The organism is Enterobacterales bacterium endosymbiont of Anomoneura mori (assembly GCF_047159375.1).
GTDB lineage: Bacteria > Pseudomonadota > Gammaproteobacteria > Enterobacterales > Enterobacteriaceae_A.
In genome coordinates this window covers 115,344-229,822 of sequence record NZ_AP031381.1, presented here as the reverse complement: position 1 = coordinate 229,822, position 114,479 = coordinate 115,344, and the positions used below count along the sequence as shown (strand labels likewise).

120 protein-coding genes, 15 tRNA genes and 2 other RNA genes (1 of these 137 only partly in view) are annotated in these 114,479 nt (G+C 16.4%); 84 read left to right on the top strand and 53 right to left on the bottom strand.

Features of this window, described 5'->3' with window-relative positions; translation table 11 throughout:
* Positions 1-181 precede the first annotated feature (181 nt).
* The 3 genes from ACMCL3_RS01245 (at position 182) to ribE (ending at position 1,968) form a co-directional block, all read left to right on the top strand.
* Positions 182-255 (top strand) — tRNA-Asp (locus ACMCL3_RS01245).
* Positions 256-351: 96 nt separating this feature from the next.
* Complete coding sequence (ribD, locus tag ACMCL3_RS01240) at positions 352-1,470, top strand: bifunctional diaminohydroxyphosphoribosylaminopyrimidine deaminase/5-amino-6-(5-phosphoribosylamino)uracil reductase RibD (protein WP_412728865.1); 1,119 nt, start codon at positions 352-354, stop codon at positions 1,468-1,470.
* Between the two features lie 21 nt (positions 1,471-1,491).
* Positions 1,492-1,968 (top strand): 6,7-dimethyl-8-ribityllumazine synthase, encoded by a 477-nt coding sequence (gene ribE, locus ACMCL3_RS01235; protein ID WP_412728760.1) that lies wholly within the window; start codon positions 1,492-1,494, stop codon positions 1,966-1,968.
* A 23-nt stretch (positions 1,969-1,991) separates the two neighbouring features.
* Here ribE and ACMCL3_RS01230 read toward each other — a convergent pair.
* The 4 genes from ACMCL3_RS01230 to ACMCL3_RS01215 form a co-directional block, all read right to left on the bottom strand.
* A tRNA-Gly gene (locus tag ACMCL3_RS01230) sits at positions 1,992-2,064 on the bottom strand.
* A 103-nt stretch (positions 2,065-2,167) separates the two neighbouring features.
* Positions 2,168-2,773, bottom strand: coding sequence for a peroxiredoxin C (locus tag ACMCL3_RS01225; RefSeq protein ID WP_412728759.1), 606 nt, complete (start codon positions 2,771-2,773; stop codon positions 2,168-2,170).
* A gap of 68 nt (positions 2,774-2,841) precedes the next feature.
* Positions 2,842-3,009, bottom strand: coding sequence for a 50S ribosomal protein L32 (gene rpmF / locus ACMCL3_RS01220; RefSeq protein WP_412728758.1), 168 nt, complete (start codon positions 3,007-3,009; stop codon positions 2,842-2,844).
* A gap of 108 nt (positions 3,010-3,117) precedes the next feature.
* Entirely contained in the window at positions 3,118-4,029 is a 912-nt protein-coding gene (locus ACMCL3_RS01215) for an RluA family pseudouridine synthase (protein WP_412728757.1), read from the bottom strand.
* Between the two features lie 122 nt (positions 4,030-4,151).
* Between ACMCL3_RS01215 and ACMCL3_RS01210 the strand changes: the two genes are divergently transcribed.
* The 3 genes from ACMCL3_RS01210 (at position 4,152) to rpmG (ending at position 5,525) form a co-directional block, all read left to right on the top strand.
* Positions 4,152-5,072, top strand: coding sequence for a rhodanese-related sulfurtransferase (locus tag ACMCL3_RS01210; protein ID WP_412728756.1), 921 nt, complete (start codon positions 4,152-4,154; stop codon positions 5,070-5,072).
* A gap of 68 nt (positions 5,073-5,140) precedes the next feature.
* A complete protein-coding gene (gene rpmB, locus ACMCL3_RS01205) occupies positions 5,141-5,344 on the top strand; it encodes a 50S ribosomal protein L28 (protein ID WP_412728755.1) in 204 nt (67 codons plus the stop codon).
* A gap of 19 nt (positions 5,345-5,363) precedes the next feature.
* Positions 5,364-5,525 carry a 50S ribosomal protein L33 gene (rpmG, locus tag ACMCL3_RS01200; protein ID WP_412728754.1) on the top strand — a complete coding sequence of 54 codons (162 nt, stop codon included), beginning with the start codon at positions 5,364-5,366 and terminating at the stop codon, positions 5,523-5,525.
* 60 nt (positions 5,526-5,585) lie between these two features.
* Here the strand turns inward: rpmG and cspC are convergent, their stop codons facing one another.
* Together cspC and ACMCL3_RS01190 are read right to left on the bottom strand one after the other, a co-directional pair.
* Positions 5,586-5,795, bottom strand: coding sequence for a cold shock-like protein CspC (gene cspC / locus ACMCL3_RS01195; RefSeq protein ID WP_412728753.1), 210 nt, complete (start codon positions 5,793-5,795; stop codon positions 5,586-5,588).
* Positions 5,796-5,888: 93 nt separating this feature from the next.
* Positions 5,889-5,961 (bottom strand) — tRNA-Val (locus tag ACMCL3_RS01190).
* A 389-nt stretch (positions 5,962-6,350) separates the two neighbouring features.
* Here ACMCL3_RS01190 and ACMCL3_RS01185 point away from each other — a divergent pair.
* The 3 genes from ACMCL3_RS01185 (at position 6,351) to ACMCL3_RS01175 (ending at position 6,942) form a co-directional block, all read left to right on the top strand.
* Positions 6,351-6,438, top strand: a tRNA-Ser gene (locus tag ACMCL3_RS01185).
* Between the two features lie 3 nt (positions 6,439-6,441).
* Positions 6,442-6,515: transfer RNA gene (locus ACMCL3_RS01180), tRNA-Arg, on the top strand.
* 79 nt (positions 6,516-6,594) lie between these two features.
* Entirely contained in the window at positions 6,595-6,942 is a 348-nt protein-coding gene (locus tag ACMCL3_RS01175; protein ID WP_412728752.1) for an iron-sulfur cluster assembly accessory protein, read from the top strand.
* A 30-nt stretch (positions 6,943-6,972) separates the two neighbouring features.
* On the opposite strand, the gene ACMCL3_RS01170 is transcribed toward ACMCL3_RS01175, so the two are convergent.
* Positions 6,973-8,244: an NAD(P)/FAD-dependent oxidoreductase gene (locus ACMCL3_RS01170; protein WP_412728751.1), complete on the bottom strand. Its 1,272-nt coding sequence runs from the start codon at positions 8,242-8,244 to the stop codon at positions 6,973-6,975.
* Positions 8,245-8,360: 116 nt separating this feature from the next.
* Here ACMCL3_RS01170 and rpmH point away from each other — a divergent pair, with 116 nt between their 5' ends.
* The 6 genes from rpmH (at position 8,361) to def (ending at position 13,199) form a co-directional block, all read left to right on the top strand.
* On the top strand, positions 8,361-8,501 hold the full coding sequence (gene rpmH / locus ACMCL3_RS01165; protein WP_412728750.1) for a 50S ribosomal protein L34: 141 nt from the start codon (positions 8,361-8,363) through the stop codon (positions 8,499-8,501).
* Between the two features lie 8 nt (positions 8,502-8,509).
* Positions 8,510-8,845, top strand: coding sequence for a ribonuclease P protein component (gene rnpA, locus ACMCL3_RS01160; protein ID WP_412728749.1), 336 nt, complete (start codon positions 8,510-8,512; stop codon positions 8,843-8,845).
* 88 nt (positions 8,846-8,933) lie between these two features.
* Entirely contained in the window at positions 8,934-10,526 is a 1,593-nt protein-coding gene (gene yidC / locus ACMCL3_RS01155; protein ID WP_412728748.1) for a membrane protein insertase YidC, read from the top strand.
* Between the two features lie 26 nt (positions 10,527-10,552).
* A complete protein-coding gene (mnmE, locus tag ACMCL3_RS01150) occupies positions 10,553-11,911 on the top strand; it encodes a tRNA uridine-5-carboxymethylaminomethyl(34) synthesis GTPase MnmE (RefSeq protein ID WP_412728747.1) in 1,359 nt (452 codons plus the stop codon).
* 165 nt (positions 11,912-12,076) lie between these two features.
* Positions 12,077-12,730: a 3,4-dihydroxy-2-butanone-4-phosphate synthase gene (gene ribB, locus ACMCL3_RS01145; RefSeq protein ID WP_412728864.1), complete on the top strand. Its 654-nt coding sequence runs from the start codon at positions 12,077-12,079 to the stop codon at positions 12,728-12,730.
* Positions 12,731-12,755: 25 nt separating this feature from the next.
* Positions 12,756-13,199: a peptide deformylase gene (def, locus tag ACMCL3_RS01140; RefSeq protein WP_412728746.1), complete on the top strand. Its 444-nt coding sequence runs from the start codon at positions 12,756-12,758 to the stop codon at positions 13,197-13,199.
* Between the two features lie 41 nt (positions 13,200-13,240).
* On the opposite strand, the gene asnS is transcribed toward def, so the two are convergent.
* The 6 genes from asnS to ACMCL3_RS01110 all read right to left on the bottom strand — a co-directional run bounded on the left by asnS (position 13,241) and on the right by ACMCL3_RS01110 (position 19,969).
* The gene (gene asnS, locus ACMCL3_RS01135) at positions 13,241-14,635 is read right to left on the bottom strand and encodes an asparagine--tRNA ligase (protein ID WP_412728745.1); all 1,395 of its coding nucleotides are present in this window, start codon (positions 14,633-14,635) and stop codon (positions 13,241-13,243) included.
* Positions 14,636-14,719: 84 nt separating this feature from the next.
* Positions 14,720-15,553 carry a 16S rRNA (adenine(1518)-N(6)/adenine(1519)-N(6))-dimethyltransferase RsmA gene (rsmA, locus tag ACMCL3_RS01130; RefSeq protein WP_412728743.1) on the bottom strand — a complete coding sequence of 278 codons (834 nt, stop codon included), beginning with the start codon at positions 15,551-15,553 and terminating at the stop codon, positions 14,720-14,722.
* An 85-nt stretch (positions 15,554-15,638) separates the two neighbouring features.
* A complete protein-coding gene (gene speD, locus ACMCL3_RS01125; RefSeq protein ID WP_412728742.1) occupies positions 15,639-16,406 on the bottom strand; it encodes an adenosylmethionine decarboxylase in 768 nt (255 codons plus the stop codon).
* Positions 16,407-16,420: 14 nt separating this feature from the next.
* Entirely contained in the window at positions 16,421-17,290 is an 870-nt protein-coding gene (gene speE / locus ACMCL3_RS01120; protein WP_412728741.1) for a polyamine aminopropyltransferase, read from the bottom strand.
* A gap of 312 nt (positions 17,291-17,602) precedes the next feature.
* On the bottom strand, positions 17,603-19,399 hold the full coding sequence (ftsH, locus tag ACMCL3_RS01115; RefSeq protein ID WP_412728740.1) for an ATP-dependent zinc metalloprotease FtsH: 1,797 nt from the start codon (positions 19,397-19,399) through the stop codon (positions 17,603-17,605).
* A 33-nt stretch (positions 19,400-19,432) separates the two neighbouring features.
* The gene (locus tag ACMCL3_RS01110; protein WP_412728863.1) at positions 19,433-19,969 is read right to left on the bottom strand and encodes an SAM-dependent methyltransferase; all 537 of its coding nucleotides are present in this window, start codon (positions 19,967-19,969) and stop codon (positions 19,433-19,435) included.
* Between the two features lie 182 nt (positions 19,970-20,151).
* On the opposite strand from ACMCL3_RS01110, the gene glnS reads away from it, so the two are divergent.
* Positions 20,152-21,795 carry a glutamine--tRNA ligase gene (glnS, locus tag ACMCL3_RS01105; protein ID WP_412728739.1) on the top strand — a complete coding sequence of 548 codons (1,644 nt, stop codon included), beginning with the start codon at positions 20,152-20,154 and terminating at the stop codon, positions 21,793-21,795.
* A gap of 104 nt (positions 21,796-21,899) precedes the next feature.
* Positions 21,900-22,580, top strand: a complete 681-nt coding sequence (dnaQ, locus tag ACMCL3_RS01100; protein WP_412728738.1) for a DNA polymerase III subunit epsilon — start codon at positions 21,900-21,902, stop codon at positions 22,578-22,580.
* Positions 22,581-22,863: 283 nt separating this feature from the next.
* Here the strand turns inward: dnaQ and gltX are convergent, their stop codons facing one another.
* A complete protein-coding gene (gene gltX / locus ACMCL3_RS01095) occupies positions 22,864-24,264 on the bottom strand; it encodes a glutamate--tRNA ligase (protein ID WP_412728737.1) in 1,401 nt (466 codons plus the stop codon).
* A 117-nt stretch (positions 24,265-24,381) separates the two neighbouring features.
* On the bottom strand, positions 24,382-25,296 hold the full coding sequence (locus tag ACMCL3_RS01090) for an ATP-dependent 6-phosphofructokinase (RefSeq protein WP_412728736.1): 915 nt from the start codon (positions 25,294-25,296) through the stop codon (positions 24,382-24,384).
* A gap of 106 nt (positions 25,297-25,402) precedes the next feature.
* Between ACMCL3_RS01090 and prfB the strand changes: the two genes are divergently transcribed.
* The 4 genes from prfB (at position 25,403) to ACMCL3_RS01070 (ending at position 30,678) form a co-directional block, all read left to right on the top strand.
* Positions 25,403-26,494 (top strand): peptide chain release factor 2, encoded by a 1,092-nt coding sequence (prfB, locus tag ACMCL3_RS01085; RefSeq protein ID WP_412728735.1) that lies wholly within the window; start codon positions 25,403-25,405, stop codon positions 26,492-26,494.
* A 2-nt stretch (positions 26,495-26,496) separates the two neighbouring features.
* Positions 26,497-27,969 carry a lysine--tRNA ligase gene (gene lysS, locus ACMCL3_RS01080; RefSeq protein ID WP_412728734.1) on the top strand — a complete coding sequence of 491 codons (1,473 nt, stop codon included), beginning with the start codon at positions 26,497-26,499 and terminating at the stop codon, positions 27,967-27,969.
* 105 nt (positions 27,970-28,074) lie between these two features.
* Positions 28,075-28,146 (top strand) — tRNA-Met (locus ACMCL3_RS01075).
* Between the two features lie 120 nt (positions 28,147-28,266).
* Positions 28,267-30,678 (top strand): DNA gyrase subunit B, encoded by a 2,412-nt coding sequence (locus ACMCL3_RS01070; RefSeq protein WP_412728733.1) that lies wholly within the window; start codon positions 28,267-28,269, stop codon positions 30,676-30,678.
* Positions 30,679-30,710: 32 nt separating this feature from the next.
* Here the strand turns inward: ACMCL3_RS01070 and rnpB are convergent.
* Positions 30,711-31,039: RNase P RNA component class A (gene rnpB / locus ACMCL3_RS01065), an RNA gene on the bottom strand.
* 545 nt (positions 31,040-31,584) lie between these two features.
* Here rnpB and ACMCL3_RS01060 point away from each other — a divergent pair.
* Positions 31,585-32,784, top strand: coding sequence for an MFS transporter (locus ACMCL3_RS01060; protein WP_412728732.1), 1,200 nt, complete (start codon positions 31,585-31,587; stop codon positions 32,782-32,784).
* A 66-nt stretch (positions 32,785-32,850) separates the two neighbouring features.
* On the opposite strand, the gene holA is transcribed toward ACMCL3_RS01060, so the two are convergent.
* The 4 genes from holA to aceE all read right to left on the bottom strand — a co-directional run bounded on the left by holA (position 32,851) and on the right by aceE (position 40,401).
* Entirely contained in the window at positions 32,851-33,843 is a 993-nt protein-coding gene (holA, locus tag ACMCL3_RS01055) for a DNA polymerase III subunit delta (protein WP_412728731.1), read from the bottom strand.
* Between the two features lie 68 nt (positions 33,844-33,911).
* On the bottom strand, positions 33,912-36,452 hold the full coding sequence (gene leuS, locus ACMCL3_RS01050) for a leucine--tRNA ligase (protein WP_412728730.1): 2,541 nt from the start codon (positions 36,450-36,452) through the stop codon (positions 33,912-33,914).
* 92 nt (positions 36,453-36,544) lie between these two features.
* Complete coding sequence (locus tag ACMCL3_RS01045; RefSeq protein ID WP_412728729.1) at positions 36,545-37,729, bottom strand: 2-oxo acid dehydrogenase subunit E2; 1,185 nt, start codon at positions 37,727-37,729, stop codon at positions 36,545-36,547.
* Between the two features lie 11 nt (positions 37,730-37,740).
* Positions 37,741-40,401, bottom strand: coding sequence for a pyruvate dehydrogenase (acetyl-transferring), homodimeric type (gene aceE, locus ACMCL3_RS01040; protein ID WP_412728728.1), 2,661 nt, complete (start codon positions 40,399-40,401; stop codon positions 37,741-37,743).
* Between the two features lie 178 nt (positions 40,402-40,579).
* Here aceE and ACMCL3_RS01035 point away from each other — a divergent pair.
* A tRNA-Phe gene (locus ACMCL3_RS01035) sits at positions 40,580-40,652 on the top strand.
* 60 nt (positions 40,653-40,712) lie between these two features.
* Here the strand turns inward: ACMCL3_RS01035 and bioD are convergent.
* Both bioD and bioB read right to left on the bottom strand, forming a co-directional pair.
* Complete coding sequence (gene bioD / locus ACMCL3_RS01030) at positions 40,713-41,384, bottom strand: dethiobiotin synthase (protein ID WP_412728727.1); 672 nt, start codon at positions 41,382-41,384, stop codon at positions 40,713-40,715.
* Between the two features lie 58 nt (positions 41,385-41,442).
* On the bottom strand, positions 41,443-42,471 hold the full coding sequence (bioB, locus tag ACMCL3_RS01025) for a biotin synthase BioB (RefSeq protein ID WP_412728726.1): 1,029 nt from the start codon (positions 42,469-42,471) through the stop codon (positions 41,443-41,445).
* Between the two features lie 89 nt (positions 42,472-42,560).
* Here bioB and bioA point away from each other — a divergent pair, with 89 nt between their 5' ends.
* Positions 42,561-43,832 (top strand): adenosylmethionine--8-amino-7-oxononanoate transaminase, encoded by a 1,272-nt coding sequence (gene bioA / locus ACMCL3_RS01020; protein WP_412728725.1) that lies wholly within the window; start codon positions 42,561-42,563, stop codon positions 43,830-43,832.
* An 89-nt stretch (positions 43,833-43,921) separates the two neighbouring features.
* A complete protein-coding gene (gene alaS / locus ACMCL3_RS01015) occupies positions 43,922-46,522 on the top strand; it encodes an alanine--tRNA ligase (RefSeq protein WP_412728724.1) in 2,601 nt (866 codons plus the stop codon).
* A 15-nt stretch (positions 46,523-46,537) separates the two neighbouring features.
* Here the strand turns inward: alaS and ACMCL3_RS01010 are convergent.
* Positions 46,538-46,622 (bottom strand) — tRNA-Leu (locus ACMCL3_RS01010).
* Positions 46,623-46,630: 8 nt separating this feature from the next.
* A tRNA-Cys gene (locus ACMCL3_RS01005) sits at positions 46,631-46,701 on the bottom strand.
* A 200-nt stretch (positions 46,702-46,901) separates the two neighbouring features.
* Between ACMCL3_RS01005 and rplM the strand changes: the two genes are divergently transcribed.
* Complete coding sequence (gene rplM, locus ACMCL3_RS01000) at positions 46,902-47,330, top strand: 50S ribosomal protein L13 (protein ID WP_412728723.1); 429 nt, start codon at positions 46,902-46,904, stop codon at positions 47,328-47,330.
* A 15-nt stretch (positions 47,331-47,345) separates the two neighbouring features.
* Positions 47,346-47,738 carry a 30S ribosomal protein S9 gene (rpsI, locus tag ACMCL3_RS00995; protein WP_412728722.1) on the top strand — a complete coding sequence of 131 codons (393 nt, stop codon included), beginning with the start codon at positions 47,346-47,348 and terminating at the stop codon, positions 47,736-47,738.
* Between the two features lie 99 nt (positions 47,739-47,837).
* On the opposite strand, the gene cls is transcribed toward rpsI, so the two are convergent.
* On the bottom strand, positions 47,838-49,289 hold the full coding sequence (gene cls / locus ACMCL3_RS00990; RefSeq protein ID WP_412728721.1) for a cardiolipin synthase: 1,452 nt from the start codon (positions 49,287-49,289) through the stop codon (positions 47,838-47,840).
* 89 nt (positions 49,290-49,378) lie between these two features.
* On the opposite strand from cls, the gene aspS reads away from it, so the two are divergent.
* The 4 genes from aspS to rho all read left to right on the top strand — a co-directional run bounded on the left by aspS (position 49,379) and on the right by rho (position 53,879).
* The gene (aspS, locus tag ACMCL3_RS00985) at positions 49,379-51,109 is read left to right on the top strand and encodes an aspartate--tRNA ligase (RefSeq protein ID WP_412728720.1); all 1,731 of its coding nucleotides are present in this window, start codon (positions 49,379-49,381) and stop codon (positions 51,107-51,109) included.
* Positions 51,110-51,212: 103 nt separating this feature from the next.
* Positions 51,213-52,211 (top strand): type I glyceraldehyde-3-phosphate dehydrogenase, encoded by a 999-nt coding sequence (gene gap / locus ACMCL3_RS00980; protein ID WP_412728862.1) that lies wholly within the window; start codon positions 51,213-51,215, stop codon positions 52,209-52,211.
* Positions 52,212-52,271: 60 nt separating this feature from the next.
* On the top strand, positions 52,272-52,595 hold the full coding sequence (trxA, locus tag ACMCL3_RS00975; protein ID WP_412728719.1) for a thioredoxin: 324 nt from the start codon (positions 52,272-52,274) through the stop codon (positions 52,593-52,595).
* A gap of 57 nt (positions 52,596-52,652) precedes the next feature.
* On the top strand, positions 52,653-53,879 hold the full coding sequence (gene rho, locus ACMCL3_RS00970) for a transcription termination factor Rho (protein ID WP_412728861.1): 1,227 nt from the start codon (positions 52,653-52,655) through the stop codon (positions 53,877-53,879).
* 25 nt (positions 53,880-53,904) lie between these two features.
* Here rho and ruvX read toward each other — a convergent pair whose 3' ends face one another.
* From ruvX to ACMCL3_RS00935, 7 genes are all read right to left on the bottom strand, one after another.
* On the bottom strand, positions 53,905-54,315 hold the full coding sequence (ruvX, locus tag ACMCL3_RS00965; protein WP_412728718.1) for a Holliday junction resolvase RuvX: 411 nt from the start codon (positions 54,313-54,315) through the stop codon (positions 53,905-53,907).
* A gap of 38 nt (positions 54,316-54,353) precedes the next feature.
* Positions 54,354-55,886, bottom strand: a complete 1,533-nt coding sequence (locus tag ACMCL3_RS00960; RefSeq protein ID WP_412728717.1) for a S1 RNA-binding domain-containing protein — start codon at positions 55,884-55,886, stop codon at positions 54,354-54,356.
* A 100-nt stretch (positions 55,887-55,986) separates the two neighbouring features.
* A complete protein-coding gene (gene pyk, locus ACMCL3_RS00955) occupies positions 55,987-57,435 on the bottom strand; it encodes a pyruvate kinase (protein ID WP_412728716.1) in 1,449 nt (482 codons plus the stop codon).
* 92 nt (positions 57,436-57,527) lie between these two features.
* Positions 57,528-58,775, bottom strand: a complete 1,248-nt coding sequence (clpX, locus tag ACMCL3_RS00950) for an ATP-dependent Clp protease ATP-binding subunit ClpX (RefSeq protein WP_412728715.1) — start codon at positions 58,773-58,775, stop codon at positions 57,528-57,530.
* A gap of 42 nt (positions 58,776-58,817) precedes the next feature.
* On the bottom strand, positions 58,818-59,438 hold the full coding sequence (locus ACMCL3_RS00945; RefSeq protein ID WP_412728714.1) for an ATP-dependent Clp protease proteolytic subunit: 621 nt from the start codon (positions 59,436-59,438) through the stop codon (positions 58,818-58,820).
* 88 nt (positions 59,439-59,526) lie between these two features.
* The gene (gene rlmB / locus ACMCL3_RS00940) at positions 59,527-60,261 is read right to left on the bottom strand and encodes a 23S rRNA (guanosine(2251)-2'-O)-methyltransferase RlmB (RefSeq protein ID WP_412728713.1); all 735 of its coding nucleotides are present in this window, start codon (positions 60,259-60,261) and stop codon (positions 59,527-59,529) included.
* Positions 60,262-60,338: 77 nt separating this feature from the next.
* The gene (locus ACMCL3_RS00935) at positions 60,339-61,565 is read right to left on the bottom strand and encodes an MFS transporter (protein ID WP_412728712.1); all 1,227 of its coding nucleotides are present in this window, start codon (positions 61,563-61,565) and stop codon (positions 60,339-60,341) included.
* A gap of 124 nt (positions 61,566-61,689) precedes the next feature.
* On the opposite strand from ACMCL3_RS00935, the gene serS reads away from it, so the two are divergent.
* On the top strand, positions 61,690-62,946 hold the full coding sequence (gene serS / locus ACMCL3_RS00930; RefSeq protein WP_412728710.1) for a serine--tRNA ligase: 1,257 nt from the start codon (positions 61,690-61,692) through the stop codon (positions 62,944-62,946).
* 32 nt (positions 62,947-62,978) lie between these two features.
* Here the strand turns inward: serS and ACMCL3_RS00925 are convergent, their stop codons facing one another.
* Entirely contained in the window at positions 62,979-63,725 is a 747-nt protein-coding gene (locus ACMCL3_RS00925; protein ID WP_412728708.1) for an FAD-binding oxidoreductase, read from the bottom strand.
* A gap of 246 nt (positions 63,726-63,971) precedes the next feature.
* Positions 63,972-65,063, bottom strand: coding sequence for a tRNA 2-thiouridine(34) synthase MnmA (gene mnmA, locus ACMCL3_RS00920; protein WP_412728707.1), 1,092 nt, complete (start codon positions 65,061-65,063; stop codon positions 63,972-63,974).
* Positions 65,064-65,170: 107 nt separating this feature from the next.
* Between mnmA and ribA the strand changes: the two genes are divergently transcribed.
* A complete protein-coding gene (gene ribA, locus ACMCL3_RS00915; RefSeq protein WP_412728706.1) occupies positions 65,171-65,758 on the top strand; it encodes a GTP cyclohydrolase II in 588 nt (195 codons plus the stop codon).
* Positions 65,759-65,873: 115 nt separating this feature from the next.
* Here ribA and fldA read toward each other — a convergent pair whose 3' ends face one another.
* Positions 65,874-66,392, bottom strand: a complete 519-nt coding sequence (fldA, locus tag ACMCL3_RS00910; RefSeq protein WP_412728704.1) for a flavodoxin FldA — start codon at positions 66,390-66,392, stop codon at positions 65,874-65,876.
* A 180-nt stretch (positions 66,393-66,572) separates the two neighbouring features.
* Here fldA and ACMCL3_RS00905 point away from each other — a divergent pair.
* The 3 genes from ACMCL3_RS00905 to ACMCL3_RS00895 all read left to right on the top strand — a co-directional run bounded on the left by ACMCL3_RS00905 (position 66,573) and on the right by ACMCL3_RS00895 (position 66,806).
* A tRNA-Met gene (locus ACMCL3_RS00905) sits at positions 66,573-66,645 on the top strand.
* A 2-nt stretch (positions 66,646-66,647) separates the two neighbouring features.
* Positions 66,648-66,729, top strand: a tRNA-Leu gene (locus tag ACMCL3_RS00900).
* A 4-nt stretch (positions 66,730-66,733) separates the two neighbouring features.
* Positions 66,734-66,806, top strand: a tRNA-Gln gene (locus ACMCL3_RS00895).
* Positions 66,807-66,824: 18 nt separating this feature from the next.
* On the opposite strand, the gene der is transcribed toward ACMCL3_RS00895, so the two are convergent.
* The 3 genes from der to rlmN form a co-directional block, all read right to left on the bottom strand.
* Positions 66,825-68,168 (bottom strand): ribosome biogenesis GTPase Der, encoded by a 1,344-nt coding sequence (gene der, locus ACMCL3_RS00890; RefSeq protein WP_412728703.1) that lies wholly within the window; start codon positions 68,166-68,168, stop codon positions 66,825-66,827.
* Positions 68,169-68,202: 34 nt separating this feature from the next.
* Positions 68,203-69,471, bottom strand: a complete 1,269-nt coding sequence (gene hisS, locus ACMCL3_RS00885) for a histidine--tRNA ligase (RefSeq protein WP_412728702.1) — start codon at positions 69,469-69,471, stop codon at positions 68,203-68,205.
* 88 nt (positions 69,472-69,559) lie between these two features.
* Positions 69,560-70,642 carry a 23S rRNA (adenine(2503)-C(2))-methyltransferase RlmN gene (rlmN, locus tag ACMCL3_RS00880; protein WP_412728860.1) on the bottom strand — a complete coding sequence of 361 codons (1,083 nt, stop codon included), beginning with the start codon at positions 70,640-70,642 and terminating at the stop codon, positions 69,560-69,562.
* A gap of 108 nt (positions 70,643-70,750) precedes the next feature.
* Here rlmN and gndA point away from each other — a divergent pair, with 108 nt between their 5' ends.
* Positions 70,751-72,160, top strand: a complete 1,410-nt coding sequence (gndA, locus tag ACMCL3_RS00875; protein ID WP_412728701.1) for an NADP-dependent phosphogluconate dehydrogenase — start codon at positions 70,751-70,753, stop codon at positions 72,158-72,160.
* 82 nt (positions 72,161-72,242) lie between these two features.
* Here the strand turns inward: gndA and dnaJ are convergent, their stop codons facing one another.
* Together dnaJ and dnaK are read right to left on the bottom strand one after the other, a co-directional pair.
* Positions 72,243-73,358 carry a molecular chaperone DnaJ gene (gene dnaJ / locus ACMCL3_RS00870; protein WP_412728700.1) on the bottom strand — a complete coding sequence of 372 codons (1,116 nt, stop codon included), beginning with the start codon at positions 73,356-73,358 and terminating at the stop codon, positions 72,243-72,245.
* Positions 73,359-73,429: 71 nt separating this feature from the next.
* Positions 73,430-75,331 carry a molecular chaperone DnaK gene (gene dnaK, locus ACMCL3_RS00865; protein WP_412728699.1) on the bottom strand — a complete coding sequence of 634 codons (1,902 nt, stop codon included), beginning with the start codon at positions 75,329-75,331 and terminating at the stop codon, positions 73,430-73,432.
* Positions 75,332-75,505: 174 nt separating this feature from the next.
* Between dnaK and ACMCL3_RS00860 the strand changes: the two genes are divergently transcribed.
* The 7 genes from ACMCL3_RS00860 (at position 75,506) to ssrA (ending at position 79,710) form a co-directional block, all read left to right on the top strand.
* Positions 75,506-75,844 carry a TraR/DksA C4-type zinc finger protein gene (locus tag ACMCL3_RS00860; protein ID WP_412728698.1) on the top strand — a complete coding sequence of 113 codons (339 nt, stop codon included), beginning with the start codon at positions 75,506-75,508 and terminating at the stop codon, positions 75,842-75,844.
* A gap of 92 nt (positions 75,845-75,936) precedes the next feature.
* Positions 75,937-77,238: a tRNA lysidine(34) synthetase TilS gene (gene tilS / locus ACMCL3_RS00855; RefSeq protein WP_412728697.1), complete on the top strand. Its 1,302-nt coding sequence runs from the start codon at positions 75,937-75,939 to the stop codon at positions 77,236-77,238.
* 290 nt (positions 77,239-77,528) lie between these two features.
* Positions 77,529-77,747: a translation initiation factor IF-1 gene (infA, locus tag ACMCL3_RS00850; RefSeq protein WP_412728696.1), complete on the top strand. Its 219-nt coding sequence runs from the start codon at positions 77,529-77,531 to the stop codon at positions 77,745-77,747.
* 63 nt (positions 77,748-77,810) lie between these two features.
* The gene (prfA, locus tag ACMCL3_RS00845; RefSeq protein WP_412728695.1) at positions 77,811-78,890 is read left to right on the top strand and encodes a peptide chain release factor 1; all 1,080 of its coding nucleotides are present in this window, start codon (positions 77,811-77,813) and stop codon (positions 78,888-78,890) included.
* A 33-nt stretch (positions 78,891-78,923) separates the two neighbouring features.
* A complete protein-coding gene (locus tag ACMCL3_RS00840) occupies positions 78,924-79,169 on the top strand; it encodes an SsrA-binding protein (RefSeq protein WP_412728694.1) in 246 nt (81 codons plus the stop codon).
* Entirely contained in the window at positions 79,169-79,393 is a 225-nt protein-coding gene (locus tag ACMCL3_RS00835; protein WP_412728859.1) for an SsrA-binding protein, read from the top strand. Before ACMCL3_RS00840 ends, ACMCL3_RS00835 begins: the two co-directional genes overlap by 1 nt.
* A gap of 21 nt (positions 79,394-79,414) precedes the next feature.
* Positions 79,415-79,710, top strand: a transfer-messenger RNA (tmRNA) gene (gene ssrA / locus ACMCL3_RS00830).
* 60 nt (positions 79,711-79,770) lie between these two features.
* Here the strand turns inward: ssrA and ptsP are convergent.
* Genes ptsP through ACMCL3_RS00800 form a run of 6 tightly spaced genes read right to left on the bottom strand, consistent with a single transcriptional unit; the run spans position 79,771 to position 83,194 of the window.
* On the bottom strand, positions 79,771-81,486 hold the full coding sequence (gene ptsP / locus ACMCL3_RS00825) for a phosphoenolpyruvate--protein phosphotransferase (protein WP_412728693.1): 1,716 nt from the start codon (positions 81,484-81,486) through the stop codon (positions 79,771-79,773).
* Positions 81,487-81,503: 17 nt separating this feature from the next.
* Complete coding sequence (locus ACMCL3_RS00820; protein WP_412728692.1) at positions 81,504-81,761, bottom strand: HPr family phosphocarrier protein; 258 nt, start codon at positions 81,759-81,761, stop codon at positions 81,504-81,506.
* A gap of 19 nt (positions 81,762-81,780) precedes the next feature.
* A complete protein-coding gene (gene rplI, locus ACMCL3_RS00815) occupies positions 81,781-82,194 on the bottom strand; it encodes a 50S ribosomal protein L9 (RefSeq protein WP_412728691.1) in 414 nt (137 codons plus the stop codon).
* 20 nt (positions 82,195-82,214) lie between these two features.
* The gene (rpsR, locus tag ACMCL3_RS00810) at positions 82,215-82,439 is read right to left on the bottom strand and encodes a 30S ribosomal protein S18 (protein ID WP_412728690.1); all 225 of its coding nucleotides are present in this window, start codon (positions 82,437-82,439) and stop codon (positions 82,215-82,217) included.
* A gap of 49 nt (positions 82,440-82,488) precedes the next feature.
* The gene (gene rpsF, locus ACMCL3_RS00805) at positions 82,489-82,827 is read right to left on the bottom strand and encodes a 30S ribosomal protein S6 (RefSeq protein WP_412728689.1); all 339 of its coding nucleotides are present in this window, start codon (positions 82,825-82,827) and stop codon (positions 82,489-82,491) included.
* 28 nt (positions 82,828-82,855) lie between these two features.
* Positions 82,856-83,194, bottom strand: coding sequence for a TusE/DsrC/DsvC family sulfur relay protein (locus ACMCL3_RS00800; RefSeq protein ID WP_412728688.1), 339 nt, complete (start codon positions 83,192-83,194; stop codon positions 82,856-82,858).
* A gap of 42 nt (positions 83,195-83,236) precedes the next feature.
* On the opposite strand from ACMCL3_RS00800, the gene ACMCL3_RS00795 reads away from it, so the two are divergent.
* From ACMCL3_RS00795 to ACMCL3_RS00765, 7 genes are all read left to right on the top strand, one after another.
* A tRNA-Ser gene (locus ACMCL3_RS00795) sits at positions 83,237-83,324 on the top strand.
* 90 nt (positions 83,325-83,414) lie between these two features.
* Positions 83,415-86,195: an isoleucine--tRNA ligase gene (ileS, locus tag ACMCL3_RS00790; RefSeq protein ID WP_412728687.1), complete on the top strand. Its 2,781-nt coding sequence runs from the start codon at positions 83,415-83,417 to the stop codon at positions 86,193-86,195.
* Positions 86,196-86,268: 73 nt separating this feature from the next.
* Positions 86,269-86,341 (top strand) — tRNA-Ile (locus tag ACMCL3_RS00785).
* A 141-nt stretch (positions 86,342-86,482) separates the two neighbouring features.
* Entirely contained in the window at positions 86,483-88,267 is a 1,785-nt protein-coding gene (lepA, locus tag ACMCL3_RS00780) for a translation elongation factor 4 (RefSeq protein WP_412728686.1), read from the top strand.
* A gap of 73 nt (positions 88,268-88,340) precedes the next feature.
* A complete protein-coding gene (gene rnc, locus ACMCL3_RS00775; protein ID WP_412728685.1) occupies positions 88,341-89,009 on the top strand; it encodes a ribonuclease III in 669 nt (222 codons plus the stop codon).
* Entirely contained in the window at positions 89,010-89,843 is an 834-nt protein-coding gene (gene era / locus ACMCL3_RS00770) for a GTPase Era (RefSeq protein ID WP_412728684.1), read from the top strand. It begins immediately after the preceding gene.
* 61 nt (positions 89,844-89,904) lie between these two features.
* Positions 89,905-90,597 carry a pyridoxine 5'-phosphate synthase gene (locus ACMCL3_RS00765; RefSeq protein WP_412728683.1) on the top strand — a complete coding sequence of 231 codons (693 nt, stop codon included), beginning with the start codon at positions 89,905-89,907 and terminating at the stop codon, positions 90,595-90,597.
* Positions 90,598-90,625: 28 nt separating this feature from the next.
* Here the strand turns inward: ACMCL3_RS00765 and rplS are convergent, their stop codons facing one another.
* From rplS to map, 5 genes are all read right to left on the bottom strand, one after another.
* The gene (rplS, locus tag ACMCL3_RS00760; RefSeq protein ID WP_412728682.1) at positions 90,626-90,967 is read right to left on the bottom strand and encodes a 50S ribosomal protein L19; all 342 of its coding nucleotides are present in this window, start codon (positions 90,965-90,967) and stop codon (positions 90,626-90,628) included.
* Between the two features lie 30 nt (positions 90,968-90,997).
* Entirely contained in the window at positions 90,998-91,495 is a 498-nt protein-coding gene (rimM, locus tag ACMCL3_RS00755) for a ribosome maturation factor RimM (protein WP_412728681.1), read from the bottom strand.
* The gene (gene rpsP / locus ACMCL3_RS00750) at positions 91,485-91,748 is read right to left on the bottom strand and encodes a 30S ribosomal protein S16 (protein WP_412728680.1); all 264 of its coding nucleotides are present in this window, start codon (positions 91,746-91,748) and stop codon (positions 91,485-91,487) included. The genes rimM and rpsP overlap by 11 nt, the downstream gene beginning before the upstream one ends.
* A gap of 82 nt (positions 91,749-91,830) precedes the next feature.
* A complete protein-coding gene (locus ACMCL3_RS00745) occupies positions 91,831-93,552 on the bottom strand; it encodes a proline--tRNA ligase (RefSeq protein ID WP_412728679.1) in 1,722 nt (573 codons plus the stop codon).
* A 91-nt stretch (positions 93,553-93,643) separates the two neighbouring features.
* The gene (map, locus tag ACMCL3_RS00740) at positions 93,644-94,426 is read right to left on the bottom strand and encodes a type I methionyl aminopeptidase (protein WP_412728678.1); all 783 of its coding nucleotides are present in this window, start codon (positions 94,424-94,426) and stop codon (positions 93,644-93,646) included.
* Between the two features lie 100 nt (positions 94,427-94,526).
* Between map and rpsB the strand changes: the two genes are divergently transcribed.
* From rpsB to rplQ, 32 genes are all read left to right on the top strand, one after another.
* Complete coding sequence (gene rpsB / locus ACMCL3_RS00735) at positions 94,527-95,216, top strand: 30S ribosomal protein S2 (RefSeq protein ID WP_412728677.1); 690 nt, start codon at positions 94,527-94,529, stop codon at positions 95,214-95,216.
* Between the two features lie 51 nt (positions 95,217-95,267).
* Complete coding sequence (tsf, locus tag ACMCL3_RS00730) at positions 95,268-96,059, top strand: translation elongation factor Ts (protein ID WP_412728676.1); 792 nt, start codon at positions 95,268-95,270, stop codon at positions 96,057-96,059.
* Positions 96,060-96,160: 101 nt separating this feature from the next.
* Positions 96,161-96,718 carry a ribosome-recycling factor gene (locus ACMCL3_RS00725; RefSeq protein WP_412728675.1) on the top strand — a complete coding sequence of 186 codons (558 nt, stop codon included), beginning with the start codon at positions 96,161-96,163 and terminating at the stop codon, positions 96,716-96,718.
* A 21-nt stretch (positions 96,719-96,739) separates the two neighbouring features.
* Entirely contained in the window at positions 96,740-100,204 is a 3,465-nt protein-coding gene (dnaE, locus tag ACMCL3_RS00720; RefSeq protein ID WP_412728674.1) for a DNA polymerase III subunit alpha, read from the top strand.
* Positions 100,205-100,418: 214 nt separating this feature from the next.
* Positions 100,419-100,730, top strand: coding sequence for a 30S ribosomal protein S10 (gene rpsJ, locus ACMCL3_RS00715; protein WP_412728673.1), 312 nt, complete (start codon positions 100,419-100,421; stop codon positions 100,728-100,730).
* A 16-nt stretch (positions 100,731-100,746) separates the two neighbouring features.
* Positions 100,747-101,379: a 50S ribosomal protein L3 gene (rplC, locus tag ACMCL3_RS00710; RefSeq protein ID WP_412728672.1), complete on the top strand. Its 633-nt coding sequence runs from the start codon at positions 100,747-100,749 to the stop codon at positions 101,377-101,379.
* Positions 101,380-101,381: 2 nt separating this feature from the next.
* The gene (gene rplD, locus ACMCL3_RS00705) at positions 101,382-101,987 is read left to right on the top strand and encodes a 50S ribosomal protein L4 (RefSeq protein ID WP_412728671.1); all 606 of its coding nucleotides are present in this window, start codon (positions 101,382-101,384) and stop codon (positions 101,985-101,987) included.
* The gene (gene rplW, locus ACMCL3_RS00700) at positions 101,981-102,289 is read left to right on the top strand and encodes a 50S ribosomal protein L23 (protein WP_412728670.1); all 309 of its coding nucleotides are present in this window, start codon (positions 101,981-101,983) and stop codon (positions 102,287-102,289) included. The genes rplD and rplW overlap by 7 nt, the downstream gene beginning before the upstream one ends.
* Before the next feature lie 7 nt (positions 102,290-102,296).
* Positions 102,297-103,124 carry a 50S ribosomal protein L2 gene (rplB, locus tag ACMCL3_RS00695; RefSeq protein ID WP_412728669.1) on the top strand — a complete coding sequence of 276 codons (828 nt, stop codon included), beginning with the start codon at positions 102,297-102,299 and terminating at the stop codon, positions 103,122-103,124.
* An 11-nt stretch (positions 103,125-103,135) separates the two neighbouring features.
* Positions 103,136-103,429 carry a 30S ribosomal protein S19 gene (rpsS, locus tag ACMCL3_RS00690; protein ID WP_412728668.1) on the top strand — a complete coding sequence of 98 codons (294 nt, stop codon included), beginning with the start codon at positions 103,136-103,138 and terminating at the stop codon, positions 103,427-103,429.
* Entirely contained in the window at positions 103,426-103,761 is a 336-nt protein-coding gene (gene rplV, locus ACMCL3_RS00685; protein WP_412728666.1) for a 50S ribosomal protein L22, read from the top strand. Before rpsS ends, rplV begins: the two co-directional genes overlap by 4 nt.
* Before the next feature lie 19 nt (positions 103,762-103,780).
* A complete protein-coding gene (gene rpsC / locus ACMCL3_RS00680) occupies positions 103,781-104,452 on the top strand; it encodes a 30S ribosomal protein S3 (protein ID WP_412728665.1) in 672 nt (223 codons plus the stop codon).
* Positions 104,453-104,478: 26 nt separating this feature from the next.
* Positions 104,479-104,907: a 50S ribosomal protein L16 gene (rplP, locus tag ACMCL3_RS00675; protein ID WP_412728664.1), complete on the top strand. Its 429-nt coding sequence runs from the start codon at positions 104,479-104,481 to the stop codon at positions 104,905-104,907.
* Positions 104,888-105,076, top strand: a complete 189-nt coding sequence (rpmC, locus tag ACMCL3_RS00670; protein WP_412728663.1) for a 50S ribosomal protein L29 — start codon at positions 104,888-104,890, stop codon at positions 105,074-105,076. Before rplP ends, rpmC begins: the two co-directional genes overlap by 20 nt.
* A 4-nt stretch (positions 105,077-105,080) precedes the next feature.
* Positions 105,081-105,338, top strand: coding sequence for a 30S ribosomal protein S17 (rpsQ, locus tag ACMCL3_RS00665; protein ID WP_412728662.1), 258 nt, complete (start codon positions 105,081-105,083; stop codon positions 105,336-105,338).
* Between the two features lie 38 nt (positions 105,339-105,376).
* On the top strand, positions 105,377-105,748 hold the full coding sequence (rplN, locus tag ACMCL3_RS00660; protein ID WP_412728661.1) for a 50S ribosomal protein L14: 372 nt from the start codon (positions 105,377-105,379) through the stop codon (positions 105,746-105,748).
* 10 nt (positions 105,749-105,758) lie between these two features.
* Positions 105,759-106,073, top strand: a complete 315-nt coding sequence (rplX, locus tag ACMCL3_RS00655; RefSeq protein ID WP_412728660.1) for a 50S ribosomal protein L24 — start codon at positions 105,759-105,761, stop codon at positions 106,071-106,073.
* Between the two features lie 10 nt (positions 106,074-106,083).
* Complete coding sequence (rplE, locus tag ACMCL3_RS00650) at positions 106,084-106,629, top strand: 50S ribosomal protein L5 (protein WP_412728659.1); 546 nt, start codon at positions 106,084-106,086, stop codon at positions 106,627-106,629.
* 2 nt (positions 106,630-106,631) lie between these two features.
* Entirely contained in the window at positions 106,632-106,937 is a 306-nt protein-coding gene (gene rpsN, locus ACMCL3_RS00645; protein ID WP_412728658.1) for a 30S ribosomal protein S14, read from the top strand.
* 24 nt (positions 106,938-106,961) lie between these two features.
* Complete coding sequence (rpsH, locus tag ACMCL3_RS00640) at positions 106,962-107,354, top strand: 30S ribosomal protein S8 (protein ID WP_412728657.1); 393 nt, start codon at positions 106,962-106,964, stop codon at positions 107,352-107,354.
* Positions 107,355-107,363: 9 nt separating this feature from the next.
* On the top strand, positions 107,364-107,897 hold the full coding sequence (gene rplF / locus ACMCL3_RS00635) for a 50S ribosomal protein L6 (protein ID WP_412728656.1): 534 nt from the start codon (positions 107,364-107,366) through the stop codon (positions 107,895-107,897).
* Positions 107,898-107,899: 2 nt separating this feature from the next.
* Complete coding sequence (gene rplR, locus ACMCL3_RS00630; protein WP_412728655.1) at positions 107,900-108,247, top strand: 50S ribosomal protein L18; 348 nt, start codon at positions 107,900-107,902, stop codon at positions 108,245-108,247.
* A gap of 9 nt (positions 108,248-108,256) precedes the next feature.
* Entirely contained in the window at positions 108,257-108,739 is a 483-nt protein-coding gene (rpsE, locus tag ACMCL3_RS00625) for a 30S ribosomal protein S5 (protein ID WP_412728654.1), read from the top strand.
* 18 nt (positions 108,740-108,757) lie between these two features.
* Positions 108,758-108,937, top strand: coding sequence for a 50S ribosomal protein L30 (gene rpmD, locus ACMCL3_RS00620; protein WP_412728653.1), 180 nt, complete (start codon positions 108,758-108,760; stop codon positions 108,935-108,937).
* 2 nt (positions 108,938-108,939) lie between these two features.
* Positions 108,940-109,371, top strand: a complete 432-nt coding sequence (gene rplO, locus ACMCL3_RS00615) for a 50S ribosomal protein L15 (RefSeq protein WP_412728652.1) — start codon at positions 108,940-108,942, stop codon at positions 109,369-109,371.
* Positions 109,361-110,686 carry a preprotein translocase subunit SecY gene (gene secY / locus ACMCL3_RS00610; protein ID WP_412728651.1) on the top strand — a complete coding sequence of 442 codons (1,326 nt, stop codon included), beginning with the start codon at positions 109,361-109,363 and terminating at the stop codon, positions 110,684-110,686. The genes rplO and secY overlap by 11 nt, the downstream gene beginning before the upstream one ends.
* A 19-nt stretch (positions 110,687-110,705) precedes the next feature.
* Entirely contained in the window at positions 110,706-110,822 is a 117-nt protein-coding gene (rpmJ, locus tag ACMCL3_RS00605; RefSeq protein WP_412728650.1) for a 50S ribosomal protein L36, read from the top strand.
* 42 nt (positions 110,823-110,864) lie between these two features.
* Positions 110,865-111,221, top strand: a complete 357-nt coding sequence (gene rpsM, locus ACMCL3_RS00600) for a 30S ribosomal protein S13 (RefSeq protein WP_412728649.1) — start codon at positions 110,865-110,867, stop codon at positions 111,219-111,221.
* 231 nt (positions 111,222-111,452) lie between these two features.
* Positions 111,453-111,857, top strand: a complete 405-nt coding sequence (gene rpsK / locus ACMCL3_RS00595; protein ID WP_412728858.1) for a 30S ribosomal protein S11 — start codon at positions 111,453-111,455, stop codon at positions 111,855-111,857.
* Between the two features lie 24 nt (positions 111,858-111,881).
* Entirely contained in the window at positions 111,882-112,502 is a 621-nt protein-coding gene (rpsD, locus tag ACMCL3_RS00590) for a 30S ribosomal protein S4 (protein WP_412728648.1), read from the top strand.
* Between the two features lie 25 nt (positions 112,503-112,527).
* On the top strand, positions 112,528-113,550 hold the full coding sequence (locus ACMCL3_RS00585; RefSeq protein WP_412728647.1) for a DNA-directed RNA polymerase subunit alpha: 1,023 nt from the start codon (positions 112,528-112,530) through the stop codon (positions 113,548-113,550).
* The gene (gene rplQ / locus ACMCL3_RS00580) at positions 113,540-113,899 is read left to right on the top strand and encodes a 50S ribosomal protein L17 (RefSeq protein WP_412728646.1); all 360 of its coding nucleotides are present in this window, start codon (positions 113,540-113,542) and stop codon (positions 113,897-113,899) included. The genes ACMCL3_RS00585 and rplQ overlap by 11 nt, the downstream gene beginning before the upstream one ends.
* Before the next feature lie 111 nt (positions 113,900-114,010).
* Here rplQ and rpoZ read toward each other — a convergent pair whose 3' ends face one another.
* Together rpoZ and ACMCL3_RS00570 are read right to left on the bottom strand one after the other, a co-directional pair.
* Positions 114,011-114,220, bottom strand: a complete 210-nt coding sequence (gene rpoZ / locus ACMCL3_RS00575; RefSeq protein WP_412728645.1) for a DNA-directed RNA polymerase subunit omega — start codon at positions 114,218-114,220, stop codon at positions 114,011-114,013.
* A 27-nt stretch (positions 114,221-114,247) separates the two neighbouring features.
* A tRNA-Glu gene (locus ACMCL3_RS00570) sits at positions 114,248-114,320 on the bottom strand.
* A 141-nt stretch (positions 114,321-114,461) separates the two neighbouring features.
* On the opposite strand from ACMCL3_RS00570, the gene rpmE reads away from it, so the two are divergent.
* Positions 114,462-114,479 carry the 5' portion of a 50S ribosomal protein L31 gene (gene rpmE, locus ACMCL3_RS00565; RefSeq protein ID WP_412728644.1) on the top strand. The gene runs 189 nt beyond the window's last position, so 18 of the gene's 207 nt are visible here — the first part of the coding sequence; its start codon is at positions 114,462-114,464; its stop codon lies beyond the right edge, outside the window.

Sequence of the window (114,479 nt, the reverse complement as noted above, 5' to 3'; positions counted from 1 at the left end):
TTAAAATCCTTTTAATTTTAAATATTGAATATTTTTAAATTTATAATTTTATAATTTTAAAATAATTTATATTATAAATTAATTTTTAAATTAAAAGTTTTATAAGATTAACAATATTAAATAATATATTAATATTGATTTTTTTAAAAAAAAATATAAAATATAATATAATTATTTCAAAGGAGCGGTAGTTCAGTTGGTTAGAATACCTGCCTGTCACGCAGGGGGTCACGGGTTCAATTCCCGTCCGTTCCGTATATTAAAAATTTAATAATTAATAATTTTTAAATAAAATTAATAATTTTAAAAATATTTAATAAAAAATATTTTTAATAATTAAAAGGTTTAAATATATTAAATATAAATCAATTTAAAATAGATATATTATATTTAAAACGTGCTTTACAATTAGCGTATTTAGGAAAATTTACATCTATGCCTAATCCATGTGTTGGTTGTGTAATTGTTAAAAATAATAAAATAATAGGAGAAGGAACACATATTATTTTTGGAGGTCCACATGCTGAAATTAATGCTTTAAGAGAAGCAAAAAATAATATAAAAAATTCAACAATTTATATAACTCTTGAACCTTGTACTTATTTTGGAAATACTCCACCATGTGTTAAATCTATAATTTATTCAGGTATAAAACGTGTTGTTATATCTATGAAAGATCCAAATCCTAAAATATCAGGAAAAAGTTTTAAAATTTTAAAAAATGCTGGTATTAAAGTATCTTATATTCCAATAAAATTTAAAACTGAAAATAATATAGGTTTTTCAAAACGTATGTTAAAAAACATACCATATATAAAATTAAAATTTGGTATTTCATTAGATGGTAGAACAGCTTTATTATCTGGTAAAAGTAAATGGATAACTTCAATAAAATCAAGAGAAGATGTTCAAAAATTAAGAATGATATCATCTGCTATAATTAGTACAAGTAATACTATATTATTTGATAATCCATCTTTAAATGTACGTTTTAAACATATAGACAAAATGTATAAAAAATTATATCCATTTAAAAATTTTAAACAACCAATATTAATAATTATTGATAGTAAAAACAGAATAAAACCTAAACATAAAATAATTGTAAAAAATAGAGAAATATTTTTAATACGTTTAAAAAAAGATAATAAAATTTGGCCAAATAATATACATCAAATAATTTTTAAAAAAATAAATCTTAAAAATTTAATGTTATATTTAGGAAAAATTAAATTAAATAATATTTTAATAGAATCAGGTTCTAAATTAGCTGGATCTTTATTTAAATTAAAATTAATTGATGAATTAATTTTATATATATCATCAAAAATTTTAGGAAATAAAAGTTTAGGAATGTTTAATATACCTAATTTAAAAAAAATAGTAAATAAAAATGAATTTTTTTTTAAAAATATTAAAAAAATAGGAAAAGATTTAAAAATAATATTAAAATATAAAAAAAATATTTAATTTTTAAAAATTTAGGAATATATGAAAAAAATAAAAGTTTCATTTGATTCTCCTAATAGTAAAATAGCAATAATAGTATCACGTTTTAATGAATTTATTAATAAATCATTATTAAATGGTTCTATTGATATTTTAAAACGTATCGGTAAAATTTTAGATAATAATATTACTATTATTTGGGTACCAGGTGCATTTGAAATACCTTTAATTACACAAATATTAGCAAATTCTAAAAAATATAATGCAATTATAGCATTAGGAACAATTATTAAAGGTGAAACTCCACATTTTAAATATATTTCAAATTCTACTATTTCAAGTATTAGTAATGTTATATTAAAAACAGAAATTCCAATTATTTTTGGTATTTTGACTACTGATAATATTGAACAAGCTATTAATAGATCTGGTATAAAATTAGGTAATAAAGGTTCGGAAGCTGCTTTAAATGCATTAGAAATGATAAATATTATAAATAATATAAAAAATAATATTTAAATATTAATATAATTTTTTAATTAAGCGGGAAACGGGATTTGAACCCGTGACATTAACCTTGGCAAGGTTACATTCTACCAACTGAATTATTCCCGCTTAAACTTTTATAATTAAAATTATAAATTTAAATTATATTAAAATTTTATATAAATATTAAATTTAATAAAATTTAATATTTTTTTATTAATATATATTTTTTTTAATTTAATTCTTTTAAATGTTTATTTAAATATTTTTTAATTCCTTCAGTAGAAGGTTTAATACTAGATTTCCCTTTAATCCATTGAGCTGGACATACTTCACCATATTTTTCATAAAATTGTAATGCATCAATAGTTCTTATTACTTCATCTATATTTCTACCAATTGGTAGATCATTTACAATTTGTGAACGTATAATTTTATTTTTATCAATTATAAAATTCGCTCTTAATGCAACACCTAATTCTGGATGTTCAATACCATAAGATTTTTGTATTTCTCTTTTAATATCAGCAATCATAATAAATTCTATTTTTCCTATTCCACCCTTATTTATTGGTGTTTTTCTCCAAGCATCATGAACAAATTCTGAATCAAATGATATACCTATTAATTCAACATTTCTTTTTTTAAATTCATTAATACGATTATTAAAAGCTATTATTTCTGAAGGACATACAAAAGTAAAATCCATAGGCCAAAAAAATAAAACAATATATTTATTATTAATATAATCATAAAAATTAAAATTATTTATGATTTTTCCATTTTCTAAAACTGCAGAAGCTAAAAAATTAGGAGCTTTACGAGTAACTAAAACCATTTTTTTTCCTTTTTAAATTATTTTAATTATTAAAATATATTAATTAATTATTATTTTTAAAATATATATTATTTAATAACTTTTATACCTTTATAAAAACCATTAAGAGTTATATTGTGTCTAAAATGTAATTCTTTAGTTTTTTTATCAATAGATAAAAATTTAAATTTTAATTTATCATGAGATCTTCTCATATTTCTTTTTGAACGAGATATTCTATGTTTTGGAACTGCCATTTTTAATTGCCTTATTTTAATATATTTTAATTATTAATTTTATATTATTAATATTTTTATTAAATAAATTTAAATATTTTTTTAAAATATTTTAATTTAAAATTAAAATTATTTATTATTTTTACGTAAAATATTTAAAAAATAATTTAAATCATTATCAATAGAAGATGTTATTTTAAAAATTTTTTTTGTAAAAGGATGTTTAAAAATAATTTTATTAGCATGTAAAAACAGTCTATTTAATTTAAAATTATTAAATTTATTATCTAAATAAGATTTTCCATATAATTTATCAAACAAAATTGGGTGATTAGCATATGAAGTATGTATACGAATTTGATGTGTTCTACCAGTAATTGGTAAAATTTTAATTAAAGTACAAAATTTAAAAATTTCTTTTATTTTAAAAATAGTTTTTGAAAATTTATATTTATTATTATTTAATGTTATTTTTTTATTTTTAATATATGTTTGAATAATTTTTATTTTTTTATTCCATTTACCATGAACTAAAGCTAAATATTCTTTTTTAATATTTTTTAAACGTAATTCATTATTTAAAAAAAGTAAAGATGATCTATTTTTTGCTATTAATAATATACCAGAAGTTTCACGATCTAATCTATGTACAAGTTCTAAAAAATCTTCTTTATTTCTTAATATTCTTAAACTTTCAATAATTCCACATTTAATTCCACTTCCACCATGAACAGAAATTCCTGAAGGTTTTTTAATTATTAATATATGATTATCTTCATATATAATTTTTTTTTCTAAATTTTCTAAATAAAAAAAATTTTTTTTTTTTTGTTGTTTTTTAATACGTATTAAATCACCTAATTTTAATTTATAAAAAAAATTAATACGTTTATTGTTTATTCTTACACTTCCTTTTCTTATAATTTTATAAATATTATTTTTTGATAAATTTTTTAAAATATTTTTTAAATAGTTATCTATTCTTTGTCCTTCTTTATTACTATCAATTTTAATAAAATTTATTTTTTTAATATTTTTCAAAATATTTTAAAATTTATAAAATTTACTTTATAATAACAAAATATTATTATTTTAAATATTTAATAAATTAAATATTTAATATAAAATAATTAATATTTATTTATAATTAATTTTAAATATTTATGAAAACTAATTTATGTAATAAAAAAATAAATAAAAAATTTATTAAAAAAAAAAAAAGTTTAAGATATAATTTTACATTTTATAAATATTTTAATATTTGTAATGTTAAAAAAGTAAAGAATTTTCTTTTTATAAAATTTAAAAAATTAAATATATTAGGAAGAATTTTAATATCTGAAGAAGGTATTAATGCACAAATAAGTATACCAAAAAAAAATTTTTTATATTTTAAAAATTTTTTTTATTATTATAATTCATTATTTAAAAAAATAAATTTAAATAAATGTTTAAATAATAAAAAAAGTTTTTGTTCTTTAAAAATTAAAATTAAAAATTATATTTTAAATCATAAAATTAAAAATATAAAAAATTTTAAAAAAACTGGAATTTATTTAAATGTTTTTCAAGTTAATAATTTTATAAATTGTAAAAATACATTATTTTTAGATATGAGAAATTATTATGAATATGAAATTGGACATTTTAAAAATGCTTTTACATTACCATCTATTACTTTTAGAAATCAATTAAGTAAAATAATTAAAAAAATTAAAAAAAAAATTAAAAATAATATTTTAATGTATTGTACTGGTGGAATTCGTTGTGAAATTTCTACTAAATATATTTTAAAAAATGGTTTTAAAAATGTTTTCCATATAAAAGGAGGTATAATAAATTATGTAAATTTTGCAAATTCTAAAAAATTACCAATTAATTTTATTGGTAAAAATTTTGTTTTTGATAAACGTTTAAAAGAATTTGTTACTAAAGATATAATATCAAATTGTTATACATGTGGTAAAAAAAGTGATAATTACATTAATTGTAAAAATAATATTTGTAATAAATTATTAATTCAATGTTTAAAATGTTATAAAAAATATAAAAAATTTTGTTGTAAAGAATGTTATATTAAATAATAATTTAATTTTTAATAAATAAATTAAAATATTTTATATTTAATTAATTAAATACATTTGGAGTTTAAATGTCTAAAATATGTCAAATAACTGGTAAAAAACCTATGAAAGGTAATAAAAGATCACACGCAATGAATACTACAAAAAGAATTTTTTTACCAAATTTACATAATCATAAAATTTGGAATAAAAAAAAAAAAAAATATTTAAATTTTAAAATTTCAAAAAAAGGTTTAAAAATTTTTTATAAAAAAAATTATAATTTATTATAATTAATTTAATAAAGGATAAATGAAAAAAAAAAATATAGAAAAGATAAAATTAATTTCTTTAAATAAAAATAAACATTTTTATACTACTACAAAAAATAAAAAAAATATTAAAAAAATAATTTTAAAAAAATATAATCCTATAGTTAGAAAACATATTTTATATAAAGAATATAAAATATAGTTTTAAAAAAATATAAAAAATTAAACCCGTATTTTACGGGTTTTTTAAAAATTGTTTTTATTATAAAGTTGTAACATTTATTGCTGATGGTCCTTTTTGACCTTCTTGTATTTCAAATTCTATATTTTGTCCTTCAGCAAGAGTTTTAAAACCACTACCTTGTATAGCTGAAAAATGTACAAAAACATCTTTACTTCCATCTGCAGGAGTAATGAAACCAAATCCTTTTGATTCATTAAACCATTTTACTTGACCTCTCATTTTAGCCATTTTTTTTCCTTTTTTAAAATATATTTAAAAATATTTTTAATATATTTAATTATTTTATAATAAATTATGTTTAAATAATATATTAAATTTTATTAGGTGATGGAGGAATTGAACCACCGACCATCTCCGTGTAAAGGAGACGCTCTACCAACTGAGCTAATCACCTTTTATAATTATATTTTAAATAAAAAAAAAAAAAAAGTCAAATAATTATATTTTAAAAAAATTAAATTATAAATAATTTTTTTATAAAAAAAGATTTTTTTATTATAAAATATTATATTAAAAGATAAAAGTTGTTGAATTTATATTTTTAGTTAAATATTAAATATTTTTAAAAAAAATAAAATAAATTTAATTAATATTAATTTTTAAAATTTATAATATAAAATAATATTATATTTTATAAAAATAAAATTTTAAAAATATTAAATAAATATTAATATAAATATTAAATTATTTTTATAAATTAATTAATATATTTTTTAAAATATTTATTATTAAAAATTTGTATTATATAATATTTAATAAATTAATTTTTTAAAATATAAATTAGGTGAGATAGCCAAGTGGCTGAAGGCGCTCCTCTGCTAAGGGAGTATACTTTAAAACAGTATCCGGGGTTCAAATCCCCGTCTCACCGTATACATCTGTAGCTTAGTTGGATAGAGCACTCGGCTACGAACTGAGAGGTCAAAGGTTCAAATCCTTTCAGATGTAATTTATTTAAAATATTAATTTTTTAAAAAATATAAAATTTTAGTTAAAAATATTTTTAAATATTTTATTTATAAAAATAATGAAAAATTTTTTTAATTTTAATATAGATAAAACTGCTATTAATCAAATAAAATATATAACAACAAAAAAAAAAAAAAAATTAAGAATTTTTATTAAAGGTGGTGGATGTGGTGGTTTAAAATATGGGTTTATTTTAGTTAAAAATAAAAAATATAATGATACATGTATTATTAAAGATAATATTATAATAGTTATTGATCCAATAAGTTTACAATATTTATCTGGAAGTTATTTATTTTATATTTCTAATTTAGAAGAATCAAAGTTTATTATTAAAAATTCTAATATTAAAAAAACATGTAGTTGTGGTTCTTCTTTTAAACTTAGGATTGATGAAAATTTTTAAATATTTTATATAATTTAAAATTTATAATAATTATTTAATTTTAATTTTAAAAAAAATAAATTTATTAATAACATTCATTAAATTTAATAAAATAGTTTTTTTAAATCCTAAAATTTTAATTTGGTGTATTATATATAATGTAATATATAAAAAACGTGCAATTTTTCCTTTTATAATTATTTTTTTATTTATTTTGTTAATTATTATATACCCTATTGTATTATATTTAGATAAAGATATTAAAACACCTTTATCAATATATTTAAATGATTTTAAAGAATTTTTATTTAAAATAGCTAAAATATTTTTATAACAAATACTTGACATTTGATGTGCAGATTGTGCTCTTGCTGGTACAAAATTATTATTATTTAATTTTAAAGATGAACAGTCACCAATAGCAAAAATATTTTCATCTAATGTAGTTTGTAAAGTAGATTTAATTATTAATTGATTAATTTTATTAGTTTCAAGACCTTTTATTTTTTTAATAAAATTATGTACTTTAATACCTGCTGACCAAATAATTAAATTAGCATTTATAAATATATTTGTTTTAGTAATAATTCCATATTTATAAACTTTTATAACAATAGTTTTATTAAGTATATTAATTCCTAATTTTTTTAATTTATTATGTATATTTAATGAAATTTTAATTGGTAATGCTGATAAAATTCTATTACTTGCTTCAATTATAAAAATATTTATTTTTTTATTTTTTAAATTATTATAATTATATTTTTTTAATTCTTTTATTGTATTTAAAATTTCAGTAGATAATTCAATTCCTGTTGCCCCACCTCCAATAATAACTATATTAATAATTTTATTTTTATTTTCATATAAATTTAGTAAAATATTAAATATTTTTTTATGAAGTAAAAGTGCTTGGTTAATATTATCTAAAAAAAAACAATTTTTTTTAACTCCCAAAATATTAAAATCATTAGATATACTACCTAATGCAATAACAAGAATATCATAACTTATTTTTTTATAATTTTTTAAATTATTATTACATTTATATGTTATTATTTTTTTATATTTATTAATATTTATTATATTTCCTAATATAAAACTATAATTATTATTATATGCATGATCTAAATAATTTACAGAATTTATATTAGCATCTAAATAACCTGTAGCAATTTCATGTAAAATAGGTTTCCATATATGATGTGGATTTTTATCTATAAGTGTAATATTTATTTTTTTCCCTATTTTATTACCTAAATTTTTTGCTAATTCTAAACCACTAACTCCACCACCAATTATTATTATTTTTTTTTTATTCAACTTTTTTCCTTTTTAATATTTTTTATGTATTTTGTATTTTTTAAAAATAATAATTATTTAATATTAATATTTTAAAATTTTTAAAATTATAATAAATTATATATAAATAAAAAAATATGAAATATACTTTTCAACCATCAATTTTAAAAAGAAATAGAAAATATGGATTTCGTATAAAAATGTCAAAAAAAACTGGTAGAAAAATTTTATCAAGAAGACGCAATAAAGGTAGAAAAAAATTAATTTCTTATAAATAAATTTTAAAATGAAAATTTTTTCTTTAAATAATTTAATAATAAAAAATATTTTAAAAATAAATTTTAAAAATTCTAAATTATATAATAATAAATATTTTAATATTTTTAAAATTATTAATAATTTAGAATATGCAAGATTATGTTTAATTATTAAAAAAAAAAATATTAAATTATCAAATGATAGAAATCGTTTAAAACGTATTTTTAAATATAGTTTTTGTTATAATCAATTTTTATTACCATTATATGATTTTATATTTTTTTTAAAAAAACCTATAAATAATTTAAATAATTATAAAATTTTTAAAAAAATAGAAAAAATTTGGAAATTTAAAAATTATTAAATATAATATTAAAATTATAAATATTAAATTTTATAAAAATATTTTTTTATTATATAATAATTTTATTTTAAAATAATTAAAAATAATTTTGAATATTAAAAATAAATTACTTATATTAATATTGTTTTTATTTGTAATAACTTTAGGAATATTTAAAAAAAAAGAAAATATAAAAAATTGTTTAAATATTAATCAAAATGAAAATATTATTAATTATAATTATGATAATATAATAAATAATAGAAATAAAAGTTATAAAAAAATAATAATTAAAACTGATTTATTAAATTTAACAATTAATACAAATGGCGGAATTATAGAAGAAGCTAAATTATTAAAATATAAAGAAAAAATAAATTCTTGTGAATATTTAAAATTACTTAAAACAAATAATTCTTTTATATATCAAATTAAAAATAATATAATTAAAAAAAATTTTTTATTTAAAAATAAAAATAAAATAATTAATCCAAATTTTAAAATTGAAAAAGATAATTATATATTAAAAAATAATGAAAATTTTATTTCTATTCCAATGTATTATAAAGATAATAATGGAAATATTATAATTAAAACTTTTATATTAAAAAGAAATAGTTATGAAATTAAAATTTTAAATACTTTTATAAATAATAGTAAATTTCCAATAAAATTAAATGATTTTGGACAAATTAAACAAACAATAAATTTATCTAATGATAATATTTTAATTAATAATAATTCAAAAGAAATTGCATTTTCAACTGATAAAGAAAAAATTAAAAAAATATCTTTTAAAAATGATATAAAATATAATGTAGATACAAAAACTGGTTGGATAGCAATGTTACAAAAATATTTCATTACATCATTAATACCTAATAATAAAAAAAATATTTTAAATTTTAAAAAAATAAATAATAATTTAAATATTATTAGTTATCAATCTAATTCAAATATTATAAAACCGTATAATATTAAAAATTTTAAAACATCTTTATGGATTGGTCCTAAATTACAAGATGAATTTATAAAAATATCCCCATATTTAAATTTAACTATAAATTATGGTTTTTTTGGATTTTTATCACATCCTATATTTAAAATATTAAAATTTATAAATAAAATTATAGGAAATTGGGGTTTTTCAATAATATTAATAACATTATTATTACGTTTAATTATTTATCCAATTACAAATTTTCAATATATTTACGCTAATAAAATAAATTTATTAAATCCTAAAATTAAAAAAATAAAAGAAATTTATAAAAATAATAAACTATTAATGAATAAAGAAATATTTAAATTATATAAAAATGAAAAAATTAATCCTTTATTAGGATTATTATCAGTAATAATACAAATACCAATATTTTTATCATTATATAATATTTTAATAGAATCTATAGAATTAAGACATTCAAAATTTATTTTTTGGATTAATGATCTTTCTTCAAAAGATCCTTATTTTATTTTACCAATTATATTATCTATTACAATATATTATATTCAAAAAATATCATATAAATCTAAAAAAAATACATTTCAAGAAAAAATTATAAATTTTTTACCATTATTATTTAGTATATTTTTTTATTATTTTCCTTCTGGAATAATAATTTATTATATAATAAATAATATTTTTATTATTTTTCAACAAAAAAAAATTTATAAAAAATTTTTTAAAAAATATAAATAAAATAATTAAATTAATATTTTTGAAATATGGATTTTAAAAATACAATTGTAGCTCAAGCAACTCCAATTGGAAGAGGTGGTATTGGAGTTGTACGTATTTCAGGAACAAATACAAAAAAAGTAGCTCTTACAATATTAAAAAAAATTCCAAAACCACGTTATGCTGAGTATATTTTTTTTTATGATTTTAATAATAATATTTTAGATAAAGGAATTGCTTTATGGTTTCCAAAACCTAATTCTTTTACTGGAGAAGATGTTTTAGAATTACATGGACATGGTGGTCCTATTGTTATAAATTTATTAATTAAAAATATTTTAAAAATTAAAAATATACGTATTGCTAAACCAGGAGAATTTTTAAAACGTGCATTTTTAAATAATAAAATTAATTTAATTCAAGCAGAATCAATTTTTGATTTAATAAATGCTAATTCAATATTAGCAGCAAAAATGGCTATAGCTTCTTTTAAAGGAAGTTTTTCTTCTAAAATAATTAAAATAACTAAATTAGTTGATAATTTAAGAATAAATTTAGAAGCTCAAATTAACTTTTCAGAAGATGATATTAAAAAAATAACAAAAAATGAAATTATAAAAAAATTAGATTATATTTTATTAAATATTAATAATATTTTAGATGAAACAAAAAAAAGTTATATTATTAAAGAAGGTATTAAAATAGTTATAGCAGGTAGTCCAAATGTAGGAAAGTCGAGTTTAATAAATGTATTATCTGGAAAAAATATTTCAATTGTTTCTAAAATATTTGGAACTACAAGAGATATATTAAGTAAAAATATTTATATTGAAAATATTAAAATTAATATTATTGATACTGCTGGATTACGTAAAACTAAAAATATAATAGAAAATATTGGAATTAATAAAACAATAAGTGAAATTAAAAAAACTAATTATCTATTATTATTAATAGATACTAAAAGAAAAAAAAATTTTTTAAATTTAAAATATAATTTTATTAAACATTTTTCTAATAATTTATCAATTATAATATTAAGAAATAAAATAGATTTAACTAAAGAAAAACCAGGAATTTTTACGATTAAAAATTATACTTTAATTTGTTTATCTATCATAAAATTAAATGGTATTAATTTATTAAAAAAATATTTAAAAAAAAAAATAGGTTTAAATAATTTTACAGAAGGATTATATTTATCACATTTAAGACATTTAGAATTATTAAAAAAAATAAAATGTTATTTAATAAAATCAAAAAAAATAATTAAAAATGTTTTTTATGAAGAATTATTAGCAGAAAATTTATTATTAATTATTAAAGAATTAAATAAAATTATTGGTAAAGAAAATTCAGAAAATATAATAAATAAAATATTTTCTAAATTTTGTATTGGTAAATAATTTTAAAATTTTAAATAAATTATATTTAAATATTATAAAATATTTTTTGTAAATTTATAATTTTTTAATATTAATTTAAATATTCAAAAAATTATTTTAAATATTTTAAAAAAAATTAAATTTATTATTTATAAAAATAAAAAAAATATTTTTTTTAAGGATGATATTATCAAAAATAAAAAAATAAATTTTAAAAAATCAATTAATCGTATTAAAAATGCTATAAAATCATTAAAAAATAAAGAAGGTGTAATTGTATTAGATGATAAAAATCGTGAAAATGAAGGTGATATTATTTTTGCAGCAGAAAATATGACAGTTAAACAAATGGCATTAACTATTAGATATTGTAGTGGTATTGTTTGTCTTTGTATTACTGAAAAACTTAGAAAAAAATTATTATTACCTATGATGGTTATAAATAATTCAAGTAAATTTCAAACACCATTTACAATTAGTATAGAAGCTTCAAAAGGAGTAACTACTGGTGTATCTGCTAAAGATAGAATTAAAACTATACAAACAGTTGTATCAAATAATGTTAAACCTAAAGATCTTAATAAACCTGGTCATATATTCCCTTTATGTGCACAACCAGGAGGAATATTAATACGTAGAGGACACACTGAAGCAACAATTGAGTTATTAAAAATTTCAGGTTTAAAAGAAATAGGTGTGCTTTGTGAATTAACAAATGATGATGGAAGTATGTCAAAAAAAAAAGATATTATTAATTTTGCTAATAAAAATAATATGGTGTTAATAACAATAAATGATATTATAAAATATTTACATTTTAAAAAAAATAATTTTAAATAATAAATTTATTATAAATTAAGTAAATATGTCATTAATAAAATTAATTTATTATCCTAATAAAATATTAAAAAAAAAATCAAATTCAATTAATAAAATTGATTATAAAATAAAAAATATAATACATAATATGTTTAAAATTATGTATAAAAAAAATGGTATTGGCTTAGCAGCGCCACAAATTGGAATAAATAAAAGATTTTTTATAGTACATAATTTTAAAAATATTAATAAAAAATTAATTTTTATAAATCCAAAAATTTTAAAAAAAAAAGGTAAAATTTATTTTAAAGAAGGATGTTTATCTATTCCAAAAAAATTTTTTGTTATAAAACGTTATTCATATGTTAAAATTTTAGCAATGAATATTAAAGGAAATTATTTTGAATTTGAAACAAATGATATTTTGTCGATATGCATTCAACATGAAATTGATCATTTAAATGGTAAATTAATTATTGATTATTCATAAAATATAAATATTTTTAAAAAATTTTAATAATTATTAATTATTTAAAAATTTGATATATTAGGTGTTCTAGGGAAAGGAATAACATCACGAATATTTTTAATTCCTGTTATATAATTTAATATTCTTTCAAATCCTAAACCAAATCCTGAATGTGGAACAGTTCCGTATTTACGTAAATCTCTATACCACCAATATTTTTTTTTAATTAATTTCATTTCATTTATTCTTTTATCTAATATATTTAATCTTTCTTCACGTTGAGAACCACCAATTATTTCTCCAATACCTGGAAATAAAATATCCATATTTGATACAGTTTTGTAATCATTATTTATTCTCATATAAAAAGCTTTTATGTTTTTAGGATAATTTTTTATAACAATTGGTTTTTTAAAATATTTTTCACATAAAAATTGTTCATGTTCTGTGGAAATATCTTGACCCCATTTAATAGGATTTTTAAATTTAATATTATATTTTAATAAAATTTTTATTATTTCATTATATTCAAATTGTTCAAATTTAGAAAATATAAATTTAATTAATAAATTAATATTTTTAATATTATTTTTTTTATTTAAATAATATAAATCATTAATTCTTTTATTTATAATTATTTTAAAAATATATTTTAATAATTTTTCTGAAAGATTTATTATATCTTGTAATGAAGCAAATGCAATTTCAGGTTCAATCATCCAAAATTCTGATAAATGTTTATTTGTATTTGAATTTTCAGCTCTAAAAATTGGTCCAAATGTATAAATTTTTGAAAGTGAACTTGCATATGCTTCCCCAGTTAATTGTCCAGAAACTGTTAAAAACGATTTTTTTCCAAAAAAATCTTTTTTAAATTCAACATTTCCTAAATTATTATATGGAATTTTTTTAAAATTAAATGTTGTAATTTTAAACATTTTACTATAACCTTCAGTATCAATAAATGTAATTAATGGTGTAGAAATCCAAAAAAACCCATTTTTATTAAAAAACTTATGTATTGCATAAGCAAGTGTGTGTCTAATTCTAGAGATTGCACTTATTAAATTTGTTCTAGGTCTTAAATGAGCAATTTCTCTTAAATATTCTTTACTATGATATTTTGGAGTTATTGGATATAAATTAGGATTTTTAATCCATCCAATAACTTTAACATTAGTAGCTTTTAATTCATAATTTTGTTTATTTCCTAAAGAAAAAACTAATAAACCAGTAATATTAACTGAACAACCAGTTGTTAAATTTAAAAGTTTTTTATAATTTTTTAAATTATTTTTTATAATTACTTGAAATGTTTTAAAACATGTACCATCATATATTGAAATAAATGAAATGCCAAATTTTGTAATTCTTTTAGTTTGTACCCAACCATTTATTGATATTTTTTTATTAACTTTAATATAACCTTTTAATATAAAATCAATAGATATTTTCATTTTTTTGTTATTTAATTATTTTTTTATTAATATTTTAAAATAAAATAAATATAAATTATTATTAAATTAATATAATATTATTAATTATATTTTAAAATAATTATTTTTTAAAAAATAATTAATAATTATTAAATTTGATAATATACAATATTTTAATAATGAAATATTTTCAGATCTAAAATTTAAATTTATATTTATATTTATTTTTACATTTTTAAATATTTTTTTTTTAAAAATGTTTTTAATTTTTTTCCTTCTATTATTAAAAAATAATTTAATTATTAAATTAAAAATATTAATATTAATTATAAAAAAAATTTTTTTATATGGTTTTAAAATTATTAAAATAGATTTTATTTTAGGTTTTGGAATAAATGAATTTTTAGATATTTTAAATATTGGTTTTATATTAAAATAATATTTTATAATAATATTTAAACGACCATTTGTTTTTTTTTTAGAAGTTGATAATATCTTTTCAAAAAATTCTTTTTGTAATATAATATATATTTTTTTTATATAATATATATATTTAATAATATAAAAAATTAAATTAGTTGATATATTATAAGGAATATTACCAAATAATTTTATTAATTTTTTTTCTTTTTTTACTATTTTAATTAAATTAATTTTTAAAATATTTTTTTTATATATTAAAATTTTTTTTTTTTTAAATTGTAAATATTTTTTTAAAAATTTTATTAAATTTAAATCAATTTCAACTAAATTAATTTTTTTTAAATGTAAAATTATTAATTTTGTAATTATACCAAAACCAGAACCAATTTCCAATAATATATCATTTTTTTTTAATTTAATAATTTTAATAATTTTTTTTATTATATATAAATTATTTAAAAAATTTTGACCTAATTCTTTTTTAGGAATAAATTTTTTATAATTATTTTTAAACATTTTAAATTTTTTAAAAATTATAATTAATAAATTTTTTAATTAATATAATTTTTTTTTAAAAATAAAAATATTAATTTTATTTATTTTAAATATTTTTCATATTATAAATTTCTTTTAAATTTTTTTTAATTTTTTTAATTATTTCTTTTTTTTCTTTTGAATTTTTATTTTTTAATTCATTACTAAAAATAAAATTTTTTAAATTAATTTTTTTTAAAATTAATTTAGTAATAAAAGTATTTACTTTTTTAATATTTATATTTTTTGTTTTATATTTTAATAATATTTTTTTAGATATAAAATCTTCAATTGAATTAATTTTATGATCTATATAAATTTTATTATTTTCAATATTACGAGTAAATCCTCGTATATGATAATCTATTGATAAAACATCTGATTTGAATTTATTAATAATATAATTTATAATTTTTAATGGTGATATTACACCACATGTTGAAATTTCTAAATCTATACGAAAAATATTTGTTTTTTTTTTAAATATATTTTCTGGATAAGTATGAATACATATATGACTTTTATCAAGATGCATTAAATAATCATTAATTAAAAATTTTTTTTTATTTTTATAATTTTCATTTTCTTTAAAAAGAATTACAGAACTAGCACCTTGAGGTATATAATTTTGATGTGCTATATTTAATATACTTGCCCCAATTGAAAAACAAATTTTTTTTAAAATTTTTGTTAATCTTTCAGAATTGTATTTTTTATTTATATATTTAATATATTTATTATAATTTTTTTTTTCATTAATATAAAAAACATCATAAATGCAAAAAATTAGAATTTTATTTAAATTATTAAAACCATATAATTTAATTTTTTCCATTTTTTTTTTCCTCCTTATATTTTTAAGTTATTATTAATTATATTATTCATATATTGAGGTAACGCAAAACTATTTAAATGAATTTTATAATTATAATAAAAACAATTTAATTTTTTTTCCATTAAAATTTTTTTAAGTTTTAATGAAGAAAATTTTCTATTTAAAATATTTTGTGTTGACCATGAAAAATTCATTACACCACCATAATAAGTTGGTATCGAAGCTTGATAAAAATATACATCTTTAAAATATTTTTTAAGATTATTAAAACTGTTAATTATTTCTTCTTTTTGAAATAAAAAAATTCCATTTTGAGATACAAATATACCATTTTTATTTAAAATATTTGCACAATTTTTATAAAAAATAGGATCAAATAAATTTTTTCCAGGACCAACAGGATCTGTACAGTCTGATATAATTACATCAAATTTTTCTTTAGTTTTATTAACAAATTTATTACCATCTTCTATTATTAATTTTAATCTTTTATCATTATAAGAACCTGCACTATGATTAGGTAAATATTTTTTACAATATTTTATTAATTCTTTATCAATTTCAACCATATAAATTTGTTCAATATTTTTATGTTTAACAACTTCACGTAATACTCCTCCATCACTACCTCCTATAATTAAAATTTTTTTTGCTTTATAATTTGTTACTAAAGGTATATGTGTAATCATTTCATGATAAATAAATTCATCTTTTTCAGTTGTTTGTACAATATTATCTAAAATCATAACACGTCCTAAAAAAGAATTATAAAAAATTAATAAATTTTGATATTTTGTTTTTTTTTTAAATATAATTTTATCTATTGTAAAAAATTGTCCTACATTACTATGTAAGAATTCATACCAAAAAATTTTTTTTTTCATTTTTTTTCCTTATTAATTAAAAATTATAAATTTAAAATTTTTAAAATATAAATTATTATAAAATAATAAAAAATATTTTAAAAATTATTAAATAAAAATAATTAAATAAAAATTTAAATTAAATAAATTAATATTATAAAAATTTAATTTATATTTAAAAAAAATTTTTTAATATTTATTATAATAAAATTTAAATAAATTTTAAAATATTAAATTTTTAAATTAGTTAGATAGTAAAATTTTACTATCTAACCACTCCATAAAAAAATTTATAAAATAATTTTTATTTAATTTTTTAAAAATATTAACATTTTAAATTTTTATACGATTCATTAAATTATAAATTTGTTTTGAATTTAATGTTTCATATTTAATTAAAGCATTTTTCATAGAATATAAAATATCTATATTTTTTTTTAATAAATTTTGAGCTCTAATATAATTATTTTCTATTATTAATTTTATTTCTTGATCAATCATATATAATGTTGCATCTGATATACATTTTTTTTTTATTTTATTATTTTTTATTGATAATTCATTATAATTTTCATTATCATAATTTAATGGACCTAATTTATTAGAAAATCCCCATTTAGTAATCATATTATGAGCAATTGAAGTAGCTACTTTAATATCATTATATGATCCAGTTGATATATTTTGTTTTCCATATATTAATTCTTCAGCAATACGACCGCCATATAATGTAGAAATTTTACTTTCTAATTTTATATAACTTTCATTCATTATATCAGTTTTAGGAAGAAAAAATGTAATTCCTAAAGCACATCCTCTTGGAATAATACTTACTTTATGAACAGGATCATGTTCAGGTACTAAATAACCTATAATAGTATGTCCAGATTCATGATAAGCTATTAATTCTTTTTGTTTTTCTGTCATAACTAAAGAATTTCTTTCTATTCCTAATAAAATTTTATCTTTTGCTTTTTCAAATTCTAACATTGTTACTATATTTTTTTTAGCACGAGCAGTTAATAAAGCAGCCTCATTTATTAAATTAGATAAATCAGCACCTGAAAATCCTGGTGTTCCTCTTGCAATTAAAGATAAATCAACATCTTTAGAAATAGGTATATTAGATATATGTACTCTTAAAATATCTTCACGTCCTTTAATATCAGGAAGTCCTACAAAAATTTTTCTATCAAAACGCCCTGGTCTTAATAAAGCAGGATCTAAAACATCTGGTCTATTTGTAGCAGCTATAATAATAACTCCTTTAAAACTTTCAAAACCATCCATTTCTACTAATATTTGATTTAAAGTTTGTTCTCTTTCATCATTGTTAATTCCTATATTAGGTCCTCTTTTTTTACCAATAGCATCAATTTCATCAATAAATATTATACATGGAGAATAATTTTTAGCTTGAATAAACATGCTTCTAACACGAGATGCACCTACACCTACAAATAATTCTACAAAATCAGATCCAGAAACTGAAAAAAATGGCACATTTGCTTCACCAGCAATTGCTTTAGCTAATAAAGTCTTACCGGTTCCTGTAGGACCAATCATTAATATACCTTTAGGTATTTTAATTCCTAATTTTTTAAAATAATTAGGATTTTTTAAAAAATCAACTATTTCTTTAATTTCTTCTTTTGCTTCTTCACAACCAGCAACATCTTTAAAATTTATTTTTATTTTATTTGGTTTTAATAATTTTGCTTTATTTTTAATAAATGAAATTATATTTTTTCCACCTTGAGTTTGTTTAATAAAAAATAACCAAACTATAAATATAAATATTAATGGTAACCAAGATATAATAAATGTTGTTAAAGTAGTATTATTTTTATCAACACTTAAAATTTTAACATTTTTTAATAATAAAGTATCTAAAAGTTTATTATCATTAATTGGGATATAAGTAATATATTTATCATTATTTTTTTTAATAACATCAATTTCTTTATCAATAATTTTTACTTCACTTATTTTATTTTGTGTTAAATCAGAAATAAATTTTGAATATTCAACAGAATCATTAGATATTTGTGGTAAAAAATTTTGAAAAAAAAAAATTATTATAAAAATAAAACTTAAATAAAAAAATATTTTTTTAAATATATTTTTCATTTTTTATTCCTTTATATTAAATTTTATAAAAAATTAAAAATTATAATTAATAGCAATTATATATACTTCTTTAGAAGTAGTACGAGATGAATATGGTTTAATTATTTTGATTTTTTTAAACATTGGATTAATATATTTAATAAATTTTTTAAAACCATTTCCTTGAAATATTTTTATAATACATGTACCTTTTTTTTTTAATATACTATTACAAATTTTTATAACTTTTTTAGCTAATTCAATTGATTTTGGTATATCAATTGAAGCAATTCCACTTATTTTAGGTGAAAGATCTGATATTACAACTTGAACATTGTTAAAACCAATATAATTAGTTATTTTTTTAATAAAATTCATATTTAAAATATTTTCTTTAAAAAAATTAATACCATTAATTGGATTAATTTTTTTTATATCATATGAATAAACAATACCTTTTGTACCAACCATTTTTTTTGCATATTTTGACCAACTTCCAGGTGCTGCTCCTAAATCAACAACAATCATATTATATTTAAATATTTTATAACATTTTTGTATTTCTTCAAGTTTAAACCATGCACGTGATATTAATTTTTTTTTTTAGATAAAATGTAATATTTATCTTTTAATTTTTTTTTTAACCAAGTTTTTTTTTTCATTTATTTAATTTAAATATTTTTTATTTTTAATATTTTAAAAAAAATTATAATAATTAATTTAATAAAAATATATAACAATTAAATTAATAAATAACTATTAATATAATAAAAATGAAAAAAAAATATATATATAAAAAAAATTTTATTTTTAATATTATTAAAAAAGATTTAATATGTAAAAAATATAAAACAATAACTACAAGATTTCCACCAGAACCAAATGGTTTTTTACATATTGGTCATGCTAAATCTATTTTTTTAAATTTAAATATAGCAAAAAAATATAATGGAAAATGTAATTTACGTTTTGATGATACTAATCCAAATTCTGAAAATTTAAAATATATTAAATTTATTATAAAAGATATAAAATGGTTAGGATTTAAAATTATTAATAATATTTATTATACTTCTGATTATTTTAATATAATTTATAAATATGCAAAAGAATTAATTAAAAAAAATTTAGCATATGTTGATGAATTATCAAAAAATAAAATTCATAAATATAGAGGTACTTTAACTAAACCAGGTAAAATAAGTCCATTTAGAAATAGGAGTATTAAAGAAAATTTATATATGTTTAAAAAAATGAAATATGGATATTTCCCAGAAGGTGCTGCTTGTTTACGTGCAAAAATTAATATGTCTTCATTTAATATTGTTATGAGAGATCCAATATTATATAGAATTAAATATATTAAACATTTTAAAACTAATAAAACATGGTGTATTTATCCAACTTATGATTTTTCTCATTGTATTTCTGATTCATTAGAAAAAATTACTCATTCTTTATGTACATTAGAATTTTTAGATAATCGTATTTTATATAATTGGATACTAGATAATATTACAAAAAAATTTAATCCTTGTCAATATGAATTTTCTAGATTAAATTTAACTTACTATATATTATCTAAAAGAAAATTAAAATTTTTAGTTAAAAATAAATTTGTTAATAATTGGGACGATCCAAGAATGCCAACATTATCTGGTTTAAAATGTAAAGGTTATAGTTCAAATTCTATTTATAATTTTTGCAAAAATATTGGTATAACTAATCAAGAAAGTTTAATTAATATTGAAACATTAGAACATTATGTTAGAAATGATTTAAATAAAAAATCATTACATTATATGGGAGTAATTGATCCATTAATAATTATTATTAAAAATATGGGTAAACATATAGAAATGATTTTAATGTTAAAAAATCCTAAAAATATTAAAGAAGGTTATCGTATTGTTCCATTTAGTAAAAAAATTTATATTGATAAATCTGATTATAAAGAAAAATTTGATAAAAATTATAAACGTTTAATTTTAGGTAGAAAAATAAGATTAAGAAATTCATATGTAATTAAAGCAAAAAAAATTATTAAAAATATATGTGGAAATATTAAAAAAATTTATTGTATTTATTATTATAATACTTTAAATAAAAAAATAAAAATTAATAATAAATCAATTAATGTAATTCATTGGGTTTCTAAAAAACATTCAATACCTGTAACTATTAATTTATATAATCATTTATTTAAAGTTCCTAATCCTGGAAAATATAAAAATATTATTTCAATAATTAATCCTAATTCTTTAATTATTAAAAATAGTTATGTAGAACCAAATTTATATTATTTAAAAAATTATAATTCATTTCAACTTGAACGTATAGGTTATTTTTGTTTAGTTAAAACTAAATATAAAAATAATTTAATTTTTAATAGAATTATTAAATTAAAAAAATATTAAAAAATTTTTTTTAACTTAAAAATATTTAATATTATAATTAAATTTATTATATTTTAAATTAATAAAAAAAATTAATATTTATATAATTAATATTATTTTAAAAAATGAGGTATATTATTAATAAAAGACAAATAATATTTGATACTGAAACAACAGGTTTAAATAAATTTGGATTATATTATATAGGACATCGTATTATTGAAATTGGAGCAATAGAATTAATAAATAGAAAATTTACAGGGAAAATTTTTCATTCTTACTTAAATCCAAATAGACCAATTGATCCTGAAGCTTTAGCTATACATGGAATAAGTAATAAATTTTTAAATGATAAAAAAAAATTTAAAGATATTTATAAAGAATTTTTAAAATTAATTTATGGAGCCGATTTAATTGCTCATAATGCAATGTTTGATGTTAATTTTATAAATTATGAATTTTCATTACTTAATAAAAATATACCAAAAATAGAAACAATTTGTAATGTAATTGATACTTTATCAATGGCAAGAAAAATTTTTCCTGGAAAAAACAATAATTTAAACTCTTTATGCGAAAGATATGAAATAGATTTAAGTAAACGTGTTTTTCATAGTGCTTTAACTGATGCAAAATTATTATCAAAAATTTATTTATTAATGACAGGAGGACAAAAAAAAATTAAAATAAATGATAAAAAATATAAAAATAATAAAATATTAAAAAAAACTAAAATAATATATGCTAATAAAAAAGAAATTTTAGAAAATATAAATTTTTTAAATTATATTAAAAAAAATTTTTAAATATTTAAAAATAAATATTTAAAAATTTATTTATTTATTTATAAATAAAAAAAATTTAAAATATTTTAATTTTTATTTATAATAATATGATAATATTTATTAAAAAAATTAAAAAATTGTTATATTATTTATATATATAAAACAAATAAATTTATATTTATAAAAATTTTTTTAAAAAATATATTTATTTTAATATTTTTAAATTAATTTAATTTTAATAATTAATTTATTAATTTAAAAATATAAATTTATTTTATTAATAATTTTAAAAATTTTAAAATTATTAATAAAATAAATTTATTATGTTATTTAAACGATATAAAAAATTTTTTTTTTTAATTAAATATATAATATTATTAATATCAGGTGTATTTATTTTACCTGTTATAACAATACGTAAAGGCATACATATATCATACATATTTAAATAAAATTCATTTTTAATTTTTTTTATTATATTTTTAATATTATTATATGACCAAAAATTAATTTTTTTAATTTTATTATAAATTATTATAAATAATTTTAAATTATTTTTTTTTTTTATAATTTTTTCAATTATTTTATAATTTAATATAATATTATTATTATAAATATAATTACATGAATCAACTATTTCATTTAAATTATTAGAATGTTTTATAAATAATTTAATTATTTTTTTTAAATTTTTTTTATTATTAATATTTATATTTTTTTTTTTAAAATATGGTAAAATTTTAAATTTTATTTTTTTAATATCTATATTATTTATATAATATCTATTAATCCAATTTAATTTTTTAATATCAAAAATACTTGAAGATTTAATAAAGTTTTTTATATTAAAATATTTTATCATATCTTTTAATGTAAATATTTCTTTATTTTTATATGACCAACCAAGTTTAAAAATATAATTAATTAAAGCTTCTGATAAATAACCATTTTTTTTATATTCATTTATACTATTAATATTATATCTTTTAGATAATTTTTTACCATCATTTCCTAAAATTAAAGATACATGAAAATATTTAGGAATTTTAGCACCTAATTGTTTTAATATATTTATTTGTCTTGGAGTATTATTAATATGTTCTACACCTCTAATTATATGAGTAATATTCATATCTAAATCATCTATAATAGAACAAAAATTATATGTAGGAATATTATTTTCTCTACAAATTATTAAATCATCTAATTCTTTATTATTAACTTTAATTAAACCTCTTATTTCATCATTAAAAAAAACATTACCTTTTTCTGGATTACAAAAACGTACTACATATTTTTTATTTTTTATATTTTTAATATTTTTATATAAACAAAATTTATCATAACGAGGTTTTATATTATTAATAATTTGATAATTTCTTAATTTTTTTAAACGTTCTTTAGAACAATAACATTTATATGCACTACCTTGTTTTAACATTTTATATATAACTTTTTTATACCTATATAAATTGTTAGATTGAAAAAAAGGACCTTTATCCCAATTAATTTTTAACCATTTTAATCCTTCTAAAATAGAATTAATTGATTTAATATTTGAACGTTTAATATCAGTATCTTCTATTCTTAATATAAATTTACCTTTATTACAACGACTTAATAACCATGAATATAATGCTGTACGTGCTCCACCAATATGTAATAATCCTGTAGGACTTGGTGCAAATCTTGTTATAATTTTCATAATATTATATTTAATATTTATTTTTAAATTATTATTTATTTATATTATTTTTAATATTTTATAATAAAATAAAATTATTTATTTTTAAATTATTTTTTTTTTATATATATTAATATTTTAAGTTATTTTATTAATTTCTTTAATAATATTTTTAAATATAATTTTATTATTTTTAATTCCAATACATATATTATTATATCCTTTTATTAATAATTTAATTGAATATGAACCCATACGAAAACCTAAAATTCTATCATATGAAATTGGTTTTCCACCACGTTGAATATAACCTAAAACTACTGTTTTAACTTCAAATTTTATTTTTTTTCTAATATATTTTGAAAGTTTTTTTATATTATAAATATTTTCTGTAATAGCTATTATTATATTATTAATTCCTTTTAATAATTTTAATTTAATTTCATAAATTAAATTTTTAATATTAAAATTTATTTCAGGAATTATGAAAAATTCACATTTTCCAGCAATAGCACTAGCAATTGTTAAATTGCCACAATATCTTCCCATTATTTCTATAATAAATATACTTTTATGTGAACATGCAGTATCACGAATACGATCTATTGCTTCTACTATTGTTTCTAAAGCAGTAAAATAACCTATAGAATAATCTGTACATATAACATCATTATCAATTGTTCCTGGTAAACAAATACAAGAAAAACCTTCTTTTATTAAATATTTAGAACCAATATAAGAACCATTACCACCTATAATTATTAATGAATCTATTTTTTTTTTTTTTAAATTATCAATTGCTTTAATTCTTATATTTTTATTTTCAAATTCTTTAAATCTTGAAGACCTCAAAAAAGTACCACCAATATTTATTAGATTTATTTTTTTATTTTTAATTATTTCTTTAATATTATTTTTATATAAACCTTTAAAACCATTATAAATTCCAAATACTTTAATTTTATTAATAAAAGCGGTTTTTAAAATTCCATTTATAGCAGCATTCATTCCAGGTGAATCACCACCACTTGTTAATATTCCAATAATTTTCATTTTATTTATATTTATAAAATAATAAATATTATTATAATAATATTTACTTAAAAACTATAATAATAATATATAAAAAATAAATAATTATTTTATAAAGGAATTTATAATGAATAAAAAAAAAATATTAAAAGAAAAAAATGAAAAAATTTTAAAATATTTAATTAATATTAAAAAAAAAATAAATTATAAAAAAAAAAAAATTCGTTTAGAAGAAATAAATTATAAATTAAAAAATCCTGATTTTTGGAGTAATAATTTATTTTTAGAATTAAAAGAAGAATTTATTTTAATTAAAAATATATTTAAAAAAATTAATTTTTTAAAAGATAATATATTTAATAATTTTAAATTATTAAAAATATTTGAAAAAACAAAAGATGAAAAAATTTTTGATGTTATTAAAAATAATTTAAATTATTTAAAAAAAAAAATCAACAATTTAGAAGAAAAATGTTTTTTTTTAGGTAAAAATGATAAACTTAATTGTTTTATAAATATTAAAGCAGGTTCTGGAGGAATTGATTCACAAAATTGGTGTAATATATTATTTAAAATGTATTTAAATTGGGCAGAAAAAAAAAATTTTAAAATTAAATTTATAGAAAAAAAAATTAATAATAATATAGGTATTAAATCAATTACTATGAAAATTATTGGTAATAATGCATATGGTTGGTTACGTACTGAAACTGGAATACATAGATTAGTTAGAAAAAATCCATTTAATAATAATAAACGACATACTTCTTTTAGTTCAGTTTATGTATATCCAGAAATAAATGATAATATTAATATAAATTATAATTATTCTGATTTGCGTATTGATTTATATCGTTCTTCAGGTGCAGGTGGTCAACATATAAATAAAACTGAATCTGCAGTAAGAATAAAACATTTACCAACAAATATTTATGTTCAATGTCAAAATAGTCGTTCACAACATAAAAATAAAAAAAATGCTCTTAAAAAATTAAATTTAAAATTATTAAATTTAGAATTTTTAAAAAAAAAAAATATTAAAAAAAAAATAGAAGATAATAAAAAAAATATTTCTTGGAGTAATCAAATACGTTCATATATTCTTGATAATTCTATAATTAAAGATATTCGAACAAATTATCAAATTAATAATGTGAAAAATATAACAAATATTAATTTAGATTTATTTATTAAAGCTAGTTTAAAAGCAGGGTTATAAAAATGATAGTTAAAAAAATATATTTATATATTAATTATAAATTAAAAAAAAATTATTTAAAAAAAAAAAAAAATATATTTAAAAATTTTAAACGTATTGATATATCTAATGAAATACATAATAAATATAATAAAAAAAATATAAAAGAATTAAATAAAAAAAAAATAAGTGTTGCAGGTAGAATTATGAATCTTAGAATAATGGGTTCTGCTTCTTTTGTTAAATTAAAAGATATGGGAGGATATATTCAATTATATATTACAAAAAATAAAATATCAAAAAAAATATATGAAAAACAATTTAAAAAATGTAAATTAGGTGATATTTTAGGAGTAAAAGGGTTTTTATTTAAAACAAAAACTGGAGAATTATCAATTTTTTGTAATAAATTATATATATTAAAAAAATCTTTACGTTTATTACCAAATAAATTTAATAAAATTTTAGATAATGAAATAAAATATAGACAACGTTATTTAGATTTAATTATTAATAATAATTCTTATAATATTTTTAAAATTCGTTCTAAAATTATTTTTTATATTCGTAATTATATGAATAAAAATAAATTTATTGAAGTTGAAACCCCAATGTTACAAACAATTCCTGGAGGTGCTATTGCAAAACCTTTTATAACTTATCATAATTATTTAAATATAAAAATGTATTTACGTATTTCACCAGAATTATATTTAAAACGTTTAGTAATTGGAGGTTTTGAAAGAGTTTATGAAATTAATAAAAATTTTCGTAATGAAGGAATATCTTCAAAACATAATCCAGAATTTACTATGATGGAACTTTATATGGCATATGCAGATTATAAAATTTTAATTAAATTTATTGAATCTTTATTTAAAAAAATAGTTATTAAATTATTTAATAAAAAAAAAATATTATATAAAAATAAATTATTAGATTTTAATAAACCTTTTAAAAAAATTACAATGATAAAATCAATTAAAAAATATTATAAATATATTAATATTAAATATATTTTTAATATTTTTTATTTAAAGAAAATTTTAAAATCTATTAATATAAAAATTAAAAAACATTTTAAAATTGGAAATATTATAAATAATTTATTTGAAATTTTAGTTATACATAAATTATTAAAACCAACATTTATTACTGAATATCCAATTGAAATATCTCCTTTATCTAAAAGAAAATATAATAATTCAAGTATTGCAGAAAGATTTGAATTATTTATTGGAGGAATTGAAATTTGTAATGGTTTTTCAGAATTAAATAATTCTAAAGATCAAAATGAACGTTTTAAAGAACAAATAAAAACTAATAAAAATAAAAATAATATTATATATAATGATAAAGAATTTATTAAAGCTTTAGAATATGGCTTACCTCCAACTGCTGGTTTAGGTATAGGTATTGATAGAATAATAATGATATTAACTAATAGTAATTCAATTCGTGATGTTATATTATTTCCAACTATGAAACAATTATAAATTTTTAAAATATTTTATTAATTAATAAATATTAATTATATTTAATAATATATTTTTATAATAAATTATATTGTAAAAATATATATTAAAAAATATAATTATAACAGCGGGATAGAGCAGAGGTAGCTCGTCGGGCTCATAACCCGAAGGTCGTTGGTTCAATTCCAACTCCCGCGAAAAAATATTATATAATTTATATATATATTTATATATTTTAATATATATACTAATTATTTATAGTATTTTAAAATAAATAAAATTTTTTATTAAATATTTAAAATTTTTTTTGGAATTTAAATGATTAATAATAATTCTAAAAATATAAAAATTTTAAAAGGTTTAGATATAGTACGTAAATGTCCTGGAATGTATATTGGAAGTACTGAAAATGGAGATGGCTTTCATCATATGGTTTTTGAAGTTATTGATAATTCTATAGATGAAACTATTATTGGAAAATGTAATAAAATTGTAGTTACTATTCATAATGATAATTCAATATCAATTCAAGATAATGGACGTGGTATACCTACAAGTATACATCCTGAAGAAAAAATTTCAATAGCAGAAATAATTATGACTATTTTACATTCTGGAAGTAAATTTAATAATAATTTAAATGAAACTACAGGTGGTTTGCATGGAGTTGGTATTTCAGTTGTAAATGCTTTATCAAAAAAATTAAAATTAATTATTTATAGAAATAATAAAATTTATAAACAAATTTTTTTAAATGGTATACCTAAAAATAAATTAAAAATAATAAAAAAAACTACTAAAAATGGAACAAGTATTCGTTTTTGGCCTAGTTTTTTAATATTTACTAATATTATTAATTTTGATTATAATATTATTTTAAAATATTTACATAAATTAACATTTTTAAATTGTTTAATTTCAATATATTTAAGAGATGAAAGAAATAATAAAAAAGATTTTTTAAAACATTTTGGAGGTTTAAAATCATTTATAAAATTTATTAATAAAAATAATAATTTAATTCATAAAAAAATTTTTAAAATTTCAATAATTAAAAATAATGTAAAAATTAAACTTGTTTTACAATGGAATTATAATAATAATAAAAAAATTTATTGTTTTACTAATAATGTTCAACAAATTGATGGTGGTAGTCATTTATCTGGATTGAAATATGCTATTATTAAAATTTTTAATAATTTTATATTTAAAAATAAAAATATTAAAAAAAAAAAAAAAATTTCTTTAAATGATGAAATATGTTCTGGTTTAGTAAGTATTATTTCAGTAAAATTAAATAATCCTAAATTTTCTTCTCAAACAAAAGATAAATTAGTTTCATTAAAAGTTAAAAAAATTATTGAATTAGTAGTAATTAAAAAATTAACAAAATTTTTAAATAAATATAAAAATATTAAAAAAAATATAATAAAAAAAATTATAAATTTATATAAATCAAAAGAAATAGAACGTAAATCACGTGAAATTTCACGTAAAAAAGATTTAATAAATTTAAATTTAATAAGTAAATTAGCAAATTGTCAAGAAAATAATCCTATTTTTTCTGAATTATATTTAGTTGAAGGAGATTCAGCAGGAGGATCTGCTAAACAAGGTAGAGATCGTAAAACTCAAGCAATTTTACCATTAAAAGGTAAAATATTAAATGTTGAAAAAGCAAATTTTAATAAAATAATAAATTCTCAAGAAATAATTTCTTTAGTATCTGCAATAGGTGGTTTTATTGAAAAAGAAAAATATAATATTAATAAAATTAAATATAATAAAATTATAATTATGACAGATGCTGATATTGATGGATCGCATATACGTACTTTATTATTAACGTTTTTTTATAGACAAATACCTGAAATTATTAAAAAAGGTTTTATTTATATTGCACAACCTCCATTATATAAAATAAAAATTAAAAATAAAAAATATTATGTTAAAGATGATAAAAATATGAATAAATATAAAATAAATATTGCTTTAGAAAATACTATTTTGTATAATAAAAAAAATATAAATTTTAAAAAAAAATCTTTAAAAAAATTAATTTATGAATATTTAATTATTAAAAAAAAAATTAAAAATATTAATAAAAAATATCCATATGATTTAATTATTAATTTATTAAATTTATCTTTTTATATAGGATTAAATAATTTTAATAATTATAAAATTATTAAAAAATGGTTATTAATGTTAGTTAATAAAATTAATAAAATATTAAAAAAAAATTCTATTTATTATACATTTAAAATTGTTAAAAATATTAAAAAAAAAATTTTTGAACCATTATTTTGTAAAAATATATATGGTAATAATATATATTATAAAATAAATATTGAATTTTTTAATAGTATTGAATATAAAAAAATTTTTTTTTTAAATAATAAATTATATTTAATGTTTTTAAATTATGCAATAATTAATAGAAAAAATAATACTAAATTAGTTTCTTCTTTTGAAGAGACTTTAAATTGGTTATTTAAAGAAATTTTAAAAGATTTAAATATTAAAAGATATAAAGGTCTTGGAGAAATGAATCCTGAACAATTATGGGAAAGTACTATGAATCCTAAAAATAGAAATATGTTAAATGTAACTATTAAAGATTCTATATATGCGAATAAATTATTTAATATTTTAATGGGTGATAATGTTGAAATAAGACGTAATTTTATAAAAAACAATGCTTTAAATATATTAAATATTGATATTTAATAAAATATTTAAATTTTAAAAATATCTTTTTTAAAAAAAGTTAATTTATAAGCTGGATTTTGTCTTGAGCAGTAATTTTTCTAAATTAATAATTACTTATTAATTTTAGCAGTTAACCCTGAATTTAGTATGAGCAATACAATTCATATTTAACTTTGCTCTAAGTGGAGTTTACATAATTCAAATTGTTACCAATTTGGTAATTATTAATTTTTCACCCTTATTTTTCTATAATTTATTTATAGTAGGTTTATTTTCTGTTGCACTATTCGTAAAATATCCCAGTTATTATCTGGCACTCTGCTCTTTAGAGTCCAGACTTTCCTCCTTTATATTTAAAGGTTACTGCTTAATTAACTTATATTTATTATAACATTTTAAAATAAATAATTCAAATTAATATTTTTTCATATTTAATTTTAAAAAAAATAATAAAAATATTAAATATAATTAAATATTTTTTTTAAAATAAAATATGAATAAAATTTTATTTTTAAAAAAATATATTATTTATATTTAAATATTTAATAAAAATAAATTTATTATATAATTATATAAAAAATATAAAAATTTTTATTATTAATTTATATAAATTTATAAAAAAATTAAAAAATTTTTTTTATATATTTTTAAAAATTATAAATAAAAATTTAAAAATATAAAAAATATAAAAAATAATAAATATTTATTAAATTAATTGAAATAAATATAATAATTAATTTTTATTTATAAATATAAAAAAATTAAATTTAAAAATTATTAATAATAATGTTATAGGTAAAAATTTACAATTAAAATTAAAAATAATTAATATAATTTTTTTAAATTAAATATTTTTAAAAAATAATTTAATTATAATTATTATTTAGGAGATATTATTAAAAAATTATGAAAATAAACCGTATAATGTTTCCTGTTAGCTTAGTATTATTTGAATTAATAGTATATATTACAAATGATATGATGCAACCTGCAATGGTTGAAGTAGTTAAATATTTTCATGCTGGAATTGAATGGATTCCTACATCTTTAACAGCATATTTATCTGGTGGAATGTGTTTACAATGGTTATTTGGACCATTATCTGATAAATATGGTAGACGTCCTATAATGTTTTTTGGTGTATGTTTTTTTATTTTTAGTTGTTTATTAATAACATTTACTGTTAATATCAAACAATTTATTTTAGTAAGATTTTTACAAGGTATGGGATTATGTTTTATTGGTACTGTAGGATATACTACAATACAAGAATCTTATGATGAAAAAACTTGTATTAAATTAATTGCAATAATGGCAAATATTGCTTTATCAGCACCATTATTTGGACCTTTAGGAGGTGCATTTATAATTAAAATATGTCCATGGCAAGGTATGTTTGTAGGTTTTTCATTAATTGCTCTTTTATCATTAATAGGTTTATTTAATTTTATGCCTGAACCCCCAATAAATAAAAAAAATAATATTACTTCTATTAATTTATTTAAAAATTATAAATTTTTATTTAAAGATTTTAAATTTTTATGTGGTGCATTTTCTATAGGTTTTGCTAATGTACCATTAATTGTTTGGATCGCAATTTCTCCAGTAATTTTAATGAGTAAAGACAAATTAACAATGCTTTCTTATGCAATTTTACAAATGCCTGTATTTATAGGATTAATATTTGGAAATTTTACATTAAGTTTTTTAAGTAAATTAAAGAATTTAGAAGATTTAATAAAATTTGCCGGTAAACCTTTAGTAATTGGTTTAATACTTGCTGTATGTTCTATGTTTATTAAAGTTCATTCATCTTTATTCTTAACAACTAGTTTAGGTATTTATGCATTTGGACTTGGTATTGCTAATCCTTGTTTAACTAGAATAACATTATTTACAAATAATTTTAGAAAAGGAAGTGTTTCAGCAATTATGGGAATGATTACTATTTTAATTTTAATATCAAATATTGAATTTTCAAAAAAAATTTTTTTATGGAAAGGTGTAAATGCATTTAATTTTTTAAATATGTTAAATGGTTTTTTATGGTTATTTTTTATTATATTATTTTTTAAACAAAATAGAAATAATTTATTATTATTAAATAATATAAAAAAAAAATAATTTTTTAAATTTTAGGGTCTATTAAATTTTATTAATTATAAAATTTAATAGACTATTATTTAAAAACTATTTACATATTAATATTAATAATTTTTCAATTTCATTCCAAAATAATTTACTATTATCATTTTTTAATAAATTTTCAATTTTAGATAAAAGTAAAAATGCATTATTTAAATTATTTAAAGATATTCTATTAATAGCTTTATAATATAATATTATATTATTATAATGTATTTTATATTTATTAAATATTTTAATATTTTTTTTAATATTTTTTATAAATTTTATTTTCATAAGAAAAATTAATTCATTTTTTAATATATATATTAATAAAATAGGTTTATTATTTTTTTTAAATGTATTTTTATAAATATTTAAAGAATTATTAATATTTCCAATAAGTAAATTTTTAATTAAATTTAAATTATTATAACAAGAAACATTATAAATTATTTTTTTAATATTATTTATATTAATGTTTCCACAAGGATATATTAAAAATAATAATTTTAAAAATTGTGATAATTCTAATAAATTTCCTATAAAATTTTCTAAAAGAATATTATTAGATTTTAAATCTAATTTTATATTCATTTTTTTAATTTGAAAATTTTTATATTTAATAAAATTTTTTAAACAATATTTATTACAATTAATTTTAATTATATAATTATATATATTTTTGTTAATTAAAAAATTTTTCAATAAATCTACTAATTGTGAAATAATTAATACTATTATAAATTCTTTACAAAATATTTCTATTAATTTAATTAAATAATTTAATATTATAATATTTATTTTTTCTTCAAATTCTAAAAATAATATTCTTTTTTTAATTAAAAATTTTTTTTTTTTTAAATTTAAAAAAATATTTTTCCAATTAATATTTTTATTAATTTTAATATTTATATATTCATTATATTTTTTAAAAAAAAATTTTTTAATTAAACTTTTATATTTATTTATTAAAAAAATATCATTACCATAAAATAAATAAATTTTAAATTTTTTATTATTAATAATTTTATTTTTTTTATATATATTTATATTCATAATATTTAAAAATAATAAATTAATAATATAAAATATTTTAATTTTTTTTAATATTTTAATAATTAAAATTAAGATTTTAAAATTATATTAAATATTTTATTTGAAATATATATAATTTTATAAATATTTTTAAAATTTATTTTTTTATTAAAAAATTTTTTTTTTATTTTTTTTAAAATATTTTCTTTTTTTAAATCTTTTTTAATTAATATATTATTATAAAATTTTCCATTTATTTGTATTATTATATTTATTTTTTTTTTAATTAAAAAAAATTTATTAAAAATTGGCCATGAAACAAAATCTATATCATCTTTTTCATATAATAATTTCCATAATTTAAAACATATATGAGGAACAAAAGGGTTAAGTAAACGAATTAATATTAATAAAAATTCATGAAAAATATAATCATTAATATAATTATTTTTTTTAAAATAATTTAATTTATTTACAAATTTCATTATTTTAGAAATTGCAGTATTAAAATGTTGACGTTTTTCAATATCATAAGTTATTTTATAAATAATTTTATGAATAAAAAAAAATATTTTTTTTTGTTTTTTATTTAATATTAAAATTTTTAAAGGTTTCAATTTTTTATTTTTAATATGATCAATAACCATTTTCCAAATTCTTTTTAAAAATCTATAAATTCCTATTAATTGAGATTCTTTCCATTCTAATTCCATTTCTATTGGTGATGCAAACATAATAAAAAGTCTAACAGTATCAGCACCATATTTTTTAATAATTATTTTAGGATCAACACCATTATTTTTAGATTTTGACATTTTAATCATTCCTGCATATTTAACTTTATTACCTTCTTTATCTGTTAATAAAATATTTTTTTTATTATTATTATATTTTATATTTATTTTATTTTTATTAATCCAAATTTTTTCATTTTTTTTATTAAAATAATAAAATGCTTCTGATAACACCATACCTTGACAAATTAATTTTTTAGCTGGTTCATTAGTATTAACTAAACCAAAATCTCTAAATAATTTATGAAAAAATCTAAAATATAATAAATGCATTACAGAATGTTCAATACCACCAATATATTGATCTATAGGTAACCAATAATTTATAGATTTTAAATTTATAATACTTTTGTTATATTTTGGAGATGTATATCTTATATAATACCAAGAAGATTCTATAAATGTATCAAAAGTATCTATATTAAATTTAATATATTTATTATTATATAAAATTTTAAACCATTTAAAATTAAATTTTAAAAAATTTTTAATATTATTTATTAAAATATTTTCTGGTAATATAATAGGTAATTGTTTTTTTAAAATAATAATATTTTTTTTATTATTTATTATTGGTATTGGTGCACCCCAATATCTTTGTCTAGAAATATTCCAATCATGTAATTTATAAAAAGTTTTTTTTTTATAAATATTTAAATTAATTAATATATTTGAAATAATATTATTTTTATTTATATTATTTAATTTATCAAATTTTAATAAATCTAAAAATATATTTTTTTTAATTATTAATTTATTTAAAATATTTTTTTTAAATTTAATTTGAATATTATATTTTTTTGCAAATTTAAAATCAAAAATATTATTTTTAGGTATTGCTAAATTTGAATTATAAAGATTATAAAATAAATTACAATTTACAATCCATATAGGTAATTTTTTTTTTGTAATAGGATGAATTGCAAATAAATTAGTAAATATTCCTTTAGAATTAATATTATAATTATTATATTTATTTTTATATTTATAAATAAATTGTTTAATTTTAATATTTTTTTTAGATTCTTTAATTGAAAATAAATTACTTAAAGAAATCATAATATATGTTACATTCATAAAATTATCTAAACTATTAGATAATATTTTTATTTTTTTATTATTATTAAAAATTTCAAAAATAATTTCTATAGTATTAATTTTACCAATCCAATTCTTTTGCATATTTTTAACTTTTTTTGGCCAATATTTTAAATGTTTTAAATCATTTAATAGTTGTTCAGCATAATTAGTAATCTTTATAAAATATTGTGATAAATTTTTTTTTTTAATTTTATTATCACAACGCCAACATTTATTATTTATTACTTGTTCATTTGCAAGTACTGTTTTATCATATTCACACCAATTTACTAAAGTTTTTTTTTTATAAATTAATTTTTTTTCATATAATTTTAAAAAAAACCATTGTTCCCATTTATAATATTCTGGTTTACATGTTATAATTTCTCTATCCCAATCATAAGAAAATCCTAAAGATTGAAGTTGTTTTTTCATATTTTTAATATTTTTATAAGTCCAAATTGAAGGTGAAATATTATTTATAATAGCAGATGTTTCAGCAGGTAATCCAAAAGCATCCCAACCCATAGGTTGCATAACATTTTTACCTTTCATTCTTTGAAATCTAGAAATTACATCGCCAATAGTATAATTTCTAACATGTCCCATATGTAATTTACCAGAAGGATAAGGAATCATACATAAAACATAATATTTTTTTTTTTTATTATTTTCATTAACATTAAAAAATTTTTTTTTTAACCAATATTTTTGAACATTTTTTTCTATATTTTTAAATAAATATTTTTTATACATTATTAATACCTTTTAATATAAAAAATTATTTTAATAATATTTAAATAAATATTTATATTATTTTTAAAATTAATAATTATTTAAGTTTTATCTTACATAATAATATTACGAATATCTGATAATAAATAACTTATTTTTTTTATAAAACGTGCACCATCAGCTCCATCAATAGCTCTATGATCAAAAGAAAGTGAAATTGGTAACATTATTTTTGGTTTAAATTCTTTATTATTCCAAATTGGTTCTACAGAAGATCTTGAAATACCTAATATTGAAACTTCTGGTGCGTTAATAATTGGTGTAAAATATTTTGTTCCAATATGTCCTAAACTAGAAATTGTAAAACAACTATCACTAATTTCATTATTATTTAAAATTCCTTTTCTAGCTTTATTAGAAATATCAATTAATTCTTCTGAAATTTTAATAATATTTTTATTTTTAATATTTTTGATAACTGGAACTATTAAACCTTTATTTGTTTCAACAGCAATTCCAATATTAATATATTTATTTATTTTTAAATATTCATTATTTTTAGATAATATACTATTAAATTTTGGCATTTTATTTAAAACAATTGCAACTGCTTTTATAATAAATACTAAAGGTGTAATTTTTACTTTTTTTTTTTTTTTTAAAAATTCTTCATTTTTTTTATTTCTAAATTTTTCTAAATTAGTAATATCAATTTTATCAAAAATTGTAACATGTGGAATTGTCATCCAATTTTTTAATAATTTTTTACCTGATATTTTTTGTATATTACTTAATTTTATATTTTCAATATTTTTATTAATTATAAAAATATTATTTTTATCATTTTTTTTATCTTCATATATTTTATTATTTTTTTTTTTATTAATATATAATTGAATATCTTCTTTAGTAATTCTTCCTTTTAAACCAGTTCCTTTTATTTTATTTAAATCAATATTAAATTCGCGTGATAAACTTTTAATTAACGGACTTGCATATATTTCATTAATAATATTATTTTCTTGAACAATTTTTTTTTTGAATATATTATTTATTTTTTCATTTTTTTCATTATCAATAATAAAAAGTAAAGAATCAGTTTTAACTTTATCACCTATATTAATTTTTATTTCTTTAACTATACCTGAAAAATCAGATGGAATCTCTAAAGAAGTTTTATCTCCTTCAATAGTAAGAAGAGATTGTTTTTTTTTAATATTTTCTCCAATTTTAACTAAAATATTTGTAACTTCAAATTCATCATTACTAATATTTGGTAATTTTATTTCAATTAACATTTTTTCCTTTTTTATAATAATCTTGGATTATTTTTTTTAATATTAATATTAAATTTAAATATATAATCTTCGATTATATTTTTATTAATTATTTTATTTTTATATAATAAATTTAAAGATGCAATTACAATATAAAATGAATCAATTTCGAAATAATAACGTAAATTTTTTCTACTATCTGAACGTCCATAACCATCAGTACCTAAAGAATAATAATTATTATTATATATAAATTTAGATATTTGTTCAGTAAATAATTTTATATAATCAGAAGATGCTACTGTAGGTATATTTTTTAATATTTTTTGTATATAAGGTTTTTTAGGATTTTTTTTAGGATTTAATATATTCCAACGTTCACAATCTTGACCATCTCTAGCTAATTCTGTAAAAGAAGTTACACTAAAAATATCAGAAGATATATTATATTCATTAAATAATATATAAGAAGCTTTTCTAATATTTCTTAAAATTGCTCCAGAACCTAAAAGTTGTATTTTTTTATTACTTCCTTTTAAACTTTCTAATTTATAAATACCTTTTAAAATTCCATATTTAAAATTATTATAAAATTTTGGCATAATATAATTTTCATTAGTTACAGTTATATAATAATAAATATTTTCTTTATTTTTTCCATACATACGATTAATACCATCTTGTATAATTATAACTAATTCATATGCATATGCTGGATCATATGAAATACAACTTGGAATAGTTAAAGAATAAATATGACTATGTCCATCTTCATGTTGTAAACCTTCACCATTTAAAGTTGTTCTTCCTGAAGTTGCACCAATTAAAAATCCTCTAGCTTGTTGATCTGCTGCTGCCCATAATAAATCTCCAATACGTTGAAATCCAAACATTGAATAAAAAATATAAAATGGAATCATTTGTAAATTATTTGTACTATATGAAGTAGCAGCTGCTATCCATGAAGAAATTGCTCCAGATTCATTTATTCCTTCTTGTAATATTTGTCCTGTTTTATCTTCTTTATAATATGAAAATTTATTAATATCTTGAGGTATATATTTTTGACCATTTGAATTATAAATTCCAATTTGTTTAAATAAATCTTCCATACCAAAAGTTCTTGCTTCGTCCGAAATTATTGGAACTATAAATTTTTTAATATATATATCATTTAATAATATTTTTAATATTTTTATAAAAATTGTTGTAGTAGATATTTTTTTTTTTTGTTTTTTTAATAATTCTTTAAAATTTTTAATATTTATAATATTAAAATTATTTTTAATGAAATTTAAACGTTTTGGAATAAAACCATTTAATAATTTTCTACATTTTATAATATATTTATATTCTTTAGAATCTTTATTAAATTTTATATATTCTAAATTTTTAATTTTTTTATCAGAAATTTTTAATTTTAAATTATTTTTAAAATAATGTAAATCTTCAATATTCATATTTTTAACTTGATGAGCTATATTTTGACTTTCAAAATTTTTACCCATTCCATAACCTTTAATAGTATGTACTAAAATAACAACAGGTTTATTATAATTTTTTTGAGCATTTTTAATAACTGTATAAATTTTTTTAAAATCATGACCACCTCGATTTAATTTTAAAATTTCTTCATCTTTCATATGTTTTGTTAATTCATAAGTTTCTTTATAACGTCCAAAAAAGTTTTTACGTATATATGAAATATCTTTAGTTAAAAAATTTTGATAATCTCCATCATTTGTTTCATTTAATAATTTTAATAATTTTCCAGTTTTATCTTTTTTTAATAATTTGTCCCAATTACTATCCCAAATCAATTTTAAAACTTTCCAATTAGCTCCTAAAAAAATATTTTCTAATTCATTTATAATTTTACCATTTCCATTTACAGGACCATCTAAACGTTGTAAATTACAATTAATAATAAATATTAAATTATTTAATTTTTCTCTAGAAGCAATTGTTATAACACCTTTTGATTCTGGTTCATCCATTTCTCCGTCACCAAGAAAAACATATACTTTTTGTTTACTAGTATCTTTTAAAGAACGATTATTAAGATATTTTAAAAATTTAGCTTGATAAATAGCATTTATAGCACTTAATCCCATTGATACAGTTGGAAATTGCCAAAAATTTGGCATTAATCTTGGATGAGGATATGAACATAAACCTTTTTTAAAAATTTCTTGTCTAAAATTATTTAAATGATTTTCATTTATTCTACCTTCTATAAATGAACGTGAATAAATTCCTGGTGAAGTATGACCTTGAAAATAAATAATATCTCCACTATTATTTTTATTAGAAGCATTAAAAATATGATTAAAACAAACTTCATAAAAAATAGCAATTGATTGATATGTTGCTATATGACCACCTAAATCTAATTTTTTTTTTGATGCTTTCAATATTGTAATTATTGCATTCCAACGAATAATTGAACAAATTTTTTTTTCTATTTCTAAATTTCCAGGATACTTTAAATCATCTTTATAATTTATTGTGTTAATATAATTATTATTTTTTATATTATTAAAAATATCAATATTAATTTTATATACATGCTTTATAATTTTATTAATTAAATAATTTAAACGTTTTTTACCATCTTTTTTAATTATTAAATCAGCTGATTGTAACCATTCGTTAGTTTCAACAATATCAATATCATATTTTTCTTTAAACATTTTAACCTTTTAAATTAAAATTTAATATTTGAAAATATTTAATAATTATTAAATTTTTATTTTTAATTTTTTATTTAAAATGAAAATATATAAAATTATTATTTAAAATAATAATTAATTATATTTTTTAAAATATATCTATTGACATTTTTATTAAATAAAATATATTGATGTATTCGCCCAGATAGCTCAGTTGGCAGAGCAGTGGACTGAAGATCCTCGTGTCCTTGGTTCAATTCCAAGTTTGGGCATTAAATTTATATAAAAATAAAATTTAAATAAAATAATTTTTTGAAAATTAAATAAAATTATTAAAGATAATTAAAATTTATATATTTCCATAATTTAATATTATTTAAAATATTTAAATAAGGAATTTCGCCTAAAAAATTTATAGATAAATTTTTTTTTAAAGTATTAATATATTCTTTATGATATATTAATGGTTTATTAATATTATTAGCAACCCATCCTTTTATTTTTAATCCTGTTTTTTTAATTATATCTAAAGTTAATAATGCATGATTAATACATCCTAATTTAATTCCTACAACTAAAATAATTGATATATTTTCTTTTATAACCCAATCTGAAAATTTTTTAATATTAGAAATTGGAGTATACCAACCTCCAGAACCTTCAATAATAATCCAATTTGCTTTTTTTTCAATATTTCTTAATTTAGATGATATTTCATAAAATGAAATTGGATTTTTAATTCTTTTACTAACTATATTAGGAGATGTATTATCTAAAAAATTATATGGATTAATTTTATTATAATACAATTTAATATTACTATTTTCTTTTAATAATAATGCATCATTATTTCTTAATCCGTATTTAGTAATTTTACTACCAGAAGATATTGGTTTATATCCTATACTTTTATAACCAATTTTTTTAGCAAATTGTAATAAAGCAATACTAAAAATAGTTTTACCAACTTTTGTATCAGTACCAGTAATAAAATATTTTTTCATTTAAAAATTTTTAATTTATAATATAAAAATTAATATTTATTTTAAAATAATTTTAAATTTAATTTATAGTAGCATCATAAAATTTTACATTATTTTTTTTAAATGATAATTTTTTTTTTTTTAATATATTATTATTTATTTTTTTTGATTCAATTTTTAATCCTAATTTTTTTAATAATTTTAAATCTTTATCTTCTTCAGGATTTGGAGTAGTTAATAATTTACAACCATAAAATATAGAATTTGCACCAGACATAAAACACATAGCTTGTGTTTGTTCATTCATATTTTCTCTTCCTGCAGAAAGACGTATATAAGAACTTGGCATCATTATTCTTGCAATAGCAATTATTCTAATAAATTCAAATGGATCAATATCTTTATTTTTTTCTAAAGGAGTACCACTTACTTTAACTAACATATTAATTGGTACACTTTCTGGAGGATTTTTCATATTTGCTAATTGCATAAGTAAACTAATTCTATCTTTAATATTTTCACCTAAACCTATTATTCCACCAGAACAAATTTTAATACCAGTTTCTCTTACATTATTTAATGTATCAAGTCTTTCTTGATAACTACGAGTAGTAATAATCTTTTTATAAAATTCTTTTGAAGTATCAATATTATGGTTATAATAATCTAAACCAGCATCATATAAAATTTTTGATTGTTTTTTATTTAATGATCCTAAAGTCATACATGTTTCTAATCCAAGTTTTTTAACTTTTTTAATAATCTCTTTTAAATAAATCATATCATTATCTTTTGGGTTTTTCCAAGCTGCTCCCATACAAAATCTTGTAGAACCATTTTTTTTTGCTTTATTTGCTGCTTGTAAAATTTTATCTATTTTAATTAAACTTTCTGTTTTTATACCAGTTTTATATCTAGAACTTTGAGGACAATATTTACAATCTTCTGGACATAAACCAGTTTTAATAGATAAAAGAGTACTTATTTGTATTTTATTATGATTAAAATTTTTTCTATGTATATTTTGTGCTAAAAAAATTAAATCTAATAATGGTTTATCAAATAATTCTTTAGTTTTTTCAATTGTCCATTTTTTTTTATTATACATTAAATACCTTTAATAAGTTATAAAATAGATGAAAATAAATTTTTTATATTTTACTGTCAACATAAATAATATAATTATATAATATTAATATGTTTATTAAAAAATCAAAAACTAAATTTGACAAACAACATATTTGGCATCCTTATACTTCAATAATTAATCCTTTAACATGTTATTCAGTTAAAAAAGCAAATGGTGTTATATTAAAATTAACAAATGGAATAAAATTGATCGATGGTATGTCATCTTGGTGGTCTTGTATACATGGATATAATAATAAAATTCTTAATAAAGCAATTAAAAAGCAACTTAAAAAAATGTCACATGTAATGTTTGGAGGAATTTATCATAATGAAGCAATAAAACTTTGTAAAAATTTAATTAATATTACTCCAAATAATTTAGAATGTGTTTTTTTAACAGATTCTGGTTCAGTAACAATTGAGGTAGCATTAAAAATGGCTTTGCAATATTGGCAAGCACATGGTGAATATCGTAAAAATATTTTAACATTACGTCATGGTTATCATGGTGATACATTTGGAGCAATGTCAGTGTGTGATCCAGATAATTCTATGCATAATATATATAAAAAATATTTATCTTTAAATATATTTGCAGATTCACCAAAATGTAAATTTAATGATATTTGGAATGAAAATGATATAAATTCTTTTAAATATTTATTAAACAAACATTATAAAACAATTGCTTGTGTTATTTTAGAACCAATTGTACAAGGTGCTGGTGGAATGAAAATTTATAATCCAATGTATTTAAAAAGAGTTAGTGAATTATGTAAACAATATAAAATTTTATTAATAATTGATGAAATTGCAACAGGATTTGGACGTACTGGTAAAATGTTTGCTTTTGAACATGCTGGAATTACACCAGATATATTATGTTTAGGAAAATCTTTAACAGGTGGATACATGACTTTATCAGCAACCATTACTAGTAAAAAAATTGCAAATATAATAAGTAATAGTAAAGCAGGTTGTTTTATGCATGGTCCTACATTTATGGGAAATCCACTTTCATGTTCAGTTGCAAATGCAAATATAAAAATTTTAAATAAAAATAAATGGTTTAATAAAGTAAAAAAAATAGAAAAACATTTTAAAAAAAAATTTTTACCTTTATTAAATTCTAATAAAGTACTAGATGTTAGAATATTAGGAGCAATAGGAATTATTGAAACAATTAATTATATTGATATAAATAAAATACAAAAATTTTTTATAAATAATGGTGTATGGATTAGACCATACGGTAAATTAATTTATTTAATGCCACCATATATAATTAAAAAAAAAGAATTAAATATTTTAACAAATTCAATATTATCATTATTTTAATAAAATTATAAAAAATTTTATTATTTAATTATTATAAAAATTAAAATTTATTTATTTAATTTAATTATTTATAAATTATTTTAGGTAAAATGATTAAAAGTATTAATAACATTAGAAAAACATTTCTTAATTTTTTTGAATCTAAAAATCATAAAATTTTGAAAGGTAGTAAGCTTATTATTGAAAATGATAAAACTCTACTTTTTACAAATTCTGGAATGAATCAATTTAAAAATATTTTTTTAGGATTTGAAAAAAGTAATTTTACTCGTGTAGCTACTGCACAACACTGTATTAGAGCTGGTGGTAAAAATAATGATCTAGAAAATGTTGGATATACTAATAGACATCATACATTTTTTGAAATGTTAGGAAATTTTAGTTTTAATGATTATTTTAAACTTGATGCAATTAATTTTGCCTGGGAATTATTAACTAGTGAAAAATGGTTTAATTTACCTAAAAAAAAATTATTGGTTACAGTATATATTTCAGATAATGAAACATATAATATATGGAAAAAAAATATTAAAATACCTGAAAATAAAATAATTATTATTGGTGATGAAAAAGGTATAAAATATAAATCTGATAATTTTTGGCAAACAGGTAATAATTATCCATGTGGACCATGTACAGAAATTTTTTATGATAAAGGTAATACAAAAAATATTAATATATTAAATAATAATAAAATTAATGATAGATATATTGAAATATGGAATATTGTTTTTTTACAATTTTTAAAACAAAATAATAATATTATACCTTTATCTAATTTATCAATTGATACAGGTATGGGTTTAGAAAGAATAACTTCAATAATACAAAAAGTAAATTCAAATTATGAAATTGATTTGTTTAAAAAAATTATAAATAATATATATAATAAATTTAATATAAAATACAATAATAAAAAATCAGTTTATGTTATTTCTGATCATATTAGATCTTCAGCATATTTAATTTTAAATGGTGTTATACCTTCTAATGAAAGTCATGGTTATGTATTACGTAAAATAATAAGAAGAGCAATTTTTCATGGTAATAAATTGGGTATTAAAAAACCTTTTTTATATAAAATATTAGATATATTAATTAATGCTATGGAAAATGAAGCAAAATATTTAAAAAAAAAAAAAAAAATAATTAAAAATATAATCAAAAAAGAAGAAATAAAATTTTTATATACTTTAAATAAAGGTTTAAAATTATTAAATTTAGAATTATTAAAATTAAATAATAATATATTAAATGGTGATATAGTTTTTCGTTTATATGATACATATGGTTTTCCAAAAAAATTAACTGAAGAAATTTGTATTAAAAAAGGTTATAAAATAGATAAAAAAAAATATTATTATTTAATGAATAAACAACGTATTAAATCATTAAAATCTAATAAATTTTTTTTTAATAATGATAAAATAATTAATTTTAATTATAATAATAAATTTGTTGGATATAAAAAATATCAAAATAAATCTAAAATAATTGCTATTTTTAAAAATTTTAATTTAATAAAAGAATTATTTTATAATGAAGAAGCTATAATAATATTAAATAGTACACCATTTTATGGAGAATTAGAAGGCCAAATAGGAGATAAAGGATTATTAATAAGTAAAAACACAATATTTTTAATATATGATACTAAAGTATATAATAAAACAATTTTGCATGTAGGAAAAATAATTAAAGGAAAATTAAAAATTAATCAATTTGTTAAAGCTATTGTTAATAAAAAAATTCGTATTAATATTTCAAAAAATCATACAGCTATTCATATATTATATAAAATTTTAAAAAATGAATTAAATAATAATATTAAACAAAAAAATTCTTATATATGTGAAAAATATTTATTATTTGATTTTTCATGTTCTTTAAAAATTAATGAAAAAAAAATTAATTTAATAGAAAATATAATAAATAAAAAAATAATGGAAAATTTATTAATAAAAACTAAAATATTAAATTTAAATAATTATAAAAATAATAATTATTTATATAATAAAAATATAAATAATAGATTAATAAAAATAAATAATTTTTCTAAAGAATTTTGTAAAGGTACTCATGTTAAATATACAGGTGAAATAGGTATGTTTCATATTAAATCATATAATAAATTAACAAATGGATTATTTAGAATTAAAGCAGTAACTGGTAAATATGCTTTAAAAATTTTACAATTTAAAAATAATTTGATTAAAAAAATTTCAAATATATTAAATAATAAAAAAAATATTGATAAAATATTAATTAATATATATAATAATAAAAAAAATATAGAAAAAAAATATAAAAAACAAAAAATTTATATTTTAAATAATTGTTTTTTTTTTATATTTAATAAAATTAAATTATTTAATAATATAAAAATAATAATAAATAATATTAAAAATATTAAATTAAATTTATTAATTAATACATTATATAATATTAAAAAAAAAATAGGTACATCAATTTTTATTACTATTTTAAAAAAAAAAAATAAAAATTTTTTAATTATTGAAATAACATTAGATCTTATAAAATATATTAATTTAAAATCAATAATTAAAAAAATAATTAAAAATTTTAAATGTATTGGAAAAATTTCAAAAGTTTCATTAAAAGCAGAAATTAAAAATATTGATTTTTTTTATAAATATTTAAATAATATTAAAAAATATTTAAATATATAAATAAATTATTTATAGTACCCGGAGCGGGAGTTGAACCCGCACAACTTTAAAAGTCGAGGGATTTTAAGTCCCTTGTGTATACCAATTTCACCACCCGGGCTTAATTAAAGGCGCGTTCCGGAGTTGAACCGGACTTGGCAGATTTGCAGTCTGCTACATAGCCGCTTTGTTAACACGCCGTTTTTATTAATATTTTATAATTTTAAATATAAATTTAAAAATGTATTTAATAAAAATATTGTAATATATTATAACATATAATTATACTAAAATAAAAATTAATTTACAAATTGATAGATAATAAAAATATTTAAATAAAATAATTAATTTATAAAAATAATAATTATTAATCTTAAAATTTAATAATTGAGTAAATATAATGAAAACATTTATAGTTAAAAAAAAAAATATTAAAAATAATTGGTATATTATTAATGCAAAAAATAAAATTTTAGGTCGTTTAGCAACAAAATTAGCTAAATATTTAATGGGAAAAAATAAAATAGAATATTCATCAAATTTAGATAATGGTGATTATATTATAGTTTTAAATGCTAAAAAAATTATTGTTACAGGTAAAAAAAAAAAAAAAAAAATTTATTATAGACATTCTGGATATGTTGGAGGAATTAAAAAAAGAACATTTGAAGAAATTATTATAAAAAATCCAAAAAAAATAATTCAAAATGCAGTAAAAGGAATGTTACCAAAAAATTCATTAGGGCGTTTAATGTTAAAAAAATTAAAAATTTTTTCTGATGAAAATCATTGTCATAATGCACAAAAACCTAAATTAATTAACATTTAAAATTATAAGGAAAAAATGAATTATAATCAATATTATGGAACAGGCAGACGTAAAAGTTCTACTGCACGAGTTTTTATGAATTTTGGAAATGGAAAAATTATTATAAATAAAATTAATTATAAAAAATATTTTACTAATAAAAATATTCAAGAAATAATTTTTAAACCATTAATTTTATTTAAATTAATTAACATAATAAATTTATATATTACAGTTAAAGGTGGTGGAATTTCTGGGCAAATAAATGCTATAAAACATGGTTTAGGTAGAGCGTTACTAAAATATAATAAAAATTTTCGTTATATTTTAAAAATTGAAGGATATATTACTAGAGATTCACGTAAAGTAGAAAGAAAAAAACCAGGATTTAAAAAATCTAGAAAAAAACCACAATTTTCAAAACGTTAATTTTAAAATTTATAATATTTAAATAATATTATAAAAAATAAATATTAATATTTTTATAATATAATATAAATATAAAAATATTTTAAAATAATATTAAATTTATAATATAGGACTAAATAAAAAAAAAAAAAATTCAAAAAATTTTTTAAAATTTGATCTTTTATTCCATTTTTTTAAATTTAAAATTTTTGATTTTTTAATATATTGTTTATGTATTTGATTAATAATATTACTAAATTTTTTATCTTCAATAATTAATAAAATTTCTGAATTTAAATAAAAACTTCTTATATCAAAATTTACTGTTCCAATTATACTTACTTTTTCATCTATTAAAATACTTTTAGTATGTAATAAACCTTTTTTAAATTTATAAATTTTAACTCCAGAATTTAAAAGTTTTGAAAAAAAATATTTATTAGCCCATGATAACATAAAACAATCATTATATTTTGGTAAAATTAAAATTACATTTATTCCTTTTAATGAAACTTTACATATAGCTTCTATTAATTCGTTAGTTGGAATAAAATATGGAGAAGTAATAATTATTTTTTTTTTTGCTGAATATATTGAAGTTAAAAATACTTTATATATTAATTTATTTGATAAATTATATATAGATGAAACAATATGAAAATTTTGATTTTTTTTATTATAAAAAAATTTTTTTTTTTTATATTTTTCATTAAATAAAATTTTTTTACCAGTTTCCATTTCCCAATCAAAAGCATAAATAATATTCATTATATTTGAAATTTTACCTTTAAATCTTATCATTATATCAATATATTTAAAAATTTTATTTTTTAAACAATTATTATCAACCATATTCATACTACCTGTATAAACTATATTATTATCAATTAATATTAATTTTTTATGTTGTCTAATATCTAAACGTCTTAAAAATAAATTAAATATATTAATTTTAAAAGCTTTAACTATTTTAATTCCAGCATTACACATTTTTTTAAAATAATTACTATATAAAAAATTATAACAACCAATTGAATCCAATATAATACGACAACATACACCACGTTTAGAAGCATTAATTAATGCTTCTATAATTTTATTTACTATTCCTCCTTGTTTCCAAATATAAAAAATTATTTCAATTTTTTTTTTGGCTAATTTAATATCATAAATTATTTTTTTAAATATTTTTTTAGTATTTGAAAATATTTTAAATTCTTTCTTTTTTAAAAAAATATTTATTTCATTTATTCCCTTTTTTTTATTTAATAATTTAAATAATGGTTTTGCAAATTTATATTTTTTATTATATATTTTTTTTTGTTTTATTTTAATTTTATTTATTAAATAATTTATAAAAGATTTAATAAAAATTATTTTTTTATTTATTTTTTTTTTAAAAGATAATTTAATAATTAAAAAAAAAAAAATAATATTTAAAAATGGTAAAATATAAATAAAAATTAATAAAAAAGAATATGTATTATAATAATATTTAATTATAATATATTCATTAATTATAATAAAAAAAAATAAAAAAATTAAAAATATAAAATTTAAGATATTAAACATTTTTTATTTCCTATAAAAATATTAAATTTTAATTTTTATATTTTATTTAAATTATTTTATATTTTTAAAAGTATTAAAATAAGGAATATATGCGTACTGAATATTGTGGAAAATTAAATTTATCACATGTTAATAAAAATGTAATATTATGTGGTTGGGTTGATAAAATTAGAATTTTTAAAAAATTAATTTTTGTAGATATGAGAGATTGTGAAGGAATTGTACAAATTATTTTTAATTATAATAATAAAGATACTTTTAATAAAGCCTTAAAATTACGTGATGAATTTTGTATTCAAATTAAAGGTATAGTAAAAATAAAAAACAAAAATCAAATAAATAAAAATATTAAAACAGGAAAAATTGAAGTTTTATGCAAAATATTAAATATAATTAATATTTCAAAAAAATTACCATTAAATTTAAAAAAAAAAAATTTAGAAAATATTAATTTAAAATATCGTTATCTTGATTTACGTCGTTTAGAAATGATAAAATGTTTTAAAAAAAGAGCAAAAATATGTAATTATATTCGTAATTTTTTAAATAAAAATAAATTTATTGAAATTGAAACCCCAATATTAACAAAATCTACACCAGAAGGCGCACGTGATTATATAGTTCCAAGTAGAGTAAATAAAGGTAAATTTTATGCATTACCTCAATCTCCACAAATTTTTAAACAATTACTTATGATATCTGGTTTTGATAAATATTATCAAATAGTAAAATGTTTTAGAGATGAAGATTTAAGATCAGATCGTCAACCTGAATTCACTCAAATTGATATTGAAACTTCTTTTATAAAATCAAAAAAAATAATAAAAATAATAGAAAAAATGATATGTATTTTATTTAAAAAAATTAAAAAAATTGATATTGGAAAATTTAATATTATTACTTATTCTGAGGCTTTAAGACGTTATGGTACTGATAAACCTGATTTACGTAATCCAATAGAATTAATTGAATTAAAAGATATATTTTTAAAAACTAATTTATTAAATTTATTATCTAAAGAATTTTGCGAAAAAAATAATAATATTATAGGAATATGTATACCTAACGGAATAAATATTAATATTAATAAAATTAATGAATATAATAAATACATAAATAAAAAATTACTATGGATTAAAGTTTTTAATATATCTAAAAAAATAAATGGCGTACAAGGAAATTTTTTAAAATATTTAAATAATAAAATATTAAAATTAATATTAAAGCGTATTAATCCAAAAAATGGAGATATGATATTAATTGGGAATGATGATAATAATAAAATATTTAAAAATATGGGATATTTACGTACGAAAATATGTAAAGAATTAAATTTAATTAATTTAAAAAAATGGTCTATTATATGTTTAATAAATTTTCCATTATTTAAAAAAGATAAAGATAATATAACTTCAATACATCATCCTTTTACTAATCCATATATTAATAATATTAAAAATTTGATTAAAAATCCAATATCTATTTTTTCTAATTCTTATGATATAATATTAAATGGTTATGAAATTGGTGGAGGATCAGTAAGAATTAACAATGTAAAAATTCAAGAAATTGTTTTTAAAATTTTAAATATTGAAAAATATAATAAAAATAATTATGATTTTTTTTTAGAAGCTTTAAAATATGGAACACCACCACATGCAGGAATTGCTTTAGGTTTAGATAGATTAGTAATGTTATTAACAAATAAAAAAAATATAAGAGATGTAATTGCTTTTCCTAAAACAACATCTGCTAATTGTTTAATGACTAAAGCTCCTAGTAAATTATCTAATAATTTAAATAAATTATATAAATTTTAAAAATAAATAATTGACAAAATTAGTTTTTTTATTAAAATCTAATTATTTTAAAAGTTATAAATATATTTATATTTTTTAATATAAATTTATAATAAAAAGGTAAATTATGATTAAAATAGGAATAAATGGTTTTGGACGTATAGGACGCATGGTTTTTAGACTTGCACAAAAAAGAAAAAATATTGAAATTATTGCAATTAATGATTTATTAAATAATGATTATATTTCATATATGTTAAAATATGATTCAACACATGGCAAATTAAATAAAAAAATAAAAATTAAAAATAATAATATAATTATTGATAATAAGGAAATTTTTATTTTTTCTGAAAGAAATCCTATTAATATACCATGGAAAAAAATTGGAGTTGATATTGTAATAGATTCTTCAGGAATATTTTTAGATTATGAATCTTTAAATAAACATATTATTGCAGGAGCAAAAAAAGTTATTTTAACATCACCACCAAAAGATAAAATTCCTATGTTTGTTTGTGGTGTAAATCTAAATAAATATTCTGGACAAAAAATTGTTTCAAATGCTTCATGTACAACAAATTGTTTAGCGCCTTTAGCAAAAATTATTAATGATGAATTTAATATTATAGAAGGTTTAATGACAACTGTACATTCAATTACAGCAATGCAAAAAACAGTTGATGGACCTTCAAACAAAGATTGGAGAGCAGGTAGAAGTGCATTACAAAATATTATTCCAGCTTCTACTGGTGCTGCTAATGCTGTAGGAATTGTTATACCAAAATTATTAGGTAAATTAACAGGAATGGCATTCCGTGTACCTACACCAAATGTTTCTGTTGTTGATTTAACTGTAAGATTAAAAAAATCAACAAGTTATGAAAATATTAAAAAAGTTATTAAATATGCATCAAATAATAAAATGAAAGGTATTTTAGGATATGTTGAAGATAATGTTGTATCAACTGATTTTAATGGTGAAACTTTAACTTCTATATTTGATGCAAAAGCAGGAATAGCATTAAATAATAATTTTGTTAAACTTATTTCATGGTATGATAATGAAACAGGATATTCAAGTAAAGTTTTAGATTTAGCAGAATATATAAATAATTTTTAATTTTAAAATATTTAAATATTATTTTTAAAAAAATAATAATATTAATTTTATAAGAAAAAAATGAATAATATAATTAATGTAAATAGTAATGATTTTGAAATTAATGTTATAAAATCTAAAATACCTGTTTTAGTAGATTTTTGGGCAGAATGGTGTGGACCATGTAAAATAGTTTCAAATAATTTAAATGAATTAAATGAAGAATTTTTAAATAAAATTTCCATTGTTAAAATTGATATTGAAAAAAATCCAGAATTTTTACAAAAATATGATATTAGAAGTATTCCAACTTTAATATTATTTAAAAAAAATATTATTATAGGTAAAATAATAGGAAGTGTTTCTAAAGAAGAAATAAAAAAATTTATATATAAAAATTTATAAAATTATTTTTAATTAATATTCAAAAATTTTAAAAATTAAAAAATTTTAATTTAATTAATATTTAAAACTGTTTTTAATTTTTATTGTTATTTTAAAAAATATGGAATTTTAATGTTTAAAAAAAGAAAATTTTTACCTATATTTAGAAATTATTTTAAATGCATTAAAAATATTTATAGACATGGAGTTTTAGAAATATTTAAAAAAGGTTATGGATTTTTAAGATCTTCAAATACATCTTATATATCTAGTAATGAAGATATATATATTTCCAAAAATCATATTAAATTTTTTAATCTTCATACAGGTGACACAATTTTTGGAAAAATTCGTTTTAATATTAAAAAAGGAATATATCCTGAATTATTTAAAATAATTAGAATTAATGAAGAAAAACCTGAAATTGTTAAAAAAAAAATTTATTTTAAAAATTTAACCCCATTACATACTACTAAAAAATTTAAAATGGAACGTAAAAATGAATTAATAAATGATTTAACTTCTAGAGTTTTAGATTTAATTACTCCAATTGGAAAAGGACAAAGAGGATTAATTGTTGCGCCTCCAAAAGCTGGTAAAACAATGTTATTACAAAATATTGCAAAAAGTATTGTTTATAATCATCCTGATTGTTTTTTAATAGTTTTATTAATAGATGAACGTCCAGAAGAAGTTACTGAAATGTTAAAATTAATAAAAGGTGAAATAATTTCATCAACTTTTGATGAACCACCTTCAAGACATATTTATGTTTCAGAAATGGTTTTAGAAAAAGCTAAACGTTTAGTTGAACAAAAAAATGATGTTATAATATTATTAGATTCGATAACTCGTTTAGCAAGAGCATATAATTCTACAGCGCCAATATCTGGCAGAATTTTATCTGGTGGTATAGATTCAAAAGCATTACATAAACCTAAAAAATTTTTTGGAACAGCTAGAAATGTTAAAGAAGGAGGAAGTTTAACAATTATTGCAACTGCTTTAATTGATACTGGATCAAAAATGGATGAAGTAATTTATGAAGAATTTAAAGGTACAGGAAATATGGAAATACATTTATCAAGAAGAATTTCAGAAAAACGTATATTTCCTGCTATTAATTATAATAAATCTGGTACACGTAAAGAAGAATTATTAATAACAATTGAAGAATTAAAAAAAATGTGGATTTTAAGGAAAATTATATATATGATGAATGAAGTTGAAGCAATTGAATTTCTTTTAAAAAGATTAAGTATGACAAAAACAAATAAAGAATTTTTTAATATTATGAAAAAATAAAATTTTAAATATTTTATAAATAAAATTATATTTTATTATCTTTTAACCAACTTTTTAAAATTAATTTTGATGAAATAGAATCTATACATATATTTTTAATTTTATATTTTTTTTTATAAATATAAAATATAGATTTTGCTTCTATTGTGCTTAAATGTTCGTTATGAAAATAAATTTTAATATTAAATTTTTTATATATTAATATAGCAAATTTTAATATTAAAAAATTTAATAATCGATTTTTTTTATTGTTATTAATAGTTATTCCAATAATAATAAAATTAGGATTCCATTTAATTATTAAATATTTAATTTCATTCCAATTAATTTTTTTATTTTTTATTTTTAAAGATTTTAATAAAGATATTGTTTTTGTTACTTTTTGACTAATTGAAATTCCAATTTTTTTAATACCAAAATCAAAAGAAATTATCATATTTAATATTATTATAATTTAAAAATATTTTTTTATTATTATAATGATAAAATAATATTTTTATTATTAATTTTTAAAAAATATATTTTAATTAAATAATTTTTATTAAATATAATATTTTTAAATTTTAAAATATTTAAATATCCTATTAAATTATTTCCTAAATTAATTTTTATAAAATTTTTATTTTTTGAAACCATTTTCCCAATTATAAAATTATTTTTTTTATATATAGATAAAAAGATATTAAATAAATTATTTTTAAGTTGTTTAATACCTAAAGATATATGTTTATGTTTATAATCAATGTGTAAAATAATAACTTTAATTTTTTTACCATTAATGAATTTTTTTAATATTTTTTTATTATTAAAATTCCAAGAAATATCAGAAAAATGTATTAAACCATTAATATTATTTTTTAAATTTATAAATATACCAAAATCAGTTACAGATTTAATAATACCATTAATATTATCACCTTTTTTATTTTCAATAAAAAAATTTTTCCAAGGATTATTTTTAAATTGTTTCATACCTAATGAAATTCTTCTTTTTTTTTTATCAATATTTAAAATAAAAACTTTAATTTTTTTATTAATTTTAAATAATTTATTTAAAATTTTTTTTTTTTTTTTAATTTTTATTTCAGAAATATGTAATAAACCTTCAATACCTTCTTCAATTTTTACAAAACAACCATAATTAGTTAAATTACTTATTTTACCTTCTATTATTGAACCTTTAGGATATTTTTTTAAAATATTTTTCCAAGGATCTTTAAATCTTTGTTTTAAACCTAAAGATATACGCTTATTTAAACTATCAAATTTTATAACTTTTAAAATAACTTCATCACCAATATTTACAATATCACTTGGATGATTAATTCTTTTCCATGACATATCAGTTATATGCAATAAACCATCTAATCCACCAACATTTATAAAAGCTCCATAATCAGTTATATTTTTAATAATACCTTTAACATTTATACCTTTTTTAATTATTTTTAATTGTTTTTTTTTTAAAATATTTTTTCTAAAAATAATAGCAGCTTTTCTTGAAACAACAATATTGTTTCTTATTTTATCAATTTTAATTACTTTAAATTCTAATTTTCTATTTTCTAGATGTTTTATATCTCTTAAAGGTCTTATATCAATTAATGAACTTGGTAAAAAAGCTTTAATATTATTTAAATTAATAGAATATCCACCTTTCGTTTTACTTTGTATATATCCAAACATGCTTATAGAATTTTTAAGTATATTTTTTAAAAATAACCATTTTTCATTATTTTTAGCTTTTTCACGAGATAATATTGTTTCACCATAACCATTATCAAAATTTTCTAAAATAACATTAATTATATCACCAGGTTTATTTTCTATTTTTCCTTTTTTATTTTTAAATTCTTCTATTGGAATTAAAGATTCAGATTTAAATCCTGCATCTATTGTAACAAATTCTTTATTAATAGATTTTATATATCCTTTATATAATAAATTTGATTTAATTTCTAATTTTTTTAAAACTTTTTTAAAAAAATTATTAAAAGATTTTATCATTTTTAAAAATAAATTATATTATTAATTATTTATTAATTTTAAAAAAAATTTTTAAAATAAAATATTTTAAAAAATATATTATTGTTAATATAAATTAATATTATTTAACATATAATATTCTACTTGTATTAGTTTTACCAGAAGTACCCATAACATCTCCATTAGTTACAACAATTAAATTACCAACAGATAATATTTTAATTTTACATAAATATTTTATTACATTTTTTATAGCAATTATACAATTATTATTAATTATATTTTTATAATATATAGGGGTAACACCTCTATATAAAGAAGATAAATATAATGTATTAATATTACAAGAAACAGCAAAAATAGGTATATCTGATAACATACGAGACATCATAAAAGGAGTTCTACCAGATTCAGTCATAGTTATAATTGCATTTACACCTTTTAAATGATTTGCGATATATACTGATGAAATAGCTATTGCATCTGATATACAATTAAATTGTATATTTAAAAATTTTTTATAATTATTAAAATTTGGAATTTTTTCTGCACCTAAACAAATATTAGACATAATATTAACAGTTTCAATTGGATATTTTCCTGTTGCTGTTTCAGCTGATAACATTACAGCATCAGTTCCATCTAAAACAGCATTTGCTACATCCATAACTTCAGCACGTGTTGGTATAGGATTATTAATCATTGAATTCATCATTTGAGTTGCAGTAATTACTGCTCTATTTAAAAACCTAGCACGATTTATTATTTTTTTTTGTGCTCCAATCAATTCGTGATCTCCAATTTCTACACCTAAATCACCTCGTGCAACCATAACAGCATCAGATGCTAATATAATATCATCTAAAATATCATCATTATATACTGTTTCTGCTCTTTCAATTTTAGAAATAATTTTAGCTTTACATCCTGCTTCATTAATTAAAAATCTAGCTTCTTTTAAATCTGAACTACTTTTTGGAAAAGAAATAGCTAAATAATCAATTCCTATTTTAGCTGCAAAAATAATATCTTTTTTATCTTTTTTAGTTAAACTTTTAGCAGATAAACCTCCACCTAATTTATTAATACCTTTATTATCTGATAATATACCTCCAAGAATCACTTTTGTAAAAATTTTATTTTTTTTTATTTTTAATACTTTAATTTGAATTTTACCATCATCTAATAATAAAATATTTCCAGGTATAATATCATTTATTAAATTTTTATATTCATAACCAACTTCAAATTTATTACCTTTAAATTTAGATAAATTATAATCTAAAACAAAATTATCACCATAATTTAATTTTATATAACCATTTTCAAAAGAAGAAATTCTAATTTTAGGTCCTTGCAAATCTCCTAAAATAGCCACATATTTTAATATTTCTTTTGATAAAAATCTTACTTTTTTAGAACGATTTTCATGTTCTTTTAAAGACCCATGTGAAAAATTAAGTCTTACAACATTAACTCCAGCGTATATTATTTTTTTTAAATTATCATTTTTATCTGTAGTAGGTCCTAAAGTTGCAATTATTTTAGTTTTTCTAAATTTTTTAAACAATTTATCCTCATAATATTTTAAATAAATTAATTAATTTTTATTTATTATTAAATTTTAATAATTTTAATTAATATTTTTTTAAAATTAAAATTTTAATATTTATAAATTAATTTTGGTTTTTTATTTTTTAAAACAACTTGTTTATTTATAATAATTGAAATATTTTTATGTTTTAAAGAAGGTAATTTATACATAACATCTAAAAGTATTTCTTCTATAATATTTCTTAAACCTCTTGCTCCAGTTTTATTATTAATAGCTTTTTTTGAAATACATATTAAAGCACAATCAGTAAATATTAAATTTAAATTTTCCATATAAAATAAAATTTGATATTGTTTAATTATTGAATTTTTTGGTTCTTTTAAAATTTTTAATAAAGCTTTTTCATTTAAATCATTAAGTGTTGCTATAATTGGTAATCTTCCAACAAATTCTGGAATTAAACCAAATTGTATTAAATCTTCTGGAATAATTTTTGAAAAAAATGTTTTTTTTTTAATTTTTTTTATATTTTTTTTTATATTAGCATTAAAACCAATTCCAGTATTTTTATTAATACGTTGTAATATAATTTGTTTTAATCCTGAAAAAGATCCTCCACATATAAATAATATTTTAGATGTATCAATCTGAATAAATTCTTGTTGAGGATGTTTTCTACCACCTAAAGGTGGTACTAAAGAAATTGTACCTTCAATAATTTTTAAAAGTGATTGTTGAACTCCTTCTCCTGAAACATCTCTAGTAATTGAAGGATTATTAGATTTTTTAGCTATTTTATCAATTTCATCTATATAAACTATTCCGTGTTGAGCAGCTTCAATATCATAATTACAATTATTTAAAAGTTTTTGTAATATATTCTCAACATCTTCACCAACATAACCAGCTTCAGTTAATGTTGTAGCATCTGCTATTGCAAATGGTACATAAAGATAATTTGCTAATGTTTCAGCAAATAATGTTTTACCACTTCCAGTAGGACCTATTATTAAAATATTACTTTTTTTTAATTCTAAAAATTTTTGATCAGAATTATTTTTTAATCTTTTATAATGATTATAAACAGCAACAGATAAAATTTTTTTAGCTTTATTTTGATCTATTATATAGTCATTTAAATAAGAACTAATTTGACTTGGTATTGGTATATTATAAAAAATATTTTTAAATTTATAATATTCATTAAATTCTTTAAATATAATTTCATTACAAATATTAATACAATTATTACATATATAAACATATGGACCACAAATTAATAAATTTAATTTTATTTTATTATCATTACAAAAAGAACATATATATTTATTTTTTTTTTTATAATTTTTAATCATTTAACCTCTAATAAATTTTAAAAAAAATTAAATTATTTATAATTAACGATGTGTAAAAATATTATCTATTATTCCATATTTTAATGCTTCTTCTGAATTCATAAAATAATCACGATCTGTATCTAAATTAATTTTCTCTATTGATTGACCAGTATGAAATGAAATTAATTTATTCATTTTTTTTTTAATTTTTAATATTTCTTTTGTATGTATTTCTATATCACTAACTTGTCCTTGATATCCTCCTAATGGCTGATGTATCATAATAGAAGAATTAGGTAAACAAAAACGTTTTTTTTTTTTTCCTGACATTAATAAGAATGATCCCATTGAATATGCTTGACCTAAACATATTGTATTTATATCTGGTTTTACAAATTGCATAGAATCATATATTGACATACCTGAAGTTATTATACCACCTGGTGAATTTATATACATATAAATATCTTTATATGGATTTTTTGATTCAAGATATAATAATTGTGCTGTAATTAAATTAGCAACACAATCATCTATAATACCAGTTAAAAAAATTATACGATCTTTTAATAAACGTGAAAAAATATCATATGAACTAATACTATTATTTGATGTTTCTGTAACTATTGGAATTAATGATGATGTTTTATTAAAAATTTCTAAATTATTTTTATTATACATATATTTGTTCCTTAAAAATATAATAACATTATTTAAAATTTAATTATTTAATTTATTTAATATATTTAATTTTTAAAAAATTAAAAAATTAAATAAAATAACGTTGTCTTATAACTTCATATAAGACTATTCCAGTTGCAACTGATACATTTAATGATGTAATATTACCTTTCATTGGTATATTAATTAATTTATCACAATGTTTTATTGTTAATTTACGTAAACCATTATTTTCAGAACCAAAAATTAAAGCAATAGGAATGTTTAAATTAGTTTTAAATAAAAGATTATTTGTTTTATGAGTTGTTCCTATTATAATTATATTAATTTTTTTTAAAAAAATCAATGTTTTTGATAAATTTACAACATTAATTATAGGTATATTTTCAGAAGCACCACAAGAAGTTTTTTTAACTAAAGAGTTAATTCTAGCTGAACGATTTTTAGGGATAATAATTAAATTTACACCAGTAGCATAAGCATTTCTAATACAAGCTCCTAAATTTCTAGGATCTGTTATACCATCTAAAATTAATAAAAATGGTTTTTTAACATCTTTTATAATATTATAAATATTTATTTCTTTAAATTTTTTTAATTTATAAATTTCTGCTATAATACCTTGATGAACTCCATTAACTATTTTATTTAAATAATTAATATCACAAAATTTTATTAAAATATTTTTTTTTTTAAAATTATTAATAATTTTTTTAATTTTATAATCTTTTCTATTTTTTGAAATAAAAACTTTAATAAATCTTTTTGGTGATGTTAATAATAAATTTTCAATTGAATGAATACCATAAATTATTTCTTTCATTTTATATATTTAAACATTTAATTTTAAAAATATTTTTTATTTAATTATAGTATTTAAAATTAATTAAAATTATTTTATTAATTTTTATTAACTTTTAATGGAACTTCACCTGGTAAAAATAATGTTAAAAAACCTAAAAATGGTAAATAAGAACATATTTTATAAATAAAATTTACACTTGTAGAATCTGCAATATGACCTAATAATGCTGCCCCTAAACCACTAATTGCAAATGCACAACCAAATAATATTCCCGAAATAGTTCCAAATTTACCAGGAATTAATTCTTGTGAATATATTAATATTGAAGAAAACGCTGAAGCCATTATAAAACCAATAAATATTGTAAATATACTTATCCATGTTAAAGAAATATAAGGTAATAATAATGTAAATGGAGTTGCACCAAAAATAGAAAATAAAATAATATATCTTCTTCCAAATTTATCACCTAAAGGTCCACCAATTATACTTCCTAAAGTAATAGAAAATAAAAACATAAATAAATGCATTTGAGCATTTTGTACTGAAATACCAAATTTATGAATTAAATAAAAAGTATAATAACTACTAATACTAGAAAGATAAAAATATTTTGAAAAAAGTAATAAAATTAAAATAACTATAGGAATAAAAATTTGTTTTATTGAATATTTAAATTTATTTTTTGCAATATATTCTTTAATAGATTTATAATGTTTATTTTTATACCAACTTCCTACTTTATATAAAATAAACATAGATAATAAAGCAATTAAAGAAAACCATAATACGTTTTTAGTACCATATGGTACTATTATAACAGCAGCAAGTAAAGGTCCAAAGGCACTACCTAAATTACCACCTACTTGTAATAAAGATTGTGCTAATCCATGTTTACCTCCTGAAGCCATACTAGCAACTCTTGCAGATTCAGGATGAAATATTGAAGAACCAGTACCTACTAAAGCAGCAGCTATTAATATAAAAATAAATGAGTTAGCAATTGAAAGTAATATTATTCCAGATAACATAAAAGTCATACCTATTAATAAAGAAAATGGTTGTGGATATTTATCTATAAAAAATCCAATAACAGGTTGTAATAAAGAAGCAGTTAATTGATAAGTAAATGTTATAAATCCAATTTGACTAAAACTAAGTCTAAAATTTCTTTGTAATATAGGATAAATTGATAACAACAATGATTGTATTAAATCATTAAAAAAATGTGAAAGTGCAATTGCACCTAATATATAAAAAATTGGTTTTATTAATATGTTTTTTTTATGTTTAAACGTGTTAAATGTTTTATTTTTAATCATTAATCACCCAATTATTTAAATTTATAATTAAATTAATTAATATTAATTTATATTTTTTAATAAATAATATAAAAATATTATTATTAAAAAAAGTTATTAAATTATTTTAAATTTTAAGGAAAAAATGATTAATTTAAAATTATTAAAATATAATAATTTAATTAAAATTAAAAAATTTTTATTTTTAAAAAAATTTATATTAAATATAGAATATATAATTTTTAAAAAAAAATTTAAAAAAATATTACAATTAAAAATAGAAAAATTACAAACAAAAAAAAATTTTTTATCTAATTATAAAAATATAAAAAAAAAAAAAATATTTGAAAATAATAAAAAAATTAATAAAATAATTAAAGAAAAAAAAAATGTTTTAAAAAATTGTAAAAAAGATTTAATTAATTATTTATCAATTATACCAAATTTACCAGATAAATCAATTTTAAATTATAAATTATTTGATAAAGTTATAAAAATAAAAGGAAAAATTATAAAAAAAAATATTTATAATCATGTTGATATTGGTAAATATTTAGATGGTTTAGATTTTAATATTTCAACAAAATTAAGTTGTACACGATTTGTTGTAATGAAAGGAAAAATTGCACAAATGCATAGAGCATTAATACAATTTATGTTAAATTTACATACTAAAGAACATGGTTATATTGAAATGTATGTACCATATTTAGTTAATAAAAAAACTTTATTTTGTACTGGGCATTTACCTAAATTTAATAAAAATTTATTATATGTAAATTTTTATAATAAATTAAATAAAAATAATGAATATGCATTAATCCCAACAGGTGAAGTTCCATTAACAAATTTATTTAATAATAAAATTTTTAAAATAACACAATTACCTATTAAAATAACTACACATACACCTTGTTTTAGAGCAGAAGCTGGATCATATGGAAAAGAAAGTAAAGGATTAATTAGAATGCATCAATTTGATAAAGTCGAAATTGTTCAAATAGTTTCTAAAGAAAATTCTAATAATGCATTAGAAGAAATTACAAAACATGCTGAAAAAATTTTACAATTATTAGAATTACCATATAGAAAAATTTTAATATGTACAAATAATTTAAGTTTTAGTTCTTCTAAAACTTATGATTTAGAAGTTTGGATGCCTTCACAAAATAATTATTGTGAAATTTCATCATGTTCAAATATGAAAGATTTTCAATCAAGAAGAATGAATACAAAATATATAAATAAAAAAAAAAAATTTTTTGTACATACATTAAATGGTTCTGGTTTAGCAATTAGTAGAACATTAGCAGCAATACTTGAAAATTATCAAACAATTGATGGAAAAATTAAAATACCTAAAATTTTACGTTCATATATGAATAATATTAAATATATATAAAATTTTTTTTAATTAATTAAATTTATATTTTTTTACCAATATCTTTCAATAGTAATATTACCATTTTTAAAATTTGAATGTTTTTTCATATTTCTTAAATTTATTAATATTTTAATAGTATCTTTTATCATAAACGGATTTCCACAAATCATAACATGACATTTTTTATATTTTAATCCTATACCAATAGTTTTTTCTAATATACCGTTATTAATAAGTTCATTTATTCGACCATATAAAGTTCCAAAAATTTTTTCTTTACTAATAATATTTAAAACATGAAGTTTTTTAAAATATTTATTTTTTAATTTTATAATTTCAGAATTATAATTACAATTTTTTAAAAATTTATTAGCATGAATTAAAATTAAATTTTTAAAATGTTCTATATTTTTATTTTCATTTAATATAGATAAATATGGACCTATAGCAGTACCTGAACAAATCATCCATAATGTTTCACATTTAGGTATATTTTTTAATATAAAATTACCAAATGATTTTTTTGAAATTAAAATTTTTGAATTAATTTTTAATTTTGAAAAATTTTTACTTAATTTTCCATTATTTATTAATAATATATAAAATTCTAAATTTGGATTATTACAACTATTAACAAATGAATATGCACGTTGTATTATAATATTATTAATTTTAAAAGCAATTTTTGTAAATTGTCCTGATATAAATTTATCAATTTTAGCTTTAATAAAAAATTTAAATAAATTATTTGTACATTTTTCTATATTTAAAATTTTTCCAAATACCCAATTATTCATTTTATATTTAAATATTTATTTAATAATTTTTTAAAAATATTATATAATAAAATTTTTAAAATATTTTAGATTAAAATATTATTTAATTTATTTATTAAATTTAAATTATTATTTTTTTATATAAATATTAATATTATTTAAAATATTATTAAATTAAAATATACTTTATTAATATTTTTAAAATATATTATATTTTTTATTTTTTGAAATTTTAATTAATTACATTAATATTTTAATATAATTTTTTTAATTAATAAATGTATTTAATTCAATGATTCCACCACCTAAACAAAAATTTTTTAAATAAAATACAACATATTGACCTTTTGTTATTGAAATTATTGGTTTATTAAAATTTATTATAATATATTTTGAATCAATTGGAATAATAATGCATAAAATTAATTCTTGAATATAACGTGTTTTAATAAAACATTTAAAAGATTTTAATAATAATTTATTTTTAATCCAATATATTTTTTTTGCAATTAAATTTTTATAAAATAATAAACAATGTTTATTATTTTGAACTACAAAAATATTAGTTTTTTTTTTTTCTATTATATACCATGGTTTTTTATTTTTATTTTTAGTTTTAATATTAATTCCTTTTCTTTGACCAATAGTATAAAACATAATACCTTTATGAATACCAACTATTTGATTATTTTTTGTAATTATTAAACCTGGAATTATATTTAAAAAATAATTTAAAAAATAATTAAATTTTTTTTTTCCAATAAAACAAATTCCTGTTGAATTTTTTTTTTTTGAATTTATAAAATTTAGTTTTTTTGCAATATATCTAACTTCTTTTTTTTTTAAAAAACTAATAGGAAATAAAATACTTTTAAATTTTTTAAAATTCAAATTATGTAAAAAGTAACTTTGATCTTTTTTTTTATCATATGAACGTAAAAAAAAAAAATTATTTTTAATATTTTTAATATATGAATAATGCCCAGTAGCTATATAATTAGATTTAAGATTTTTAATAGCATAATTTAAAAATATTTTAAATTTAATTTCTTTATTACATAAAATATCAGGATTAGGTGTATTACCAATTTTATATTCTTTTAAAAAATATATAAAAACATTTTCCCAATATTCAGCAGAAAAATTAATTTGTTTTAATTTAATATTTAATTTTTTACAAATATTTTTTGCATCATGAAAATCTTTATATATATTACAATTTTGATTATTTTTTTCTTCCCAATTAATCATAAATACTCCAATAATTTTAAAACCTATTTTTTTTAAAATATAAATAGCAATTGAAGAATCTACTCCACCAGATACACCGACTACTATGTTTTTTTTAACAAATGACATTTATTTTTAAAAATAATTAATTAATTAATATTTAAAAAAAAAAATTTAAAAATTATTAAAATAATTTTTAAAATTTATTTAAATAATTATCTTAAATAAAAACAAAAATGAAATTAAAAAAAATTGCTAAAACTAAATTACCAACATCTTGGGGAGATTTTATTATGATAGGATTTAAAGAAATTAATACAGGTAAAGATCATTTAGCATTAATATTAGGTGATATAAAAAAAGAATTTTCAGTATTATCACGTATACATTCAGAATGTTTGACTGGTGATGCACTATTTAGTTTAAGATGTGATTGTGGTTTTCAATTAAAGTGTGCATTTGAAATGTTAAAAAAAGAAGGAACTGGAGTAATATTATATCACAGACAAGAAGGAAGAAATATAGGATTATTAAATAAAATTAAAGCATATTCATTACAAGATCGTGGTTATGATACTGTAGAAGCAAATAATAAATTAGGTTTTGCTGATGATGAAAGAGATTTTTCTTTATGTGCTGATATGTTAAAATTATTAAATATATATAAAATTCGTCTTCTTACTAATAATCCTGAAAAAATTAAAATATTAAATAATTATGGAATTACTGTTACAGAAAGAATACCATTAATAACAGGTTTAAATTCAAAAAATAAAAAATATTTAGAAATTAAAAAAAAAAAAATGGGTCATTTATTTAAATAAATTTTTTAAAAATTATTTAATTTAATTTTTTATAAATATTATATTTAAAATATTTAAATTAAATTTTTTAAAAATTATTTAATTTAATTTTTTATAAATATTATATTTAAAATATTTAAATTAAATTTTTTATATTTTTATTTAATTCAATTAACCATTTATCAATTCTATAATTAGTTAACTCTGGTTGTCTATCTTCATCAATTATTAAACCTATAAAATTATTATCATTTAATAAACTTTTAGATTTTTTAAAAATATATCCTGAATTTTTCCAATATCCAATTATATTAGCTCCCAAAGGGATTATAATATCATAAATATATTTTAATGCATCACAAAAATATTCAGAATAATCTTCTTGATCACCACAACCAAATAATGCAACATGTTTATTTTTAAAATTTATTTTTTTAAGTATTGGAAAAAAATTAAACCAATCAGATTGAGGTTCACCATAATACCAAGTAGGTATTCCAAATATTAAAATATTATAATTTTCTAAATTTTTTTTATTACTTTTAGATATATTATAAATTTTTGAAGAAATATTAATTTTTTTTTGTATAATTTTAGCAATTTTTTTAGTATTTCCTGTGTCACTACCAAAAAAAATACCTATTTTTTTTTTCATTAATATTTTCCTTTATATTTTTAATTTTTTATAAATTATTAAAAAATAAATAAGTTTATTTTTTATAATATTTTTATTAAATTTAATTTTATTAAGTTTTTATTTTTAAAATATTTTTTAAAACTTGATTATTTTTAATTATTATAATATAATAATTATTAATAAATTTTTAAATTTCAAAGCTACGTAGCTCAGAGGTTAGAGCACATTATTCATAATAATGGGGTCATGGGTTCAAATCCCGTCGTAGCTAAAACGGGTGTGGCGAAATTGGTAGACGCACCAGATTTAGGATCTGGCACTAATAAGTATACGAGTTCAAATCTCGTCTCCCGTATATTTGGGGTGTAGCCAAGTGGTTAAGGCACCGGTTTTTGATATCGGCATTCCCTGGTTCAAATCCAGGCACCCCAGTTATTTATTTATTTTTTGTTAATTTTTATATGGGTTTTTATTTTCTTTAAATTTTAATAATATTTTTGTTCCTATAATATTTAATTTTTTACTAAAATAATTAATTAAATATTTTTTATATAATTTTGTAATATTTATAACTTTATTACCATGTATAATAATAGTTAATGGATTATAATTACCTAAATGTGCATATTTAAATTTAATAGGATATCCTTTAAATATTGGTGGTTGATGTTTTATAATAGCATTTTTCATTACTTTATTTATTTTTGATGTTTTAATTTGTTTTTTAGAAGATTTATATGTATTTTCTATTGAATCTAATAAATTTTTAATTCCAATACCTTTTAATCCAGAAATATATTTTATATAAGTATTTTTAATAAATTTAAAAGAATTTTTAATAATATTTTTTTTTTCAATTATTTTATATTTATTAATTTTATCTAATTTATTAAATGCTATAACTAAAGAATAACCATTTTTAATAATAAAATTAATTATTAATAAATCTTTATTTGTTATATCTTTTACAATATCAATTAAAAATAAAACAATATCAGATTTTTTAATTAATTTTAAAATTTTTGATATATATAAAATATTTTTATTATTATTTTTTATATTAATAATTCCTGGAGTATCAATAATAATATATTTTATTTTATTATATATTGTTGGAATATATATACAATCATTAGTAGTTCCAGGTAAATTATGTACTATAATTCTTTCTTCATTTAAAATATTATTTATTAAAGTAGATTTACCTACATTAGGTTTACCTATTATAATGAGTTTAATTTTAATTTCTTTTTTTTTTTTTATTTTTTTTATTTTTTTTATTTTTATTTTTTTATTATTTTTTTTTAAAAATAAAATAATATTTTCAAAAAGAATATTTATACCATATCCATTATAAGAAGAAATAGGAAATATTTTATTATTAATTCCAAGTTTATAAAAATTTAAATTTTTTATTTTATAATTTACTTTATCTATTTTATTAATAATTAAAAATATTTTATCTTTAAATTCATAAATATATTTATTAAATATTTCATCTTCTGGTGTTAAATTTTCATAAGCATCAACTAAAAAAAATATTATATTACTTTTTTTTATAGATATAAAAATTTGAGCTGCTATTTTAATTTGTATATCATCTTTAAAATTATTAACTCCACCAGTATCAACAATTATAAAATTTTTATTTTTAATTTTTATATAACCATAATTACGATCTCTTGTTAAATTTAAAGAATTATTAACTAAAGATTTTTTTTTACATAATAAATAATTAAATAAAGTAGATTTTCCTACATTAGATTTTCCAATAATTGTTATAATAGGTATCATTTAAAAACTCCATTATTTTTATAAAAATATTTTATTATTTTTTATTATTAAATAATATTTTTAAATAAAAAATAATTTCATTTTTTGGTAATATTAATTGTTTTCTATTTATTATATTTTTTAATATAATATTTTTATTATATAATTCATTTTCTCCTATTATTAATACAAAATATGAATTAATATTTTGTGAATTAATTAATTGTTTTTTAATATTTAAATTATTATAATTAATATATATTCGTAATTTAGGTATTTTATTATGTATATATTCAACTAATTTTAGTTTATTTATATTTATATTTAAAATAATTATATTTAAATCTATTTTTAATTTATATTTAAAAATATTTTTAACATTTTTAAATAATAATATTAATCTTTCAAGACCAATAGCACATCCAATAGCTGGAATTTTATTTCCTCCTAATTGTTCAACTAATTTATCATATCTACCACCACCACAAATAGTTCCTTTTATACCTATTTTTTTTGTTATCCATTCAAAAACTGTAGAATTATAATAATCTAATCCTCTTATAATATTTTTATTTATATTATATTTTATACCATTTTTATTTAATATTTTACATAATTTATAAAAATGTATTTTTGATTTTTTATTTATATATTTTATTAAATTTGGAGCTTTTTTAATTATTTTTTTTATTTTAATATTTTTTGAATCTAATAAACGAATTGGATTTATATATATATTTTTAAAATTTAATAAATTTATATTTTTTTTTAAAAAAATAATTAAATCTTTGTTATATTTAATTCTATCTTCAATTGTACCTATTGAATTAATTTCTAATTTAATATAATTTAATAAACCTAATTTTTTCCATATTCTTAAAGTAATTAAAATTAATTCTGCATCTATTTCAGGATTTGGTATTCCAAATACTTCAATTCCAATTTGGTTAAATTGACGATATCTTCCTTTTTGTGGTCGTTCATAACGAAACATGGGACCAATATACCATAAACGTTGTATTTTATTATTTAAAAATTTATGTTCTATACCTGATCTTATACAACTAACTGTTGCTTCTGGTCTTAATGATATACTTTCTAAATTACGATCAAAAAAAGTATACATTTCTTTTTTTAAAATATCAGATTCCATACCTATTGTTTTATTAAAAAGATTAGATTTTTCTAAAATTGGTAATCTTATTTCATTATAACCATATGAATTTAATATTTTTTTAATTATATTTTCTATTTTTTGCCATAAATTAATTTCTTTTGGTAATATATCATTCATTCCACGTATTGATTGTATTTTAATATTCATTTTTTAAAAAAATTTTAAATATATTTTAAATTTATAAAAAAAATATAAAAATATTAATTATAATAAAAAATTATTTTAAAATATTGTTTTAATTTATACGATTTAATATTTTTCCAGATAATTGTCCACAAGAAGCATTAATATCATTACCTCTTTTTTTCCTAATAGTAACAATAAAACCATTTTTTTTTAATATTTTAAAAAAAGTATTAATTTTTTTTTTTGTACTACATATAAATTTTGATTTTAAAAAATTATTAAATGGTATTAAATTAATTTTACATGGTATATTTTTTAATATTGAAATTAATTTATATACATCTTTAGTATTATCATTAACATTTTTTAACATAACATATTCAATTGTTAAACCATTTTTATTTACTTTAGAATTATTAATATATTCTTTTGATGCTTTTAAAATATTTTTAATATTATATTTATTATTAATTGGTATTAAATTATTACGTATTTTATTATTTGTGAAATGCAATGATAATGCTAAATTAATATCAATTATGTTTTTTAATTTTTTTAAAGCTGGTATTATACCTACAGTAGATAAAGTAATACGATATTTTGAAAAATTTAAACAATATTTATCAACTATAATTAAAATTGAAGAAACAACATTTTTAAAATTTAATAAAGGTTCTCCCATTCCCATAAATACTATATTTGTAATATTTTTTAATTTTTTTTTTTTAATAATTTTTTTAACATTTAAAATTTGACTAATAATTTCTGAAATATAAAGATTTCTATTAAATCCTTGTTTACCTGTTAAACAAAATTTACACCCTACAAAACATCCAATTTGTGAAGATATACATAAAGTAGCACGATATTTTTCAGGTATATAAATAGTTTCGATTCTTTGTTTATCAATTTTCATTATAAATTTTATTGTTCCATCATTTGAATATATTATTTTATATATTTTAATATTTTTAATATTTAAAATTTTTTTAATTTTATTTAATATTTTTTTATTAATATTATTTATTAAATTTAAATCATTGATATAAAAATTATATATATAATTCATTATTTGTTTTGCACGAAATGGTTTTTCCCCTAATATTATTAAAAGTATTAAAAATTTTTTATAATTAATACTTAATATATTAATTTTTTTAATATTGATTTTAATAATTCCATTAAAAATAATTATTATATTTATAAATAAATATAAAAATTAAAAAATATTTTTTTAAAAATAATATTTTAAAAAATAAAAATTTTTATATTTTAAAATTATTAGGAGATATTTAAAAAAATGTTAAAACAACAAGTTGGTGTTATTGGAATGGGTATTATGGGAAAAAATTTAACTTTAAATATTGAAAAAAATGGTTATACAGTTTCAATATATAATAGAACTTCAAAAAGAACTAATAAAGTTATTTTTGAAAATCCTAATAAAAATATAAAACCATATTATACATTAAAAAATTTTATAAAATCAATAATAAAACCTAGAAGAATTTTTCTTATGATAAAATCTGGAAAAGCTACAAATGATATGATAAAAAAATTAATAAATTTATTAGATAAAAAAGATATTATAATAGATTGTGGTAATACATATTATAAAGATAGTATTAAACAAAATAAAGAACTAAATAAAAAAGGATTTTTATATATTGGTGCTGGTATTTCCGGAGGTGAAGAAGGTGCATTAAATGGACCTGCAATAATGCCTGGTGGTGATATAGAAGCATATAATTTAGTTTTTCCAATTTTTAAAAAAATAGCAGCTTATTATAAAAATGAACCTTGTGTTGATTATATTGGTAAAAATGGTTCTGGACATTATGTAAAAATGATACATAATGGTATAGAATATAGTGATATGCAATTAATATCAGAAACTTATTATATATTAAAAAAAGGTTTAAATTTAAATAATAAAGAAATAAGTGAAATTTTTAAATTTTGGAATGATGGAGAATTAAATAGTTATTTAATAGAAATAACAAAAAAAATTCTTATAAAAAAAGATATTTCAAATAAATATTTAATTGATTTTATATTAGATAAAGCATATAATAAAGGAACTGGTAAATGGATGAGTAAAAATGCATTAGATTTAGAAGAACCTTTATGTTTAATTACACAATCAGTTTTTTTAAGATACATTTCTTATATGAAAGATCAACGTGTAAAAGCTTCAAAAATATTATTTGGACCAAAAAAATATGTATATAAAATTAAAGATAAAAAAAAATTAATTGAAAAAATACGTAAATCTCTTTATTTTAGCAAAATAATTTCTTATGCACAAGGTTTTTCACAATTAAAAAAAGCTTCAATTAAAAATAATTGGAATTTAAATTATAGTAAAATATCTAAAATTTTTAGATCTGGTTGTATTATTCGAGCAAAAATTTTACAAAATATATATAATTCATATATAGAAAATCCTGAAATTGATAATATTATATTAACAAAATATTTTAATAATATTTTAAACAATTATCAAAATTCATTACGTGATGTAATTACATTTGCAGTACAAAAAGGTATTGCTTTACCAATTTTTTCTATTTCAATTTCTTATTATGATAGTTATAGAAATTTAAATTTACCATCAAATTTAATTCAAGCTCAACGTGATTATTTTGGTGCACATACTTATGAACGTATTGATAAAAAAGGTTTTTTTCATACTGAATGGTTAAAATAAAATATTTAAAAATAATTTATAAAATATTAAAAATGATTTAATATTTTACAAATTATTTAAAAAATTTTTAAATAATTTAAAATTATTTTAATTTTATATTATTTAAAAATTTTTTAATATTTTCAAAAAATTTTTTACTTTTTGGCATGTTTTTATTTATATTAATTAATTTATTTAAATTATTAAAAAATTTTTTTTGATTATCATTTAAATTAATTGGAGTTTCAATAATTATTTTATATATTAAATCTCCTTTGTTCGTATTATTTAAAAATTTTGTTCCTTTTGCTTTTATTTTAAATAATTTTCCAGTTTGTGTTTCAGATGGTATTTTTAAATTAATATAACCATTTAAAGTTGGTACTTTTATTTTTCCTCCTAATAATGCAGTAAAAAAATCAATAGGTACTTCACAATATAAATTGTTATTTTTACGTTTAAAAATATAATGTTCTTTTATTATTATATGAATATATAAATCTCCAGATGAAGATCCGTATTTTCCAGCTTCACCTTCTCCTGAAATTTTAATATTATCTCCATTATTTAAATTAGATGGAATTTTAATTAAAAGTTTTTTATTTTTTTTAATTCTTCCTATACCTTTACAAATATTACATACATTTTTAATAATTTTTCCTTTTCCATTACATTTTGAACATGTTTGTTGTAATGTAAAAAATCCTCTTCTAATTTGAATTTGTCCATCTCCATTACATGTAGTACAATTTATTGTAGAATATCCTTTTTTAATTCCTTTACCATTACAATATAAACATGTTACAAAAGTTTGAAATTTAATTTCTTTTTTTATACCTTTTAATGATTCTTCTAAACTCAATTCTATATTATATTTTAAATCAGAACCTTTATTATTATTTTGATCATAGTTATTGTCGAACATATCACCAAAAACATCACCAAAGATATCGCCAAAATTTGTTTCATATGTAAAACTATTACTAGTATAAGATTGTTCAAAGGCATTATGCCCATATTGATCATATGCAGAACGTTTTTTTTCATCACTTAAAATTTCATAAGCTTCCTTTATTTCTTTAAATTTATTTTCTGCATCTTTGTGTTTATTTCTATCTGGATGATATTTCATAGCTAAACGTTTATATGCTTTTTTTATTTCTAATTGACTTGAAGATTTTGATACTCCAAGCAATTTATAAAAATCTTTTTTTGACATTTAAATTCCTTAAAAAAAATGAGTATAGATTTTCTATACTCTTTTTTTTAATTAAAATTTTATAAAAATAATTATTTTTTATCTTTTACTTCTTCAAATTCTGCATTATCTATATCATCTTTTTTATTTTTATTATCATTTATATTAGAATTTTTATTATTTTCTTTTGATAAAGATAATAATTTTTCAGATGCTTTTATTACTAATTCAATATTATTTTCAATAGCAATTTTATCATCTTTTTTAATTACTTTCTCTAATTCTTTAATTGAATTTTCAATATTTTTAATATCTTCTTTTGGTAATTTATCACCTACAGAAGATAATTGTTTTTTAGTATTATGAATTATATGATCAGCTTGATTTTTAATTTGTACAAGTTCTTCAAATTTACGATCAATTTCAGAATTAATTTCTGCATCATTTATCATTTTTTTAATTTCTGATTCTTTTAGTCCAGATGATGCTTTAATAGTTATTTTTTGTTCTCTTTTAGTATTTTTATCTTTTGCAGATACATTAAGAATACCATTAGCATCAATATCAAATGTTACTTCAATTTGTGGAGTACCTCTTGGTGCTGATTTAATTCCATCAAGATTAAATTGTCCTAAAGATTTATTATTTTTAGCTATTTTTCTTTCACCTTGTAAAATATGTATTGTTACTTCATTTTGATTATCTTCTGCAGTTGAAAAAATTTGACTATATTTAGTAGGTATTGTAGTATTTTTATTAATTAAAGTAGTCATTACTCCTCCCATTGTTTCTATACCTAAAGATAAAGGAGTTACATCTAATAATAAAACATCTTTAACATCACCTGATAAAACACCTCCTTGAACTGCTGCACCAATAGCAACTGCTTCATCTGGATTTATATCTTTTTTAGGTTTTTTTAAAAAGAAATTTTCTACTTTATTCTGAATCATTGGCATACGAGTTTGTCCACCAACTAATAAAACATCTTGAATATCTTTTATTTCTATTTTAGCATCTTTTAAAGCAATTTCTAAAGGTTTAATTGTACGATTTATTAAATCTTCAACAAGTGATTCAAATTTTGCACGTGTTATTTTTATATTCATATGTTTAGGACCATTTGCATCTGCAGTTATATAAGGTAAATTAATTTCAGTTTGTTGAGTTGAAGATAATTCAATTTTTGCTTTTTCAGCAGATTCTTTTAAACGTTGCATTGCTAAAGAATCTTTTTTTAAATCAATAAATTGAGTTTTTTTAAATTCTTCTACTAAATAATTAATTAATCTATTATCAAAATCTTCTCCACCTAAATGTGTATCTCCATTAGTAGAAAGAACTTCAAAAGTTTTTTCACCATTTACTTCATCAATTTCAATAATTGAAATATCAAAAGTTCCACCACCTAAATCATATACAGCAATTGTTCTATTTCCTATTTTTTTATCTAAACCATATGCTAAAGCAGCAGCTGTAGGTTCATTAATAATTCGTTCTACTTTTAAACCAGCAATTCTTCCTGCGTCTTTTGTTGCTTGTCTTTGTAAATCATTAAAATATGCTGGAACAGTTATTACAGCTTTATCAATTTTTTCACCTAAATAATCTTCAGCAGTTTTTTTCATTTTTTTTAATATTTCAGCAGAAATTTGAGGTGGTGCAATTTTTTTATTTTTTATTTTTAACCAAACATCACCATTTTCTGAAGAAATTATATCAAATGGCATATTTTTTTGATCACGTTTTATTTCTTTATCATCAAAACGTCTTCCTATAAGACGTTTAATAGCAAAAAAGGTATTTTTAGGATTAGTAATAGATTGACGTTTAGCTGGTTGTCCAACTAAAATTTTATTGTCTTGAGTATATGCTATAATTGATGGTGTAGTACGTTCTCCTTCAGAGTTTTCTATTACATGTGCTTTATTATTTTCCATTATTGCAACACATGAATTAGTTGTACCTAAATCAATACCTATAATTTTTCCCATTTTTTTTTATACTTTTAAAAAAATTTATAATGTTAATTAATATATAAATATTTTATAAATTTGCAAAAATATATAATTTAATATATAATGTATTTTATTAAATAATTTAAAAATTATATAATTATTTAAATTATTTTAAATTTTAAATAATTTTAAAACAAATTAAAAAAAAATATGAATAATGAAAATTTAAAACATATTAAAAAAATTTTAATAAATTTGTATAATGATATAATAAATAAAAAAAAAAAATTTAAAAAAAATTATTTTAAAAATATTAATTATCCAGATTTAATGGATAGAGCATTTCAAGAAGAAGAAAATAATTTTAAATTAATTTTTAGTGATAGAGAATATAAGTTATTAAAAAAAATTGAGAAAACTTTAAAAAAAATTAAAAAAGATAAATTTGGAAATTGTGAGTGGTGTGAAAAAAGAATAAATATTGAACGTTTAAAAATTAATCCTATTGCTGAATTATGTATTGAATGTAAAAGAATATCTGAAAAATAAATTAATTATATAAAAATATTTTTATAAAATTATATTATTTAAAAATAAAAAGTTTATATTTTATTTATATTTTTATAAAATATTTTAAAATTATGAAAAACAATTATTTAATTAATGAAGTTATTAAAAATATAAAAAATGGAAAAAAATATTTAATAGCTTTTAGTGGTGGTTTAGATTCAAGTGCACTTTTACATATATTATTTTATTTAAAAAAAAAATATTTTAAAAATATTAAATTACGTGCTATACATATTAATCATAATTTAAATATTAATTCAAATATTTGGGAAAAAAAATGTTCTTTATTTTGTAAAGAAAGAAATATAAAATTAATTATTAAAAATGTAAACATAACTAAAAAAAGTAATTTAGAAGAAAATGCTAGAAAATTACGTTATAATATTTTTAAAAAAATAATTTTAAAAAATGAAATTTTATTACTCGCACATCATTTACAAGATCAATGTGAAACATTTTTTTTAGCTTTAAAAAGAGGTAGTGGACCATCTGGTTTATCATGTATGCCATTAAAAAAAAAAAATTTTTTTTATATATTAAGACCATTTTTAAATATAAATAAAAAAATAATTAAAAAATTTGTTTATGAAAATAAAATTAAATATATTGAAGATGATAGTAATTATAATATTAAATTTGATAGAAATTATTTAAGATTAAAAATTTTACCTTTACTTGAAAAAAGATGGCCAGAATTTTTTTTATCAATTTCAAAAAGTATTTTTATTTGTGTTAATCAAGAAAAAATTATATATAATTTTTTTAAAAAAAAAATAATTAAAATACAAAATAAAAAAAAAGCATTATCTATTAATTATTTAAAAAAAATTTCTTTATTTAAATGTTTTTTATTAATAAGATATTGGTTAAATCAATTTAATATTAATAAAATTTCTTTAAAAATGATTAAAACAATATGGTATGAAATTGCTTTATCTAATTTAAACGCAAAACCAAAAATTAAAAGTAAAATTTATCAAATTAATAGATATTCTAATTATATATATTTATTACCTAATATGTATAATATTAAAAATATTGTTATGAATTGGTCATTAAATGAACCTTTAATACTTCCTAATAATATTGGAAAATTAATAATTAGTAAAACAGATGGATATATTTTACAAGCACCTAAAAAAAATCAAAAAGTTAAAATTAAATTTTTTTTAAAAGGTTTATATTATATTATTGGTAAAAAATATTCAAGTAATATTAAAAAAATATGGAAAGAATTAGGTATTGCACCATGGTTAAGAAATAGAATTCCTTTATTATTTTATGATGATAAATTTATATCAGCTATTGGAGTTTTTAATATAAAAAATAATTTTTTAATAAAAAAAAAAATAATAATAAAAATTATTAAATAAATATTTAATATTATTAAATTATTTTAAATTTATATTATATATTATAATAAAATAATTTAATAATAAAAATAAAATTAAATATTTAATTTTTTTAAACATATTTTTTTATAATTTAATTTTTTATTATTTATTTATTTATAATAAAAATAATAAATTTTTTAATAATTTTTTATATTAATTATTTTTAAATATTTAATTATTTATATTATTTAAAATTTTTAATTTTAAATATTTTATATTAAAATTAAATATAAAATAAAATATTATAAATATTTATATTAAAGTATAAAATGACAAAAGTTAAAAATATTGAAATGAAAGGAATAGTAATTGAAACGCTATCAAATGCTATGTTTAGAGTAAAATTAGAAAATGATAGTATAATTACTACATATATATCTGGAAAAATTAGAAAAAATTATATACGTATTTTAACAGGGGATAAAGTTATTGTAGAATTTACAAAATATAATTTAAATAAAGGTAGAATTATTTTTAGAATATCTTAATAATTAAGAAATATTAATATAAAAAAATTTTTTTATTAAATATATTTAAGGAAAAATAAAATTATGAATTCTATAAATTTTAAAAAAATTAAAAATTTAGGAAGAAATTATAAAAAAATAAAAATAATTTTTAATAATGTTAAAAAAATTAATAATAAAATAATTTTAAAAAAATTAAATAATGAATATAAAAAGATAAAAAATATTAATTTTTTTTTAATAAATTGGAAAATTATAAGATTAGAATTAATAAATATATTAAATTTATTAAAAGATTATGATTTATATAATTTAGCTATTGAAGAATTAATTAAAATTAATAAAAAAATTAAAAAATTAGAAAAAAAATTTTTAAAATATTTATTTAAAAAAAAAAAAAAAAATAATTGTTTTTTAGAAATTAGAGCTGGAACAGGTGGTAATGAAGCAGCATTATTTTCAAAAAAAATTTTTAAAATGTATTTAAATTATTTTGAAATTAAAAAATGGAATGTTAAAATTATAAATATAAATAAATGTGAATATGGTGGTTATAAAGAAATAATTTTAAAAATTTTTGGATTTAATGCATATGAAAATTTAAAATTTGAATCTGGTGGTCATAGAGTTCAAAGAATTCCAGAAACAGAATCAAAAGGTCGTATTCATACTTCTACTTGTACAATAGCAATATTACCTGAAGTTATTCAAAAAGAAATAAATAATATTAATTTAAATAATATTAAAATAGATACTTTTAAATCATCTGGTGCTGGTGGACAACATGTAAATACAACAGATTCAGCTGTTAGAATAACACATATTCCAACAAATATTGTTGTAGAATGTCAAAATGAAAGATCACAACATAAAAATAAATCAAAAGCATTTGAAGTATTAATTGCAAGAATTAAAAAATTAGAATTATCAAAACGTAAAAAAAAAATATCTATTGAAAGAAAAAATTTATTAGGTACTGGAGAACGTTCAGATAGAATTAGAACATATAATTTTCAAAAAAGTCGTATTACAGATCATAGAATAAATTTAAATTTATATTGTTTAGAAGAAATAATGAATGGAGATCTTGATATAATAATAAAACCTTTATTTAAGAAATATGAAATTAATAAATTGTATATTTTTTTAAAAAGTATTAATTAAATATTTAAATTATTATTTTCATTAATATTTATAATGATTAATAAAAAAAAAGCTAATTTAAATTATATTGTATATAATAAAAAAATAAATTTTTTATATTATATAGAAAAAACATTTGAAGCAGGTTTATCATTATTTGGTTGGGAAGTTAAATCATTAAGATTTAATAAAATAAATATTGAAAATAGTTATATAAAATTAAATAATTTAAATGCTTTTTTAATAAATTGTAATATTATACCTATTAATAATTTTTTTAAAAAAAAAATAAAACGTTAATTCAATTATTATTAAAAAAAAAAGAATTATTATTTTTATTTAATAAAATTAAAAAAGATGGATATACTATAATACCAATATCTTTATATTGGAAAAAAAATTGGAGTAAATTAGAAATTGGTTTAGCAAAAGGTAAAAAAAAATATGATAAAAGAATAAGTATAAAAAATCGTGAATGGAAAAAAACAAAAAATCTTATTTTAAAAAATACTTGTAAAAATTAAAAAAATATATATATTATTATTGGGGTTGTTTTGGATTCGACGAAATTTTGAATATTTTTAAAGCATGTCGAGGAATGGTTGGCCTCGTTAAAAAACCTAAATTTAAATAAATGTAAAAAAAAATAATTCTTATTCTTTAGCTGCTTAAAAATTTTAAATTATAATTATAAAAAATATAAATATTTAAAAAATTATTATTCTATATATTAATTATTAATTTTATGTCTTATATAATTAATAAATAAAAAAAAGACTAAACATGTAGATTTAAAATTATAAATAATTTCGGACGCGGGTTCAAATCCCGCCAACTCCAAAATTTTTTAAATTTTTATTATTAATATAAAATAAATATAATTTTAATTTAAAATATTAATTTATTTAAATTTATTAATTTTAAGACAATTTAATATATCTTTTAATGTATTTTGTTTTAATATTAAATTTGCTAATTTTTTAGAATCTTTATATTTATTATTTCTTATAATGTTTTTAATTTGTGGAATATAACTAGAATTCATACTAAATCCGTCTAATCCCATTCCTAATAATAATAAAGTAACTTTTTCATCACTAGCAAATTCTCCACACATACTTACATATTTATTATATTTATGTGCATCATCAATAATTTTTTTAATTATTTTTAAAACTGATGGATTTAATGGATTATAAAGATGAGATACTAATTTATTACCTCTATCTACCGCTAATGTATATTGTGTTAAATCATTAGTACCAATACTAAAAAAATCAACTTCTTTAGCAAATTCTTTTATCATCATTGCAGCTGATGGCGTTTCTATCATTATTCCAATTTTTATATTTTTTTTAATTTTTTTTTTTTTTATTTTTAATTCTTCTTCAATATTTTTTAATTCATATTTAAGATAATAAATTTCTTCAATAGTAGTTATCATTGGAAACATAATTTTTACATTACCATAAATAGATGCTAATAAAATAGATTTTAATTGATTATATAATATTTCTTTATAATCAATTGATATTCTAATTGCTCTCCAACCTAAAAATGGATTATCTTCTTTTAAAAAATTTAAATATGGTATATTTTTATCTCCTCCAATATCCATTGTTCTTATAATTATAGGATTATCTTTATTTTTTTTAAAAATATATTTATATGATTTAATTTGTTCATTAATATTAGGTAAATTATCACGATTCATAAATAAAAATTCAGTACGATATAAACCAATTCCTTCAGCCCCATATTTTTTAATAAATTTTATATCATGTAAATTGCATATATTAGCAAAAATTGAAACTTTATGACCATCAAGAGTAATTGCTGGTAAATTTTTATTTTTTTGTAATTTTTTTTTATCTTTAATATATATATTATTTTTCTTTTTTATTAAATTAATAGTTGATAAATCAGGATTTATATATATTTTATTATCATTTGCATCTAAAATTATATAATCATTATTTTTAATAATTTTTGTTACATTATATGTATTAATTATAGCAGGCAATTCAAGAGATTTTGCCATAATTGAAGTATGAGAAGTAATACCTCCTAATTCTGTAATAAAACCTAATACTTTTTTTAAGTCTAATTGAGCAGTTTCTGAAGGAGTTAAATCTTTTGAAATAAGTATAACTTTATCTTTAATATAATTTAAATTTAATATATTATAATTTAAAATATTTTTTAATAATCTTTTACCTATATCATTTATATCATTAGCTCTTTCTTTAAAATAATTATTTTTAATTTTTTTAAATGTTTTTATTTGTTTATTAATAATTTTATTAACAGCATAATCTGCTGTTATTAATTTTTTTTTAATAAGATAAATTATTTCATTTTCAAATTCATAATCTTCTAATATCATAATATGGCTATTAAAAATTTCTTCTTCTTTTTTGCTTATTTTTTTTTTATTTATTTCTTTAATTTTTTTAATTTGTTCAATTGTTTTTTTTTGACCAATATAAAACCTTTGAATTTCTTTATCTATATTTTTTTTTAATATATTTTTTTTATTAATTAATATTTTTTCATCTTTTAACAATAACGCTTTACCAAAAGCAATTCCTTTGGATACTGAAGTTCCTGAAATCATAAAAACCTTGGTTTTTTTTATTTTAAATTTTTAATTATTTTTATTATTTGTTCTAAAGCTTCTAATTCATCTTTTCCTTCAATTAATAAAAGTATTTTATCACCTTGTATTACTCCTAAAGTTTGAACTTTAAAAAGACTTTTTGCGTTTACTTTTTTTTTTTTATATTCTATAAAAATTTCAGATTTAAATTTTTTACATGTTTTAACTAAAATTGCAGCAGGACGAATATGTAATCCATTTTCAGAATTAATAATAATTTCTTTTTTTAACATTTATTTCCTTAAAAAAAAATTATTTATTATTTTTTTTAAAAATTTTTAAATATAATTTATTATATAAATTATTATATAAATTAATTTTTATAATATAATTTCCAATTTTTTTAATTGTTTTTTTAATATAAATAAATTTTTTTTCAATTTTTATATTATAAAAATTAATAAGATTAATTATTTGTTTATATCCTAACGTACTATATAAATTACCATTTTTATCACATTCAATAAAAAAATAAATTTTAATTATTTTTTTATTTTTAATTAAATTTTTATTAATTATATTTTTTAAAAATGTTTTTTTTTTATTAATATAATTTATTGCTATTCCTTTAGGAATTAAAAAATTATTTGCATAACCTGATTTTATATTTATTTTATTTCCTATATTTTTAAATTTTAAAAGTTTATCAAGTAAAATTATTTTCATTTTTAACTCTTTTATAAAAATTATTTATGATTATCTGTATAAGGGAAAAATGATAAATATCTTGCAATTTTTATTGCACGTGATAATTTACGTTGAAATTTAGCACTTACTCCAGTAATTTTACTAGATATAATTTTTCCATTTTCATTAATATAATTTTTAAGTAAATTTATATCTTTATAATCTATTTCTTTAATTTTTTTTTTTAAAAAAAAACAATTTTTTTTTTGTTTTAAATATTCCATTAAATATTTCCTTTTAAAAATTTTAATATTTTATTATTTTTTTAATTATTTATTTTTTAATATTTTTTTTTTTATTTTTAAATATTGGTGAATTTTTAGTTATAGCTTTTTTAGTACGTATAATAAATTTTCTTAAAATAAAACTATCAAATTTTATTTTTTTTTCAAATTCAATAATTTTTTCTTTTGTCATTTCAATATTTAAAAGAACATAATAAGCTTTTTTATTATTTTTAATTTTATATGAAAGTTTACGTTTACCCCAATTTTCTATTCTATAAATTTGTCCTTTATTATTTTTAATATAATCACTATATTTTTTAATCATTTTTAATATTTTATTATTTTCATTTGGATCAAACATTATAATAATTTCATAAAATCTCATAATTTTATCCTTAATTTTTTAATAAAAATTAATATTTATTTAAACAATTTAAAGGTTTTGATAAACCAGAAATTTTATTAATTTTTTGTGCAGGATTTTTATAAAATAATTTATATATATATGTACTATTACCTTTTTTTATACCATATTTATAATATAATATTTTAACTATAATTTTAATATTTGGTGAATAATTTAAAGTATTATAAAATTTACGAATTAAATAAATTATTTCCCAATGTTTTTTAGTTAAAAAAATTTTTTCTTTTTTAGATATAAACATTGCAATAATTTCATTCCATATTTTTTTTTCAATAATATAACCATAAATATCTGTTTTAATAATATTATTATTAAACTTTAACATAATTTAAATTTTAAAATATTTAAAAATATTTAAAAAATATTTGGAGGAGTGGTCGAGTGGTTTATGGCAGCGGTCTTGAAAACCGCCGAGGGTTAATAACCCTTCGTGGGTTCGAATCCCACCTCCTCTTTTTAAAAATATTTTTTATAATTTATTATATTTAATATTTTTAAAATATTAAATAAAAAAATTTTAAAATATTTAAAAATTGGAATATTTTATGAAAAATTATAAAAATACTTTAAATTTACCAAAAACTAATTTTCCTATAAAAAATAATTTTATTAATCAAGAATTAAATATTATATCATATTGGAGTTTACAAAAAATATATAAAAAAATACGTGAATCTAAAAAAAAAAAAAAAACTTTTATTTTACATGATGGTCCATTATATGCAAATGGTAATATACATATTGGACATGCAGTAAATAAAATTATTAAAGATATAATAATAAAATCAAAAGGATTAGAAGGATTTGATGCACCTTTTGTACCTGGTTGGGATTGTCATGGTTTACCAATTGAATTAAAAGTAGAAGAAATTTATAAAAAAAAAAAATTATCAAATTCTGAATTTAGAGATAAATGTCGTATTTATGTTAATAAACAAATTTCAAATCAAAAAAAAACTTTTATTCGTTTAGGAATTTTAGCAGATTGGGAAAATCCTTATTTAACAATGGATTTTAATATAGAAGCAAATATAATACTTGCTTTTAAAAAAATTATTAATTCAGGATATTTAAAAAATGGTAAAAAACCAATTTATTGGTGTATTAATTGTCAATCTTCTTTATCAGATGCAGAAATAGAATATCATAATAAAAAAACTTTAGGAATTTATGTATTATTTAATTTTTTAAAAAATAATGAAATTTTAAATAAATTTAATATTAAAATTGAAAAAAAAATTTCTTTAATTATTTGGACTACAACTCCTTGGACATTAGCATCAAATAAAGCTATTGCTATACACCCAGATGGAATTTATCAAATTATTAAAATTTTAAATAAATATTTAATTTTATCTAAAAATACAGTTAATTCAATAATAAATTTATTAAATATTAAAAATTTTAAAATTTTAAGTGAATTTAAAGGAATTGAATTACAATCATATTATTTAAAACATCCATTTATGAATTATAATATACCAATAATTTTAAGTAATCATATTGATTTAAATACTGGTAGTGGTATTGTTCATATAGCTCCTAGTCATGGATTAGAAGATTATATAATTGGTAAAAAATATTCATTAGATTTATCAACTCAAATTAATAAAAAAGGTTACTATATTTTAGGAACACATTCTTTATTAGATAAAAAATTCATTTTTGATGTTGATAAAATATTATTAAAAATATTAAAAAATAAAAAAAAATTTTTATTTGAACAAAAAATTTTTCATAAATATCCTTATTGTTGGCGTCATAAAACAAAGGTTATTTATAGAATTACTAAACAATGGTTTATAAAATTAAATAAAACAATACGTAATAATATATTAAAAAATATAAATCAAGTTAAATGGTTACCAAATTGGGGAAAAACTCATATTGAAAATATGATAAAAACAAGACCAGATTGGTGTATTTCTAGACAACGTATTTGGGGAGTTCCAATGACATTATTTGTAAATAAAAAAACTTTTAAAATTCATCCATTAAATAATAAAATAATTGATAATATAGTAGAAATAATTAAAAAAAAAGGAATACAAGCATGGTGGGATTTAGATAAAAAATTAATTCTTGGAAATGATAGTAGAAACTATTTTAAAATTAATGATGTTTTAGATGTTTGGTTTGATTCTGGAACAACTTATTATACTGTAATTAATAAAAGAAAAGAATTTAAAAATAATAATATTGATTTATATGTAGAAGGATCTGACCAATATCGTGGATGGTTTATGTCATCAATAATTACTTCAAATATAATAAAAGGTATTGCACCATATAAAGAAGTTTTAGTACATGGTTTTACTGTTGATAATAAAAAACAAAAAATGTCTAAATCTATTGGTAATATAATTAATCCTTTAAATATAATTAAAAAATTTAGTTGTGATGTATTGAGATTGTGGGTTGCATATACTGATTATACAAATGAAATTATAGTTTCTGATATTTCTTTACAAAATTCTTCAAAAATTTATAAAAAAATAAGAAATACTATTAGATTTTTATTATCAAATTTAAATGATTTTAATCCAAATAAAGATTCTTTAAAATTTGAAAAAATGCTTATTTTAGATTTATGGGCATTAAATTATACTATTAAAATTCAAAAAAAAATTAAAAAAGCTTATAATCAATATAATTTTAATAAAGTAGTTAAATATTTAATAAATTTTTGTTCAGTTAAAATGGGTGCTTTTTATTTTGATATAATAAAAGATCGTCAATATACTAATAAAAAAAACAGTATTTCTCGTAAAAGTTGCCAAACAGCAATGTATCATATTATAGAATCATTAGTACGTTGGATATCACCTATATTATCATTTACATCAAATGAAATATGGAATTATTTACCAGGAAAAAGATCAAAATTTATTTTTACTGAAGAATGGTATAATAAACTAATAATATATAAATCTAAAATTTTAGATGATAAATTTTGGAATGAAATAATTAAAATTAAAAATAAAATTAATAAAAAAATTGAAAATTTAAGAATTAAAAAAAAAATTGGTAGTACATTAGAAGCAAATATTGAAATTTATGCTAATAATAAATTAATAAAATATTTAAAAAAATTTAAAAATGAATTAAATTATTTATTTATTATATCAAATATTAAATTATTTATTTTAGATAAAATTAATAAAATTAATAATTTTAAAATATTTATTAATATTTCTAAAGAAAAAAAATGCAATCGTTGTTGGCATTATACTAATAATATTAGTAAAATATCTAAATATATAGGAATTTGTAATCGTTGTATTATTAATTTATTTGGTTTAGGAGAAAATCGTAAATTTATTTAATATTTTAATATTTAAGTATTTTTTTGATTTTTAATAAAATTTAATATAATATAATAATTATTAAAATATTTTTGGCCCTTTAGCTCAGTGGTAAGAGCAAACGACTCATAATCGTTTGGTCACTGGTTCAAATCCAGTAAGGGCCAATTTTATTTTTTAAATTAAATAAAATTTATAGAATAATAAATAATAATTAATAATTAAATTTATTAATGATTAATTATTTAAAAATTTTAAAAATTAATTATAAAAAAATATATTTTTTTATAATTAAGGTAAAATTTATAATGAAAAATATAAGAAATTTTTCTATTGTAGCTCATATAGATCATGGTAAATCTACTTTATCTGATCGTATAATACAAATTTGTGGTGGTTTAAAAAAAAGGGAAATGAAAAATCAAATATTAGATTCTATGGAATTAGAAAAAGAAAAAGGTATTACAATTAAAGCACAATGTGTTAATTTAAAATATAAAGCAAAAAATGGTTTAATTTATAAAATTAATTTAATTGATACTCCTGGGCATGTTGATTTTTCTTATGAAGTTGAAAGATCTTTATCAGCATGTGAAGGAGTATTATTATTAATTGATTCTACACAAGGTATAGAAGCTCAAACTTTAGCAAATTATAATAAAGCAATTAAGATGAATTTAGATATAATAATAGTATTAAATAAAATTGATTTACCTACATCAAATATTAATAAAGTTTCAAAAGAAGTAAAAAATATTTTAGGTATTAATAAAAATAAAATAGTTTGTTGTTCTTCTAAAACAGGTTTAGGAGTAATAAATATATTAGAACGTATTATATCTGATATTTCAGAACCTAAAGGTGATTCAAAAAATTTATTACAAGCTATTATTATTGATTTATGGTTTGATAATTTTTTAGGAATAGTTTCTATTATTTGTATTAAAAATGGTATTTTAAAATTAGGTGATAAAATTAAATTAATGAATTCTAAAAATATTTATAATATAGAACAATTAGGTATTTTTACACCAAAAAAAAAAAATTGTAATATTTTAACTTGTGGGGAAGTAGGATGGATAACTTATTCAATTAAAAATATAAATGATGTTAAAGTTGGATATACTATAACTTCTTTTTTAAATCCAGCTAAAAAATATTTACCAAAATTTAAAATAATAAAACCTAAAGTTTATGCAGGTTTATTTCCAATTAATTCTAATCAATATAAATTATTTAAAAAAGCTTTAGAAAAATTAAAATTAAATGATAATTCTTTATTTTATGAATCTGAAAATTCTTTAACATTTGGTTATGGTTTTAGATGTGGTTTTTTAGGTTTATTACATATGGAAATTATTAAAGAACGTTTAGAACGTGAATATAATTTAAATTTAATTATCACTAATCCTAGTGTAATTTATGAAATATTAACTAATAAAAATAAAATAATTTATATTGATAATCCAAATAAATTACCTAATAAAAATAAAATTAAAGAATTAAGAGAACCAATTGCAAAATGTAATATATTAACTCCAAAAAAATATTTAGGAAAAATTATAAAATTATGTATTGAAAAAAGAGGTATTCAAATTGATATTAAATATTTTAATGATCAAATTTCTTTAATTTATGAAATTCCAATGTCTGAAATTATAATTGATTTTTTTGATAAATTAAAAACTATTTCAAATGGTTATTCATCTTTAAATTATAATTTTAAATATTTTAAAATTTCTGATATGGTACGTGTTGATATATTATTAAATAATAAAAAAATTGATGCAATATCATGGATAATACATAAAAAAAAAACTAATATATTTTGTAAAAAAATAATTGAAAAAATAAAAAATTTAATTCCTAGACAACAATTTAATATTTCAATTCAAGTTTTAGTTGAATCGAATATTATTTCTAGTTATAAAATTAAACAACTTAGAAAAAATGTAATTTCTAAATGTTATGGTGGAGATATTACTCGTAAAAAAAAATTATTACAAAAACAAAAAGATGGTAAAAAAAAAATGAAAAAAATTGGAAATATTTTTTTACCTAAAGAATTTTTTTTAGTTTTATTAAAAAATTAATAAAAAATATTTTATTTTAAATAAAAACTATTATTTTTTTATAAATTAAATATTTAAAAATTATTTATAATAAATGAATAAATTAATAATTAATAAAATACAAAAAAAATTAGGTTATTATTTTAAAAATATAAATTTTTTATTTTTAGCATTAACACATAAAAGTATTAGTAAAAAACATAATGAACGACTTGAATTTTTAGGAGATTCAATTTTAAATTTTATAATTTCTAATATTTTATATAAAAAATTTCCATTAATAAATGATGGAGAAATTAGTAAAATTAAATCTGATTTAATAAATTCTAAAACTTTATTTAAAATATCTATTAAATTAAATTTATATAAATATATTAAAATAAATAAAAATATATTTAATAATAATAATATTAATATAAAAATATTATCTAATACATTTGAAGCTATTTTAGGAAGTATATTTTTAGATAGTAATATTAACACAATAGAAAAAATAATATTTAATTTATATAATAAAAAAATTAAAAAAATTTTTTTAATAAATAATAAAGACTATAAAACATTTTTACAAGAAATTTTACAAAAAAAATATATTAAAAAACCTAATTATTTAATTAAAAAAAAAAAAAAATTATTTATACAAAAAATTATTATTAATTGTAAATTAAATTGTTTTAGAAAACTTTTTTTTGGAATTGGTAAAAATCGTAATGATGCTGAACAAAATGTTGCAAAAAAAATAATTCAACAAATGGAAAAATAAATGAAAGAAAATATAAATTATTTTGTATCAATTATTGGTAGAACAAACGTTGGTAAATCTACTTTATTAAATAAATTAATTAATAAAAAAATTTCTATAACATCAAAAAAAAAAAATACAACAATAAACAATATTTTAGGAATTTATAAAAAAAATAATTATCAAATTATTTATATTGATAATCCAGGTTATTCTTTATATAATAATTTTTTAAATATTAAAATTAATAATAATTTATATGATTTAGATATAATAATTTATATAATTGAAGGAACTATATTAAAAAATGATGATAAAAAAATAATTAAAAAATTAAAAAGTATAAATTCTTTAATTATATTAGTAATAAATAAAATAGATATTATTAAAAATAAAATTTTTTTATTACCTTTTATTAATTATTTAAAAAAAAAAATTAATTTTTTTGAATTAATTCCTATTTCAGCAAAATATAATATTAATTTAAATATTATAAAAAATACAATATTTAAAATATTAAATAATAATAATAAAAATAATAATAACAGTAATATTAATAATAATTTTAATTATATAAATAATTATAATATTATTGAGATTATTCGTGAAAAAATAATAAGATATTTAGGTCAAGAATTACCATATTGTACTAAAATAAAAATTGAAAATATTACATTTATTAATAATAAATATAATTTTTTTGTATTAATATTAGTTAATAAAAAAAGTCAAAAAAAAATAATAATTGGGAAAAATGGTAATAAAATTAAAACAATTGGTACAATTTCAAGATTAGAAATTGAAAAAAAAATTAAAAAAAAAATTAATTTATTTTTAAAAGTTATTGTTGAATAATTATTTATTTATAAAATAAATAATTTAAAAATATATTTTTTATAATTAATTAAGGTAATTTATGATATTAATTAATTTTGATATTAATTATTTTATTCATTTAAAAAAAAAAAAAAAAAATTTTTTTAATGATTTAATAAAATTAATATTTATTTTAAAGCAATCAGGTATTGATAGTATAACAATAAATTTATTAAATTATTATGAAATAATAAATATAGAATATATTAAATTTTTAAAAAAAATAATTAAAATAAATATTAGAATTAAAATTAATATTGATGATAAAATATTAGATATTATTTTATACTTAAAACCTAAATATTGTTGTTTAATTTTAAATAAATCAATTAAAAAAAAAATAAATGAAATTTCTTTAGCAGTTAATTTAATTAAAAATAATAATATTAATGTTTCTTTATTAATAGAACCTAATTTATATCAAGTTGATACAGCTGTTAATATTGGAATAAAATGTGTAGAAATAAATACTAATACATATTCAGTATCTAAAAATATATATGAAAAAAAATATAATTTTAATAAACTTAAAAAAACATCAATATATAGTAAAAAAAAAGATTTAAAAATAATTTTAGGAAATGGAATAAATTATAAAAATATTAAGCAAATTATAAAAATTAAACAAATAAATGAAATTATTATTGGATATTCAATTATTAATAAAAGTTTTTTTATAGGTTTAAAAAAAGCTTTAAAAAAAATGAAATCAATTATTAAAAATAATATTTAATTTTTAAAAATATAATTATTTAAATATTTTATTTTTCAAAAGCATAAGTATTTTTAGTTTTAATATTACGTAAATAATAAAGTTTAGATTTTCTAATTATTCCTTTACGAATAATTATAATTTCATTAATTATTTTTGAATGTGTTTGAAATACTCTTTCAACACCTTCATTATTAATAATTTTACGAACAGTAAAAGAACTATTTAAACCTCTATTTTTAATAGCTATTATTACACCTTCAAATGTTTGAATTCTTTTTTTTTTTTCATCAAGAATCCATAATTTTACTTTTACATAATTTCCTGTACTTAAAAAAGGTATATTTTTATTAATTTGTGTTTTTTCAAAATTTTGAATAATATTTTTCATTTTTCCTTATATTAATTAATATTTTTAAAATTAAATTAATTTTATTATTTTTAATTTTATATCAACTTTTTTAATTGTATAATTTTTAACAAATGGTATCATAATTTCAAATTTTTTTTTAATAATTAAAACATCATTTGATCCAGTTTTTAAAATTTTTTTAACTTTTCCAATAATATAATTATTTGAATTTATTACTTTACATCCTAAAATATTTTTCCAATAATAATTTTGATTATTTAAATTTAATAATATATTAAAATCAATATAAATTTTTTTATTAATTAATAATTTTGTTTTATTTCTATTATTTATATTTTTAATTTTTATTATAATTTTTCTTTTTTTTATAATATATTTTTTAAATATAATTATTTTCCATTTTTTTTTTTTAATATATAATGGTTTATATTTTAATATATTTTCTTTTTTTTCAGTAAAAGAAAATAATTTTAATAATTCAAAATTTTTATAATTTCCACCTATTTTACCAACAATAATAGGTTTTTTAGGTATATTATATTTCATTATTTATATTATTTATTTTAAAAATTTTAATTATTTTTTTTATACGATGAGAAATATTTATACCTATTTTTTTCCAATATTCTAAACGTTTTTCACAAATATTTATATTTTTTTTTTTATAAATATTAATAGGATTAAAATATCCTATACATTCTATAAATTTTCCATTGCATGAATTACGTTTATCTGTTACTATTAATTTATAAAATGGATTTTTTTTATTTCCTATTTTTTTTAATTTAATTTTTATCATATTTAAAATTAATTATAAAGTTTATAAAATTTTTTTTAAAATTTAAATATTTAAATAAATAATAATTAAACATATTAAATATTTAATATTTTTTTTTTAAAATATTTAATAAAAAATTATTAATATAATCTAATTTTAAAAATATTGTCTTTTGTTTTATTCTATTTTTATATTCTATAAAACCATTTTTACAAATTTTATCATTTATTATTAATATATGTGGTATTCCAATTAATTCAGTATCTTTAAACATTACTCCTAATTGTTCATTTCTATCATCTATAATAACATCAATTTTTTTATTATATAATTTTTTATATATTTTATATGTTATATTTTTAACATTTTTATTTTTATGAAAATTTATTGGTAATATTGAAATTTGAAAAGGTGCTATTTCATTAGACCAAATAATACCTTTTTTATCATAATTTTGTTCTATAATAGCAGCTACTAATCTAGTAATTCCAATACCATAACAACCCATATTTATTTTTTTTTCTAAACCAAATTTATTTACAATTTTATTTTTAATTATATTAGAATATTTTGTACCTATTTGAAATATATGACCAATTTCTATACCTTTTTTTATAATTAATTTTTTTTTATATTTTTTATTAAATTCTTCATAATTAAAATTACGTAAATCATCAATTTTAATTAAAGGTAAATCACGTTTAAAATTAACTCCAAAAAAAATTTTTTTATTTTTATTAAATTTTATAATAAAATTTTTTATTACTATAACACTATAATCAACAATAATATCAATATTTTTAAAAAAAGATTTAATTGAATTATTATTTTTTTTTAATAAATTATTAACTTCTTCTTCTTTTATAAAAATTAATGGTTTATAAATATTTTTAAACTTTAATATTTTAATAATATTTAAATTATGATCTTCACGAATTAATAAAGCTGTTAATTTATTTTTGATATTTGATTTTAATAAAATAATTTTAACTATTTTTTTTTTAGGTATATTAAAATTTTTAATTATTTTATTAATTTTAAAATTATTTAAAAAATTTAAAATTCTTTTTTTTTCAATATAAAAAATAGTATTTAAAATATTAGGTTTAATTATTTTTATATTATTAATATTACTAACAGAATTAAATTTATTACAAAATATTATTTTTTTTTCTCCATTTTTAGATAAAATATAAAATTCATGAGATAAATTACCACCAATTTGACCTGTATCAGCTTTTAAAATACAAAAAATTAAACCAATTCTTTTAAAAATTTTAATATAAGTATTTAAAATATTATTATATGTTTTTTTTAAACATTTATAATTTTCATGAAATGAATAAGCATCTTTCATAATAAATTCTTTTGTTCTAATTATTCCAAAACGTGGGCGTATTTCATCTCTAAATTTAGTTTTAATTTGATAAAATTTTATTGGCAATTGTTTATATGAATTAATTTCATTTTTTAATATTTTATTTATAATTTCTTCGTTAGTTGGACTTAAAATAAATAATTTATTTTTTCTATCATATAATTTTATTAATTCTAAACCAAAATTTTTAAAACGTTTACTTTTTTTCCATAAATTTGCAGATTGCATTATAGGAATATTAATTTCAAGTGCTTCAATTTTATTCATTTCTTCACAAATAATTTTTTTTATTTTTTTTAGTACTTTAATTCCTGTAGGTAACCAAGCATAGGATCCAGAAAATAATTTACGTATCATTCCAGTTTTTAACATTAATTCATGACTTATTGTTTCTGTATTAATAGGTTTATTTTTCATAGTAGATAATAAATATTTACTAATAAACATTATTCTCTTAAATATTTTAAAATAATTTAATTTTAATTATATAAAAAATATTTTTTTTATTTTATTAAATAATTTTTTAAAAATAAATATTTTATGTTATTATTTTAGGAATATTTTCATCTTTACGTAAAGTCATTATTTCACATCCATTTAATGTAACTAATATTGTATGTTCATATTGTGCTGATAAACTTTTATCTTTTGTTTTAACTGTCCAACCATCTTTTGAAATAATAACTTCTTTTTTACCTAAATTAATCATAGGTTCAATAGTAAAAATCATACCTTTTTTTAAAATTAAATTATTTTTTTTTGTTTTAAAATGTAAAATTTGAGGCAATTCATGAAATTTTTTACCTATTCCATGACCACAATAATCTTTAACAATAGAATATATTTTTTTAGATTTAATAAATTTTTCTATTGTATTACCTATTATATTTAATTTAATTCCTGGTTTAATTTTATATATTGATAAATATAAACTTTTTTTTGCTATATTACATAATAATTTATTTGAATTATTTGTTTTACCTACTATAAACATTTTTGAAGTATCTCCAAAAAAACCATTTTTTAAAATAGTTACATCAATATTAACTATATCTCCTGTTTTAAGTTTTTGATTATTTTTTGGAATTCCATGGCAAACAACATCATTTACTGATATACATACAGATTTTGGAAAACCATTATATCCTAAACATGCTGGAATTGAATTAAGTTTTTTAATTATATATATATTACAAATTTTATCTAAATTTTCAGTTGTTATACCTGGTTTAATATATTTTTTAATATTTTCTAATACTTTTGAAGCTAAAGAACAAGCAATACGTATTTTTTTAATTTCTTTAAAATTTTTAATTATCATTTTATTTTAAAAAAAATTAAAAATTTATAAAATTTATTATATATTTTTAAAGTTATTAATTATAATAATATTTTTAAAAAAATAAAAATGGAATTTATTAATGTTTAAAATATCAATATATGATATGATTAAAGTTGGAATACATTTTGGACATCATGTTCGTTATTGGAATCCAAAAATGAAACCTTATATATATGGTATAAAAAATAAAATACATATTATTAATTTAGAAAAAACTTTATTAATGTTTAATAATGCAATAAACGAACTTATTAAAATTTCTTCTAAAAAAGGAAAAATTTTATTTATTGGAACTAAACATATTTCAAGTAAATTGATTAAAATATATGCAAATAATTGTAATCAATTTTATGTTAATTATCGTTGGTTAGGTGGAACATTTACTAATTGGAAAACTATTAATAAATTAATAAAAAAATTTAAAAATTTAGAAATTAATTTAAAAAATGAAAATTTTAAAAAATTAACTAAAAAAGAATCATCAAAATATATTAATAAATATAATAGATTAAATAATTTTTTATGTGGTATTAAAAATATGAAAAAATTACCAGATGCTATTTTTGTTATTGATTCGAATTATGAAAAAATTGCAATTAAAGAAGCAAATCAATTGGGTATTAAAGTTTTTTCAATTGTTGATACAAATTCAAATATTGATGGTATTAATTATATTATTCCTGGTAATGATGATTCAATAAATGCTATAAATTTTTATTTAAATAAAGTATCTATAGCAATTTTAAAAGGTTATAATAAAATAAATTAATTATTAAATATTTAAAATATTTTTAATATTAATTAATATTTATAAAAAAATATGTTAAAAATAAAAATTGAAAATATTAAAAAATTAAGAAATATTACTGGTGTTAGTTTAATTGAATGTAAAAAATCATTAATTATATCTAACGGAAATATAGAAAATGCAATTATTGAAATGAGAAAATCTGGAATATTAAATATTTTTAAAAAAAATAATATTATATTGAATAATGGTATTATAGATATTAAAAAAAAAAAAAATTATATAATAGTTTTAGAAATTAATTGTCAAACTGATTATGCTTCTAAAAGTATTGAATTTAAAAATTTTTTTTATAATATTTTAAATAATATTTTAAATAATAAAATTAAAACAATTGAAGAATTAAAAAAATTTTTTAAAAATGAAATTATAGATATATATAATAAAATTAAAGAAAATATAATTATTAAACATTTTAATATATTTAAAGGAAATATTATAGAATCATATGTACATAACAATAGAATATGTGTAATAATAAAAGCTAAATATATTAAAAAAAATATATTAAAAAAAATTGCTATGCATATAGCTGCAAGTAAACCAGAATTTATTAATTTAGAAAATATAAAATATAATTTAATTGTTAATGAATTTAAAATATATAGTAATATATTAAATAAGAAAAAAAAAAAAATTTTTTTTAAAAAAATATTATTTGGTAAAATTAATAAATATATTAAAACTTTAACTTTATTTAATCAACAATTTATTTTTGATACAAATAAAAATATTAAAGAAATATTACATAAAAAAAATTCTATTATATATAATTTTATATTATATGAACTTGGAAAAAATTAAATATTTTAAAAATAATTAAAATATTTATAAATATTTATTTTTAAAAAATTTTAATATTTAATATTTTTAATATTTTTAATAATTTTTTTTTAAAGAGTAAAATGTTAAAAAAAATTATAGAAAAAAATAATAAACATATGGAAAAAATTTATAAAAATTTTAAAAAAGATATAAATAAATTTTTTATAGGACCTGCTTCTACTAATATATTAGATAATATTTTAATTAATTATCATGGTGTAAATACTAAATTAAATAAATTATCTCATATAACAATTAGAAATTATAATACTATTAAAGTTAATTTATTTGATATTTCTTTAATTAAAGAAGTAAAAAATACAATTTTAAAATCTAAATTAAATTTAAATGTAATGATTTCTAATAAAGATATAATAATAATTTTACCAAAAATTAATGAAGATAGAAGAAAAGAATTAATTAAAAATGTAAATTTTGAATCAGAAAAAAATAAAATTGGTATTAGAAAAATTCGACGTATTTTTAATTTAAAAATTAAAAATTTATTTAAAAATAAAATAATTAATTTAGATGAAAAAAACCAAACAACTAAAGAAATACAAAAATTTACTGATAAATATGTTGAAAAAATTAATTTAAAATCAATTAATAAAATAAAAAATTTAATTAAAATATAATATTTATATATTTTAAAATATATGAAAAATAATAAGTTTATTCATTTACGTATACATAGTGATTATACTTTAATTGATGGATTAATTAAAATAAAAAAATTAATTAAAAATATTTTAAAATTAAATATGAATTCTATAGCATTAACAGATCTTAATAATATTTTTGGAATTATTAAATTTTATAAATATTCATGTAAATATAATATAAAACCTATTATTGGAGCTGATTTTTATATTAAAAATATTAATAACGAAATATCACAAATTACTATATTAGCATCTAATAATGAAGGATATAATAATCTTAAAAAAATTATTACAAATTCTTATAAAAAGGGTTTTAATAATTTTTTTGGACCAATTATTAATTATAATTTATTAAAATATTATAATTATGGTTTAATAATTTTATCTGGAGGTTGTTATGGAGATATTGGAAAATTAATTTTAAAAAAAAATTATAATCAAGTTAATTATACATTAGATTTTTATCAAAAATATTTTTTAAATAATTATTATTTAGAAATTTTCCGTACTGGAAGATTAAAAGAAGAAAAATATATAAATAAAATTTTAACTATTTCAGAAATTAGAGATTTACCTTTAGTTGCTACTAATGATGTTTGTTTTTTAAAAAAAACAGATTTTAATGCACATAAAATTCGTATGAATATTAATAATTTAAATAATAATTTTAAAATTAAAAAATATAATAAAAACCAATATTTACGTAGTGAAGAAGAAATGTGTAATTTATTTAAAGATATACCTGAATCTTTAATAAATAGTGTTGAAATTTCAAAACGTTGTAATGTTATTATAAAATTTGGAAAATATTTTTTACCTATTTTTAAAAATAAAAAATTATCAAATTCAGAATATTTAAATATTATAACTAAAAAAAATATAGAAAAAAAAATTTCTTTTTTAACTTATAAAAATAAAAAAGATATAATTATTAGAAGTAAATATTATTTTAGAATTGATAATGAATTAAATTCAATTAATAAAATGAAATTTTCAAGTTATTTTTTAATTATAATGGAATTTATACAATGGTCAAAAAATAGAAACATATTAGTTGGTCCAGGTAGAGGATCTGGATCTGGTTCATTAGTAGCTTTTAGTTTAAATATTACAGATATTGATTCAATAAAATTTGATCTTATTTTTGAAAGATTTTTAAATTTAGAACGTATTTCATTACCAGATTTTGATATTGATTTTTGTATTGAAAAACGTGATTTTGTTATAAATCATATTAAAAAAATTTATGGTGATAAATCAGTTGCACAAATTATTACATTTGGTACTTTAGCATCAAAGGTTGCAATTAGAGATATAGGAAGAATTTTAGGTTATTCTTATAATTTTATTGATAAAATTGCTAAATTAATACCTTTAGATGTAGGTATAACTTTTAAAAAAATTTTAAAAATGAAATCACAATTTTTTAAAATTTATCAAGAAAATGTAGAAGTTAAATCATTAGTTGATATATCTTGTAAATTAGAAGGAATTATTAGAAATATTAGTAAACATGCTGGAGGTATAGTAATTTCTCCTACTAATATTAATAATTTTACACCATTATTTTATAATTCAGAAGGTAAAAATCCATTAACACAATTTGATAAAATTGATATTGAAAGTATTGGTTTAGTAAAATTTGATTTTTTAGGATTACGTACTTTAACAATTATTGATTTAACATTAAAAATGATTAATATAAATTTTAAAAAAAAAATAAATATTTTAAAAATTTCATTAAATGATAAAAAAACTTTCAATTTATTAAAACGTGCTGAAACTACTGCAATTTTTCAATTTGAATCTAATGGTATGAAAGATTTAATAAAAAAAATTAGTCCTAATTGTTTTAATGATATTGTATCATTAATAGCACTATTTCGTCCTGGACCTTTAAAGTCTGGAATGGTTGATAATTATATTAAACGTAAAAAAGGTATTGAAAAAGTTTCATATCCTGATATAAATTGTCAACATAAATGTTTAAAACCTATTTTAAAATCTACATATGGAATAATTTTATATCAAGAACAAATTATTAAAATAGCTCAAATTTTTTCTGGATATACTTTAGGTTCAGCAGATATATTTTATCGTTCTATTAATAAAATAAAATTAAATAAAATAATTAAAGAAAAAAATAATTTTATTAAAGGATCTATTAAAAATGGTATAAATAAAAAATTATCAATAAAAATTTTTAATTTATTAAAAAAATTTGCTGGATATGGATTCAATAAATCACATTCAGTTGCATATTCATTAATTTCTTATCAAACATTATGGTTAAAAACACATTTTCCAGCAGAATTTATGTCTTCTGTAATGACTGCAGAAATTCAAAATTCAAAAAAATTAATTAATTTAATAAACGAATGTAAACGTATGAAATTAAAAATTTTACCACCAGATATTAATAAAAGTTTATATCAATTTAATGTTAATAAAAATAATGAAATAATTTATGGTTTAGGAGCAATAAAAGGTATAGGTAAATCTATAGTAAAATATATTATAAAAAAAAGAAAAGAAAAAAAAAAATTTAAAAATTTTTTTGATTTTTGTATGTGTATAAATAAACAAAAAGTAAATAAAAAAACAATTGAAAAATTGATTTTTTCAGGATCTTTTGATTCTATTAATCAAGATCGTTCTTTTCTTATATATATTTTAAATGATGTAATAAAAATTACAGAATATTATTCAAAATATAATAAAATTGGTCAAAAAGATATGTTAAATTCATCAAATAATATTCCAAATGAAATTATTAAAAAATATAATAATTTTATACCTTATTCAAAACAAATAATATTAGAAAAAGAATATGAAATTTTTGGTTTATATTTATCAGATCATCCTATAAATCAGTATATTGAAGAAATTAAATATTATAATGGTGGAATTTTCTTAAAAAATTTAAGTATTACAAAAAAAAATGAAATTAAAATTGCTATAGGAATAGTTATTTATTATAAAATTTTATATACTAAAAAAAATAATAAAATAGGTATATGTATTTTAGATGATCAAACAGAAAAATTAGAAATTATTTTATATAGTAAAATATTAAATAAATATAAAAATATTATTAAAAAAAATTCAATTTTAATTGTTAGTGGAAAAATATTTTTTGATAATTTTAATAATAAATTAAAAATGATTGCATATGAATTAATTAATATTGATACAATAAGAGAAAAATATATTAATAAATTAATAATTTTTTTAGATAATGATGATATTAATAATACATTAACAAAATATATTTATAATTTATTAAATAAATGTGAAATAGGTAAAATACCAATTTATTTTAATTACAAAATTAATAATAATATATCTAAAAAATTTTTCAATAATGAATGGAATATTAAAATTAATAATAAATTTTTAAATGAATTAAAAAATTATGTTGGAAATTCTAATATTAAAATATTTTTTAATAATTTATAATATTTTTATAAATTTTATTATTTTATAATTTATTATAATAAATATTTATTATTTATTTTTTACAATATTTAAAGTTTTTAATAATTTTAAAATATTTATAATTTAAATAATCAAAATTATTATTTTATATTTAAAATAAAATAAATTATATTTTTTTTTAAAATTTGATATAATATTAAAATAAATAATTTTAATTTTTTTTGGAAAATTTTTTATGAAAAAACATATTAGAATTAAATTAAGTTCATATGATTATAGATTAATTAATAAAATTATAGTAAATTTTATTAATATTGCAATTAAAACAAATTCTATTATTTATGGTCCTATACCATTACCAATTATTAGAGAACGTTTTACTATACTTACATCTCCTCATGTTGATAAAAAAGCTCGTGATCAATATGAAATTTGTACATATAGAAGAATATTAGAGATTATAACATCAGATTTTAAAACTATTAATGATTTAATAAAAATAAAAATATTTTCTGGAATTGATGTAAAAATAATTACTATTAATTAAAATTTAAGGTTTATTAATGATTGGATTAATTGGAAAAAAAATTGGTATGTCAAGAATATTTAATGAAAAAGGTTTTTCAATTCCTATAAGTATTATTGAAATTAAACCAAATTTTATTACTCAAATTAAAAATATTAAAAAAGATAAATATAATGCAATTCAAATAACTACTAATTATAAAAAAAAATATAAAAAATCTGAACTTGGACATTTTTTTAAATCTGGTTTAAAATCTGGTTCAAAATTATTTGAATTTCGTATTTATAAAAAACATAATTTTAATTTAGGTGAAGAATTAAATTTAAATATTTTTTTAAAAATTAAAAAAGTTGATGTTACAAGTTTTTCTAAAGGAAAGGGATTTTCAGGTACTGTAAAACGTTGGAATTTTAAAACACAAGATAATACACATGGTAATTCTTTATCTCATAGAGTACCAGGTTCAATTGGTCAAAATCAATCACCAGGAAGAGTTTTTAAAGGTAAAAAAATGGCTGGTCATTTAGGAAATAAAAAAATAACAATACAAAATTTAAAAATTATTAAAATAAATATTAATGAAAATTTATTATTAATTAAAGGTTCAATTCCTGGTTCAATTGGTAATAATGTTATAATTAAACCTGCAATAAAAATTTATGGAGTATAATTTTGAAATTTTTAATACAAGACACTAAAAAAAAAATAAACATATCTAAATCTATTTTTAATTGTAAATTAAATATTTCATTAGTTCATCAAGTACTTATATCTTTTAATATTAAAAAACATAATGGTAGCAAATCTCAAAAAAATAAATCAGAAGTTATAGGTTCAAATAAAAAACCTTGGCGACAAAAAGGAACAGGGCGCGCTAGAGCTGGTTCTTCTAAAAGTCCAATCTGGCGTTCTGGTGGAGTTACTTTTGCTTCTAAACCTAATAATAAAAAAATAAAAATAAATAAAAAAATGTATAGAGGTGCTATAAAATGTATTTTATCTGAATTAATTAGACAAAATAGATTAATAATTTTAAATAATTTAATAATAGAATTACCTAAAACTAATATTTTTTTAAAAAAAATTAAAAATATTTTAAAAGAAAAAATTTTAATAATTACAAAAAAAATTGATAAAAATTTATTTTTATCTTCTCGTAATATTTTTAATGTTAAATTAAATGATATTAATAATATTAATATATTAAATTTAATTAATTCTGATAAAGTAATAATTACTTTAGATGTAATAAAATATTTTGAAAAAATATTATGTTAAATAAAGAAAAATTAATAAATATTATTTATAATATGCATTTATCTGATAAAACATCTTATTTTATTAAAAATAATAAAACAATTGTTTTAAAAGTTATTAATAATTGTAATAAAAGTGAAATTAAAAAATCTATACAAAAATTATTTAATGTAAAAGTATTATCAGTTAAGACATTATTAACAAAAAAAAAAAAAAGAAGAATAAATAAAAATAATTTTAGTTATACTAAAATATGGAAAAAAGCTTATGTTATATTAAAAAAAAATTATAATTTAAATTCGATTAATAATGTAACATTATAGGAATTATATGACAATTATTAATTGTAAACCTACATCACCAGGTGTAAGACATCTTATAAAAGTAATTAATAAAAAATTATATAAAGGTAAACTTAATAAATCATTACTTTCTAAAAAAAAAAAAACAGGTGGTAGAAATAATTTAGGTCGTATAACTACTAGACATAAAGGTGGAGGTCATAAAAAACATTATAGAATTATTGATTTTAAACGTAATTATGATAATATTATTGGTAAAGTTGAACGTTTAGAATATGATCCTAATAGATCTTGTAATATAGCTCTTATTTTATATAAAAATGGTATTCGAAAATATATTTTAGCTATGAAAGATATTAAAATTGGTGATAAAATTGAATCTGGTGAAAATGTTAATATTAAATTAGGTAATACATTACCTATTTGTAATATTCCAATAGGTTCAATTATTCATAATATAGAATTAAAACCAGGTAAAGGAGGTCAATTAGCTCGAGCAGCTGGAACATATGCTCAAATTATTTCAAGTGATAAAAAATATGTTAATATTAGATTACGTTCTGGTGAAATTCGTAAAATTTTTATGAATTGTCGTGCAACTTTAGGTAGTGTTAGTTTTTCAAAACATATGTTATATTTATTAGGTAAAGCTGGAAAATCACGTTGGAAAGGTATAAGACCAACAGTGCGTGGAACTGCTATGAATCCAATAGATCATCCACATGGTGGTGGTGAAGGACGAAATTTTGGAAAACATCCTGTAACTCCTTGGGGTATTCAAACAAAAGGTAAAAAAACAAGAACTAATAAACGTACTAATAAATTTATTATAAATTTAAATAATAAAAAAAAATAAAAGGAAATATAATGTCAAGATCTATTAAAAAAGGTCCTTATATTGATAAACATTTATTTAAAAAAATTGAAAAAATAAATATTAAAAAAAAAAAATTTTTAAAGACTTGGTCACGTCGTTCAACAATATTTCCTAATATGATTGGTTTAACTATAGCTGTACATAATGGTAAAAAACATATACCAATTTTTATATTAGATGAAATGATAGGTCATAAATTAGGTGAATTTGTAATGACTAGAAATTTTAAAGGACATTCATCAGATAAAAAAATAAAAAACATAAAAAATGGTGATAAAAAATGATTAAAGAAATAATTACTAAACATCGTTATGCAAATTCTTCTGCTCAAAAATTACGTTTAATTTCTAATTTAATTAAAGGTAAAAATGCATTAGAAGCTTTAGAAAATTTAAAATTTAGTTGTAAAAAATCTTCAAATTTAATTAAAAAAGTATTAAAATCTGCAATTTTTAATTATAAAAACAATAATATTAATATTAATTTATTATATATAAAAAAAATTTTTATAGATGAAGGTTCAAGAACAAAACATATAATGCCTCGTGCAAAAGGAAAAACTGATTATATTTTAAAACGTACTAGTCATATTAATATAATATTATCTGTAAATTAATATTAGGAGAATAGTTTAAATGGGACAAAAAGTTAATCCAAATGGTATGAGATTAGGAATAATTAATTCTTGGAATTCGTTATGGTATTCTAATAAAAAAAACTATAGTGTAAATTTATATAGTGATTTAAAAATTAGAAATTTTCTTAAAAGTAAATTAATAAATTTATTTGTTTCAAAAATTGTTATCATTAAAAATATTAAAAATATTAAAGTAATTATTTATACTTCTCGTCCAAATTCAGTAATTAAAAATAAATATAATGTAAAAAAATTATGTGAAAAAATTAAAAAAATTATAAATATAAATATTAAAATAAATATGTTTGAAATTAAAAAACCTGAAATAGATTCAAAATTAGTTGCTAATAATATTAAACTACAATTAGAACAACGTATTATGTTAAAATATATTATAAAAAAAACAATTAAAAATGCTATTAAAAATGGTGCAATTGGTATAAAAATACAAGTAAGCGGACGTATCGGTGGAATAGAAATTGCTAAAACTGAATGGTATCGTAAAGGACGTGTACCTTTACATACTTTACGTGCTAATATTGATTATAATACATCAATAGCAAATACAACATATGGAACTATAGGAATTAAAGTTTGGATATTTAATGGAGAAATATTAGATATTAAATCTTTTTTTAAAAAGCAAATTTTAAAAAAATATAAAATATAAAAAAAATAATTTAATGGAAATTTAAAATGTTACAACCTAAAAAAACAAAATATAAAAAAATGCAAAAAGGACGTAATAGAGGAAGTATAATTAATAAAAATTTAAAATTTGGAATATTTGGTTTAAAATCAATTGAACATGGTAGATTAACTTCAAAACAAATTGAATCTGCTCGTAAAGTTATTAATCGTATAATTAAAAAACAGGGAAAAATTTGGATTTGTGTATTTCCAGATAAACCTATAACTAAAAAACCTTTAGAAGTTAGAATGGGAAAAGGAAAAGGTAATGTTGAATATTGGGTTTCATTGATTAAACCAGGTAAAATTATTTATGAATTAGATGATATATCAGAAGAATTAGCACGTGAAGCATTTAATATTGCTTCAAATAAATTACCAATTAAAACTATTTTTACAAAAAAAAAAAAAAATTATGAAAATAAAAAATATTAAAAATAAAAATATTAAAGAATTATATAATATATTACATATTTTATTATATGAAAAATTTAATTTACGTTTAAAATATAAAAATAAAAAAATTAATAAAAATCATTTAATAAAAGAAAATCGTCGTGATATTGCACGTATAAAAACTTTAATAACTTATAAAAAAGAGTAAATAAATGATTATTAAAAAAAGAATTTATAAAGGTCGTGTAATTAGTAATAAGATGATTAAAACTATTGTTGTTATTGTTGAACGTAAAGTAAAACATTCACTTTATGAAAAATTTATAAAAAAATCAACTAAATTTTATGTTCATGATGAAAAAAATAAATGTAATATTGGAGATATAGTAGAATTTACTGAAAATAAACCAATATCTAAAAAAAAATTTTGGATTTTAAAAAGTATTTTAAAAAAAAATTTTTATAAATAATTATAAATTTAATTAATTTTATTATTTTATAAATTTAAATGATTCAAGAACATTCTATATTAAATGTTGCTGATAATTCTGGTGCTAAAAAAGTTATGTGTATTAAAGTTTTAGGCGGAACTCATAAACGTTATGCAAATATTGGAGATATAATAAAAATTTCTATTAAAGAAACTATTTCAAATAGTAAAATTAAAAAAGGTGAAGTTTTAAAAGCAGTTATTGTAAGAACTAAAAAAGGTGTTCGTCGTATTGATGGATCATTAATTAGATTTGATACTAATTCATGTGTAATTTTAAATAATACTACATTACAACCAATAGGAACACGTATTTTTGGACCAATTACTAGAGAATTAAAAAATGAAAAATTTAAAAAAATAATTTCTTTAGCTTCTGAAGTACTTTAAAAAGGTATAAATGGCAAATAAAATAAAATGTAATGATAAAATTATTATAATATCTGGTAAATATAAGGGTAAACGTGGAAAAGTTTTAAAAATTTTATCAAAAAAAAAAGTAATTATTAAAAATATAAATATATTTAAAAAACATCAAAAACCTATTGCACATATGAATAAATTAGGTAGTATAATTAAAAAAGAATTTCCTATTGATATTTCTAATATTTCAATATTAAATAAATATACAAATAAAATTGATCGTGTTAGTTTTATAATAAAAAATAATAAAAAAATACGTTTATATAAATCAAATAAAAAATATATTAAATAATTTTTAAAAAATGAAAAATTTATATAATTTTTATAAAAAAAAAATTATAGGTTTAATATTTAAAAAACTTAAATTTAAATCATGTATGCAAGTTCCTAAAATATTAAAAATTTGTTTGAATGTTGGATTAGGAGAATCAGGTTTTAATAAAAAAAAAATAGATATTGCTTCAAATAATTTATCTGTTATTTCAGGACAAAAACCAATAATTACTAAAGTAAAAAAATCAATTGCTAATTTTAAAATTAGACAAAATAATTCAATTGGTTGTAAAGTTACTTTAAGAGGTAAACGTATGTGGGAATTTTTAGAAAGATTAATTTTTGTTGCTATACCTAGAATAAGAGATTTTCGAGGTTTATCATTAAATTCATTTGATGGTAATGGAAATTTTAATATTGGTATTAAAGAACAAATTATTTTTCCTGAAATTGAATTTGATAAAATTGATATTATTAAAGGTATGAATATAACAATTGTTACTAATTCAAATTCTGATAATCTTACATATTTATTATTATCATATATTAATTTTCCTTTTAAAAAAATAGGATAATTATGACTAAAAAATCTATTATAATAAGAGAAAAAAAAAAATTAAAATTAATAAACAAATTTATTGTTATAAGAAATGAAATTAAAAAAAAAATTAACAATAATTCATATTCTTTTAATAAAAAATTAAAATATATTTTTAAATTACAATCTTTACCTCGTAATTCTAGTTTATCTAGATATCATAATAGATGTTTTATAACTGGTAGACCAAGAGGATATATTAGAAAATTTGGTTTAAGTCGTATTAAATTTAGAGAATTTGCTATGCGTGGTGAAATACCTGGTTTAAAAAAAGCTAGCTGGTAAAATTATTGTAATTTTGGAGTTATTATGAGTATGCAAGATCCAATTTCAGATATGTTAACATATATAAGAAATGGACAAAATAATAAAAAAAATAAAATTAAATTACCATTTTCTAATATTAAAAAAGAAATTTTAAGAGTATTAAAAGAAGAAGGTTATATAAAAAATTATAAAATAATTAATGAAAATAAATTAAAATTAGAAGTAATTTTAAAATATTTTAATAATAAACCAGTTATAGAAAACATTCAAAGAATAAGTAAACCTAGTTTACGTATATATAAAAATAAAAAAAAAATTCCTAAAGTTATGAATTATTTTGGAATAGCAATTATATCAACGTCTAAAGGTATAATGTCTAATAAATTAGCTAAAAATAAAGGAATAGGTGGTGAAGTTATTTGTTATGTTTATTAAGGATTAATTATGTCACGTATTGCTAAAAAATCAATATTTATTCCTAATGAAGTAAAAATATTTATAGAAAAAAAAAATATTAAAATTATTGGAAAAAATGATGAATTAAAATATAATATTAATGAAAATGTTATTGTTAAAAAAAAAAATAATTTTATTTTTTTTTCTGTTTTTAAAAATAACAAATATTCATGGTCTCAAGCAGGTACTACACGTTCTATAATAAATTCAATGATAATTGGTGTAACAAAAAATTTTACTAAAAAATTAAAATTAATTGGTATTGGTTATAAAGTTGTATTAAAAAATAATATTTTAATTTTTTCTTTAGGTTTTTCACATTTAATTAATTATATTTTACCTAAAGGTATAAAAGTTGAATGTAAAAATGAAAATGAAATTATTTTAAATAGTGCTAATAAACAATTATTAGGTCAAATTGCTGCTAAAATTAGATTATTTCATATTCCAGATTCATATAAAGGTAAAGGAATACGTTATTATAATGAAATAATTAAATTAAAAGAAACTAAAAAAAAATAAAAATGTATAAAAAAATTTCACGTTTAAAACGCGCTTGTTTATCTCGTATAAAAAATAAAAAATTAAAAAAAATTAGATTAGTAGTATTTCGTACTTCTCGTAATATATATGCACAAATAATTTTTAAAAATAAAACATTATTATCTGCATCAACTTTAGAAAAAAAAATTAATAAAAATATTAATTATACTGGAAATAAATATGCTGCAGCAATAATTGGTAAAATTATAGCAAAACGTTGTATTAAAAATGGAATAGAAAATGTTATTTTTGATAAATCTGGATATAAATATCATGGTAGAATTAAAGCTTTAGCAGAAGCTGCCCGTGAATCAGGTTTAATTTTTTAAGGAATTTAAATGAATAAAGAAAAAAAATCTTTTGAATTTAAAGAAAAATTAATTAATGTTAATCGTGTTTCAAAAACTGTTAAAGGTGGTAGAGTGTTTAGTTTTACAGCTCTTGTTGTAATAGGAAATGGTAAAGGAAAAGTTGGTTTTGGATATGGAAAATCTAAAGAAGTTCCTTTAGCAATTAAAAAAGCTACAAAAAAAGCTCAACGTAATATAATAAATATAACATTAAAAAAAAATACTTTACAACACTCTATTAAAAGTAAATATATTAAATCTATTGTATTTATGAAACCTGCTTCAGAAGGAACTGGAATAATTGCAGGTGGTGCAATGCGTGCTGTATTAGAAGTTGTTGGAATTAATAATGTTTTAGCAAAAACATATGGATCAACTAATCCTATTAATGTAGTTAAAGCAACTATTAAAGCTTTATCTAACATGAAAACTTTAAAATATATTTCTGATAAAAGAGGAAAAATAATTTAATAATTTAAGGAATATAAAATGAGTAAAATAATTAAAATTAAACAAATTAAAAGTTCAATAGGGAAAAAACCAAAACATAAAGCAACATTAATAAGTTTAGGGTTAGGTCGTATAAATAAAATTATTAAAATAAAAAAAACTGAATCTATTAATGGAATGATAAAACTTATATATTATATGATAAAAATTTTGGAGTAATTATGTATTTAAATAATTTTATTTTAATTAATAAATACAAAAAAAAAAAACGTTGTGGTAGAGGAATAGGATCTGGTTTAGGAAAAACTTGTGGTCGAGGACATAAAGGTCAAAAATCACGTTCAGGAAATAATTTTAAAAGAGGATTTGAAGGTGGTCAAACACCATTATATAAACGTTTACCAAAATTCGGTTTTATTTCAAAAAAAAAATTAATTAAAAAAGAAATTCGTTTATATGAATTAAATAAAATAAAAGAAAAATATATAAATTTATTTATTTTAAAAAAATATAAAATAGTTGACAAAAAAATAAAATTTGTTAAAATTATTCATAATGGAAAAATAATTAAACCATTTAAAATTATTAATTTATTTATTACAAAAGGTGCACAGAATATTTTAAAAAAAAATGGAGGAAAAATTGAAAACTGAAAAAATTAAAAATATATTTAAAAATTATAATAATAAATTTTTTTATTTAAAAAATAAAATTTTATTTTTAATTTGTATTTTAATAATTTTTCGTATTGGTAATTTTATACCAATTCCAGGTTTTAATATTTATTTTATAAATGATTTTTTATTAAAAAATAATAATTTTAATATATTTGAAAATTTTAATATATTTTTAAAAAATAATATTAATAATTTTTCAATATTTTTTTTAGGTTTAACTCCATATATATCATCTACAATTATTGTACAAATTATTAATTTTATTTATCCTAATTTTAAAAAAAAATATAAAAATTCATATAATATTAATAATAAAATTAACCAATTTATTCGTTATTTAACATTTATAATTTCATTAATACAATCAATTATTATTTTATTAAATTTAAATAAATTTATTTTTTTAAAAAATTTTGTTATTTATAATAATTTTTTATTAAATTTAATTATCTTAATAAGTTTAGTAACTGGTTCTATGTTATTAATGTGGTTAGGTGAAAAAATTAATGAAAATGGTATTGGAAATGGAATTTCTATAATTATTTGTTTAGGAATATTATTTAACATTCCAATTTCAATTAATAATATATTTCAAGAACAATTAAAAAATTTAATTTTTTTAAAAATTATTTTATATATTTTTTTATTATTTTTATTTGTTTTATTTATTATTTTTATTGAATGTTCACAACGTCGTATATCTGTAAATTATAAAAGTAATCAAATTAAAAATAAATTTTATACTTTACAAAATATTTATTTACCATTAAAAATTAATATTGCAGGAATAACACCTGTTATATTTTCTACAAGTTTTGTTTTATTTTTAATTAATTTAATATCTTTTTTATTAATTAAATTTAATAATTTAATATTAATTAAAAATATTATTTTATATTTAAAACCTGGTAAATTAATTTATGTATTATTATATATAAATTTTATTTTAATTTTTAATTTTTTAAATATATCATTATTTTTTAATTCTAAAGAAACTGCAAATAATTTAAAAAAATCAAATGCTTATATATATGGTATTAGACCTGGTATAAAAACTGAAAAATATATTAATAATATAATATCACGTTTAAATATATTAGGTTCTATTTATATAATTATTGTTTGTTTATTTCCAGAAATATTTAAAATATTTAATATATCTTTATATTTAAATGGAACTTCAATATTAATAGTAACTTTAGTTATTATGGAATTTATTTCTCAAATTCAATCATTATTAATGTCAAATCAGTATAATTCTGTAATTAAAAAAACAAATTTAAAATGTTAATTTTAAAAGAGTAAATAATATGAAAGTTCGTGCGTCTGTTAAAAAAATTTGTAGAAATTGTAAAATAATTAAACGAAATAGAGTAATTCGAGTAATATGTAGTTTTTCATTAAAGCATAAACAAAGACAAGGTTAATTTTTAAATTTTTTTTAAAATTAATAAATATTAGGAATAAATATGATACGTATATCAGGAATAAATATTTCAAAAAATAAAAATTTATTAATTGCATTAACATCAATTTTTGGTATTGGAAAATCTAGAGCAAGAAGTATATGTTTATCTTCTAATATAAATGAAAACATTAAAATTAAAAATTTAGATAAAAAACAAATAGATATTATACGTAAATATATTTCTAAATTTATAATTGAAAGTGATTTACGTAGAGAAATTAATTTAAATATTAAACGTTTAATAGATATTAACTGTTATAGAGGAATAAGACATCGTCGTAATTTACCAATTCATGGTCAAAGAACTAAAACAAATGCTAAAACTTGTAAAAAAAAAAATAAAAAAATAAAAAAATAGTTGGAGTTTATTATGAATGTTAATAAAAAAAATAACATTTTAAAAAATAATACAAATGAAGTAAATAAATTTAAAAATAATATAGATAAAATTAATATTAAAAAAAAAAATTTAAATAAATTAAATAATTTTAAAAAAAACATAAATAAAATTAATATTAAAAAAAAAAATTTAAATAAAGTAAATAATTTTAAAAAAAAAATAAATAATTTTAATATTAATAAAAAAAATATAAATAAAGTAAATAATTTAAAAAAAAAAAAAAAAAAAAAAATAAATGAAAATAATATTATTTTAGATGGTATTATAAATATACATGCATCTTTTAATAATACAATTATTACATTAACTGATTTAAAAGGAAACACTTTATCATTTTCATCTCCTGGATTATTTGGTTTTAAAGGTTCTAAAAAATCTACACCTTTTTCAGCACAGATTGCAATTGAAAAATGTTCTAAATTTATGAAAAAACGTGGAATTAATAATTTAAAAATAAAAGTTAAAGGACCTGGTCCTGGACGTGATTCTACTATTCGTACTTTAAATTCTTTAGGTTTTAATATAATTAGTATAGTAGATGTTACTCCAATACCTCATAATGGATGTAGATCTCCAAAAAGACGTCGTATTTAATTATTTTTAAAATAAGGATATATTATGGCAAAATATTTAGGACCAAAACTTAAATTAAGTCGTCGCGAAAATACAGATTTATATTTAAAATCTGGAATTCGTGAAATTAATTCTAAATGTAATATAAAAAAAATACCTGGACAAAAAAAAAATCGTAAAATTAGATTTTCTGAATATTCTTTACAATTACGTGAAAAACAAAAAGTTAAAAGAATTTATGGAATATTAGAAAAACAATTTAAAAATTATTATATAAAAGCAAATAAATTAAAAGGTAATACTAGTATAAATTTATTAAAATTAATTGAATTAAGATTAGATAATATAATTTATCGTATGGGTTTTAGTTCAACTCGTTCTGAAGCTCGTCAATTTATAAGTCATAAATTAATTTTAGTAAATAATTATATTGTAAATATTCCTTCATATCAAGTATCATTAAGTGATAAAATTCAAATTAATAAAAAAGCTATAAATTATAAATGTATTAAATTAGCAATAAAATTATTTAAAAATAGAGAAAAACCTAAATGGTTAAATATTAATCATAAAAAATGTTACGGTACTTTAATAAAATTACCTGATAGATTAGATATTTATAATAATATTAATGAACAATTAATAATAGAATTATATTCAAAATAATTTTATTAAATAAGGAGATTAAAAAATGTCAGAATTTTTAAAAGATTTTATAAAACCAACAATTAAAAAACTTGAAAGATTTTCAAATATGAGTTCAAAAATAATTCTAGAACCAATTGAAAAAGGTTATAGTCATACTTATGCAAATTCAATTAGAAGAGTTTTATTATCATATATTCCTGGTTATGCAGTAACAGAAATTAATATTGATGGAATTTTACATGAATACAGTGTAATTGATGGTATTAAAGAAAGTGTATTAGAAATTATATTAAATTTAAAATCTTTAGCAATAAATATTAAAAATAAAAATACTATAATAGTAAAAATTGAAAAATCTGGTATTTGTAAATTAACTGGTAAAGATATTATGAAAGAAAATAAAAATATTGAAATTATAAATCCTAATATTATTATATGTAATTTAATAAATAAAAATTCTAATATTAAAATAATGATTAAAATAGAAAAAGGTAGAGGATATTTTCCTATAAATAAAAGAAAAAAAACTCCTAAAAAAATTGGACAAATTTTTTTAGATGTTTGTTTTAATCCAGTTAAATGTGTTTCATATAGTGTAAAACCATATATTTTAAAAGATCATGATGATGTTGAAAGTTTAAATATTTTAATAGAAACAAACGGTGCAATTGATTCTGAAATTGCGTTTAAAAAAGCAGCACAACTTTTATCAGAACAATATTCAATTTTTATGGATACTGAAAGTTTTGTTAGAATTTATCCTAATTCTAAAATGAATAAAATGAATCCCATGTTATTAAGAAGTATTGAAGAATTAGAATTAACTGTACGTTCTATTAATTGTTTAAAATCTGAATCTATAAATTATGTTGGAGATTTAGTACAGTGTACTGAAATTGAACTTTTAAAAACACCTAATTTAGGTAAAAAATCGCTTTCTGAAATTAAAAAAATATTAAATAATCATGGTTTATATTTAGGTATGAGAATTGAAAATTGGCCACCATCAAATAAATATAAAATTAAAAAAAAAAATAATTTTTTAAAAGGAAAAAATGAGACATAAAAAAAGTGGGAAATTTTTTAGTAGAACTAGTAGTCATAGAAAATTAATGTTTCGAAATATAATTTGTTCATTAATTAATTATGAAATTATAAAAACAACTTTACAAAAAGCAAAAGAATTAAGACGTTTTATAGAACCTATAATTACAATTTCAAAAAATAATATAATAAAAAATAGAAGAATAATATTTTCAAGAATTCGTAATAATAATATTGTTAATAAATTATTTAATAAAATTGCTCCAAAATATATAAATAGATATGGTGGGTATACACGTATATTAAAATGTGGTTATCGTAAAGGTGATAATGCTAAAATGGCATATATAGAATTAGTAGATAGAAAATAATTATATAAATTAAACATTTTAAAATTTATAAAGTAAAAGGATAATCCTTTTACTTTATAAAATATTTTAATTAATTTATTTTAATTATTTGAAAATTATTAATTATATTTTTTATTTATAAATATTTTTTAATATTTTTTTAGTAACAAAACCCATTTCAATTTCTTTTAATGCAGTTATAAAATATTTTTCATTTTTTTTTTTTATTAAAGATAATTTAATTCCTAATTGTATTTGACGAGCTCTATGTGCTGCTATTATTACTAAATCAAATCTATTACCTATTTTATATATAATTTTTTCAGATATATTATAAGACATTTTTAATATTATTTAAAAAATAATTAATGTCCCCTAGGAGATTTGAACTCCTGTTGCCGCCGTGAAAGGGCGATGTCCTAGTCCTCTAGACGAAGGGGACATAATATAATTATTTATATATTTATAAAATTAAATTATTTTTTTTAAAAAATTAGTCAAGAAATAATTTTATTAGTTTTGATATTTAATAATTTTAAAAAATATTTTTAAATTTAATAATATTTTAAAATAAAGGAAAAAAATGAAAAAAAATATACAT

Bases quoted from the DNA above. Each gene is read 5' to 3' on its own strand.
- ribE (WP_412728760.1), top strand. From the start codon at position 1,492: ATGAAAAAAATAAAAGTTTCATTTGATTCTCCTAATAGTAAAATAGCA.
- ACMCL3_RS01225 (WP_412728759.1), bottom strand. From the start codon at position 2,773: ATGGTTTTAGTTACTCGTAAAGCTCCTAATTTTTTAGCTTCTGCAGTT.
- rpmF (WP_412728758.1), bottom strand. From the start codon at position 3,009: ATGGCAGTTCCAAAACATAGAATATCTCGTTCAAAAAGAAATATGAGA.
- ACMCL3_RS01210 (WP_412728756.1), top strand. From the start codon at position 4,152: ATGAAAACTAATTTATGTAATAAAAAAATAAATAAAAAATTTATTAAA.
- rpmB (WP_412728755.1), top strand. From the start codon at position 5,141: ATGTCTAAAATATGTCAAATAACTGGTAAAAAACCTATGAAAGGTAAT.
- rpmG (WP_412728754.1), top strand. From the start codon at position 5,364: ATGAAAAAAAAAAATATAGAAAAGATAAAATTAATTTCTTTAAATAAA.
- cspC (WP_412728753.1), bottom strand. From the start codon at position 5,795: ATGGCTAAAATGAGAGGTCAAGTAAAATGGTTTAATGAATCAAAAGGA.
- ACMCL3_RS01175 (WP_412728752.1), top strand. From the start codon at position 6,595: ATGAAAAATTTTTTTAATTTTAATATAGATAAAACTGCTATTAATCAA.
- rpmH (WP_412728750.1), top strand. From the start codon at position 8,361: ATGAAATATACTTTTCAACCATCAATTTTAAAAAGAAATAGAAAATAT.
- rnpA (WP_412728749.1), top strand. From the start codon at position 8,510: ATGAAAATTTTTTCTTTAAATAATTTAATAATAAAAAATATTTTAAAA.
- mnmE (WP_412728747.1), top strand. From the start codon at position 10,553: ATGGATTTTAAAAATACAATTGTAGCTCAAGCAACTCCAATTGGAAGA.
- def (WP_412728746.1), top strand. From the start codon at position 12,756: ATGTCATTAATAAAATTAATTTATTATCCTAATAAAATATTAAAAAAA.
- asnS (WP_412728745.1), bottom strand. From the start codon at position 14,635: ATGAAAATATCTATTGATTTTATATTAAAAGGTTATATTAAAGTTAAT.
- rsmA (WP_412728743.1), bottom strand. From the start codon at position 15,553: ATGTTTAAAAATAATTATAAAAAATTTATTCCTAAAAAAGAATTAGGT.
- speD (WP_412728742.1), bottom strand. From the start codon at position 16,406: ATGGAAAAAATTAAATTATATGGTTTTAATAATTTAAATAAAATTCTA.
- speE (WP_412728741.1), bottom strand. From the start codon at position 17,290: ATGAAAAAAAAAATTTTTTGGTATGAATTCTTACATAGTAATGTAGGA.
- ftsH (WP_412728740.1), bottom strand. From the start codon at position 19,399: ATGAAAAATATATTTAAAAAAATATTTTTTTATTTAAGTTTTATTTTT.
- glnS (WP_412728739.1), top strand. From the start codon at position 20,152: ATGAAAAAAAAATATATATATAAAAAAAATTTTATTTTTAATATTATT.
- dnaQ (WP_412728738.1), top strand. From the start codon at position 21,900: ATGAGGTATATTATTAATAAAAGACAAATAATATTTGATACTGAAACA.
- gltX (WP_412728737.1), bottom strand. From the start codon at position 24,264: ATGAAAATTATAACAAGATTTGCACCAAGTCCTACAGGATTATTACAT.
- ACMCL3_RS01090 (WP_412728736.1), bottom strand. From the start codon at position 25,296: ATGAAAATTATTGGAATATTAACAAGTGGTGGTGATTCACCTGGAATG.
- prfB (WP_412728735.1), top strand. From the start codon at position 25,403: ATGAATAAAAAAAAAATATTAAAAGAAAAAAATGAAAAAATTTTAAAA.
- lysS (WP_412728734.1), top strand. From the start codon at position 26,497: ATGATAGTTAAAAAAATATATTTATATATTAATTATAAATTAAAAAAA.
- ACMCL3_RS01070 (WP_412728733.1), top strand. From the start codon at position 28,267: ATGATTAATAATAATTCTAAAAATATAAAAATTTTAAAAGGTTTAGAT.
- ACMCL3_RS01060 (WP_412728732.1), top strand. From the start codon at position 31,585: ATGTTTCCTGTTAGCTTAGTATTATTTGAATTAATAGTATATATTACA.
- holA (WP_412728731.1), bottom strand. From the start codon at position 33,843: ATGAATATAAATATATATAAAAAAAATAAAATTATTAATAATAAAAAA.
- leuS (WP_412728730.1), bottom strand. From the start codon at position 36,452: ATGTATAAAAAATATTTATTTAAAAATATAGAAAAAAATGTTCAAAAA.
- ACMCL3_RS01045 (WP_412728729.1), bottom strand. From the start codon at position 37,729: ATGTTAATTGAAATAAAATTACCAAATATTAGTAATGATGAATTTGAA.
- aceE (WP_412728728.1), bottom strand. From the start codon at position 40,401: ATGTTTAAAGAAAAATATGATATTGATATTGTTGAAACTAACGAATGG.
- bioD (WP_412728727.1), bottom strand. From the start codon at position 41,384: ATGAAAAAATATTTTATTACTGGTACTGATACAAAAGTTGGTAAAACT.
- bioB (WP_412728726.1), bottom strand. From the start codon at position 42,471: ATGTATAATAAAAAAAAATGGACAATTGAAAAAACTAAAGAATTATTT.
- bioA (WP_412728725.1), top strand. From the start codon at position 42,561: ATGTTTATTAAAAAATCAAAAACTAAATTTGACAAACAACATATTTGG.
- alaS (WP_412728724.1), top strand. From the start codon at position 43,922: ATGATTAAAAGTATTAATAACATTAGAAAAACATTTCTTAATTTTTTT.
- rplM (WP_412728723.1), top strand. From the start codon at position 46,902: ATGAAAACATTTATAGTTAAAAAAAAAAATATTAAAAATAATTGGTAT.
- rpsI (WP_412728722.1), top strand. From the start codon at position 47,346: ATGAATTATAATCAATATTATGGAACAGGCAGACGTAAAAGTTCTACT.
- cls (WP_412728721.1), bottom strand. From the start codon at position 49,289: ATGTTTAATATCTTAAATTTTATATTTTTAATTTTTTTATTTTTTTTT.
- aspS (WP_412728720.1), top strand. From the start codon at position 49,379: ATGCGTACTGAATATTGTGGAAAATTAAATTTATCACATGTTAATAAA.
- trxA (WP_412728719.1), top strand. From the start codon at position 52,272: ATGAATAATATAATTAATGTAAATAGTAATGATTTTGAAATTAATGTT.
- ruvX (WP_412728718.1), bottom strand. From the start codon at position 54,315: ATGATAATTTCTTTTGATTTTGGTATTAAAAAAATTGGAATTTCAATT.
- ACMCL3_RS00960 (WP_412728717.1), bottom strand. From the start codon at position 55,886: ATGATAAAATCTTTTAATAATTTTTTTAAAAAAGTTTTAAAAAAATTA.
- clpX (WP_412728715.1), bottom strand. From the start codon at position 58,775: ATGATTAAAAATTATAAAAAAAAAAATAAATATATATGTTCTTTTTGT.
- ACMCL3_RS00945 (WP_412728714.1), bottom strand. From the start codon at position 59,438: ATGTATAATAAAAATAATTTAGAAATTTTTAATAAAACATCATCATTA.
- rlmB (WP_412728713.1), bottom strand. From the start codon at position 60,261: ATGAAAGAAATAATTTATGGTATTCATTCAATTGAAAATTTATTATTA.
- ACMCL3_RS00935 (WP_412728712.1), bottom strand. From the start codon at position 61,565: ATGATTAAAAATAAAACATTTAACACGTTTAAACATAAAAAAAACATA.
- serS (WP_412728710.1), top strand. From the start codon at position 61,690: ATGATTAATTTAAAATTATTAAAATATAATAATTTAATTAAAATTAAA.
- ACMCL3_RS00925 (WP_412728708.1), bottom strand. From the start codon at position 63,725: ATGAATAATTGGGTATTTGGAAAAATTTTAAATATAGAAAAATGTACA.
- mnmA (WP_412728707.1), bottom strand. From the start codon at position 65,063: ATGTCATTTGTTAAAAAAAACATAGTAGTCGGTGTATCTGGTGGAGTA.
- ribA (WP_412728706.1), top strand. From the start codon at position 65,171: ATGAAATTAAAAAAAATTGCTAAAACTAAATTACCAACATCTTGGGGA.
- fldA (WP_412728704.1), bottom strand. From the start codon at position 66,392: ATGAAAAAAAAAATAGGTATTTTTTTTGGTAGTGACACAGGAAATACT.
- der (WP_412728703.1), bottom strand. From the start codon at position 68,168: ATGATACCTATTATAACAATTATTGGAAAATCTAATGTAGGAAAATCT.
- hisS (WP_412728702.1), bottom strand. From the start codon at position 69,471: ATGAATATTAAAATACAATCAATACGTGGAATGAATGATATATTACCA.
- gndA (WP_412728701.1), top strand. From the start codon at position 70,751: ATGTTAAAACAACAAGTTGGTGTTATTGGAATGGGTATTATGGGAAAA.
- dnaJ (WP_412728700.1), bottom strand. From the start codon at position 73,358: ATGTCAAAAAAAGATTTTTATAAATTGCTTGGAGTATCAAAATCTTCA.
- dnaK (WP_412728699.1), bottom strand. From the start codon at position 75,331: ATGGGAAAAATTATAGGTATTGATTTAGGTACAACTAATTCATGTGTT.
- ACMCL3_RS00860 (WP_412728698.1), top strand. From the start codon at position 75,506: ATGAATAATGAAAATTTAAAACATATTAAAAAAATTTTAATAAATTTG.
- tilS (WP_412728697.1), top strand. From the start codon at position 75,937: ATGAAAAACAATTATTTAATTAATGAAGTTATTAAAAATATAAAAAAT.
- infA (WP_412728696.1), top strand. From the start codon at position 77,529: ATGACAAAAGTTAAAAATATTGAAATGAAAGGAATAGTAATTGAAACG.
- prfA (WP_412728695.1), top strand. From the start codon at position 77,811: ATGAATTCTATAAATTTTAAAAAAATTAAAAATTTAGGAAGAAATTAT.
- ACMCL3_RS00840 (WP_412728694.1), top strand. From the start codon at position 78,924: ATGATTAATAAAAAAAAAGCTAATTTAAATTATATTGTATATAATAAA.
- ptsP (WP_412728693.1), bottom strand. From the start codon at position 81,486: ATGATTTCAGGAACTTCAGTATCCAAAGGAATTGCTTTTGGTAAAGCG.
- ACMCL3_RS00820 (WP_412728692.1), bottom strand. From the start codon at position 81,761: ATGTTAAAAAAAGAAATTATTATTAATTCTGAAAATGGATTACATATT.
- rplI (WP_412728691.1), bottom strand. From the start codon at position 82,194: ATGAAAATAATTTTACTTGATAAACTTTTAAAATTTAAAAATATAGGA.
- rpsR (WP_412728690.1), bottom strand. From the start codon at position 82,439: ATGGAATATTTAAAACAAAAAAAAAATTGTTTTTTTTTAAAAAAAAAA.
- rpsF (WP_412728689.1), bottom strand. From the start codon at position 82,827: ATGAGATTTTATGAAATTATTATAATGTTTGATCCAAATGAAAATAAT.
- ACMCL3_RS00800 (WP_412728688.1), bottom strand. From the start codon at position 83,194: ATGTTAAAGTTTAATAATAATATTATTAAAACAGATATTTATGGTTAT.
- ileS (WP_412728687.1), top strand. From the start codon at position 83,415: ATGAAAAATTATAAAAATACTTTAAATTTACCAAAAACTAATTTTCCT.
- lepA (WP_412728686.1), top strand. From the start codon at position 86,483: ATGAAAAATATAAGAAATTTTTCTATTGTAGCTCATATAGATCATGGT.
- rnc (WP_412728685.1), top strand. From the start codon at position 88,341: ATGAATAAATTAATAATTAATAAAATACAAAAAAAATTAGGTTATTAT.
- era (WP_412728684.1), top strand. From the start codon at position 89,010: ATGAAAGAAAATATAAATTATTTTGTATCAATTATTGGTAGAACAAAC.
- ACMCL3_RS00765 (WP_412728683.1), top strand. From the start codon at position 89,905: ATGATATTAATTAATTTTGATATTAATTATTTTATTCATTTAAAAAAA.
- rplS (WP_412728682.1), bottom strand. From the start codon at position 90,967: ATGAAAAATATTATTCAAAATTTTGAAAAAACACAAATTAATAAAAAT.
- rimM (WP_412728681.1), bottom strand. From the start codon at position 91,495: ATGAAATATAATATACCTAAAAAACCTATTATTGTTGGTAAAATAGGT.
- rpsP (WP_412728680.1), bottom strand. From the start codon at position 91,748: ATGATAAAAATTAAATTAAAAAAAATAGGAAATAAAAAAAATCCATTT.
- ACMCL3_RS00745 (WP_412728679.1), bottom strand. From the start codon at position 93,552: ATGTTTATTAGTAAATATTTATTATCTACTATGAAAAATAAACCTATT.
- map (WP_412728678.1), bottom strand. From the start codon at position 94,426: ATGATAATTAAAAATTTTAAAGAAATTAAAAAAATACGTATTGCTTGT.
- rpsB (WP_412728677.1), top strand. From the start codon at position 94,527: ATGTTTAAAATATCAATATATGATATGATTAAAGTTGGAATACATTTT.
- tsf (WP_412728676.1), top strand. From the start codon at position 95,268: ATGTTAAAAATAAAAATTGAAAATATTAAAAAATTAAGAAATATTACT.
- ACMCL3_RS00725 (WP_412728675.1), top strand. From the start codon at position 96,161: ATGTTAAAAAAAATTATAGAAAAAAATAATAAACATATGGAAAAAATT.
- dnaE (WP_412728674.1), top strand. From the start codon at position 96,740: ATGAAAAATAATAAGTTTATTCATTTACGTATACATAGTGATTATACT.
- rpsJ (WP_412728673.1), top strand. From the start codon at position 100,419: ATGAAAAAACATATTAGAATTAAATTAAGTTCATATGATTATAGATTA.
- rplC (WP_412728672.1), top strand. From the start codon at position 100,747: ATGATTGGATTAATTGGAAAAAAAATTGGTATGTCAAGAATATTTAAT.
- rplW (WP_412728670.1), top strand. From the start codon at position 101,981: ATGTTAAATAAAGAAAAATTAATAAATATTATTTATAATATGCATTTA.
- rplB (WP_412728669.1), top strand. From the start codon at position 102,297: ATGACAATTATTAATTGTAAACCTACATCACCAGGTGTAAGACATCTT.
- rpsS (WP_412728668.1), top strand. From the start codon at position 103,136: ATGTCAAGATCTATTAAAAAAGGTCCTTATATTGATAAACATTTATTT.
- rplV (WP_412728666.1), top strand. From the start codon at position 103,426: ATGATTAAAGAAATAATTACTAAACATCGTTATGCAAATTCTTCTGCT.
- rpsC (WP_412728665.1), top strand. From the start codon at position 103,781: ATGGGACAAAAAGTTAATCCAAATGGTATGAGATTAGGAATAATTAAT.
- rplP (WP_412728664.1), top strand. From the start codon at position 104,479: ATGTTACAACCTAAAAAAACAAAATATAAAAAAATGCAAAAAGGACGT.
- rpmC (WP_412728663.1), top strand. From the start codon at position 104,888: ATGAAAATAAAAAATATTAAAAATAAAAATATTAAAGAATTATATAAT.
- rpsQ (WP_412728662.1), top strand. From the start codon at position 105,081: ATGATTATTAAAAAAAGAATTTATAAAGGTCGTGTAATTAGTAATAAG.
- rplN (WP_412728661.1), top strand. From the start codon at position 105,377: ATGATTCAAGAACATTCTATATTAAATGTTGCTGATAATTCTGGTGCT.
- rplX (WP_412728660.1), top strand. From the start codon at position 105,759: ATGGCAAATAAAATAAAATGTAATGATAAAATTATTATAATATCTGGT.
- rplE (WP_412728659.1), top strand. From the start codon at position 106,084: ATGAAAAATTTATATAATTTTTATAAAAAAAAAATTATAGGTTTAATA.
- rpsN (WP_412728658.1), top strand. From the start codon at position 106,632: ATGACTAAAAAATCTATTATAATAAGAGAAAAAAAAAAATTAAAATTA.
- rpsH (WP_412728657.1), top strand. From the start codon at position 106,962: ATGAGTATGCAAGATCCAATTTCAGATATGTTAACATATATAAGAAAT.
- rplF (WP_412728656.1), top strand. From the start codon at position 107,364: ATGTCACGTATTGCTAAAAAATCAATATTTATTCCTAATGAAGTAAAA.
- rplR (WP_412728655.1), top strand. From the start codon at position 107,900: ATGTATAAAAAAATTTCACGTTTAAAACGCGCTTGTTTATCTCGTATA.
- rpsE (WP_412728654.1), top strand. From the start codon at position 108,257: ATGAATAAAGAAAAAAAATCTTTTGAATTTAAAGAAAAATTAATTAAT.
- rpmD (WP_412728653.1), top strand. From the start codon at position 108,758: ATGAGTAAAATAATTAAAATTAAACAAATTAAAAGTTCAATAGGGAAA.
- rplO (WP_412728652.1), top strand. From the start codon at position 108,940: ATGTATTTAAATAATTTTATTTTAATTAATAAATACAAAAAAAAAAAA.
- rpmJ (WP_412728650.1), top strand. From the start codon at position 110,706: ATGAAAGTTCGTGCGTCTGTTAAAAAAATTTGTAGAAATTGTAAAATA.
- rpsM (WP_412728649.1), top strand. From the start codon at position 110,865: ATGATACGTATATCAGGAATAAATATTTCAAAAAATAAAAATTTATTA.
- rpsD (WP_412728648.1), top strand. From the start codon at position 111,882: ATGGCAAAATATTTAGGACCAAAACTTAAATTAAGTCGTCGCGAAAAT.
- ACMCL3_RS00585 (WP_412728647.1), top strand. From the start codon at position 112,528: ATGTCAGAATTTTTAAAAGATTTTATAAAACCAACAATTAAAAAACTT.
- rplQ (WP_412728646.1), top strand. From the start codon at position 113,540: ATGAGACATAAAAAAAGTGGGAAATTTTTTAGTAGAACTAGTAGTCAT.
- rpoZ (WP_412728645.1), bottom strand. From the start codon at position 114,220: ATGTCTTATAATATATCTGAAAAAATTATATATAAAATAGGTAATAGA.